The 110,802-nt window shown below is 74.9% G+C and carries 93 protein-coding genes, 2 tRNA genes, 1 rRNA gene and 5 pseudogenes; 87 read left to right on the top strand and 14 right to left on the bottom strand.

Features of this window, described 5'->3' with window-relative positions; all coding sequences use genetic code 11:
- Window positions 1-44: 44 nt before the first annotated feature.
- Both OZ948_12960 and OZ948_12955 read right to left on the bottom strand, forming a co-directional pair.
- Window positions 45-1,082, bottom strand: coding sequence for a 2-oxoacid:ferredoxin oxidoreductase subunit beta (locus tag OZ948_12960; protein MEB2345638.1), 1,038 nt, complete (start codon window positions 1,080-1,082; stop codon window positions 45-47).
- Window positions 1,083-1,087: 5 nt separating this feature from the next.
- Window positions 1,088-2,944, bottom strand: a complete 1,857-nt coding sequence (locus OZ948_12955) for a 2-oxoacid:acceptor oxidoreductase subunit alpha (GenBank protein ID MEB2345637.1) — start codon at window positions 2,942-2,944, stop codon at window positions 1,088-1,090.
- Between the two features lie 178 nt (window positions 2,945-3,122).
- On the opposite strand from OZ948_12955, the gene OZ948_12950 reads away from it, so the two are divergent.
- The 10 genes from OZ948_12950 (at window position 3,123) to OZ948_12905 (ending at window position 13,296) form a co-directional block, all read left to right on the top strand.
- The gene (locus OZ948_12950) at window positions 3,123-3,998 is read left to right on the top strand and encodes a hypothetical protein (GenBank protein MEB2345636.1); all 876 of its coding nucleotides are present in this window, start codon (window positions 3,123-3,125) and stop codon (window positions 3,996-3,998) included.
- 27 nt (window positions 3,999-4,025) lie between these two features.
- A complete protein-coding gene (locus OZ948_12945) occupies window positions 4,026-4,880 on the top strand; it encodes a tetratricopeptide repeat protein (GenBank protein ID MEB2345635.1) in 855 nt (284 codons plus the stop codon).
- Window positions 4,877-5,494, top strand: coding sequence for a helix-turn-helix domain-containing protein (locus tag OZ948_12940; protein ID MEB2345634.1), 618 nt, complete (start codon window positions 4,877-4,879; stop codon window positions 5,492-5,494). The genes OZ948_12945 and OZ948_12940 overlap by 4 nt, the downstream gene beginning before the upstream one ends.
- A complete protein-coding gene (gene recO / locus OZ948_12935) occupies window positions 5,495-6,301 on the top strand; it encodes a DNA repair protein RecO (GenBank protein MEB2345633.1) in 807 nt (268 codons plus the stop codon).
- Window positions 6,302-6,385: 84 nt separating this feature from the next.
- Window positions 6,386-7,717 carry a glycine--tRNA ligase gene (locus tag OZ948_12930; protein MEB2345632.1) on the top strand — a complete coding sequence of 444 codons (1,332 nt, stop codon included), beginning with the start codon at window positions 6,386-6,388 and terminating at the stop codon, window positions 7,715-7,717.
- Window positions 7,714-10,440: a pyruvate, phosphate dikinase gene (ppdK, locus tag OZ948_12925; protein ID MEB2345631.1), complete on the top strand. Its 2,727-nt coding sequence runs from the start codon at window positions 7,714-7,716 to the stop codon at window positions 10,438-10,440. The genes OZ948_12930 and ppdK overlap by 4 nt, the downstream gene beginning before the upstream one ends.
- A complete protein-coding gene (locus OZ948_12920; GenBank protein ID MEB2345630.1) occupies window positions 10,437-11,069 on the top strand; it encodes a hypothetical protein in 633 nt (210 codons plus the stop codon). Before ppdK ends, OZ948_12920 begins: the two co-directional genes overlap by 4 nt.
- Before the next feature lie 351 nt (window positions 11,070-11,420).
- Window positions 11,421-12,032 carry an RNA polymerase sigma factor gene (locus OZ948_12915; protein ID MEB2345629.1) on the top strand — a complete coding sequence of 204 codons (612 nt, stop codon included), beginning with the start codon at window positions 11,421-11,423 and terminating at the stop codon, window positions 12,030-12,032.
- A gap of 323 nt (window positions 12,033-12,355) precedes the next feature.
- Window positions 12,356-12,649, top strand: coding sequence for a hypothetical protein (locus tag OZ948_12910; GenBank protein ID MEB2345628.1), 294 nt, complete (start codon window positions 12,356-12,358; stop codon window positions 12,647-12,649).
- On the top strand, window positions 12,583-13,296 hold the full coding sequence (locus tag OZ948_12905) for a phosphotransferase (GenBank protein ID MEB2345627.1): 714 nt from the start codon (window positions 12,583-12,585) through the stop codon (window positions 13,294-13,296). The genes OZ948_12910 and OZ948_12905 overlap by 67 nt, the downstream gene beginning before the upstream one ends.
- Here the strand turns inward: OZ948_12905 and OZ948_12900 are convergent.
- Window positions 13,293-13,928 (bottom strand): 3'-5' exonuclease, encoded by a 636-nt coding sequence (locus tag OZ948_12900; protein MEB2345626.1) that lies wholly within the window; start codon window positions 13,926-13,928, stop codon window positions 13,293-13,295. The two genes, OZ948_12905 and OZ948_12900, sit on opposite strands and share 4 nt — an antisense overlap.
- A gap of 6 nt (window positions 13,929-13,934) precedes the next feature.
- A tRNA-Glu gene (locus OZ948_12895) sits at window positions 13,935-14,010 on the bottom strand.
- Window positions 14,011-14,339: 329 nt separating this feature from the next.
- On the opposite strand from OZ948_12895, the pseudogene OZ948_12890 reads away from it, so the two are divergent.
- From OZ948_12890 to OZ948_12865, 6 genes and pseudogenes are all read left to right on the top strand, one after another.
- Window positions 14,340-14,441 (top strand): annotated as a pseudogene (locus OZ948_12890) (prepilin-type N-terminal cleavage/methylation domain-containing protein).
- Window positions 14,442-15,011: 570 nt separating this feature from the next.
- Window positions 15,012-15,200: pseudogene (locus OZ948_12885) on the top strand (prepilin-type N-terminal cleavage/methylation domain-containing protein).
- A 423-nt stretch (window positions 15,201-15,623) separates the two neighbouring features.
- Window positions 15,624-16,550: a hypothetical protein gene (locus OZ948_12880; GenBank protein ID MEB2345625.1), complete on the top strand. Its 927-nt coding sequence runs from the start codon at window positions 15,624-15,626 to the stop codon at window positions 16,548-16,550.
- Window positions 16,547-17,482 carry an ABC transporter ATP-binding protein gene (locus tag OZ948_12875; protein ID MEB2345624.1) on the top strand — a complete coding sequence of 312 codons (936 nt, stop codon included), beginning with the start codon at window positions 16,547-16,549 and terminating at the stop codon, window positions 17,480-17,482. The genes OZ948_12880 and OZ948_12875 overlap by 4 nt, the downstream gene beginning before the upstream one ends.
- Window positions 17,479-18,258, top strand: coding sequence for an ABC transporter permease (locus tag OZ948_12870; protein MEB2345623.1), 780 nt, complete (start codon window positions 17,479-17,481; stop codon window positions 18,256-18,258). Before OZ948_12875 ends, OZ948_12870 begins: the two co-directional genes overlap by 4 nt.
- A 12-nt stretch (window positions 18,259-18,270) precedes the next feature.
- The gene (locus OZ948_12865) at window positions 18,271-19,131 is read left to right on the top strand and encodes a prepilin peptidase (protein MEB2345622.1); all 861 of its coding nucleotides are present in this window, start codon (window positions 18,271-18,273) and stop codon (window positions 19,129-19,131) included.
- Between the two features lie 2 nt (window positions 19,132-19,133).
- Here the strand turns inward: OZ948_12865 and OZ948_12860 are convergent, their stop codons facing one another.
- Genes OZ948_12860 through OZ948_12850 form a run of 3 tightly spaced genes read right to left on the bottom strand, consistent with a single transcriptional unit; the run spans window position 19,134 to window position 20,811 of the window.
- Entirely contained in the window at window positions 19,134-19,658 is a 525-nt protein-coding gene (locus tag OZ948_12860) for a hypothetical protein (protein ID MEB2345621.1), read from the bottom strand.
- On the bottom strand, window positions 19,639-19,893 hold the full coding sequence (locus OZ948_12855; protein ID MEB2345620.1) for a hypothetical protein: 255 nt from the start codon (window positions 19,891-19,893) through the stop codon (window positions 19,639-19,641). The genes OZ948_12860 and OZ948_12855 overlap by 20 nt, the downstream gene beginning before the upstream one ends.
- A gap of 54 nt (window positions 19,894-19,947) precedes the next feature.
- Window positions 19,948-20,811 (bottom strand): UbiA prenyltransferase family protein, encoded by an 864-nt coding sequence (locus OZ948_12850; protein MEB2345619.1) that lies wholly within the window; start codon window positions 20,809-20,811, stop codon window positions 19,948-19,950.
- Window positions 20,812-20,923: 112 nt separating this feature from the next.
- Between OZ948_12850 and OZ948_12845 the strand changes: the two genes are divergently transcribed.
- On the top strand, window positions 20,924-21,793 hold the full coding sequence (locus OZ948_12845; GenBank protein ID MEB2345618.1) for a methyltransferase domain-containing protein: 870 nt from the start codon (window positions 20,924-20,926) through the stop codon (window positions 21,791-21,793).
- Between the two features lie 37 nt (window positions 21,794-21,830).
- Window positions 21,831-21,904, top strand: a tRNA-Gln gene (locus OZ948_12840).
- Window positions 21,905-22,028: 124 nt separating this feature from the next.
- Here OZ948_12840 and gltX read toward each other — a convergent pair.
- Window positions 22,029-23,426 carry a glutamate--tRNA ligase gene (gene gltX, locus OZ948_12835; GenBank protein ID MEB2345617.1) on the bottom strand — a complete coding sequence of 466 codons (1,398 nt, stop codon included), beginning with the start codon at window positions 23,424-23,426 and terminating at the stop codon, window positions 22,029-22,031.
- A gap of 66 nt (window positions 23,427-23,492) precedes the next feature.
- On the opposite strand from gltX, the gene OZ948_12830 reads away from it, so the two are divergent.
- From OZ948_12830 to holA, 26 genes and pseudogenes are all read left to right on the top strand, one after another.
- Window positions 23,493-24,062 (top strand): DUF177 domain-containing protein, encoded by a 570-nt coding sequence (locus OZ948_12830; GenBank protein ID MEB2345616.1) that lies wholly within the window; start codon window positions 23,493-23,495, stop codon window positions 24,060-24,062.
- Window positions 24,063-24,082: 20 nt separating this feature from the next.
- Entirely contained in the window at window positions 24,083-24,268 is a 186-nt protein-coding gene (rpmF, locus tag OZ948_12825; GenBank protein ID MEB2345615.1) for a 50S ribosomal protein L32, read from the top strand.
- Between the two features lie 9 nt (window positions 24,269-24,277).
- Window positions 24,278-25,225, top strand: a complete 948-nt coding sequence (gene fabD, locus OZ948_12820) for an ACP S-malonyltransferase (GenBank protein MEB2345614.1) — start codon at window positions 24,278-24,280, stop codon at window positions 25,223-25,225.
- A gap of 161 nt (window positions 25,226-25,386) precedes the next feature.
- Window positions 25,387-25,629, top strand: a complete 243-nt coding sequence (acpP, locus tag OZ948_12815; GenBank protein ID MEB2345613.1) for an acyl carrier protein — start codon at window positions 25,387-25,389, stop codon at window positions 25,627-25,629.
- A 7-nt stretch (window positions 25,630-25,636) separates the two neighbouring features.
- Window positions 25,637-26,887, top strand: a complete 1,251-nt coding sequence (gene fabF / locus OZ948_12810) for a beta-ketoacyl-ACP synthase II (GenBank protein ID MEB2345612.1) — start codon at window positions 25,637-25,639, stop codon at window positions 26,885-26,887.
- A gap of 12 nt (window positions 26,888-26,899) precedes the next feature.
- Window positions 26,900-27,328: pseudogene (locus tag OZ948_12805) on the top strand (RpiB/LacA/LacB family sugar-phosphate isomerase).
- Between the two features lie 30 nt (window positions 27,329-27,358).
- The gene (locus tag OZ948_12800; protein MEB2345611.1) at window positions 27,359-28,624 is read left to right on the top strand and encodes a serine hydroxymethyltransferase; all 1,266 of its coding nucleotides are present in this window, start codon (window positions 27,359-27,361) and stop codon (window positions 28,622-28,624) included.
- Window positions 28,625-28,627: 3 nt separating this feature from the next.
- Window positions 28,628-29,050 (top strand): annotated as a pseudogene (nrdR, locus tag OZ948_12795) (transcriptional regulator NrdR).
- Between the two features lie 122 nt (window positions 29,051-29,172).
- Window positions 29,173-30,276 (top strand): bifunctional diaminohydroxyphosphoribosylaminopyrimidine deaminase/5-amino-6-(5-phosphoribosylamino)uracil reductase RibD, encoded by a 1,104-nt coding sequence (gene ribD / locus OZ948_12790; GenBank protein MEB2345610.1) that lies wholly within the window; start codon window positions 29,173-29,175, stop codon window positions 30,274-30,276.
- A pseudogene (gene ribH / locus OZ948_12785) lies at window positions 30,273-30,725 on the top strand (6,7-dimethyl-8-ribityllumazine synthase). Before ribD ends, ribH begins: the two are co-directional and overlap by 4 nt.
- 92 nt (window positions 30,726-30,817) lie before the next feature.
- Window positions 30,818-31,276: a transcription antitermination factor NusB gene (gene nusB, locus OZ948_12780; protein MEB2345609.1), complete on the top strand. Its 459-nt coding sequence runs from the start codon at window positions 30,818-30,820 to the stop codon at window positions 31,274-31,276.
- Window positions 31,273-31,908, top strand: coding sequence for a hypothetical protein (locus OZ948_12775; protein MEB2345608.1), 636 nt, complete (start codon window positions 31,273-31,275; stop codon window positions 31,906-31,908). Before nusB ends, OZ948_12775 begins: the two co-directional genes overlap by 4 nt.
- 117 nt (window positions 31,909-32,025) lie before the next feature.
- Window positions 32,026-34,041, top strand: a complete 2,016-nt coding sequence (locus OZ948_12770; protein MEB2345607.1) for a DUF4388 domain-containing protein — start codon at window positions 32,026-32,028, stop codon at window positions 34,039-34,041.
- 106 nt (window positions 34,042-34,147) lie between these two features.
- Window positions 34,148-34,531, top strand: coding sequence for a response regulator (locus OZ948_12765; GenBank protein ID MEB2345606.1), 384 nt, complete (start codon window positions 34,148-34,150; stop codon window positions 34,529-34,531).
- A 6-nt stretch (window positions 34,532-34,537) separates the two neighbouring features.
- Entirely contained in the window at window positions 34,538-36,745 is a 2,208-nt protein-coding gene (locus OZ948_12760) for a chemotaxis protein CheA (GenBank protein MEB2345605.1), read from the top strand.
- A complete protein-coding gene (locus OZ948_12755) occupies window positions 36,742-37,311 on the top strand; it encodes a chemotaxis protein CheW (protein MEB2345604.1) in 570 nt (189 codons plus the stop codon). The genes OZ948_12760 and OZ948_12755 overlap by 4 nt, the downstream gene beginning before the upstream one ends.
- On the top strand, window positions 37,308-37,817 hold the full coding sequence (locus OZ948_12750; GenBank protein ID MEB2345603.1) for a chemotaxis protein CheW: 510 nt from the start codon (window positions 37,308-37,310) through the stop codon (window positions 37,815-37,817). Before OZ948_12755 ends, OZ948_12750 begins: the two co-directional genes overlap by 4 nt.
- Window positions 37,818-38,413: 596 nt before the next feature.
- Window positions 38,414-39,334 (top strand): response regulator, encoded by a 921-nt coding sequence (locus tag OZ948_12745; protein ID MEB2345602.1) that lies wholly within the window; start codon window positions 38,414-38,416, stop codon window positions 39,332-39,334.
- Window positions 39,331-41,430, top strand: a complete 2,100-nt coding sequence (locus OZ948_12740; protein ID MEB2345601.1) for a HEAT repeat domain-containing protein — start codon at window positions 39,331-39,333, stop codon at window positions 41,428-41,430. The genes OZ948_12745 and OZ948_12740 overlap by 4 nt, the downstream gene beginning before the upstream one ends.
- Window positions 41,431-41,468: 38 nt before the next feature.
- Complete coding sequence (locus OZ948_12735; protein MEB2345600.1) at window positions 41,469-42,356, top strand: protein-glutamate O-methyltransferase CheR; 888 nt, start codon at window positions 41,469-41,471, stop codon at window positions 42,354-42,356.
- Complete coding sequence (gene cheB / locus OZ948_12730; protein MEB2345599.1) at window positions 42,353-43,438, top strand: chemotaxis-specific protein-glutamate methyltransferase CheB; 1,086 nt, start codon at window positions 42,353-42,355, stop codon at window positions 43,436-43,438. Before OZ948_12735 ends, cheB begins: the two co-directional genes overlap by 4 nt.
- Window positions 43,435-44,250, top strand: coding sequence for a GAF domain-containing protein (locus OZ948_12725; protein ID MEB2345598.1), 816 nt, complete (start codon window positions 43,435-43,437; stop codon window positions 44,248-44,250). The genes cheB and OZ948_12725 overlap by 4 nt, the downstream gene beginning before the upstream one ends.
- A gap of 11 nt (window positions 44,251-44,261) precedes the next feature.
- Window positions 44,262-44,639 carry a response regulator gene (locus tag OZ948_12720; GenBank protein ID MEB2345597.1) on the top strand — a complete coding sequence of 126 codons (378 nt, stop codon included), beginning with the start codon at window positions 44,262-44,264 and terminating at the stop codon, window positions 44,637-44,639.
- 7 nt (window positions 44,640-44,646) lie between these two features.
- Window positions 44,647-47,205 (top strand): HAMP domain-containing methyl-accepting chemotaxis protein, encoded by a 2,559-nt coding sequence (locus OZ948_12715; protein ID MEB2345596.1) that lies wholly within the window; start codon window positions 44,647-44,649, stop codon window positions 47,203-47,205.
- Window positions 47,206-47,230: 25 nt separating this feature from the next.
- Window positions 47,231-47,797, top strand: coding sequence for an LPS assembly lipoprotein LptE (gene lptE, locus OZ948_12710; GenBank protein MEB2345595.1), 567 nt, complete (start codon window positions 47,231-47,233; stop codon window positions 47,795-47,797).
- Window positions 47,794-48,774, top strand: a complete 981-nt coding sequence (holA, locus tag OZ948_12705; GenBank protein MEB2345594.1) for a DNA polymerase III subunit delta — start codon at window positions 47,794-47,796, stop codon at window positions 48,772-48,774. Before lptE ends, holA begins: the two co-directional genes overlap by 4 nt.
- Window positions 48,775-48,783: 9 nt before the next feature.
- Here holA and rpsT read toward each other — a convergent pair whose 3' ends face one another.
- Window positions 48,784-49,047: a 30S ribosomal protein S20 gene (gene rpsT / locus OZ948_12700; GenBank protein MEB2345593.1), complete on the bottom strand. Its 264-nt coding sequence runs from the start codon at window positions 49,045-49,047 to the stop codon at window positions 48,784-48,786.
- A 157-nt stretch (window positions 49,048-49,204) separates the two neighbouring features.
- Here rpsT and OZ948_12695 point away from each other — a divergent pair, with 157 nt between their 5' ends.
- From OZ948_12695 to lpxK, 17 genes are all read left to right on the top strand, one after another.
- Window positions 49,205-51,193, top strand: coding sequence for a hypothetical protein (locus tag OZ948_12695; GenBank protein MEB2345592.1), 1,989 nt, complete (start codon window positions 49,205-49,207; stop codon window positions 51,191-51,193).
- Window positions 51,194-51,196: 3 nt separating this feature from the next.
- Complete coding sequence (locus OZ948_12690; protein MEB2345591.1) at window positions 51,197-52,294, top strand: DUF4388 domain-containing protein; 1,098 nt, start codon at window positions 51,197-51,199, stop codon at window positions 52,292-52,294.
- 96 nt (window positions 52,295-52,390) lie between these two features.
- Window positions 52,391-53,470 carry a PhoH family protein gene (locus tag OZ948_12685; GenBank protein MEB2345590.1) on the top strand — a complete coding sequence of 360 codons (1,080 nt, stop codon included), beginning with the start codon at window positions 52,391-52,393 and terminating at the stop codon, window positions 53,468-53,470.
- A complete protein-coding gene (gene ybeY / locus OZ948_12680) occupies window positions 53,467-53,943 on the top strand; it encodes an rRNA maturation RNase YbeY (protein ID MEB2345589.1) in 477 nt (158 codons plus the stop codon). Before OZ948_12685 ends, ybeY begins: the two co-directional genes overlap by 4 nt.
- Complete coding sequence (gene lnt, locus OZ948_12675; protein MEB2345588.1) at window positions 53,940-55,568, top strand: apolipoprotein N-acyltransferase; 1,629 nt, start codon at window positions 53,940-53,942, stop codon at window positions 55,566-55,568. The genes ybeY and lnt overlap by 4 nt, the downstream gene beginning before the upstream one ends.
- Window positions 55,565-56,729 (top strand): peptide chain release factor 2 gene (prfB, locus tag OZ948_12670; GenBank protein MEB2345587.1). Its coding sequence is split into 2 segments (ribosomal slippage): window positions 55,565-55,675 and window positions 55,677-56,729, totalling 1,164 coding nucleotides; the frame shifts between segments, so codons are not numbered across the junction. The genes lnt and prfB overlap by 4 nt, the downstream gene beginning before the upstream one ends.
- Window positions 56,730-56,733: 4 nt before the next feature.
- On the top strand, window positions 56,734-58,212 hold the full coding sequence (gene lysS / locus OZ948_12665) for a lysine--tRNA ligase (protein MEB2345586.1): 1,479 nt from the start codon (window positions 56,734-56,736) through the stop codon (window positions 58,210-58,212).
- Between the two features lie 10 nt (window positions 58,213-58,222).
- Window positions 58,223-60,049: a lipoprotein-releasing ABC transporter permease subunit gene (locus tag OZ948_12660; GenBank protein MEB2345585.1), complete on the top strand. Its 1,827-nt coding sequence runs from the start codon at window positions 58,223-58,225 to the stop codon at window positions 60,047-60,049.
- Complete coding sequence (locus OZ948_12655) at window positions 60,042-60,761, top strand: ABC transporter ATP-binding protein (GenBank protein ID MEB2345584.1); 720 nt, start codon at window positions 60,042-60,044, stop codon at window positions 60,759-60,761. The genes OZ948_12660 and OZ948_12655 overlap by 8 nt, the downstream gene beginning before the upstream one ends.
- 182 nt (window positions 60,762-60,943) lie before the next feature.
- Entirely contained in the window at window positions 60,944-64,162 is a 3,219-nt protein-coding gene (gene bamA / locus OZ948_12650; protein ID MEB2345583.1) for an outer membrane protein assembly factor BamA, read from the top strand.
- Window positions 64,163-64,215: 53 nt separating this feature from the next.
- Entirely contained in the window at window positions 64,216-64,737 is a 522-nt protein-coding gene (locus OZ948_12645) for an OmpH family outer membrane protein (GenBank protein MEB2345582.1), read from the top strand.
- 6 nt (window positions 64,738-64,743) lie between these two features.
- Window positions 64,744-65,520, top strand: a complete 777-nt coding sequence (gene lpxA, locus OZ948_12640; GenBank protein MEB2345581.1) for an acyl-ACP--UDP-N-acetylglucosamine O-acyltransferase — start codon at window positions 64,744-64,746, stop codon at window positions 65,518-65,520.
- 6 nt (window positions 65,521-65,526) lie between these two features.
- Entirely contained in the window at window positions 65,527-66,375 is an 849-nt protein-coding gene (gene lpxI, locus OZ948_12635; protein ID MEB2345580.1) for a UDP-2,3-diacylglucosamine diphosphatase LpxI, read from the top strand.
- A 56-nt stretch (window positions 66,376-66,431) separates the two neighbouring features.
- Entirely contained in the window at window positions 66,432-67,388 is a 957-nt protein-coding gene (locus OZ948_12630; protein ID MEB2345579.1) for a Gfo/Idh/MocA family oxidoreductase, read from the top strand.
- Window positions 67,385-68,527, top strand: a complete 1,143-nt coding sequence (gene lpxB / locus OZ948_12625; GenBank protein ID MEB2345578.1) for a lipid-A-disaccharide synthase — start codon at window positions 67,385-67,387, stop codon at window positions 68,525-68,527. The genes OZ948_12630 and lpxB overlap by 4 nt, the downstream gene beginning before the upstream one ends.
- The gene (locus OZ948_12620; GenBank protein MEB2345577.1) at window positions 68,508-69,791 is read left to right on the top strand and encodes a 3-deoxy-D-manno-octulosonic acid transferase; all 1,284 of its coding nucleotides are present in this window, start codon (window positions 68,508-68,510) and stop codon (window positions 69,789-69,791) included. Before lpxB ends, OZ948_12620 begins: the two co-directional genes overlap by 20 nt.
- A gap of 11 nt (window positions 69,792-69,802) precedes the next feature.
- Window positions 69,803-70,855, top strand: a complete 1,053-nt coding sequence (lpxK, locus tag OZ948_12615; GenBank protein ID MEB2345576.1) for a tetraacyldisaccharide 4'-kinase — start codon at window positions 69,803-69,805, stop codon at window positions 70,853-70,855.
- Between the two features lie 4 nt (window positions 70,856-70,859).
- Here lpxK and OZ948_12610 read toward each other — a convergent pair whose 3' ends face one another.
- Window positions 70,860-71,702 (bottom strand): hypothetical protein, encoded by an 843-nt coding sequence (locus OZ948_12610; GenBank protein ID MEB2345575.1) that lies wholly within the window; start codon window positions 71,700-71,702, stop codon window positions 70,860-70,862.
- Between the two features lie 31 nt (window positions 71,703-71,733).
- A complete protein-coding gene (locus OZ948_12605; GenBank protein ID MEB2345574.1) occupies window positions 71,734-72,855 on the bottom strand; it encodes an LptF/LptG family permease in 1,122 nt (373 codons plus the stop codon).
- 148 nt (window positions 72,856-73,003) lie between these two features.
- On the opposite strand from OZ948_12605, the gene OZ948_12600 reads away from it, so the two are divergent.
- The 11 genes from OZ948_12600 to OZ948_12550 all read left to right on the top strand — a co-directional run bounded on the left by OZ948_12600 (window position 73,004) and on the right by OZ948_12550 (window position 84,354).
- Window positions 73,004-74,083: a glycosyltransferase family 9 protein gene (locus OZ948_12600; GenBank protein MEB2345573.1), complete on the top strand. Its 1,080-nt coding sequence runs from the start codon at window positions 73,004-73,006 to the stop codon at window positions 74,081-74,083.
- Between the two features lie 51 nt (window positions 74,084-74,134).
- Window positions 74,135-75,232 carry a lipopolysaccharide heptosyltransferase II gene (gene waaF / locus OZ948_12595; GenBank protein MEB2345572.1) on the top strand — a complete coding sequence of 366 codons (1,098 nt, stop codon included), beginning with the start codon at window positions 74,135-74,137 and terminating at the stop codon, window positions 75,230-75,232.
- Window positions 75,229-76,200 (top strand): glycosyltransferase family 2 protein, encoded by a 972-nt coding sequence (locus tag OZ948_12590; GenBank protein ID MEB2345571.1) that lies wholly within the window; start codon window positions 75,229-75,231, stop codon window positions 76,198-76,200. Before waaF ends, OZ948_12590 begins: the two co-directional genes overlap by 4 nt.
- Window positions 76,197-77,312 carry an NAD-dependent epimerase/dehydratase family protein gene (locus OZ948_12585; GenBank protein MEB2345570.1) on the top strand — a complete coding sequence of 372 codons (1,116 nt, stop codon included), beginning with the start codon at window positions 76,197-76,199 and terminating at the stop codon, window positions 77,310-77,312. Before OZ948_12590 ends, OZ948_12585 begins: the two co-directional genes overlap by 4 nt.
- A complete protein-coding gene (rfaE1, locus tag OZ948_12580) occupies window positions 77,309-78,328 on the top strand; it encodes a D-glycero-beta-D-manno-heptose-7-phosphate kinase (protein ID MEB2345569.1) in 1,020 nt (339 codons plus the stop codon). Before OZ948_12585 ends, rfaE1 begins: the two co-directional genes overlap by 4 nt.
- A gap of 8 nt (window positions 78,329-78,336) precedes the next feature.
- A complete protein-coding gene (locus OZ948_12575) occupies window positions 78,337-79,215 on the top strand; it encodes a YicC family protein (GenBank protein ID MEB2345568.1) in 879 nt (292 codons plus the stop codon).
- A gap of 21 nt (window positions 79,216-79,236) precedes the next feature.
- The gene (locus OZ948_12570) at window positions 79,237-79,554 is read left to right on the top strand and encodes a DUF370 domain-containing protein (protein ID MEB2345567.1); all 318 of its coding nucleotides are present in this window, start codon (window positions 79,237-79,239) and stop codon (window positions 79,552-79,554) included.
- Complete coding sequence (gene gmk, locus OZ948_12565) at window positions 79,551-80,213, top strand: guanylate kinase (protein ID MEB2345566.1); 663 nt, start codon at window positions 79,551-79,553, stop codon at window positions 80,211-80,213. Before OZ948_12570 ends, gmk begins: the two co-directional genes overlap by 4 nt.
- A 72-nt stretch (window positions 80,214-80,285) precedes the next feature.
- The gene (locus tag OZ948_12560; protein MEB2345565.1) at window positions 80,286-82,442 is read left to right on the top strand and encodes a bifunctional (p)ppGpp synthetase/guanosine-3',5'-bis(diphosphate) 3'-pyrophosphohydrolase; all 2,157 of its coding nucleotides are present in this window, start codon (window positions 80,286-80,288) and stop codon (window positions 82,440-82,442) included.
- Window positions 82,439-83,188, top strand: coding sequence for a glycosyltransferase family 2 protein (locus OZ948_12555; GenBank protein MEB2345564.1), 750 nt, complete (start codon window positions 82,439-82,441; stop codon window positions 83,186-83,188). Before OZ948_12560 ends, OZ948_12555 begins: the two co-directional genes overlap by 4 nt.
- Window positions 83,185-84,354 (top strand): glycosyltransferase family 4 protein, encoded by a 1,170-nt coding sequence (locus OZ948_12550; protein ID MEB2345563.1) that lies wholly within the window; start codon window positions 83,185-83,187, stop codon window positions 84,352-84,354. Before OZ948_12555 ends, OZ948_12550 begins: the two co-directional genes overlap by 4 nt.
- On the opposite strand, the gene OZ948_12545 is transcribed toward OZ948_12550, so the two are convergent.
- From OZ948_12545 to purM, 3 genes are all read right to left on the bottom strand, one after another.
- Entirely contained in the window at window positions 84,324-86,183 is a 1,860-nt protein-coding gene (locus OZ948_12545) for an ABC transporter ATP-binding protein (GenBank protein MEB2345562.1), read from the bottom strand. The two genes, OZ948_12550 and OZ948_12545, sit on opposite strands and share 31 nt — an antisense overlap.
- 90 nt (window positions 86,184-86,273) lie before the next feature.
- Complete coding sequence (locus tag OZ948_12540; protein ID MEB2345561.1) at window positions 86,274-87,680, bottom strand: hypothetical protein; 1,407 nt, start codon at window positions 87,678-87,680, stop codon at window positions 86,274-86,276.
- A complete protein-coding gene (gene purM, locus OZ948_12535; GenBank protein MEB2345560.1) occupies window positions 87,680-88,792 on the bottom strand; it encodes a phosphoribosylformylglycinamidine cyclo-ligase in 1,113 nt (370 codons plus the stop codon). The genes OZ948_12540 and purM overlap by 1 nt, the downstream gene beginning before the upstream one ends.
- Before the next feature lie 58 nt (window positions 88,793-88,850).
- On the opposite strand from purM, the gene OZ948_12530 reads away from it, so the two are divergent.
- From OZ948_12530 to OZ948_12460, 15 genes are all read left to right on the top strand, one after another.
- Window positions 88,851-89,582, top strand: a complete 732-nt coding sequence (locus tag OZ948_12530; protein MEB2345559.1) for a TIGR04283 family arsenosugar biosynthesis glycosyltransferase — start codon at window positions 88,851-88,853, stop codon at window positions 89,580-89,582.
- Complete coding sequence (locus tag OZ948_12525; protein ID MEB2345558.1) at window positions 89,579-91,429, top strand: ABC transporter ATP-binding protein; 1,851 nt, start codon at window positions 89,579-89,581, stop codon at window positions 91,427-91,429. Before OZ948_12530 ends, OZ948_12525 begins: the two co-directional genes overlap by 4 nt.
- Window positions 91,430-91,431: 2 nt before the next feature.
- Window positions 91,432-93,327 (top strand): ABC transporter ATP-binding protein, encoded by a 1,896-nt coding sequence (locus tag OZ948_12520; GenBank protein ID MEB2345557.1) that lies wholly within the window; start codon window positions 91,432-91,434, stop codon window positions 93,325-93,327.
- Between the two features lie 115 nt (window positions 93,328-93,442).
- Entirely contained in the window at window positions 93,443-97,120 is a 3,678-nt protein-coding gene (gene smc, locus OZ948_12515; protein MEB2345556.1) for a chromosome segregation protein SMC, read from the top strand.
- Window positions 97,121-97,209: 89 nt separating this feature from the next.
- Window positions 97,210-98,535, top strand: coding sequence for a signal recognition particle-docking protein FtsY (gene ftsY / locus OZ948_12510; protein ID MEB2345555.1), 1,326 nt, complete (start codon window positions 97,210-97,212; stop codon window positions 98,533-98,535).
- 13 nt (window positions 98,536-98,548) lie between these two features.
- Window positions 98,549-100,045 (top strand): glycerol kinase GlpK, encoded by a 1,497-nt coding sequence (gene glpK / locus OZ948_12505; protein MEB2345554.1) that lies wholly within the window; start codon window positions 98,549-98,551, stop codon window positions 100,043-100,045.
- Window positions 100,042-100,788: a glycerophosphodiester phosphodiesterase family protein gene (locus OZ948_12500; protein ID MEB2345553.1), complete on the top strand. Its 747-nt coding sequence runs from the start codon at window positions 100,042-100,044 to the stop codon at window positions 100,786-100,788. The genes glpK and OZ948_12500 overlap by 4 nt, the downstream gene beginning before the upstream one ends.
- 64 nt (window positions 100,789-100,852) lie before the next feature.
- Window positions 100,853-101,401 carry an Lrp/AsnC family transcriptional regulator gene (locus OZ948_12495; GenBank protein ID MEB2345552.1) on the top strand — a complete coding sequence of 183 codons (549 nt, stop codon included), beginning with the start codon at window positions 100,853-100,855 and terminating at the stop codon, window positions 101,399-101,401.
- 21 nt (window positions 101,402-101,422) lie between these two features.
- Entirely contained in the window at window positions 101,423-105,940 is a 4,518-nt protein-coding gene (gene gltB, locus OZ948_12490) for a glutamate synthase large subunit (GenBank protein MEB2345551.1), read from the top strand.
- Window positions 105,933-107,396 carry a glutamate synthase subunit beta gene (locus OZ948_12485; GenBank protein ID MEB2345550.1) on the top strand — a complete coding sequence of 488 codons (1,464 nt, stop codon included), beginning with the start codon at window positions 105,933-105,935 and terminating at the stop codon, window positions 107,394-107,396. The genes gltB and OZ948_12485 overlap by 8 nt, the downstream gene beginning before the upstream one ends.
- 151 nt (window positions 107,397-107,547) lie before the next feature.
- Window positions 107,548-107,757 (top strand): hypothetical protein, encoded by a 210-nt coding sequence (locus tag OZ948_12480; GenBank protein MEB2345549.1) that lies wholly within the window; start codon window positions 107,548-107,550, stop codon window positions 107,755-107,757.
- A gap of 2 nt (window positions 107,758-107,759) precedes the next feature.
- Window positions 107,760-108,062 (top strand): cell division protein ZapA, encoded by a 303-nt coding sequence (locus OZ948_12475; GenBank protein ID MEB2345548.1) that lies wholly within the window; start codon window positions 107,760-107,762, stop codon window positions 108,060-108,062.
- 3 nt (window positions 108,063-108,065) lie between these two features.
- Window positions 108,066-108,665, top strand: a complete 600-nt coding sequence (locus OZ948_12470; protein ID MEB2345547.1) for a 5-formyltetrahydrofolate cyclo-ligase — start codon at window positions 108,066-108,068, stop codon at window positions 108,663-108,665.
- A gap of 22 nt (window positions 108,666-108,687) precedes the next feature.
- Window positions 108,688-109,986: a tyrosine--tRNA ligase gene (gene tyrS / locus OZ948_12465; protein MEB2345546.1), complete on the top strand. Its 1,299-nt coding sequence runs from the start codon at window positions 108,688-108,690 to the stop codon at window positions 109,984-109,986.
- Window positions 109,987-110,390: 404 nt separating this feature from the next.
- Window positions 110,391-110,802 (top strand): 16S ribosomal RNA (locus OZ948_12460); the annotation flags it as partial.

The raw sequence follows: 110,802 nt of genomic DNA, 5'->3' as shown, positions 1-110,802 counted from the left end.
CCCCCCGCGGGGTTCTCGCCTTTCCCCCCGGGTCTGTCCCCGGGCTACTCGACCGTCCAGGTATCCCCGGAATGGAGCAGGGCGCGCAGGTCGCCGGGGCCGCGTTGCTGGCGGGCGGTGGCGACCTGCTCCTCGAGCAGGCGGTCGTAGCTCGGGCGCTCGACGGCGCGCAGGACCCCGGTCGGGGTCGGGAAGTCGGGCGGCGTGAGGCTCGCGAGCGAGAAGGCGTAGGCCGGGCGCTCGACGCGCTCGTCGTGGACGGTCACGCCGGCCGCGACCGGGTCGGCGTCGTCGGCGAGCTCGACGACGTGCGGCACGCCGTGCTCGATGCGGATCCCGCGCCGGCGGCCCTTCGCGCCGAAGACCAGGGGCTTGCCGTGCTCGAGCGGGAGCCCCGCGTCCGCGCGCGTGCGCCGGTCCTCGAGCGCCTGCCACTCGCCGTCGTTGAAGACGGGGCAGTTCTGGAGGATCTCGATGAAGGCCGTGCCGCGGTGCGCGTAGGCCCGCCGCAGCACCTCCTGGAGCCCCACGGCGTCCACGTCGATGACGCGGGCGACGAAGGTGGCGCCGGCGCCGAGCGCGAAGCCGATCGGGTCCACCGGGTGGTCGATCACGCCCATCGGGATCGACTTGTTCTTCATCCCGAGCCGCGAGGTCGGCGAGAACTGGCCCTTGGTGAGGCCGTAGATCCGGTTGTTGAAGAGCATGATCTGGAGGTCCACGTTGCGCCGGATCGCGTGCAGGAGGTGGTTGCCGCCGATCGAGAGCCCGTCGCCGTCCCCCGTCACCACCCACACCGACAGCTCCGGCCGCGCCAGCTTGATCCCGGTGGCGAAGGCCGGCGCACGGCCGTGGATCGTGTGGAAGCCGTAGGTGTTCATGTAGTAGGGGAAGCGGCTCGAGCAGCCGATCCCGGACACGAAGACGAAGTTCTCGCGCGGGATCCCGAACTCGGGGAGCACGCGCTGGATGTTCGCGAGCACCGAGTAGTCCCCGCAGCCGGGACACCAGCGCACCTCCTGGTCCGACTCGAAGTCCTTGCGGGTGAGGGCGGCGGGCGCCCCGGCGACCGGCTCGGCCACGGCGATCAGGCCTCCAGCGCGCGGTCGATGGCCGCGCGCAGCTCCGACACGTGGAAGGGCTGCCCCTGCACCTTCGAGTAGCTCTGCGCCGGTACGAGGTAGCGGTCGCGCAGGATCCGTACGAGCTGGCCCGCGTTGAGCTCCGGCACGAGCACGCGCTCGAAGCGCGCCAGCACGGCGCCGAGATCGCGCGGCAGGGGGTTGAGCTGCCGCAGGTGCAGGTGCGCGACCTCGCGGCCCGCGGCGCGCGCCTCGTCGACCGCGGTCGCGATCGCGCCGTGGGTCCCGCCCCAGCCCACCACCAGGAGCCGGCCCGAGCCGGCGCCGCGGGGCTCGAGCGGCGGGAACTCGGCCGCGATCCGCTCGACCTTCTCGTGGCGCAGGTCCGTCATGCGCTGGTGGTTGGCGGGCAGGTACGAGACGTTGCCGCTCACGTCCTGCTTCTCGATCCCGCCGATCCGGTGCTCGAGGCCCGGCGTGCCGGGGATCGCCCAGGGACGCGCGAGCGTGTCGGGAACGCGCCGGTAGGGGGAGAAGTCTTCGCGCTCGCTGTGGTACACGACCGGCGTGCGCGGCAGGGTCTCGAGCGCCGGGATCTTCCACGGCTCGGCGCTGTTGGCGAGGTATCCGTCCGACAGCACCACCACCGGCGTCATGTACTTCACCGCGATCCGGAACGCCTCGATCATCACCGAGAAGCACTCGCCGGGCGTCGCCGGGGCCAGCACCGGCACGGGGCTGTCGGAGCTGCGCCCGTGGATCGTCATCAGCAGGTCGGCCTGCTCGGTCTTGGTCGGCATGCCGGTCGAGGGCCCGGCGCGCTGCACGTCGACGGCGACGATCGGCAGCTCCGTCATCACCGCGAGGTTCAGCGCCTCCTGCTTCAGGAGGAACCCCGGGCCGCTCGTCACGGTGAGCGCGAGCTGGCCCGCGAAGGCGGCGCCGATCGCCGCGGCGGCGGCCGCGATCTCGTCCTCGGCCTGGAAGGTCCGGATCCCGAAGTGCCGGTGCTTGGCGAGCTCGTGCAGCACGTCCGAGGCCGGCGTGATCGGGTAGGCGCCGACGAAGAGCGGCCGCTCCATCTGGACGCTCGCCGCCACCGCCCCCCAAGCCAGCGCGGTGTTGCCGGTGATGTTGCGGTAGAGGCCCGGCTCGATCTTGGCGGGTGGGACCTCGAACGACACCGGGAACAGCTCGCTGGTCTCCCCGAAGTGGATGCCCGCCATCAGCACCCGCCGGTTGGCCTCGGCGATCTCGCCGCTGAAGCGGCTCGCGATCCAGCGCAGGGTGGACTCCAGGGGCCGGCCGTAGAGCCAGTACATGAGGCCCAGCGCGAAGAAGTTCTTCGAGCGTGCGCCCTCGCGCTGGGAGAGGTTCAGGTCGGCGAGCGCCTCGAAGGTGAGCCGGGTCAGCGGGATCTCGACCAGGCGGAAGCGCTCGCGCGCGTCGGGAAGGGGGTCGTCCTGGTAGCCGGCGCGCTCCAGGCTCTTGTCGCTGAAGGCGTCGGAGTTGATGATCACCATCCCGCCCGGCCGCACGTCGCCGAGGTTCGCCTTGAGGGCGGCCGGGTTCATCGCGACCAGCACGTCGGGCTGGTCGGCCGGGGTGCGCACGTCGGTCGAGGAGAAGTGGATCTGGAAGCCGGAGACGCCTGCCAGGGTTCCTGCTGGCGCGCGGATCTCTGCTGGGAAGTCGGGCAGGGTCGAGAGGTCGTTGCCCGCGAGCGCGGTGGACTCGGTGAACTTCGTGCCCGTGAGCTGCATGCCGTCGCCCGAGTCGCCGGCGAAACGGATCGCCACGCGGTCGATGCGCTGGTGCGGCTTCGGGGCCCGGGCGGCCGGCGGGGCCTGGGCGGTAGGCAAGAGCGGAATCCTCCAGGGCGCAGCCAGTGTATCGACCGCGGGAGGTAGCGAAAGGGCCCCGCCGTCCCCCGGGCGGATTCCGGGCCCCGCTGAATCCCGCCGTCCGGCGCGAGCTTCGCGCGCCGCTTGCGCCCTGGCGAGCCTCAAGCGCCGCTTCCCGCGCGCCGATAGGCCCGGCATGTTCAGCCCGCGCAAACGCCCGCTCCTGCTGGTCGCCGACCGGCTCCTGGCGCTGCGCCTGTCGCTGAACACGCCGGTCGTGGCGACCCCGGACCTGCCGGCCGGGCCCGCCCGCGGCGCCATCGCGGTCCACAGCGAGGCGGGGCGCACCTGCTTCACGGTCGCGGTGCGCTCGCTGCGCAACGGCGCGTCCGTGCTCTACGAGCTCGAGGGCGAGGACCTCGCGGGCGCCAGCGGGATCGCGGTCGCCCTCGACGCGGCGCTCTCGTTCGGCGAGAGCATGGGCTTCCTCTTCGACGACGAGCTCGTGACCGCCCGCAGCGAGGCCGTGCTCCGGGACGCTCTCGCGCGCCTGCGCGAGATCGTCGCGCCGCCGGAGCCGGACGTCGGCGAGACGACGCCCGCGCTCGAGCTCGCGTCGTCCGAGGAGATCCTGCTCGAGGAGGCGCTCGAGCAGGAGCCGTCCGTCGCTCCCGCCGCACCGAGGGTCAAGGCGGGGCGGCGCGCGAAGAGCCGCGAGCCGGTGCGGCCCGCTCCGCAGCGGGAGCCGGACCCGATCGCCGCCCCGGCGCCGCCGGTCGCGTCGCCGCCGATCCCGGCCGTGCCCGCCGCACCCCCTGTGGCCTTCGAGGCCTCGCGACTCACGAAGTTCCGCTACCTCGCCGCGTCCGGCGAGGAGCCGCCCGAGAAGACGGCTCCGCCCGCCGCCCGCCCGCCGGCGCGGGCCGAGCGCGACGGAGCGCCCCAGGCGGGCCAGAGCGCCCGCTCGACGACGGGTGGCGCGATGCTCGGCCGGGTCAAGCCCGTCCGGCTGCGTGCGCCCGACGCGCCTTCGCCCGTGCCGGCGCTGCTCCGGCTCCTGGCCGGCTTCTGACCCCAGCCTCGCGAGGGAGACCCGACGATGTCCACCCGAACCCCGACGCTTCGCCTGCTCGCGGCCGGCGTCCTCAGCGCGGCGCTCGGCGCCGGCTCGCTCGGCTGCGCCAGCTCGCAGGCCGCGACCTCGGCCTCGCGCGGCGCACGCCCGGGTTCCGAGCGCGCGAGCGAGTCGGCGGCCCCGGGACCCACCGACGCCCAGCGCCGGGCCCGGGTGCACTACGAGCTCGCGATCGACCGCATGCGCTCGGACCGCAATCCCGAGGCGATCGGCGAGCTGCTCCAGGCGGTCCGCCTCGATCCCGCGGACGCCAACATCCGGCTCGCACTCGCCGAGGCCTACCGGCGCAGCGGGCGGGTGGTCGAGACGGAGCAGCACCTGCAGGCAGCGCTCTCCATCGACCCGGCCTTCCAGGCCGCACACCTGAACCTCTCGGGCCTCTACATCCAGCTCGAGCGCTACGAGGACGCGATCGTCCACGCGCAGCACCTGGTGGACGACCCGACCTTTCCGAGCCCCTGGCAGGCGCTCACGAACCTCGGCTGGGCGGAGTACAAGCTCGGCCGGCTCGACGCGGCTGCCCAGCACCTGCGCCTCGCCATCGACTACCGTGACAGCTACTGGCCCGCGCGGCTGAACCTCGGCATCCTGGCAGCCGACCGCGGCGATCGCGACCAGGCCGTCGAGCACTTCGAACGCGTGCTCACGGAGGAGCCGGGCGTGATGGCCGAGGCCGAGGCGCGCTACCGGCTCGCCGAGCTGTACGTGTCGATGGGCGACAAGCGCCGCGCCATTGCGCAGCTCAACAAGGCGAGCGACCTGCGCCCGAGCGGACCGTGGAGCAAGCGAAGCGCGGAGTACCTGCAGACCCTGCAGTGACCGGCCGGCACGCCGGCGCCGACCGGAGCGGCGCCGGCGCGGTCGGCGCCGAGCGGATCGGGGCGTACCTGGCCCGCCAGCGCGAGCTGAGGGGCCTCTCGCCCGAAGAGCTCGCCGGCCAGATGCGGATCCCGCTGCGCTCGCTCCAGCGCCTCGAGGCCGGCGCCTTCGACCACGACCCGGACGGCTTCGCGCGCGGCTTCGTGCGCACGGTGGCGACGGCGCTCGGGCTGCCGCCCGACGAGACGATCGCGCGCATGCTGCCCGAGGCGGCCGGTCCCGACGACGCCGCCGCGGCCGGCGCGCTCACCCGGCTCGCGCGCGCGGTGGGCCTCGCCGTCGCGCTCGGCGCGCTCGGCGCGTCGAGCTGGATGTGGCTCACGAGCGGCCCGAGCCGGACCCTGGCCCCGACCTTCCGGGCGCGCGAGGACGGCCTCGTCGTCCGCCGTGACGCGGTCCGCGCGCTGGCCGAGGAGCAGGGCCTCCTCGGCGGCAGCACCGGCGCCGACGCGGGCACCCTTGCGCCGCTCCCGCCCGCGCCCGCCGCGGGCGTCCCCGCCCCCGGTGCCGAGGCGGCCGCCGGGGCGGCTCCGGGCGCCGTGCCCGGCTCCTGAGTGGCGCGGCTCGACACCGAGGCCCTGGTGCTGCGGGTCGTCGACTTCGGCGAGTCCGACCGCATCGCGCACCTGCTGACGCCCGGGACCTCGCGCCTCACGGTGATCGCGAAGGGCGCCCGGCGCAGCCGCCGGCGCTTCCCGGGTGTCCTCGACCTGCTCTGTCACGTCGCGGTGCAGGTCGAGCGGCGCCGGCCGCAGGGGATGGCGCGCCTCGAGCAGGCACGGCTCCTCGACCCCGGCGCCGCGCTGCGCGCCGATCCGGCGCGCTTCGCGCTCGCCTGCTACGTCGCCGAGCTGGTCGATCGGCTCGCGCCCGAGGGCGCCGGCGGGGCCGAGGCGCGTCATCTCTTCGAGGCGGCGCTCGGGGCCCTGCAAGCGATCGCCGCCGGCCGCCCCGACGCGCGGCTGCGCGTGCTGCTCGAGGTCCGGCTCCTGCGCGCGCTCGGGCTCGCACCCGAGCTCGGCCGCTGCGTGCGCTGCGCCCGCGCGCTCGCGCCCGGCGCCCCGGTGCTCTTCCACGTCGCCGAGGGCGGCGCGCTCTGCGCGGCCTGTGCGCGGGCCGGCGACGCCGCCGTCCCGGTCGGGCTCGGCACCCTGCGCGCGCTCGAGCAGAGCCTGCGGCTCGGGCTCCCCGAGCTCTCGCGGCTCGGCCTCTCGGGCGCGGCCCTCGCCGAGGCGCGCGGGCTCCTCGCCCGCTTCCTGCGCTTCCACGTCGGGCTCGAGCTGCGCAGCGAGCCGGTCCTCGACCGGCTGCTTCCACGGCCTCCTGGCGCGGGATCGGCCCCGGTCGCCCGCGCGCCTTGACACCCCGCGACCCCGGTGGGAATACTCGCGCGCCCTCGCCCCGGACGCGCGCGGGGGCCGGTCTGCGCGGAGGGGAGCGCCCGCATGTCCCAGGATCCCAGGCCGGCGCGCATGGACGACGTCGTCTCGCTGTGCGCGCGGCGCGGGTTCATCTGGCAGTCGAGCGAGATCTACGGCGGGATCAACGGCTTCTGGGACTACGGGCCGCTCGGGGTCGAGCTCAAGAACAACCTGAAGGCGCTCTGGTGGCGGCGCGTGGTGCGCGAGCGCGAGGACGTCGAGGGCCTCGACTCCTCGATCATCGCCCACCCCCGGACCTGGGAGGCCTCCGGCCACGTCGAGCACTTCAGCGACCCGCTCGTCGACTGCCGGGCCTGCAAGAAGCGCATGCGCGCCGACCAGCTCGACGACGCCGGCCCCTGCCCGGCGCGCCAGGGCAGCAGCGAGCACGACTGGACCCCGGCGCGCCACTTCAACCTGATGCTCAAGACCTTCGTCGGGGCCCAGGAGGACCAGGCCGCCACCGCCTTCCTGCGCGCCGAGACCTGCCAGTCGATCTTCCTCGACTTCAAGCGCGTGCGGGAGAGCGCGCGCCAGCGGATCCCCTTCGGGATCGCCCAGATCGGCAAGGCCTTCCGCAACGAGATCAACCCCCGCAACTTCACCTTCCGCTCGCGCGAGTTCGAGCAGGGCGAGCTCGAGTTCTTCGTCCACCCGGGCGAGCGCGAGCGCTGGTTCGCGCACTGGCTCGAGCAGCGCCTGGCCTTCCACCGCGAGCTCGGCTTCGGCGACGACGTGCTCCGCGTGCGCCCGCACCGCCCCGACGAGCTCGCCCACTACGCGAAGGCCGCCGCCGACCTCGAGTTCCTCTTCCCCTTCGGCTGGCAGGAGATCGAGGGCGTCCACGACCGCGGCGAGTGGGACCTCGCGCGCCACAGCGAGTTCTCGGGCAAGGACCTCTCGGTCACCGACGAGGAGACCAAGGAGCGCTACCGGCCGATGGTGATCGAGACCTCGGTCGGCATCGACCGCACCTGCCTGGCGCTGCTCTGCAACGGCTACGCCGAGGAGGCGCTCGAGGACGGCGAGACCCGCATCGTGCTGCGCCTGCCCCCGGCGCTGGCGCCCGTGCAGGCGGCCGTCCTCCCGCTCTCGAAGAAGCTCGCCGAGCCGGCCCGGGCGCTGGCCGCGACGCTGCGCCGCCGCCTCGCGGTCTTCTACGACGAGGCCGGCAACATCGGCCGGCGCTACCGGCGCCAGGACGAGGTGGGGACTCCTTTCTGCGTCACCTACGACTTCGACTCGGAGGCGGACGGGAAGGTGACGGTCCGCGAGCGGGACTCGATGGCGCAGGAGCGGGTCCCCGTCGAGGGGTTGCTGTCCCATCTGCGGGACCGGCTGGAGGGCGGGCTTTGAGCGCGCGCAAGGCGGGGGGCGCGCGCAAGCGCGTCTACGGGTTCGGGAACGGTCGGGCCGACGGGCGCGCCGGCATGAAGGAGCTGCTCGGCGGCAAGGGCGCGAACCTCGCCGAGATGACCCGGATCGGGCTGCCGGTTCCGCCCGGCTTCACGATCTCGACCGAGGTGTGCGCGGAGTTCCAGGCCGCGGGCCGGCTGCCGAAGGCCGTGCTCCCCGAGGTGGCGAAGGCGCTGGCGCGGGTCGAGCGCGGGATGGGCATGCGTTTCGGCGACCGCGAGCGCCCGCTGCTCGTCTCGGTGCGCTCGGGCGCGCGCGTGTCGATGCCCGGCATGATGGACACGGTCCTGAACCTCGGCCTCAACCTCGAGACCGTGGAGGGGCTCGCGCGCCTCGCCGACGCGCGCTTCGCCTGGGACAGCTACCGGCGCTTCGTCCAGATGTACGGCGACGTCGTCCTCGAGGTCCCCCGCGAGCACTTCGAGCACCGGCTCGAGGCGGCCAAGGCACGGCGCGGGGTGGCGCTCGACACGGAGCTCGGCGCCGACGACTGGCGCGCGCTCGTGCGCGAGTACCTGGGGATCGTCGAGGAGCACAGCGGGCGCCCCTTCCCGCAGGACCCGCGCGAGCAGCTCGAGGGCGCGATCGCGGCGGTGTTCCGCTCCTGGGAGACCCCGCGCGCGGTGACCTACCGGCGGCTCAACGGGATCCCCGAGCAGTGGGGCACGGCCGTCAACGTGCAGGCGATGGTCTTCGGCAACATGGGCGACGACTGCGCCACCGGCGTGGCCTTCACCCGCGACCCCTCGACGGGCGCGAACGTCTTCTACGGCGAGTACCTGAAGAACGCCCAGGGCGAGGACGTGGTGGCGGGCATCCGCACGCCGCAGCCGCTCAACAAGGAGAGCCGCAGCCCCGGGCAGGCGCACCTGCCGACGCTCGAGGAGGAGCTGCCGCGCGCGTACAAGGAGCTGCTGCGGATCCGCAGGACCCTCGAGTCCCACTATCGCGAGATGGAGGACATCGAGTTCACGATCCAGAGCGGCACGCTCTGGATGCTCCAGACCCGCACCGGCAAGCGCACCGCGCGCGCGGCCGTGAAGATCGCCGTCGAGATGGCGCGCGAGCGGCTGATCTCGCGCGAGGAGGCGCTCGCGCGGGTGGACGCGGGCTCGCTCGAGCAGCTCCTGCACCCGACGCTCGACCCCGAGGCCGTGAAGCGCGTGATCGCCAAGGGCCTGCCGGCCTCGCCCGGCGCCGCCTGCGGCAAGGTGGTGTTCTCCGCCGACGAGGCCGAGGCGAAGGCGAAGGCCGGCGAGCGGGTGGTGCTGGTGCGGATCGAGACCTCGCCCGAGGACATCCACGGCATGCACGCGGCGGAGGGGATCCTGACCGCGCGCGGCGGCATGACCTCGCACGCCGCGGTGGTGGCGCGCGGGATGGGCAAGTGCTGCGTCGCGGGCTGCGGGTCGCTCCAGATCTCCTACGAGCGGGGCGAGTTCCGGGTCGACGACGCGGTGGTGCGGGCCGGCGACGAGATCACGATCGACGGCTCGACGGGTGAGGTGATCCTCGGCCCGGTGCCGACCGTGACGCCCCAGCTCGGGGCGGAGTTCACCGAGCTGATGCGCTGGGCGGACGCGGCGCGCCGCCTGTCCGTGCGCACCAACGCCGACACGCCCCACGACGCCAAGGTGGCGCGCGACTTCGGCGCCGAGGGCATCGGCCTGTGCCGCACCGAGCACATGTTCTTCGAGGAGGAGCGGATCCTCGCCGTGCGCGAGATGATCCTCGCCACCGACGAGGCCCAGCGCGCCCGCGCGCTCGCCAAGCTCCTGCCCATGCAGCGCGGCGACTTCGCCGGGATCTTCCGCGCGATGGAGGGGCTGCCGGTCACGATCCGGCTGCTCGACCCGCCGCTCCACGAGTTCCTCCCGCACGAGGAGGCGGGTATCCGCGAGGTGGCCGAGGCGCTCGGCGACGACGTGGCGGCGGTGCGGGCGCGCATCGAGGAGCGCCGCGAGTTCAACCCGATGCTCGGCCACCGCGGCTGCCGGCTCGGCATCACCTTCCCCGAGATCTACCGCATGCAGGTCCGCGCGATCGCCGAGGCGGCCTGCCAGGTGGCGGAGTCGGGCGTGAAGGTGCGGCCCGAGGTGATGGTCCCGCTCGTGTCCTACGTGGGCGAGCTGGCGCGCCTGCGCAAGCTCGCCGAGGAGGAGATCGCGCGCGTGCTCGGCGAGCACAAGGGCACGCGCGTGCGGATCACGATCGGCACCATGATCGAGGTGCCGCGCGCCTGCCTCGTCGCGGAGGAGATCGCGCACCACGCGGACTTCTTCTCGTTCGGCACCAACGACCTGACCCAGATGGGCTCGGCCCTCTCGCGCGACGACGCCGGCAAGTTCCTGCCCGACTACCTCGAGCGCGGGATCCTCGGGGACGACCCCTTCGTGTCGATCGACGAGGAGGGGATCGGCGCGCTGATCCGGATCGGGGTCGAAGGCGGGCGCCGGGCCCGGCGGGACCTGAAGGTCGGGATCTGCGGCGAGCACGGCGGCGACCCGAAGAGCGTGCGCTTCTGCGACGCGGCGGGGCTCGACTACGTCTCCTGCTCGCCGTTCCGGGTGCCGGTGGCGCGGCTCGCGGCGGCGCAGGCCGCGATCGCCGCGCGGGGGAGCCGGAAGCCACGCGCGAAGGCGAAGGGCAGGGGGCGGCGGTGAGGGCGGGGCGGTTCCTCGGCCCTCGGGCCGCCGCGCCGGCCCTCGCGCCGGCCCTCGTCCTTGCCCTCGGGCTCGCGGCGGGTGGCTGCTCGCGGCCGGGCTGGCTGCGGGCGCCCGATCTCGACATGCCGAAGCTGCCCGACGTGGACCTCCCGAGCCTGGACCTCCCGCGCTTCGGCTCGGACGAGGCCCCGGAGGCGGCGCCCGCAGCCGATTCCGGGGTCGAGGTGCTCGAGGCCTCACCCGAGCTCGAGTTCCACCAGCGCGCCTCCCGGTTCTACGAGCGCCTCGCGGGCCGGCGCTTCAACAGCCTCGCCACCTACCGCGACCCCACGCTGCGCGAGTTCTTCGAGACCCCCGAGAGCTTCTCCGACTACTTCGCGGACCTGGCCCAGGACCTCGCCGAGGCGAACTTCGAGCGCAACCAGCCGCTCGCGGCCGAGGTCGAGGAGTTCGCCGTGGACGCCCCCGGGCGCGCGCGCGTGCGGGTCTGGATCGGCGGCGAGAACGGACTGCCCCTGCGCTTCTGGAGCACCCGCCTCGAGCGGGAGGACCGCTGGGAGCGGCGGGGCGGGCGCTGGTGGATCGTCCCGGGCGCCGGTGAGCCGAAGGTCACCCGAGAGGAGTGACGCGGCGTTCCCAGAAAGGGAAGCGCGGTTCACTCGCGATCAAACGGCTTTCCACCCGGGAAAGTTTGCGCTTGCAATCGAATTACAAAGCTGTCACGTAAGCTTGCAGGCGCCTGTTGCCCGTCGGGCAGGGTCCTGGCACGGGCGTTGCTCAACGACCCTCCGGGACGACGAGTCCCCCCTTTTCCGAGAGACCTCGACGTCGGGTCGCCAGCTCCGCCTGGGCCCGGCCTGGGAGTGTGGGATCACGTGCGAAACAGCAGCCCCCCGAAGGTTCGGACGGTCCGGCGCGCCCGCGCGCCGGCGAGCGCCGCGCATCCGGCGACTTCTCCGCCGGCCGGCAGCCCCCCCTTGCTCCACCTGGTCGGCGACGGGGAGCAAGCACCGCCCCGGCCGGCCGGCGCCTCCGCGCGCGACCGCCTCCTCGTCGCTCGCATCCTCGAAGGCAGCCGGGAGCACTTCGACGAGCTCTACGAGTCCTACTTCCGGCGCGTCTACCGCTTCGCCCTGAAGCGCCTCGGCGACCCGGCCGAGGCCGAGGACGTGACCCAGGAGGTCTTCGAGACGATCTTCCGGGTGCTCCCGAGCTACCGGGGCGACTCGAGCCTGCTCGTCTGGATCTTCGGGATCACCCGCAACAAGGTGAACCGCCGCTTCCGGCGCGCCCGCCCGCGCCTCGAATCGCTCGACGAGGTGGGGCCCGAGGGCTTCGCCTCCGAGGCGGCCCCGACCGACACGGCGGTGGACGCCCGGCGCATGCTCGACCGCTGCGACGAGATCGTGAGCCAGCGCCTGACCCCCCTCCAGCGCCGGATCTTCCACCTGAAGCACCTGCGCCGGCAGCCGATCCGCTCGATCGCCGAGGCGCTCGGGAAGTCCGAGGACGCCGTGAAGGCGAACCTCTACCGGATGCGGCGGGTGCTGGCGGAGGGCGCCCCGGGCCTCGACGGCTTCCTGTCCTAGCCGCCCGCCGGCTCCCGGCCGATCCCGACGGCCCCGGCGGGACCGCGCCTGACGCGGTCCCGCCGGGGCCGGAGCATTTCCGGCGTGTGCCACCCGCTTCGCGCGGCGTCCACCTAGGGTGTGTGAATCGGCTTTCCCGGGGCTGGTGACCGCTCCGGCGGATCCGCTCGGCTCGAGCCCTGCTCGGGTCGGCCCGGATCGAGCTGGTTCCTGGCTCCGGATCGTGGCCCGACCTGGGAAATCGGGGACGCGCGTCGAGGAATTCGCGTGTCTGGACCCATCGTTATCGTGTACTTTGCCGATCAGCCCTCGTGGAGGAGCCGGTGAAGCCGGAAACCAGCCGGGGAACCCGCAAGCCGCTGCCGCGGCGCAAGCGCGGCCAGCGTCCCGAGCGTCCCGAGGCCGGCGGTCTCCCGGGGGAACGCGGCCGAACACCTTCGGGCGGGGTGGATCCGGCCTTCGACCCGGTCGAGTTCGCCGAGTTCCTGGAGGCCGACGAGGGGCCCCTGCCGATCGACCCGGCCTTCCGCGAGCGGCTGCGCGAGCAGCTCTGGCAGATGGTCCGCGAGCGCGCGGCCGAACGGCGCGCGAAGCCGCGCCCGCGCCGGCCCCACTGAGCGGCGCGGCGATCCCGGCCCCGCCGCCCGCACCCGGCGCGTCGAACCCGGCTCTGCTCGCACCCGGTGCGTCCCTCGACCGCCAGGCGCTCGCCCGCGACACGCTCGAGCTCCTCCAGCGCGGCGCCGGCCGCAAGCCCGACGTCCTGCTCGTGCGCGGCCCCGAGCGGCCCTTCGTCGTGAAGGACTTCGCGGGGCGCGCGCCGTGGCTGCGCGCGACGCTCGGGCGCTGGCTCGTCGGGCGCGAGCTGCGCGCCTATCGCGCGCTCGCGGGACACCCCGCCGTGCCGCGCCTGCTCGGCCGGCTCGACGCCTACGCCTTCGCGCTCGAGTACCGGCCCGGGCGCCGGCTCTCGCGCCAGCGCGCGGCGGAGCTGCCGCCCGACTTCCTGCCGCGCCTCGCGCACGCCGTGGCCGAGATGCACGCGCGCGGCGTCGTCCACCTCGACCTGCGCCACCGCAGCAACGTGCTCGCCGACGCCGCGGGCGCACCGGTCCTGATCGACTTCGCCTCGGCGCTCTGCCTGCGGCCGGGGCGCTGGCCCGACCGGCTGCTCCTCGGCTGGCTCGCGGCCCTCGACCGGCGCGCCCTCGCGAAGTGGCGGGCGAAGCTCGCGCCGGGCCGGAGCGCGGGCGCGGGCGCCTAGGATCCGGAGGGCGGGGGCGGCGGCGCGAGGGGCGGCAGCTCGGGCGGCGGGCGGAGCGCGAGCCGCCCGAGGTAGTGGCGGAAGGTGTCGAGCGTGAGCCGCGTGTCGGCGGCCGCCCGGTGCGGGACCGCGCCCTCGACGAGCCCGGCCGTCGTCGCCGCCTGGCGCAGCGAGAGCGCGCTCACCGTCTCGCCCGCCACCAGCGACCAGGCGTAGAAGAGCGTGGCCAGGTCGATCACGTGGTAGTCGAAGGGCCAGGCGAGGCCGCACGCGCGGTAGGCCTTCTCGAGGAAGAGCACGTCCATGCGCACGTTCTGCCCGGCCGGCACCACCTTGCGGCCCTTCGGCAGCAGCTCCGCCAGCTCCGTCAACACCGTGCGCACCGGCTGCGCCTCGGCCGCCCAGACCGCCGCGTCGTAGCCCGACATCTCGGCCGCCTCGGCGCTGATCCGCTCGGGCCGCGCCACCACCTTCCACTCCCGGCTCGTGAGCTCCGCGAGCCGGTAGTCGGTCACGATCACCGCGACCTCGGTGATGTCGTGCCGCTCCGGGTCGAGCCCCCCGAACTCGCAGTCGAGGAACGCGAAGGCGAACTCGTTGGCGGACGCTCCGGGGCCCGGCGGCGGCGGCAAGGGGGATGGTGCTCCCAACGGGAATCGAACCCGTGTTTTGGCCTTGAGAGGGCCACGTCCTGGACCGCTAGACGATGGGAGCGGGCCTCGGGCCGGCGGAACCTAACCAGCCGGCCCGAGGGGTGTCAACCACGCGCCACCGGTGACGATCTCCGTCTCCTCCCGACGCCGGGATTCGTCACTTTGCCGCGCCTCTCGCCCGGCGCGCCGCGCAGGGGGCGGCGCGCCCCACCCGCGATTTCCTCCGCTCGGCGCTCAGGTCCACGGCCCTTCCTGCCGATCCCTGCAGGTGCAGATCGCGAGGTGGCACGGGGGTTGCTCGGAGGACCCGTCGGAATCGGGGATCGGGCGTCCGGCGAGCAAGGTGCTCGAGCGGCGGCGTCCTTCACCGAAGGAACGAAGAGAGACACCATGAAGAGTCTGCGAGACCGCCGCGGCGGCTTCACGCTGATCGAGCTCATGATCGTGGTCGCGATCATCGGCATCCTCGCCGCGATCGCCATTCCGAACTTCCTGCGCTTCCAGCTCCGTGCCCGCTCGAGCGAGGGCAAGACCAACCTGGCCGCGATCCGCACGGCCGAGGAGGGCTACTTCGCCGAGTTCAACACCTACATCGCAGCAGCGCCCGCACCGGCAGCGCTGGTCCCGGCGAACAAGCAGACCTGGCCGACGCCGGCGCCCGGCTGCCCGAACTGCTTCGACACCGTCGGCTGGTCGCCCGAGGGCGAGGTCTTCTTCCAGTACGAGGTCGTGGTGGGCGTGGGCGAGTTCATGGCCGATGCCATCGCCGACATCGACAACGGCGACGGCAACGGCGACGGCGCCAACAACCAGGAGTGGGCCTACGTGAAGCCGCTTCCGGGCATTGCCGCCTACGGTGGCGGCGCGGTGACGCTCGCGGCCAACTGCAGCGCCAACGGGACGTTCAACCCCGAGTCGAGCGCTCAGGATCTGCTGTCGACCGTCGGGCCGTGCCAGCAGGTGGACGGCCAGAGCGAGTTCTAGCCGATGTCCGAAGGGTGGGGCCGGGTACGGGCCCGGCTCCACCTTCGGATCCACTCCCCCTCTTCCGGAGACCTCACCGTGCGCTTCGTCCTCGATCGAGACCGCCGTCGGGATCAGGGCTTCACCTTGATCGAACTCATGGTGACGGTCGCCATCATCGGGATCCTCGCTTCGATCGCGGTGCCCGCCTTCATCAACTACCAGAACCGCTCCAAGCGGAGCGAGGCGTACGCCAACCTGGCCGCGATCGCGAAACTCGAGAAGAGCTATTTCACGGAGTTCAACGCGTACGTCCCGACGGTCACCTCCGTGCCCGGCCCCCCGCTCGGATCGTTCAAGCGCAGGTGGGCGCCCGACCCCGGGTTCGAATCGATCGGCTACGTCCCCGAGGGCGACGTCTTCTACGACTACGAAGTGAGCGCGTGCCCGGCCAGCGACTGCTTCACGGCCACGGCAATCGGTGACGCCGACTTCGACGCCCAGGTGGCGATCGTCCAGTACGTTCAGCCGAGCGTGTCCAACGTCGTCGTGCCGAGCCAGATCTGGCCAGGCCTCGGGACGCCCATCGACCTCTCCTCTGGCAACCCCGTCTACAACGGAGTCGCCGTCAACTACAACGGCGACGAGTACTGAGAGGGGCAGCGCGGCAGGTGCGCGCAGCCTCGTCTGAGCGCAGCAGGATTCGGGGGGGTGGTGCTGGGAGCCCTGCAGCGATTGGTCGTCGCCGGTCTGTCGCTCGCGACGGCGCTCTGGGCGCAGGGTGGGCTCCCTGACGCGGCGGCGCCCGAGGAGCGAAGCCTCTCCGTGCCGCGGGTGCAGCTCCTGCGAGCCGCCTCGCTCGGCTTCGAATCGCTGGCAGCCGACTACTACTGGCTCCGTGCGGTGCAGCTCGTGGGTGGAGACCGCGGCAACTCGGTTCGCTACGCCCACCTGATCGGGCGCCTCACCGCCGCCGTGACGGCGCTCGACCCCTGGGTCGACCATCCGTATCGATTCGCCGCCCTCTGGATGAGCGAGGATTCGGAGGAGGTAGAGAGCGCGAACCGGTTGCTGGAGCGCGGGATCGCCTATCACCCACAGGAGTGGCGCAACCGCTTCTATCTCGGCTTCAACTACCTCTTCTACCTGGGGGACGCAGACGCCGCGGCTCGGGAGCTGGCGCCAGCGATCCGCCTGCCAGGAGCGCCGGCCTACCTGGGCAGGCTCCTGGCGCGCCTCCGCTCTTCGGCGAGTGGCGACCTCGATGCCGCGGATGCCTTCCTGCAAACACTGCTGGAGCAGGACGACCTCGACGTCTGGCACCGCACGGCCTACGAGGACGCGTTGGTCGAGATCGAAACCGAGCGACGCGCGCGACAGCTCGACGAGGCTCGGGCTCGGTTCGTTGCGGAGAACGGCTTCGACATCCGGAGGGTCGAAGAGCTCGCCTGGGGTCCCTACGCAGTTCTCTGGACGCTCCCCGCCGAGCCCAACGGAGCGGGTTGGGAGATCGACGACGAGTCCGGACGGATCGTCTCGCGCCACTACGAGCGGCGCTACCGGGTGCACTTCCAGGACCCCACGCAAAGGCTGAAGGGCGAATCGTCCGATCGAGAAGCCGGGCGGGGAGCAGAATGAGTGGCCGGGATACCGTGGTGGATGTCGAGGGGCTGGTGCAGGACTTCCGGCCGGGTCTCGGCCTGCGGGTCAGGCGCGCACTCGACGGCGTGAGCTTCGCGGTGCAGCGCGGCGAGATCTTCGGGTTCGTCGGGCCGAACGGGGCCGGGAAGACCACCACGTTGAAGATCCTGATGGGACTCATGCGTGCGAGTGCGGGTCGCGCGCGGGTGCTGGGCCACGACGTGCGCGAGACAGAGTATCGGCGCCAGATCGGCTTCCTGCCCGAGGCGCCGTACTTCTACGACTACCTGACCGGGGCGGAATTCCTGGCCTTCTACGCGCGCGTGTGCGGTGTACAGCGGGCGCGGCGCAGCGCGCGGATCGCGCAGCTCCTCGACTGGGTGGGTCTGGCCCACGCGGGCGACATCCGCCTGCGCACCTACTCGAAGGGAATGCTCCAGCGCATCGGGATCGCGCAGGCGCTGATCCACGACCCGCAGGTGGTGTTCCTCGACGAGCCGATGAGTGGCCTCGATCCCATCGGACGCAAGGAGATCCGCGACCTGATCCGGCGTCTGCAGGGCGAGGGGAAGACGGTGTTCATGAACACCCACATCCTGTCGGACGTGGAGATGCTCTGTGACCGGGTGGCAATCATCGTGAAGGGTCGGGTCCGCTGGGAAGGTGCGCCGCACGCGATCGTCGCCGACGACGAGGTCGAGGCGGTGCTGACCGGAGTGCCCGTGGAGCAGGCGGAGCGACTGGCCACACGCCTCGGCGCCCGCTTCCGGACCGCCGGCGAGCGGGTCGAGCTGCGCGTGGCCCAGAAGGAGCTCTCCGCGATCCTCGGCGCGCTGCTGGCGGACGGCGCGCAGGTGTTGTCGGTGGCCCCGCGACGCGCCTCGCTCGAGTCGATCTTCCTGTCGGCCGTGGCGGAGGGCCGCGCGTGACGGGAGCCCTCGACCGCATCCTGGCCATCGCCGGCAACACCATGCGCGAGGCCGTCCGCAGCCGCGTCCTCTATACGCTCCTGTTCTTCGCGCTGGCGCTGATCGGCACCGGCATCCTGCTCGCGACGCTCTCGTATGTGGAACGGGACCGGATCATGCAGGACGTGGGCTTCGCCGCGATCCGCGTGTTCGGGGTGGCGATCGCGATCTTCGTCGGGATCGGCCTCGTCCACCGCGAGGTGGACCGCCGGACGATCTACACGATCCTCTCGAAGCCGATCGCGCGCGGCGAGTTCCTGCTCGGCAAGTATCTGGGTCTGCTCGCCACCGTCTGGCTCCAGATCACGGTGATGGGCGCGTGCTTTGCCTTGGTGTCGTGGCTCGCCGAGGCGCCGCTGGGAGCGGGGCACGCGGCAGCGCTGGCCGGGATCGGCGGCGAGGTGGCGGTGATGGTGGCGATCGCGCTGTTCTTCTCCTCGATCAGCACGCCGATGCTGGCAGCGCTGTTCACGGCGGGCCTGTGGCTGATCGGGCACCTGACCCGCGATCTGCGCGCACTAGGCGCCCAGGCCGACGTCACCTCGGTGACGCGGGTGACCGAGATTCTCTACCGCGCGCTCCCGGACCTCGAGGCCTTCGATTTCGCGGGCCACGCGGCGCACGGCCTGCCCCTGATGGCCAGTGACCTGGTGCTGCCGGCTCTGTACGCGCTCGGCTACGTGGTGCTCACGCTCACCGTCGCCGTGGCTGCCTTCGAGCGCCGCGACTTCCGCTAGCCTCGCCGCATCGTGGATCCGACGCTCTTCGTCGCCTGCGCGGCCGCGCTCGGGGCCGTGGTGGGCTCGTTCCTGAACGTCGTGATCCATCGCCTGCCGCGCGGCGAGTCGGTCGTGCGGCCGGGCTCGCGCTGCCCGGCCTGCGGGCGGGCGATCCGGCCCTGGCACAACGTGCCGGTGCTCGGGTGGCTCGCGCTCGGCGGCCGCTGCCGTGACTGCGGGGTGCGGATCCCGGCCCGCTATCCGCTCGTCGAGGCCGGCACGGCCGCGCTCTTCGCGCTGCTCGCCTGGCGATTCGGCCCGCTCCCCTCGACGGCGCTCTGGATGGCGTTCGCCGCGATCGTGCTGGCGGCGGCGCTGATCGACTTCGACCACCGCATCATCCCCGACGAGCTCTCGCTCGGCGGGCTCGCCGTCGGGCTCGGCCTGATGCCGGCGGCGCAGGTCTACGAAGGGGCCGCCGCGCTCGACGCCTGGCGCCACGCCCTGGCCGGGGCCGCGCTCGGCGGGGGGCTTCTCTGGGGGGTGGGCTTCGTGCACGCGCGGGTGTGCGCCGCGGCCGGCCGGCGCTTCGAGCACTGGCCGGGGGAGGGCGAGGACTACCCGCGTCCGGGCTCGCTCGACTGGTGGACCTGGTTCCCCGGGATGGGCTTCGGCGACGTGAAGCTCCTCGCGATGATCGGGAGCTTCGTGGGCCCGGTGGGCGTGATCCAGACGATCGTCGCGGCGTCGCTCGCCGGGCTCGTCTTCGGGGTCGCGTGGGCGCTCCTGCGGCGCGGGCTCGGCGTGCCCTTCGGCTTCGGCCCGATGCTGGCCTTCGGCGCGCTCCTCGCCGCCCTGGCGCCCTTGCCCGGCCTCCCCCTCTGGCCCTGACCTCAGCGCGCCCCGTTGCGGAGCTGCCGCCACCGCTCGAGCACGTCCCAGAAGGCGGCCCAGTGCTCGACGTAGGCGGCGTCGATCCCGCTTCCGGCCGCCAGGATCTCCACGATGTCGTCGACGTCGCGCGGCCGGCCGGCGATGAGCTTGTGGACGATCACGTCCTCGACGCGCAGGACCCGCACGGGCGCCCCGTCCTCGATCGTCTCCCGACGCGCCCGCTCGAGCGCCGAGCGCTGATAGTCCGTCTCGGCCAGCACCACGTCCGCCGCCCCGAGCGTCGGATGCCGGAGGCGCAGGATCGCTCCGTCCGGCGTGCCCCGGCGCACGGACCAGCCGGCGTCGGAGAACGCCGCCTCGAACGCGACGAGCCCGGGCCCGTGATGGGCCACCAGGACGTCGACGTCGCCGGTGAGGCGCACCTCCCGGCGATAGCGGTTGGCGGCGAGCGCGCCGATCAGCGTCCAGGCGATTCCCAGGCGGTCGAGGATCGCGCCGAGCGCGCTAACGCTCCGCCCGCTCACGTGCCTCCTTCGCCCGCCAGCGTGCGTGCAGCCGGACGCTCTCGGCCAGCGCCTGCTCGTCGTCCGGGGCCAGGCCGGGCTCCGCGAGGACGCCCAGCCGGGCGCGGAGGGACTCCATCCTGCGGAAGACCTCGCTCATCGAGGCGGGTGCGGTCTCGCCGTCCCGCAGCCGCTCGCTCGCTTCCGCGAGCTTTCGCCAGTAGGCGCGCTCGGCGTCGGTCGCTCGTTCGCTCACGGGCTCCTCTCCGGTGCCACGGTAGTGCGTGGAGCGCGCACCGGGAAGCGGGGTCTAGAAGAGCCCCAGGCTCCAGGCCGTCGCCACCACCCAGCCCGCTCCGCAGAGCTGCAGGATCCGCGAGCGCCAGGCCAGCTCGACGGGCGCGTCGCGCAGCTCGTCGAGGTGCGCGATGCGCAGCACGTGCAGGAAGCCGAACGCCACGAAGGGGAGGCCCGCGAGCTCGCGGCCCGCGACGAAGGCGCCGGCCTCGTGGCCGTAGAGCGCGTAGCTGAGCATCGCGAGGCTCGCGGCGATCCCCATCGCGTGGTCGAGGAAGCCGCCGGTGTAGCCGAGGCGCTGCGAGCGCCGGGCGGCCGCGGCGCCGCAGGTGAGGTCCGCGCGGCGCTTGCCGAAGCCGAGGAAGAGCGCGATCCACGCCGTGCACAGGAGCAGCCAGCTCGAGGGCGGCGCTCCGACGAGCGCGCAGCCGAAGGCGACCCGGAGCAGGAAGCCCGAGGCGAGCAGGAAGACGTCGAGGAGGGGGATCCCCTTGGCGCCGAGCGTGTAGGCGGCGTTGATCGCGAGGTAGGCGAGGAGCAGCGCCACCGCGGCCGCCCGGCCCGTCGCGAGCCCGAGCGAGAGGCCGGCGACGAGGAGCGCCACGCCCCAGGCGATCGCGGCGCGGGCGGACACTTCGCCCGAGGCCACCGGGCGCGCGCGCTTCGTCGGGTGGGTGCGGTCGTCCGGGGCGTCGCGGACGTCGTTGAGCGCGTAGACCCCGGACGAGGTCAGGCAGAACGCAGCGATCCCGAGCGCCAGGACGAGCGGATCGAGCCGGCCCTCCCCGGCCCGCAGGGCGAAGGGCACGGGCAGCAGGATGAAGACGGCCTTGGCCCAGTCGCGCGGGCGCGCGAGGCGGACGAGCTTCGCCAGCATGCCGGCCCCCCCGATCGCCGCGCAGGATACGCAAGGCGGAGGCGGCGAGCCGCGGACCGCGGGTGCCGGGGCGTCCCGCTATCCTGCGTCCCCCGCCCGCCCAGGAGGCCCGATGACGACCGCTGCGCCGCCGAACGCCGAGATGATCCGCTACTGGAACGAGGCCGCCGGGCCCGCCTGGGTGGCGATGCAGGAGCGGCTCGACGCGCAGGTGGGGCCGCTCGGCGAGCGGGCGCTCGCGAGCGCCGCGCCGGCGCCCGGCGAGCGCGTCCTCGAGGTCGGCTGCGGCTGCGGGGGCACGACCCTCGAGATCGCGCGCCGCGTCGGCCCCGGCGGCCGGGTGCTCGCGCTCGACATCTCGGCCCCCATGCTGGCGCGCGCGCGCGAGCGGGCGGGCGCGGCCGGCCTCGGCGGCGCCATCGAGTGGCGCCGCGAGGACGCACAGGTCGCCGCGCTGCCGGCGGGCGCCTTCGACTGCGTCTACTCGCGCTTCGGGGTCATGTTCTTCGCGGACCCGCCGGCGGCCTTCACGAACCTGCGCCGGGCGCTGCGTCCCGGCGGCCGGCTCGCCTTCGTGTGCTGGCAGGCGCGCGAGCGCAACCCGTGGATGACCGTGCCGGCGCTCGCGGCCATGCAGCACGTGGCCTTCCCGCCGCCGCCGCCGCCCGAGGCGCCCGGCCCCTTCGCCTTCGCCGATCCCGAGCGGGTGCGCGGGATCCTCGCGAAGGCCGGCTTCGCCGAGCTCGCGATCGAGCCGCACGAGGTGGCGATGCAGCTCGGCGCCGGCAACGTCGAGGACGCGCTCGAGCTCTTCCTCGTGATCGGGCCGGTCGGGCAGGCGCTGCGCGAGGCGCAGGCCGGGCCCGAGGTGCGCGCCCGCGTCGAGGAGGCCCTGCGCACCGTCTTCGAGCGCTTCCGGACCCCGCACGGCGTCGAGGCGCCGGCCGCCGCGTGGATCGTCACCGCCCGCAACCCCGGTTGAGGGGAGCCAGGGCGTCGGCTACCCATTCGCGCGCGATTCCCCGGTCGTCTAACGGCAGGACAACGGGTTCTGGCCCCGTCAATGAAGGTTCGAATCCTTCCCGGGGATCCATCTCCATGAGCTTCGCTCGCTTGCAGCTCGCTGCGCGCTTCGCGGCCCGGGAAGAGGGCCGCTCGCTTGCTGGACGCCGGAACCGGCAGCCAGTCGGTGCGCTGGCAGCCTGGGGCAGCGGAGATCAGGCCGGCCAGCTCGCGAGCGCCCGGTCCAGGCGCGCCAGGGTGCGCTCGCGCCCGAGCACGGCGAGGGTCTCGTGGATCCCGGGCGACGCGGCGCTCCCGGTCACCGCGACGCGGACGGCCTGCGCGAGCGGCCCCACGGCGAGCCCCTCGTGCGCGGCGCGGGCCGCCTCGAAGGCGGCCTCGAGGGCGGCGGGCTCCCAGCGCTCGACGCCGGCGAGCGCGGCGCGCAGCGCCGCGACCGGAGCGCGCAGCGCGGGCTTCCAGTGCTTCGCGACGGCCTTCGGGTCGTAGGCGAGCGCGGCGTCGGGCGTCACCAGGAAGCGCGCGCGCTCGGCCATCTCGGCGAGGGTCCGGCTGCGCTCGCGCAGGAGCTCGACGAGGCCGGGAAGGCCCGGGTCCGCGTCGGCGCCGGCCGGCAGGAAGGCGCGCAGCTCGGCGACCAGGCGCTCGCCGGGCAGCCGCTCGATCCAGCTCCGGTTCACCCAGTCGAGCTTCTGGAGGTCCGCGTGGCCGGGCGCGCGGTGGACGGCCTCGAGCCCGAAGAGGGCCCGGATCTCCTCCGTCGAGAAGAGCTCCTGGTCGCCGTGCGACCAGCCGATCCGCACCAGCCAGTTGCAGAGCGCCTCGGGCAGGTAGCCCTGCGCGCGGAAGTGCTGGACCGACACAGGGTCGCGTCGCTTCGAGAGCTTGCGGCCGTCCGCGCCGACGATCAGCGGCACGTGGGCGAAGGCCGGCACGGGCGCGTCGAGGGCCTGGTAGAGCGCGAGCTGGAAGGGCGTGTTGTTCAGGTGGTCGGCGCCGCGGATCACGTGGCTGATCCCCATCTCGACGTCGTCGACCACGACTGCCAGGTGGTAGAGCGGGGAGCCGTCGCTGCGGCGGATCACGAGGTCGCCGATCTCGCGCGCGTCCTGGCCGCTCGGGCCGAAGACGAGGTCGTCCCAGCCGAGCCGGCCCTGCTTCGGGACCCGCAGCCGCACCGCGTGCGGGCGCCCGGGGCCGTGGCCGGCCTCGGCGCAGCGGCCGTCGTAGGTCCACTTGCCGCCGGCCGCCACGACCCCGGCCTTGCGCTCCTCGATCTCCTCGGGCGTGCACACGCAGCGGTAGGCGCGGCCGCTCGCGAGCAGCCGCTCGACGGCGGCCCGGTGGCGCTCGCCCCGCTCGCTCTGGCGGATCGGGCCCTCGTCCCAGTCGAGGCCGAGCCAGCGCAGGCCCTCGACCACGGCGGCCTCGGCCTCCGCCGTCGAGCGCTCGCGGTCGGTGTCCTCGATGCGCAGCACGAAGGTGCCGCCCGCGCGGCGGGTCCAGGCCCAGTTGTAGAGGGCCGTGCGGGCGCCCCCGATGTGCAGGAACCCCGTGGGGCTGGGCGCGAAGCGGGTCCGGATCGGGCGCATCGGCGCGCCAATGTAGCCGCGCGGTGGCAGGAGGGCGGGGCCCTCTGCTAGCCCGTCGAGGCCCTCATGAAGCTCTTCGTCGATCGCCTGAAGCAGACCCCCGCCGAGCTCGCCTTCGGCCCGGACGACCCGGGCTGGGCCGAGGTGCTCGAGAGCGTCCCCGAGCTGCGCGGCGCCCTGGCCGAGCCGCCCTCGGTGACGCTGCGGGCCCACCGGATGGGGCAGGACGCCTATCTCGAGGGGGTGCTCACGGGCGCGCTCGAGCTCGAGTGCAGCCGGTGCCTCGTCCGCTATCGTTCGCCGCTTCGCGAGCCCTTCCGCCTGGTGCTGGAGCCGGCGGGCGGGCGCGTGCCGGCCGAGCCCGAGGCCGCGCGCGACCTGGCCCGCCTCGGGATGTGCCTCGGGGACGAGCTCGAGTTGGGATGGTTCGAGGGGCCGGCGATCGACCTGCGCTCGCTCCTGCGCGAGGTGGTCGCCCTGGCCGTGCCGGTCCAGCCGCTGTGCCGCGAGGATTGCCGCGGCCTGTGCCCGCGCTGCGGGGTGGACCGGAATCGAGAGACCTGCGGATGCGAGGCCGAGCGGCCGGCCTCGCCGTTCGCGGCCCTGGCGGCGCTGCGGCGCCGGCAGGAGCCCTAGCCCGACGACGAGAGGAAGCGATGGCGGTCCCGAAGCGCAAGACCTCGAAGACCCGCAAGAACTGGCGGCGCGCGCACCATGCGCTGGCCGCGCCCGCCTCCGCGAGCTGCCCGAACTGCGGCGCCTCGCGCCTGCCGCACCGCGTGTGCCGCTCGTGCGGCCACTATCGCGGCGCGGAGCGGATCCAGCTCCCCGAAGAGGAGTAGGCAGCGCCGTTGCTGGCACTGCTCTTCCCGGGTCAGGGCTCGCAGCAGGTCGGGATGGCCTGCGACGTGGCGGCGTCCTCACCGGCCGCGCGCGCGGTCTTCGACGAGGCCGACGCCGCCCTCGCGCTCCCGCTCGCGAAGCTCTGCTTCGAGGGCCCCGAGGAGGCGCTGCTCGCGACCGAGGTGCAGCAGCCCGCGATCCTGGCGGCGAGCGTTGCGCTCCTGCGCGCGCTCGAGGAGCGCGCGGGCGGCCCGCTGCCCGCCGCCTATCTCGGCGGCCACAGCCTCGGCGAGTACACGGCGCTCGTGGCGGGCGGCGCGCTGGCGCTCGCCGACGCCGTGCGCCTCGTGCGGGCACGCGGCGCCTACATGCAGGAGGCGGTGCCGGCCGGGGCCGGCGCGATGGCGGCGATCCTCGGCATCGACGCGGCCGCCGTCGCCGCGGCCTGCGCCCGCGCGCGCGAGCGCAGCGACGCCTGGGTGGAGCCCGCCAACTTCAACGCGCCCGGCCAGACCGTGATCTCGGGCCAGAGCGCCGCCGTCGACGCCGCCTGCGAAGAGGCGAAGCAGGCCGGCGCCCGGCGCGCCACGCGGCTCGCGGTCTCGGCGCCCTTCCACTGCCGGCTGATGGCGCCGGCCGCCGAGCGCCTGGCCGGGGACCTGGCCCGGGTGCCCTTCGCGGACCCGAAGCCGCCCGTCCTCGCCAACGTCACCGCCGAGCCGAACGCCGCGGGCGTGCGCCTCCCCGAGCTGCTGCGCCGCCAGGTCACCGAGCCGGTGCGCTTCACCGAGATGGTCGAGCGGCTCGCGGCGCTCGGCGTGCGCCGGGTGCTCGAGGTCGGGCCCTCGCGGGTGCTCGCGCCGCTGGTCGGCCGGATCGCCCCCGCCCTCGAGCGCGCGAGCGCGACCGGGGCTGCGGAGCTCGACGCGGCGGCCGCCTTCGCCGCAGCCCGGTGACCGCGAAGCCGTGTCTCCCGGCCCTTGCGCCGGCGGCGGAGCCCGGGGGCGCAGGCTAGATTCCGCGCGTCACGGCGCGCCGGGGCTCCTCCCCCTCTCTCCCTGCCGTCGTTCCTTCGGAGGCGACTTTCCTGGAGGCTTCAACTCTGGAGGCTTCGAACATGGGTCTCGAACAGCGCGTGGCCGAGATCATCGCGGAGCAGCTCGGCGTCTCGAAGGAGGAGGTGGTGCCGGAGGCGTCCTTCATCGACGACCTGGGCGCCGACTCCCTCGACATCGTCGAGCTCGTGATGGCGATGGAGGAGGAGTTCGACATCGAGATCCCCGACGACGACGCGGAGAAGATCCAGACGATCGGGGACGCCATCGCCTACGTGCGGGAGCGCGCCGCCGCCGCTGGTTGAGGTTTCCATGCAAGCTCGGTCCGGGCGCCGTCGCGTCGTGGTGACGGGAGTGGGTTGCGTGTCGCCGCTCGGGCGGGACGCCGCCTCGACGTGGGCGGCTGCGGCGGCCGGTGTCAGCGGGGTGCGCCCGCTCACCCGCTTCGACACGAGCGACCTCCCGACCCGCTTCGCCGCCGAGTGCGCCCCCGACCTCGCCCCGTGCGGCCTGGCCACGAAGGAGGTGCGCCGCCTCGACCGCTCGGCGCGGCTCGTGCTGGTCGCCGCCGAGGAGGCGATCGCCGACGCCGGCCTCGAGACGAACCCCGATCGCGACCGGACCGGGGTCGTGATCGGGACCGCGATTGGCGGGATCGTGACGCTCCTCGACAGCTACGACGCGATGCTCGCGCGCGGCGCCCGGCGCGTCTCGCCCTTCACCGTGCCGATGACGCTCCCGAACATGCCGGCCGGCTACGTCTCGATGCAGCACGGCCTGCGCGGCCCGATCGGCTGCCCGGTCGGCGCCTGCGCCTCGGGCGCGCAGGCGCTCGGCGCCGCGGCGCGGCTGATCGAGCGCGGCGACGCCGAGCTGGTGGTGGCGGGCGGGACCGAGGCTGCCGTCCACCCGCTCGTGGTCGCGGCCTTCGGCGCGATGCGCGCCCTCTCGACCCGCAACGAGGAGCCGGAGCGGGCGAGCCGCCCCTTCGACCTCGATCGCGACGGCTTCGTGCTCGGCGAGGGCGCGGGGGTGGTGGTGCTCGAGGCCGCCGAGCACGCCCGGGCCCGCGGCGCCCGGGTGCGCGCCGAGTGGCTCGGCTACGGCGAGGCCGCCGACGCGAGCCACCCGGCGAGCCCCGCCGAGGACGCGGGCGGCGCCCGCCTCGCGATGGAGCGCGCGCTCGGCGACGCCGGGCTCGCGCCCGACGAGGTGGACGCGATCAACGCCCATGCCACCAGCACCCCGGCCGGCGACCGCAGCGAGACGCTGGCGATCCGCAGCGTCTTCGGCGCGCACGCCGATCGCCTCCCGGTGTCGGCGACCAAGTCCGTGACCGGCCACCTGCTCGGGGCGGCCGGCGCCGTCGAGGCGATCCTGTGCGTGCTGGCGCTCGAGGCGGGGCTCCTCCCGCCCACCGTGAACCTCGAGCGCCCGGACCCGGAGTGCGCGCTCGACCACGTAACGCCGAAGGCGCGCGAGTGCGAGCTGCGCGCCGTGCTCTCGAACGCGTTCGGATTCGGCGGCGTCAGCGCGAGCCTGCTGCTCGGCCGCCCGCTCTAGGGAGGAGGACCGATGCCGAAGCGGATCGCCCTGGCCGCGGACCACCGCGGGTTCCCGCTCAAGCGCGCGCTGCGCGAGCGGCTCGAGCGCGCCGGCTGGGAGGTCGTCGACTTCGGCACCGACGGGCCCGCCCCGGTCGACTATCCCGACGAGGCGGGCCCGGCCGCCGACGCCGTCTCGCGCGGCGAGGTCGACCGCGCGATCGTGGCCTGCGGCTCCGCCAACGGCGTCGCCTACGTCGCGAACCGCTACCCGCGCGTGCGCGCGGCGATCGCGCTCGACCCGGAGATGGCCGAGATGGCGCGCCTGCACAACGACGCGAACGTGCTCTCGCTCTCGGCCGACCGGCTCGACGCGGACGCCGCCTGGCCGATCGTCGAGGCCTGGCTCGCGACCGGCTTCGAGGGCGGGCGCCACGCGCCGCGGATCGCGAAGATCGACCAGTACGCGCGCCGCGCCTGGCAGCGCGAGCTGGGTCGCACCGCCGCGGTCGACGAGACGGACCCGGCCATCGCGCAGCTCCTGCGCAGCGAGGCGCGGCGCCAGGCGCTCGGCCTCGAGCTGATCGCCTCCGAGAACTTCGTCTCCGAGGCCGTGCTCGAGGCGGTCGGCTCGGTGCTCACCAACAAGTACGCCGAGGGTTACCCCGGGCGCCGCTACTACGGCGGCTGCGAGGTGGTGGACGAGGTGGAGACCCTCGCGATCGAACGCGCCAAGGAGCTCTTCGGGGCCGAGCACGCCAACGTGCAGCCCCACTCGGGCTCGCAGGCCAACGAGGCCGTGTACCGGGCGGTGCTCGAGGTCGGCGACACGATCCTGGCCATGAACCTCGACCACGGCGGCCACCTGACCCACGGCTCGCCGGTGAACTTCTCGGGCAAGCTCTACCGGATCGTGCCCTACGGCGTGCGCCGCGACGACGAGCGCATCGACATGGAGGAGGTGCGCCGGCTCGCGCGCGAGCACCGCCCGAAGCTGATCCAGTGCGGGACCACCGCCTACTCGCGCGTCCTCGACTTCGACGCCTTCCGCGCGATCGCCGACGAGGTGGGCGCAGTCCTCTTTGCCGACATCGCGCACATCGCCGGCCTGGTGGCGGCCGGGGTCCATCCCTCGCCGATCGGCAAGGCCCAGATCGTCACCACCACCACGCACAAGACCCTGCGCGGGCCGCGCGGCGGCCTGATCCTCTGCGACGGGGCGTGGGCCCGGAAGATCGACTCGGCGGTCTTCCCGGGCGGGCAGGGCGGGCCGCTGCTGCACGTGATCGCCGGCAAGGCGGTGGCCCTGCGCGAGGCGGCGCGGCCCGAGTTCCGCCGCTACCAGCAGCAGATCGCCGCGAACGCCCGCGCGCTCGCGGAGGGCGTCGCCGCGCGTGGCTTCCGGGTCGTCGCGGGCGGCACCGACGTGCACCTCTTCCTGCTCTCGCTGGTCGGCCGCGAGGTCACCGGCAAGCAGGCCCAGGAGGCCCTCGACCGCGCCGGCATCACCGCCAACAAGAACATGGTGCCCTACGACCCCCGCAAGCCGGCCGTGACCTCCGGCGTGCGGATCGGGACGCCGGCGGTCACGACGCGCGGCATGAAGGAAGCGGAGATGGCGCAGATCGCCGAGCTCCTCGGGCGCGTGCTCGAGCGGCCCGACGACGCCGCGCGGCTCGCCTCCGTGCGCCACGAGGTCGAGGCCTTCTGCCGGCGCTTCCCGCTCTACCCCACGCGCTGGAGCGACACCGACTAGCCGATGCGCTGTCCCTACTGTGGCGACGATGCGAACCGCGTGGTGGACTCGCGCCTCGGCCGCGACGAGGCGGAGATCCGCCGCCGGCGCGAGTGCCTCGAGTGCGGGCGCCGCTTCACGACCCGCGAGCGCGTCGAGGACGTGCTCCCGAAGCTCGTGAAGCGCGACGAGCGGCGCGAGGACTTCGACCGCCGCAAGCTCCTGGCGAGCGTCGAGAAGGCGTGCGCGAAGCGCCCCGTCTCGATCGACGCGCTCGAGCGGCTCGCCGACCGCATCGAGAAGCGGCTCCAGGAGACCGGCCGGGCGGAGGTGGCGAGCGAGCTCGTGGGCGAGTGGACCCTCGAGGAGCTGTGCGCGGTGGACCTGATGTCGGCGGCCCGCTTCGCGTCGGTGTTCCGCGGCTTCGAGAGCGCCGGGGACTACGTGGACTTCTTCGCCGCGGCGCGCGCGCGTCGCTACGGGAGCGCCGCCGGCTCCGGGCTCGTCGTCGCGGAGGGCGGCGCCGAGCCCGAGGCGCCGCGGCGCCCGTCTTGACGCCGGAGCAGGCGATGCGGCTCGCGCTCGGGCAGGCGCGACGGGCCCTCGGCCGCACCTTCCCGAACCCGGCCGTGGGAGCGGTGGTGTTCCGGGGCGGGCGCGTGCTCGGGCGCGGCGCCACCCGCCCGCCCGGCGGGCCGCACGCGGAGATCGTGGCGCTCGCCCAGGCGGCGCGCCGGCACGGAGCCGCCGCGCTGCGCGGCGCGTCGCTGGCCGTGACCCTCGAGCCCTGCGCGCACCAGGGGCGCACGGGGCCGTGCACGGAGGCGCTCGTGCGCGCGGGCATCGCGCGCGTGTACCTCGGGCATCGCGATCCCGTGCGCCACGGGGCGGGCGGCGGCGTGCGGGCGCTGCGGCGCGCGGGCGTGGCCGTGCGCGAAGGCGTGCTCGAGGCCGCGTGCCGCGAGCAGCACCGGGGCTTCCTGTCGGTCGTGGAGCGCGGGCGGCCCTGGGTGACGCTCAAGCTCGCGGCCTCGCTCGACGGGCGGATCGCGACCGCGCGCGGTGAGTCACGCTGGATCACGGGCCCCGCGGCCCGTGCCTGGGTCCACCGCCTGCGCGCGCGCAGCGACGCGATCCTGGTCGGCTCGGCGACCGCGCTCGCCGACGACCCCGAGCTCAGCGCCCGCCGCGCCGGCCGGGTGGTGCGCCGGCCGCTGCGGGTGCTCGTGGACTCGCGCCTGCGCGTGCCGCCGCGGGCGCGCCTGTTCCGCGAGCACGCCGAGCGCACCTGGGTGCTGTGCAGCGCCGCTGCCCCCGCGCGCCGGCGCCGCGCGCTCGAGGCCTGCGGCGCACGCGTGCTCGCGCTGCGCCCGGGCCGGGCCGGGCGGCCCTCGCTGCACGCCGCCCTCGCGCGGCTCGGCGCCGAGGGGATCGGCACGCTGCTCGTCGAGGGCGGGGGCGTGCTGGCCGCCGCGCTCCTGCGCGCCGGGCTCGCCGACGACCTCGCCTGGCTGCTGGCGCCCCGCCTGCTCGGGGCCGAGGGACGCCCGGCGCTCGGCCCGCTCGGCGTCGCGCGGCTCGCCGCGGCGCCTCGCCTCGGGGATGCGCGCGTGCGCAGGATCGGCCCCGATCTGCTCGTCGAAGCACGCATCGGACCGGAGGAGGCGCGATGAAGCTCTACGCGAGCCGCCGCGACGCGGCGGGCCTGCGCTTCGCGATCGTGGTGTCGCGCTTCAACCACCTGCTCTGCGCGCGGCTCCTCGACGGCGCCGCCGGCGAGCTCGTGGCGCGCGGCGCCGATGCCGACGCGCTGCACGTGGCCTGGGTGCCGGGCGCCTTCGAGATCCCGCAGGCCGCGCGCACGCTGGCCGGCTCCGGGCGCTACGATGCGCTCGTGACCCTCGGCGTCGTGATCCGCGGCGGGACCCCGCACTTCGACTACGTGTGCCATGCCGTCACCGACGGCGTGCGCGAGGTGGTGCGCGACACCGGCGTGCCGGTGGCCTTCGGCGTGCTCACCTGCGACGACGTGGACCAGGCGCTCGCGCGCGCGGGCGGCGAGCACGGCAACAAGGGCGTCGAGGCGGCGCTCGCGGCGATCGAGATGGCGCACCTCGCCAAGGCGCTGCCGCGCCCGCCGGAGAGCGGGGAGCGGCCGCGGCGCCCGCGCAGCCCGGCGCCGCGCGGGGGGCCGCGCAGCCGCGGGCGGCCCCCGTGAGCAGCGCGCGGCGCAGCTCGCGCCAGGCGGCGCTCCAGGTGCTCTACGCCGCGGACCTCTCGGGCCGCGGCGAGGGGGGGCCCTCACCCGAGCGGGTCGACGCCGCCTTCGAGGCGATCGGCGACCACTTCGAGCTGCGCGAAGGCGCGCGCGCGTACGCGAAGGAGCTCGTGACCGGGGTGGCGCGGCACCGCGCGGAGATCGACGCGCTCCTGGCGGCGCACGCGACGCACTGGCGCGTCGAGCGCATGCCGGCCGTCGATCGCAACCTGCTGCGGCTCGCGGTCTACGAGATGGCCTGGGGCGGGACGCCGGCCTCGGTGGCGATCGACGAGGCGATCGAGCTCGCGCGCCGCTTCGGCAGCGACCGCTCGTCCGCCTTCGCGAACGGCGTGCTCGACGCGATCGGGCGGACGCTGGCGGCGCAGGCGCCGCCGGCGGAGGAGGGCTCGTGAAGTCGACGCTCGGCATCGAGGTCGAGGCGGAGCCCCTCTCGCGGCTCGCGGCCGAGGTGGCGGTGGCCGGCTTCTTCCGCGACCAGCGGCCGCTGCGCGGCGGCGCGGGCCACGCCGACTGGCGGCTGTGCGGGTGGGTGAGCGGCCTCGTCGGGGCGGCGCGGCTGTCGGGCGAGCCCGGCGAGGCGGCCCTGGTGCTGACCCAGGCGCGGCTCCAGGCGCCGCGGCTCGTGCTGCTCGGGCTCGGCTCGCAGGCGCGCTTCGGGCCCGAGGCGCACCGGGAGGCCGCGCGCGCCGCGCTCGAGCGGATCGTCGGGCTCGGGGCCGGTGTCGCCGCGATCGACCTGCCGCCGCCCCAGGGCGTCGACGCGCCGGAGCGGATCGCGGCGGGGCTCCTGGCCGGCGCGTGCGACGCGCTCGACCCCCGCTCGACGCGGGTGCTGCTGCGGATCGCGACCCCGGCCGGGCAGGCCGCGCGCTGGCGCGCCGCCTTCGAGCAGGGCGCCGCCTCGCTGCCCCGCGGCACGACCTCGATCAAGCTCGTCCGCCCGCCCGCTGCAGCGGCCGGCGCGGCCGGCACGCCCGGCCTGCGCAGCGCCCGACCGGGACGGGCCGAGGCGCCGTCGGCCTGAGCGGCGGGCGCCTTTCAAGTTGCCGGCGCGAGTACCCGAAAACGCCAGCGGATCCCCGCACGCGGGCGTGGGGGGCTCCCTGTCCTCGTCGCGTGTCGTTGCCAGGGGTGGAGCCGGATGAGCCTGGTCGGAAGCCTGGAGGATCTCGGGCTCGGCGAGATCCTGCAGATCGTCAGCCTGTCGGGGAAGTCCGGCGTGCTGTGGATCCGGTCCCGGCACGGCGAGGGCCACGTCGTGTTCAGCCGCGGCCTGATCCGGGGCGCCTCCGTGAAGGGCGGCCCCCGGGACCTGCACGACCTGGTGGCGGCGGCCGGCGTCCTGCCCGCGAAGGAGCTCCAGGCCCTCGAGCAGGCCGCGCGCGTGGAGGGCGTGGCGTTCGAGGCGCTCCTGTGCGCGCGCTCCTCGCTCGACCCGCGCGCGCTCGACGAGCTGCGAGCCCGGCACGTCGAGGAGACCGTGCTGCGCATGTTCGGCTGGCTCGCGGGCGACTTCAGCTTCGAGATCCGCGAGGAGCCGCGCGGGCTCGACATCGCCGAGGAGCTCCTGCTCCGCACCGGGATCAACGCCCAGTTCCTGGCCCTCGAAGGCACCCGGGTGCGCGACGAGAGCGGAGGCGGGGAGGGCGGCGTCCCCGAGGCCGGCGCGGACGACGAGACCTCGTTCGCCGATCTGGCGGGCGGGGACGACGACGGCGCCCCCGAGCTCGTCCTGACCGCCGACGACGAGCTCGAGACCGAGGCCGTGCCCGCGGGCAGCGACGAGGACGGGGCGCCGATCGCGGTCGCCGCGGCCGCTCCTTGGCCTGCCGCGCGGCCGCCGGCCGTGGTGGCGCCGATCGAGGGCGAGCTGCTCGACGAGGCCGAGGAGCCTCCCGCCGAGCCCGCGCGCTTCGACGGGGCGAGCCTCGAGGGGCCGGCCGAGCTCCAGATCACCGTGCTCGAGCTGCTCGACGGCGAGGTGGGCCAGGACGAGCTGCCCGCGGTGCTGCCCCGGAACGGCGGGGCTGCCGACGACGAGCCGACCCTGAGCGCGGGCCTCGCGGCCGCAGTGCCGGGAAGCGGGCGTCGCGCACCCGCCTTCGGGGCCGGACCCGTGCCGGTCGTCGTCGTGGATCGCGAGCTCGTGGTCCTCGAGTGGGTGAAGCGGGCGCTCGCGCCGCTGCCGGTGCGCGCGCACATCTTCCAGCGCTCCGAGCAGGCGATCGCACGGATCCGCCAGTACGTCGCGCGCGGCGAGCTGCCGCTCGTGCTGCTGACCAGCGGCACGCCGGCCGATCCGGTGTCGGGCGCACGCGACTGGTCCGAGATCGCCGCGCGCCTGCGCGCGCAGGTCCCGAACCTGCCGCTCGTGCTGCTCGCCGCGCCGGACGCCGCCGTCGCGCCGGCCAACGAGCGGGCGGTCCCGGATGCGCAGGCGGTGCGCCCGGACCTGACCACCCTCTCCGACGAGCGCGCCCGCGAGCGCCGCGAGACGCTGGCCGCCGAGCTGCGCGGGGCGCTCGAGCGCGCGCACGGGAAGGCCGCGCCGCGCGCGCCCGCCGACCGCTCGGGCCTGACCGGGCCGGGCGGAGCCCCGCACGAGGAGCCCGCCGACGCGCTGCGCAGCCTGCGCGAGGTGAGCGCGCGGCTGCGCGATCCCTCCTCGCGCGGCGACGTCCTGCGGCTCCTCCTCGAGTACGCGGCGCGCAGCTTCGAGCGCGTGGCGATCTTCGCGGTGCGCGACGGGGAGGCCTTCGGCGTGGCCCAGGTGGGCCTGCCCCGCGCCGGCGGCCCCGACGACGTGGACCTGCGCCGCATCCACTTCCCGGCCGACGAGCCGGCCTGGTTCCGCAAGGTGCTCGAGGCGCGGGCCGCGCTGCGCGCGGCGCCGGGCGACGACGGCGACCGCGACCTCGCGAGCCGGCTCGGGCGGGCCGCGCCCGCCGAGGCCTACGTCGCGCCGATCGAGAGCGGCGAGCGCATCGCCGCGGTGCTCTACGCTGACAACCTCGCGTCGCGCCGGCCGCTCGGCGACACGAGCGCGCTCGAGGTGGTGCTCCACGAGGCCGGGCTCGCGCTCGAGCGCGCCGTGCTCGAGCGGGCGCTCGAGCAGGCCGAGGGCGAGCGCTCCACGGCCGATCCGGATCCCTTCTGAACCTCCGCGAGCACGTCCCCGCGCGCTCCTAAAGCACCTCCCCCGCCGGGCCGATGAGCGGGGCGGCCGGGACGCAGGGCGCCCCGGCGCGGGCGGGGTGCGACGCGTGCAGCACATCCTGATCGTGGAAGACTCGCCGACCATGCGCTCGCTGGTCGTCTCCGCGCTCGAGGAGCTCGGCCGGCCGATCCGGGTCACCGAGGCGGCGAGCGGCTTCGAGGCGCTGCGTGCGCTGCCCCGCGACCACTACGACCTGATCGTCACCGACATCAACATGCCCGACATCAACGGCCTCGAGCTGGTGTCCTTCGTGCGGCGCAACGCGGCCTACCGGGCCATCCCGCTGCTGATCATCTCGACGGAGGGCTCCGAGCGCGATCGCCTGCGCGGCCTCGAGCTCGGCGCCGACGCCTACCTGGTGAAGCCGTTCGAGCTGGACGCGCTGCGCCGCACCGCACGGGAGCTGCTGGCGAAGGCGCGGGAGGAGTAGCTCCCGATGGCGGCGCGCCGCACGCGATCGCCCGCGCGCAGCAAGGCGGCGCGCGAGTTCGTGTCGGAGGTCGAGGACCTCCTCGAGCGGATGCGCGCGGACCTCGCCGACCTCGGCGACCAGCGCGCCGGCGGCGGCGAGCTCGAGCCCGAGCTGGTGAACCGCCTGTTCCGCTCCGCCCATACGCTGAAGGGCGTCGCGGGCATGTTCGGCTTCGAGGGCATCGGCGGGCTCGCCCACCGCCTCGAGGACGTGCTCGACGACCTGCGCATGGGTCGCCTCGGCCCGGGCGCCCCGGCGCTCGACCTGCTCGACGAGGCGGTCGCGGTGCTCACGGTCGAGGTCGAGGCGGCCGGGCGCGGCGCCGCCCGGCCCGAGGGCGGCGCCGAGCTCGCGGGGCTCCTCGCGCGCATCGAGGCCGCGCGCGCGGCGAGCCCCGAGGCCGCCGGGCCGGATCTCCCGTGGCTCGACCCGGCCCTCCTGCGTTCGCTCACCGAGTACGAGGAGCACCGCCTGCGCGAGAGCCTGCGCCGCGGCCGCGCGATCCACCTGGTCGAGGCCGGCTTCGAGCTGCTCGCCTTCGAGGAGGGGCTCGCCACGCTCAGCGAGGCCGCCCGCGCCCAGGGCGAGGTCCTCTCCACGCTGCCCGCCCCGGGCGACCAGCCCGAGGCCCAGATCCGCTTCTCCCTGCTCGTCGCGAGCGACCACGACCTCGCGAGCTTCGAGCGCCGCCTCGACCTCCCGCACGCCACCGTCCGCAACCTCCATCCCGGCAACGCTGGAACTGCGTCCGCTCCAGCAACGACACAGAGCAGCGCGCAGGGGAGGCGCCCTGCACGCGCAGCCGCCGAAGGCGGCGGAGCGCGCAGCGAGCCGCAGGCGAGCGAAGCCCATCAGGACGTCCCCGAGGCTTGGCAAGTTCATCCGAAGGACGGCCTCGAAGGCCGTCCTTCGGATGCATCCGCGGAGACAGAGGACCACGACCCCCACCGCCCCGCCGACGACCTCGAGTCCCTGAAGTCGATCAGCGAGACCGTCCGCGTCGACATCCGCAAGCTCGACGAGCTGATGAACCTGGTCGGCGAGCTCGTGATCCAGCGCGGCGCGATCGGCGCGCTGATCGACCAGCTGCTGCTCGAGCCGCGCGCGGCGCGCCTCGGCCGCGAGCTCGCGAAGGTCCACAAGGCGCTCGACCGCAAGCTCCAGGAGCTCCAGGCCGGCGTGCTCGAGGTGCGCATGGTGCCGCTGCGCCAGGTGTTCGAGAAGCTCTCCCGGGTGGTGCGGCGCCTGCGCCGCGACTGCGGCAAGGACGTGCGGCTCGAGATCCGCGGCGGCGACACCGAGCTCGACAAGCTGATCGTCGAGGAGCTGGCCGACCCGCTCATGCACGTGGTGCGCAACGCCTTCGACCACGCGATCGAGCCGGCCGCGGAGCGGGCGGCGGCGGGCAAGCCGGCGGAGGGCACGATCCGCATCGAGGCGCACCAGCGCGGCAGCCACGTCGTGATCCAGGTCTCGGACGACGGGCGCGGCGTCGACCTCGAGGCCGTGCGCGCGCGGGCCGTCGCGCGCGGGCTCGTCGACGCCGACGCGGCGCTCAGCGCCAAGGAGACGCTCGACCTGATCTTCCTGCCCGGCTTCTCGACCCGCGACGCCGTCACCGAGACCAGCGGGCGAGGCGTCGGGATGGACGTGGTGCGCGAGAACGTGACGAGCCTTGGCGGGCTGGTCCACGTCGAGTCGCGGCGCGGGCACGGGACCACCATCTCGCTGACGTTGCCGATCACGCTCGCGATCATCCAGGCGCTGGTCGTGGGCGTCGGCGAGCAGCGCTTCGCGATCCCGCTCACCTCGGTCCTCGAGTCGCTGCTGGTCGACGACGTCGAGATCCTGCGCAGCGAGGGCCGCGAGCTCCTGAACCTGCGCGGCGAGCCGCTCCCGCTGCGGCGGTTGCACGCGGAGTTCGGGCTGCCCGCCCCGGCCCCGGGCGCCCGCCAGGCGGTGGTGGTCGTGGGCCTCGGCGACGTGCGGGCGGGCCTGCTCGTGGAGCGCCTCGAGGGCCAGCAGGACGCGGTCATCAAGCCGATCCAGGGCCCCGTGCGCAGCGTGCGCGGCATCGCCGGCGCCACCGAGCTCGGCGACCGCGGCACCGTGCTGGTCGTCGACGTGGCCGCCCTCGTCGAGGACGCCGGGCGCCGCCGGGAGGCCGCGTGACGCGCGCGGAGGCCACCGGGCCCGTGGAGGAGGCGGCCTTCGTCGAGCGCTGGGACGACGTGGCCCGGCGCGCCGCCCGCCGGATCGCCGGCCGTGCCGGCGACGAGGCGCCGGCCGAGCTGCGCGAGCTGCTCGTGATCTGGCTCGACGGCGACCCCTACGCGCTGCCCATCGAGCGCGTGCGCGAGATCGTGCGGCTGCGCCCGATCACGCCCGTGCCGCGCGTGCCCGACGCGGTGCGCGGGGTGCTCTCCCTGCGCGGCGAGATCGTCCAGGTGCTCGACCTGCGCCTGCGGCTCGGCCTGCCGCCCGCGGCGCTCGACGCGGCCCGCCGCCGGCAGCGGATCGTGGTGCTCCACGCCGAGGACGGGCAGCTCGCGGGCCTGCTGGTGGACCGGGTCAGCGAGGTGCTGCGCACCCCGGCCGAGGCGCTGCGCGCACCCGCGGCGCGCGAGGCCGAGGCGGTGGTCGCGCTGGTGCCCCACGGTGAGCGCTTCGTGTCGCTCTTCGACGTCGACCGCCTGCTCGAGCTCGAGCGGCGCGTCGAGCGGAGCGCCGTCCCGTGAGCCCGGCCTCCGACGACGCGCCCGTCGAGCTGGCGTGCTTCGAGGTGCACGGGCAGCCCTACGGGATCGACGTCCAGCACATCCGCGAGATCGTGCGCGCGCAGACGGTGACCCCGCTGCCGCGCGCGCCCGGGCTGATCGAGGGGGTCATCGACCTGCGCGGCACGATCGTGCCGGTGATCGACGCGGGCCGCGCGCTCGGCGACCACCCGAGCCAGGAGGGACCGCGGGCGCGGATCGCGATCCTCGAGCTCGACGGGCTGGTCTTCGGGCTGCGGGTGGACGCCGCGGCCGACGTGGTGGCGGTGGCGGCCGGCGACGTGGGCGAGCCCCCGCCGCTCGTCTCCCAGGCCGGCTACGAGACGGTACGGGCGGTGGTCCGGCGCGCCGACGGGCTTCCGACGCTGGTGCTTTCGCTCGAGCATCTGCTCGAGAGCGTGTACCGCTCGGCCCTCGGGGGCCGCGAGCCGCCGGGTCCCGAGCGGGCGGAGCCTGCGGAGCCCTAGCGTGGGGCGGGGCCGGCTCCCCTCGATCGGCAGCAGTCGGCGCAGGGGCGCGGGAAGCGGGCCCCGGCGGCGCGGGCGGCGCTCAGTCCCCGGCCGGAGCGGCCGATGAGAGCAGGGGATCGGCAGCCAGGCCGCGGATCGGGCTCGCCCGGGCGCGGACGCGAGAGGAGTCGGCGATGATCGCGGCGTGTCCGAAGTGCCACACGCGCTACCGCGTGCAGCCCGAGCAGCTCGGCCCCGACGGCGCCCGCCTCCGCTGCAGCTCCTGCAACGCCGTCTTCCGGGTCCGCGCCCCCGCACCGGCACCCGCACACGCACCCGCTCCGGCCGCGTCCGAACGAGGCGCGTCTGGTGAAGCCCCGCACGAAGCGCGTCCGCCTGGCAGCACGCCGGGCGGGCGCGCCGCGAGCGAAGGTGGCGGAGCGCGCAGTCTGCAAGCGCGCGAAGCGAGCGCGCTGCACGGCCCGGCCGAGCGGAGCGCCTCGGGAGCGCGGGCGAGCGAAGCCCGCCGGGACGCCGCCGAGGCCCGGCAGGTCCCTCGCAGCGAGGGCCTCGAAGACCGCCGCTCCGATCCGTTCGCACACCGACAGGGCCCGGTGTCGGATCCGGCTCCCGAGCCCGGCCCCCGCTACGACCGCGAACGCCTCGTCGTCGTCGCCCACGCCGACCCCGACGCCGCCAAGAGCGTCGCCGAAGCGCTCGAGGAATGGGGCCTCGAGACGCTCGTCGCCTGCGACGGCGTCGAGGCCATGCTCGCGATCCAGCGCGCGCTGCCGCGCGCCGTCGTGCTCGACGCGGCGCTGCCCAAGATGTACGGCTTCCAGGTCTGCGAGATCGTGAAGCGCAACGAGAGCCTGCGCGAGACGCGCGTCGTGCTGGTCGGCGCGATCCACAAGGAGGAGCGCTACCGACGCGCGCCGAGCGACCTCTACGGCGCCGACGTCTACGTCGAGCCCCCCGACCTTCCCGACGCGCTGCTCGAGATCCTGACCCGCTTCGGCCTCCCCCTCCGTGCCGACGCCGCCCCGAGCCCGCTGCGCCCCGCCGCCCCCTACGGCCACGTGGCCCGCGGCGCCGGCCTGCGCGACTCCCGGACCGAGCCCCTCCTTGGCGAGGAGCCCGCGCCCGCGGCGCATCCCGAGCCCCCCCGCGACGACGGGCCCGCGCGCGACGTCACGCGCGAGGCGCCCCCGCGCGGCAGCGCGCCGGGTGGGCGTTCCGCGAGCGCGCCTGCCCCGGCCCCGCGCCCGCTCGTCCAGCCCGCGGACCCCCTCGCCGCCGAGCGCGCCAAGGCCGAGCGCCTGGCCCGCATCATCGTCTCGGACATCGTGCTCTACAACCCGGAGAAGTTCGCGGCGGCCGCGCGCGCGGGCGGCGACGTCGCGGTCGCCATGCGCGACGAGCTGGAGGAGGGCCGGGCCCTGTTCCGCGATCGCATCGACGCCCAGGTGCGCGCCGAGCGCGACCACCTGGCGGAGGAGCTCGGCCGGGCGGCCCGGGCGCGGGGCGGGCGGTGAACGTCGCGGACCCCCGGGATCGCGCGAGCATCCTCGAGGATCTCGCCAGCACCGACGAGGAGCTCCGGCGACTCGCCGTCGAGCGGTTGCCGCTCCTGCCCGCCCCCGAGGCACTGCCGATCCTGGCCGGCCGGCTCGGCGACGCGAGCTGGCGCGTGCGCAAGAGTGCGGTCGAATGCCTGGTGCAGGCGCCCGAGGACTGGCCGCTCGCGAGCCACCTGCTGGCCGCGCTGGCCGACGACGAGAACCCCGGCCGCCGGAATGCCGCGGTCGAGGCGCTGGTGCGCATCGGCCCGCGCATGATCGAGCCGCTCCTCGGCGCGGCCGGGAGCCCCGACGTCGACGTGCGCAAGCTGGTCGTCGACACGCTGGCCGGGATCGGCAGCGAGCGGGCGGTGCCGCAGCTCGTGGGCATGCTCGACGACCCGGACCCGAACGTGCGCGCGGCCACCGCCGACGCGCTCGGCGCGATCGGCGGTGGCGAGGCGGTGCGGGCGCTCTGCGGGCTCGCGCTCGGCGCGGACCACGACACGCTCGTGCGTTTCTCGGCGCTGCGCGCGCTGGCGCGGCTCGAGACGCCGCTGCCGGCCGCGGCGCTCAAGTCCGCGCTCGCCGACCCGGTGCTGCGCCCGGTCGCCTTCGCGGTGCTCGGACACGGCGACGAGCCGGAGTCCGCCGACGCCCTGCTCGCCGGCCTCGCCGCGCCTTCGCGGAGCTCCCGCGAAGCGGCCATCGAGGCACTGCTGCGGGTGGCCGCGCGCGCCGACGCCGCGACCGCCGAGCAGCTCCTCGGCCGCGTGCGGCGGGCGGCGCTCGCCGCTCCCGCCTGCATCGAGGACGCGATCGAGCGGCTGGCGGACGCCGAGCTCGGGGTGCGGCTCCTGCTGGTGCAGTTCCTCGGCGTCGTGCGCGCGCCCGCGAGCGTCGCGGCGCTGCTCGGCGCCGCGCAGGACGAGGCGCTCACGGAGGTGGCGCTCGCCACCCTCACCGGCTTCGGCGACGACGTGGAGGCGCTGCTCGACGAGCGCTGGCCCGCGCTCCCCGTCGAGGCGCGGGCGCACGCCTGCGAGCTGCTCGGCCGCCGCACGAGCGCGCTCGGCACGGCGCGGCTCGTGGCGGCCCTCGACGACCTCGACCCGACGGTGCGGATCGCGGCCGCGCGCGGACTCACGCGCCGCGCGGATCCGCTCGCCCTGCGCGCGCTGGTCCGGCGGCTCGAGGCGACCGCCCACGATCCCGAGCCCGAGGCGCAGGACGAGCGCGAAGCCGTGACCGGAGCGCTGGTCGCGATCGCGATCGCCGCGGCCGAGGACGCGCGGCGCACCACCCTCGAGATCCTGGCGGCGGGCTTCGACGGGGCGGCGGAACCGGTGCGCCTCGCGGTGGCGTGCGTGCTGCGCGAGGTCGCCGGCCCCGAGCACGCCGAGCACATGTCGCTGCTCGTGCAGGACCCGAGCCCCGTCGTGCGTCGCGCGGCGGTGGCCGCGCTGGCCCGGATGGGCGCAGCGTCCGCTGCCGAGATGCTGCACCTGGCGCTCGCCGACGAGGACGCGGCCGTGCGCATCGCCGCCGCCTCGGCGCTCGGCGAGGCGCCCGACATCCACACGCTTCCCGACCTCGAGCGCCTGCTCGCGGACGACGACGCGGGCGTGCGCGCGGCGGGAGTCCGCGCGCTCGCTGCGCTGCCGCCCGCGCTGCTCGCGGACGCCGCGGTGCGCGAGCGGGTCGCGGCCTTGCTCAGCGGCGCACTCGGCGACGTCGCGCCGGTCGCGATCGCGGCCGTCGAGTCCTTCGAGCGGGTCGGCGGCTCGCTCGGGCTCGCGCCGGTCCGCACCGTGATCGCGCACGCCGACCCGGAGGTCGTGCAGAGCGTGGTGCGCTGCCTCCAGCGCCACGGCGCCGAGGACGACGTGCAGGCCCTGCTGCCGCTGCTCGGGCACCCCCACTGGGCCGTGCGTGCCGACGCGATCCAGGCCTTCGGCGAGCGCCGCATGCGCTCGGCGCTGCCGCCGGTGCTCCGGCGCCTCGAGCTCGAACAGGACGAGTTCGTGCGCGACGTGCTGCTGCGCACGCTCGCGCGACTCGAGGAGGGCTAGCCGCTGCCATGGGAGGGGAGCGACCGGCCGAGGTCGCGATGAGCGACGCGGAGTTCCGCATGCTGACGGAGCTCTTCCGCTCGCACTGCGGCCTGCACTTCGGGAGCGAATCGCGCTACCTGCTCGAGCGGCGGCTCGGACGCCGGCTCCTCGAGCTCGGCCTGCGCAGCTTCACCTCCTACCACTACACCCTGCGCAGCGACACCAGCGGGGAGGGAGAGCTCGCCTGGGCCATCGACCACCTCACCACCAACGAGACCTACTTCCTGCGCGAGCGCCAGCAGCTCGAGGCGCTGGTGCAGGAGATCCTGCCCTCGCTCCAGGCGCGGCGCGGCGGGCGGGAGGGCGGCGCGGTGTCGATCTGGTGCGCCGGCTGCTCGAGCGGCGAGGAGCCCTACTCGATCGTCATGCTGGCCGCCGAGGCCGGTCTCGAGCCCGGCCGCGACCTGCGCGTCTACGCCTCCGACATCTCGCGCCAGATGCTGCACAAGGCGCGCCGCGGGCTGTACCGCGAGGCCTCCTTCCGCCAGACCGAGCCGTGGCTGCGCCAGAAGTACTTCGTCGAGAAGGACGGCCAGTTCCGGATCGCCGACGAGGTCAAGCGTCACGTCAACTTCGCGCACCTGAACCTGCTCGACGAGAAGCGCATCGCCCTGCTCGGCGTGCTCGACGTCGTGCTGTGCCGTAACGTGATCATCTACTTCGACCTCGAGACCAAGCGGCGCGTGGTCGGGACCTTCCACGACAAGCTGCGTCCGGGCGGGTACCTGCTGCTCGGGCACTCCGAGTCGCTGATCAACCTCTCGACCGATTTCGCGCTCGAGCACCTCCGTCACGACATGGTGTATCGACGGCCGGCGGAGAGCGACCCCTGGCACGAGACGGCCGAGCGCACGCTGCTGGCCGTGGACCGGGGGCCGCGATGAAGGCCCAGCAGAAGATCCGCGTGCTGGTGATCGACGACTCGGCCTTCAGCCGCCGCACGATCGCGCGGATGCTGGAGCGCTCGCCCCTCTGCGAGGTGGTGGCGGCGGCCGCGGACGGCGAGGAGGCGCTGCGCCAGACCCTGCGCCTCGAGCCCGACCTGATCACGCTCGACCTCGAGATGCCGCGCATGGACGGCTTCACCTTCCTGCGCCTGGTGATGAGCCGCTGCCCGACGCCGGTGATCGTGATCAGCGGCCGCAAGGGCGACCAGGACGTGTTCCGTGCCCTCGACTTCGGCGCGGTGGACTTCATCGCGAAGCCGACGCCGCGCGCCGGGCCCGAGCTCGAGCAGATCGAGCAGGAGCTGCTGCGCAAGGTGCACGCCGTGCGCGAGCTGCGGATCGAGAAGGTGCGCGAGCGGCTGGAGGCCCAGCCGGCGGTACGCGTGCCGGTGCCGCGGGCGTCCTCGGCGCCGCAGCTGGTGGCGGTGGGCTCGTCGACCGGCGGGCCGGCGGCGCTGATGCAGATCCTGGGCTCGTTCGTGCGCGCTCCGGGCGCGTCGCTGGTCGTGGCGCAGCACATGCCGGCCGGCTTCACGCGCGGCTTCGCGGAGCGGATCCACCGGCTCACGCCCTTCGAGGCCCGCGAAGCGGAGGACGGCGACGAGCCGGGGCCGGGTCGTGTGCTGGTGGCGCCCGGCGGCCAGCACCTCGAGTTCGAGCGCAGCGGCGGCCGCACGGTGGTCCGCCTCGTCGCGGCCGCGCCCGCCGACAAGTACGCGCCCTCCGTGGACCGCCTCTTCGCGTCCGCGGCCAAGCACTATGGCGGCAGCGATCTCCTGGCGATCGTGCTGACCGGGATGGGCGACGACGGGCGCCGCGGGGTCGCGGCGGTCAAGGCCGCCGGCGGGCGCGTGGTGGCGGAGTCGGAGGAGACGGCGGTGGTCTTCGGGATGCCGCAGCAGGCGATCCGAAGCGGCGCCGTCGACGCGGTGCTGCCGCTGGCGCAGATCCCGGTGGCCATCGAGTCGGGCGTCGAGGCGGCGATGGCGATCCCAGGGGCTCGGAGGGGGCCAGCATGAGCGAGAAGCGCGAGGGGTTGTTCGCCCGGGCGGAGGAGGTGCTCGGGCTGTTCCGCAAGGGCGCCGAGTTCACCCAGGAGCTGATCCGCGAGAACGAGCGGCTGCGGCGGGAGCTGGCGCGCCTGGAGGGCCAGCAGCTCGCGGCCTCCGACGAGCAGGCCTGGGAGAAGCTGCGCGGCGAGCTGCTCGCGCGCATCGAGAGCCTGGAGGGCGAGCGCACCGGCATACTCGAGCGCCTGCGCCAGGTCGAGGACGAGAACCAGCAGTTCACGGCCCGCTACATCGAGATCGAGGAGGAGAACAACAACCTCGCCAGCCTCTACGTGGCGAGCTTCCAGCTCCACTCGACCCTGCACCTCCAGGAGGTGCTGCAGATCATCGTCGAGATCGTGATCAACCTGATCGGCGCCGAGGTCTTCGCGATCTACGTGCTCGACGAGAAGACGAGCGTGCTCTCGCCGGTCGCCTCCGAGGGCGCCGTGCTCGGGGCCTTCCCGATCTGCCGGCTCGGCGAGGCGACGGTGGGCACGGCGGTGCAGAGCGGCGAGACGGTCTGCGCCGAGTCGCTCGACGCGGGCGAGCCGGGCCAGCCGATCGTCGCGATCCCGCTGCGCGTGCAGGAACGGCCGATCGGCGCGATCGCGATCCAGCGCCTGCTCCAGCAGAAGGACGGCTTCTCGCCCCTGGACCACGAGCTGTTCACGCTGCTCGCCGGGCACGCCGCCACCGCGATCTTCGCGGCGCGGCTGTACTCGCAGTCGGAGCGCAAGCTCAACACGATCCAGGGCTTCATCGACCTGTTGACCAAGTGAGGGGCGGCGCCATGACCCGTCATCGCATCCTGATCGTCGAAGACAGCCCCACGATGCGGCAGCTCCTGGTGTTCGCCCTGAAGCGCCTCAAGGACGTCGACATCGTCGAGGCCCAGGACGGCATGGACGGCCTGCGCAAGGTGACCAGCGACCACTTCGACCTGGCGCTCGTGGACATCAACATGCCCGTGATGGACGGCCTGAAGCTGATCAGCCTGATCCGCGGCGAGGAGGGCCTGAAGGGCATGCCGATCATCGTGATCACGACCGAGGGTGCGCGCGAGGACCGCGAGCGCGCGCTGGCGCTCGGCGCCGACGAGTACCTGACCAAGCCGATCCAGGCCAACAAGGTGCTGCAGGTGGCCAAGGCCCTGCTGAAGCTCGGGTGAGGACGCCGTGACGCACCCCGACACGACTCCGCTCGCCACCGTGACCGGCCCGAGCGGCCGGCGCCTGCTCTGGCGCGTCACGCTGCTCCTGGCGCTCTCGGCCCTGGTCAACGTGGTCGTCTTCGGGTTCTTCCTGGCGCGGCTGCTCGACTGGACGCCCGACGTGTGGCGCACCTTCGCAGTCATGGTCGGAATCGGGATCGTGCTGCTGCCGGTGATCGCGCAGCGCTTCCAGCCGAGCCTGCGGGCGCTGTGCCGCTGGCTCGACCGCCGCAGCGGCAGCCCCGAGGAGGACCTCCGCGCCTTCGCGGCCACCATCGGGATCGGCCGCGAGGTGCTGCGCAACTCGCTCCTCCTGTGGCCGCTCAGCGCGCTCGCCGTCGCGGTCGCGATGCGGCTCCTCGAGCCCTCGGTGAGCGTGCTCGACGGGCTCACCCTGCTGGCGGCCGGGTCGTTCGCCGCCGTCTTCTCGCTGCCGGCGGTGAGCTTCCTGATCCAGCGCGAGGTCGCGCCGATCCGCCGCCATCTGGCGCTGGCGATCGACGACCCCGACCGGCGTGCCTCCGCCGTGCGTGGCGTGGCGATCGGGGTGCGGCTCCAGGGCACCGTGGTCGTGACGACCCTGATCCCGGTGTTCGCGATGCTCTGCGTCGCCCACCGCGAGGTGGCGACCGCGGTCGACTCGTTCGCGCACGCCCGCCAGCAGGAGTGGCTCGCCACGGCCGCGGGCGCCGTCGGGCGCGGCGTGACCCCGGCCGGCGCGCCGGTCTCGCCGACGGCGGGCCGCTGGCTGCTGCTCGACGACGGCGGCCGCACGCTCGCCGCGGGTGGGGCATCGGCGGCGGCCCTGGACCCCGCGGCGCTCGGCTCGCTCGCCGCCGAGACGGGCAGCGGCCGCACCGGCTCGGAGCTCTTCGCCTGGCAGCGCGTGGCGCCCGAGGGCCCGGTGCTGGTCGCGCTGCTGCCGACCCACGCGCTCGGGGCCGGCCCGGGCGCGCTCTCGGTCGAGCTCGCGATGCTGCTCGCCACCGGCCTCGTGCTCGCCTGCTCGGCCGCCTGGCTGATGGGGCGCGAGATCGGGCGGGGCATCGCGGCGCTGCGGGTCGAGGCCGGCCGCATCGCGGCGGGCGATCTCTCGCGGCCGGAGGTCTTCGAGTCCGACGACGAGCTCGGCGAGCTCGCGCGCGCCTTCGACCGCATGCGCCACGCGCTGCGCGAGACGGTGGCGCGCGTCGCGCAGGCGGCGGACCGCGTCGACCACGCGGCCGCCGAGCTCGGCGCGGTCGGCTCGGCGGTCGCCACCGCCGCCGGCGAGCAGGAGCGCGCGATCACGCAGGCCCGCGAGTCGACCGACACCGTGCAGGAGCAGGCGGGTGGGATCACCGCCTCGGCGCAGGAGCTGTCCGCGTCGGTGGAAGAGTCCTCGAGCTCGATCCTCGAGATGGGCGCGGCCGGCGAGGAGCTGAGCCAGACCGCCTCGCTGCTCTCGGGCAAGGTGGACGAGGTCTCGACCTCGATCGAGCAGATGATCCGCAGCGTGACCGGGATGGCGCGCAACGTGGACGGCCTCTCGGACGCCGCCCTGGAGACGCAGTCGTCGGTCGACGAGATGGCGGGCTCGATGCGCGAGGTGAACACCAACGCGGCCGAGACGGCGCGCCTCTCCGCGCAGGTGGTCTCGGTGGCCGAGGGCGGGCGCGAGAAGGTGCAGGAGACGATCGCCGGCATGGAGGCGATCCGTGACGCCACCGACACCGTCGAGCAGGTGATCCGCGGGCTCGGCGGCCGCGCCAAGGAGATCGGCGCGATCGTGGACGTGATCGACGACGTCGCCGACGAGACGAACCTGCTCGCGCTCAACGCCGCCATCATCGCGGCCCAGGCGGGCGAGCACGGGCGCGCGTTCTCGGTGGTCGCCGAGGAGATCAAGGAGCTCGCCGACCGCGTGATGGCGAGCACCAAGGAGATCGGCTCGCTGATCCGCTCGGTGCAGGACGAGAGCAGCGCGGCGATCGCGGCGATCGAGCGCGGCAGCGCGAGCGTGTGGACCGGGGTCGAGCGCTCGGCAGAGGCCGGCGAGTCGCTGGAGGCGATCACGCGCACCGCGCGCGAGAGCGGCCAGCGCATCGCCGAGATCGTGCACGCCGTGCAGGAGCAGGCGCGCGCGGCCGATCACGTGCGCGGCCTGATGGACCGGGTCCGCGTCAGCATCGACCAGCTGCGCCACGCGACGGGCGAGCAGGAGCAGGGCAACGAGGTGGTGCTGCGCGGCACGTCCACGATGCGTGACGTGGCCCAGCAGGTGCACCGCACCACCGAGGAGCAGGCGCGCGGCGGCAACCAGATCCGCTCGGGCATCGAGGTGGTGCGCCAGGCGGTGGAGCGCATCGACCAGGCGCTCCAGGACCAGGCGGCCGCCTGCCGCCAGTCGGCCGCGTTCATGGGGCGCGTGTCGGATGCGGCGCGCGCCAACCACGAGGCCGCCGCGCAGGCGGAGCACTCGGCGGGCGAGCTGCGCGCGGCCGCGGGGACGCTGCGCGAGGAGATCCAGCGCTTCCGCCTGTAGGCGCGGTCTGCTATGGAAGCGCGCCATGCGCCGCGCGTCTCCGCTTCCGGCCCCCCGGCTCGCCCGTGCGCCCCTCCGCGGCCTCGCCGTCGTCCTGCTCGCGGCGCTGGCGGGCTGCTCGGGCTATCACGTGGTCGGCGCCCGCACCGGCCTCGGCGACGTGCGCCGCGTCGCCGTCGAGCCGCTCGCCAACCGCTCCTACGAGCCCGGCATCGAGCGCATGGTGACGGCCGCGCTGGTGCGCGAGTTCCAGCGCCGCGGCGGGGCGTCGGTGGTGCGCGATCCGGCCGGCGCCGACCTGGTGCTCTCGGGGGCGGTGGAGCCGGTCCTCACGCGCTCGCGCAGCTTCTCGTCCGTCGAGCTCGCGCTCGAGTTCGAGGTGGAGCTCGCGGTGGAGCTCGTCGCACGCCGCGCCGACGGCAGCGAGGTCGCCATCGACGGCAGCGTGCTCCGCGACTGGGAGCTGTACCTGGCCAGCGCCGACATCGAGGTGGAGCGCAAGAACCGCGACGAGGCGCTGCGCCGGCTCTCGGCGCTGCTCGCGACGCGCGTCCACGACGCGCTCTCGGAGCGCCTCGCGGCGGAGCCGTGACCCCCGACGAGCTGGCGGCGGAGCTCGGCGCCGGCCGCGTGCGGCCGGCCTACCTGCTGGCGGGCGGCGAGCCGCTGCTGCGCGACGACGCGCTGGCCGGCCTGCGCGCGGCGGTGCTCGCCGGCGCCCCTGCCGACTTCAACCTCGACCGCCTCGAGGGCGACCAGGCCACCCCGGGGCAGCTCGCCGACGCGCTGCGCACGCTCCCGATGCTGGCGCGGCGGCGGCTCGTCTGGCTGCGCGAGCCGGCGGGAGGGCGCGGCGCCTGGAAGGCGCTCGCCGAGGCGCTCCCGGCGCTGGTGCGCGCGCTCCCGGACGACGCGCCCGCCGTGCTGGTGGTGAGCGCCGGCCCGCCCGATCGCCGGCTCGCGTGGGTGAAGGCCTTCCAGGTCGAGCCGGCGGCGCTGGTCGCCTGCGAGGCGCCGACCCAGGCGCGCGAGCTGGCGGCCTTCGCGCGCCAGGAGGCGAAGCGGCTCGGCCTGAAGCTCACCGCGGATGCGGCCGACGACCTCGCCGAGCGCGTCGGCCCCCACCTCCTGCGCCTGCGCAACGAGCTCGAGAAGGCCGCGCTGCTCGCGGGCCCGGGCCAGCCGATCACCGCCGCGCACGTGCGGGAGGGCGTCGCGGACCTGGCCGAGGAGCCGGTCTGGGACCTGACGGACGCGATCGGCGAGGGGCGCGCGGCCGACGCGCTCGCGGTGCTGGCGCGGATGCTCGCCGCGGGTGCCCCGGCGCCGGTCGTGCTCGCGGCGCTCGCGACCCACCTGCGCAAGCTGCTCCGCGTGCGCCATGGCGGGCGGGTGGCCGGCCCGCCCTTCGTGCTGCGCAAGCTCGAGAGCCAGGCCCGGCGCTTCCCGGCCGCGCGCCTGCTCTCCGGGCTGCACGCGCTCCACGAGACGGACGAAGCCCTGAAGGGGCAGGGCGGCCTCGCTCCCGAGCTGGCCCTCGAACGGCTGGTCCTGAACCTGGCGGTGTAGCGGAGTCGCTCAGGCCCGCGGCTTGTTGGCGCGCTTGGCGAGGCGGCTGACGAGGCGGCTCGCGCGCCGCTTCGGGATCACGCCCTTCGAGGCCGCGCGGCGCAGGGCGCTCTCCGCCTGCCGGACGCGCGCTGCCGGATCGCCGGTGCCGGCCTCGAGGTCCTCGCGGACGCCCTTCAGGACGCTCCGCGTGCGGGCGCGGATCGTGCGGTTGCGCTCGCGGCGCTTGGCGTCCTGGCGGGCGCGCTTCTCGGCGGACTTGTGGCTGGCCAAGGCGTCTCCGGGCTCGAGGGGCGCGGAGCATAGGGGCGCCGCGGTGGGCCTGCCAGGACCCGGCAACGAGCCGCTTCATTCCGAGCACGGGCCGGCCGATACGCCCCCTGGACGCGAGTCGCCGTGCCGGCCTCGAGGCACGGCGGGAGGGGAGCAGTTGACCCGCAGCGCGCTCGGGTCGGGGTGGAGGGCCCGCAAGGCCGCCGTCCTGGTGCTGCTGTTCGGCCTGGCGCCGGCACGGGCCGGCGCGCAGGACGTGGTCCCGCCGGTGCCTGCTCCGGCCGCCGCGTCCAGCGCCGAAGGCGCTGGCCCGGCGCCCGCTCCGCCTGCTGCGGCGCTCCCCGGCGAGGCCGCGACCCCTCCGCTCGCGGCGGCCTCCCTCCCGGCGCCCCCGGCGATCGCGCCGCCGCCGGCCCCATCGCCGCCGCTCCCGCTCGCCCTGCCCGCGCTCGAACGCGCGTGGCGCGCGCCGGCCGGGGGGCCGGGCGAGCGCGCCGCGCGGGTGCGCGCCGCTGCCGACGCGCTCGGGATCGCCGACGTCGAGCCCGTGGCGCGTGCCTTCCTGGTAGATCCCGCCGCCGGGCCGGCCCTCGCCCGGGCCGAGGCCGCGGTCCGCGTCGCACCGGGCCTGCCCGCGGCGCAGCTCGCCCTGGCGCAGGCCGCGTGGCGCGAGGGCGGCGGCACGGGCGCTGCGCTCGCCGCCGCGCGCCGTGCGCTCGCGGCCCTGCCCGGGCACCTCGAGAGCCTGCTCTGGCTCGAGGCGAGCGTCCTCACGCTGCTCTTCGCGGCCGCGCTCGCGGCGGGCTTCCTGTGGATCGCGGCGCGCGGCGGCCTCGCCGCGCCCCACGCCGCCCACGATCTCGCCGATCGCCTCGACCCGCACCTGCCCGGCTTCGTGCGGGCGGCGCTGCTGGCGGCGCTGGTGCTCGCGCCGGCCGCCCTCGGCGAGGGCGTGCTCGGGGCCGTGCTCGCGCTCTTCGCGCTCGCCTGGTGGGCCGGCGACACGAGACAGCGTCGTGCCCTCGGGGCCGCGGCCACGCTGCTGGTGCTGGCGCTCGGACCGCTCGCGGGCGCCGCCGGGCGGGCCCTGGCGGCGCTCTCGGCCGACCCCGTGGTGCTCGCCGTCGATGCTGCCGAGAGCGGCTTCGTCGGTCCCGCCGACGCGGCGCGCCTCGAGCGCGCCGCGGCCGCCGGTGATCCGCTCGCGGTCCAGGTGCTCGGCCGGCGCGCGCGCCGGCTCGGCGACCTCGCGCGCGCCGAGGCGCTGGTGACGCCGCTGCTCGAGGGCACGGGCAGCTCCGATCCCCGCCTGCTCAACGACGCCGGCAACCTGAAGCTCCTGGAAGGCGACACGGCCGGGGCGATCGGGCTCTACCGGCGCGCGATCGACCTGCAGCCATCCGCGGAGCTCTGGTTCAACCTCGCACAGGCGCACATGCGGGCCATCGACATCGAGGCCCACGAGGCGGCGCTCGAAGCAGCCCAGCGGGCGGACGCCGGCCGCACCAGCGAGCTGACGCGCCGGCTCGCGGAATCGGGCGAGGCGCTCGTGGACCTTCCGTTCCCGGCCCGCGCGCTCCGCGCGCGCCTGCTGGACGCGGCCGACCCGGCGGCCGGGGCGGCGCTGCGCGCCCGCTGGGCGCCCGGTGTGCTCGGGCGTGCGCCGTGGCGGGCGCTGCTCGCGTTCGCCGGGGCCGCCGCCCTCGCGACGCTCCTGGCCCACCGCTCGGCGCCGTCGCGAGGCTGCCTCGCCTGTGGCGCCCGGCTGTGCGCGCGCTGCGGCCTCGGCGACCCGCGCGAGCAGCGCTGCGCAGACTGCGCGCGCCAGCAGCTCGAGGCGCGGCACGGCGGGCCGTGGGAACGCGGCGACCGCGGCGGGAGCTCCGGGATCGTGCAGCTCGCGCGCCGGGCGGTGCGCGTGCTGCCGGGCCTGACCGACCGCGCGCCGGCCCGGCCCGGGTGGTCGCTGGCGGCGCTGGCGGCGCTCGCGGGCGCGGCGGCCTTCGCGGCCGGGCACCGGGGCGTCGTGCCCGATCCCGCCGCGGTGGGGGCGAGCGGGCCGCTCGCCCTGTCGCTCGCGGCCGCCGTGCTGGGGGCGGCGGGCATTGCGTTCGCGATCGGCTCGCGGCGCGCGGAGCGACGCTAGCCCATGTCGATCGCGCTCCACGGCAACCTGCGCGACTTCGGGATCGGCGAGGTCTTCCAGCTGATCGGCCAGCAGCGCAAGACCGGCGTCCTGCAGGTGCGCGGCTCGCTCGGCGAGGTGGAGCTGCGCTTCGACGACGGCCGCGTGGTGTCGGCGTCGCCGGTCGGCGCCTACGAGGACGAGGCGCTCGGCGACATGGCGGTGCGCTGCGGCGCGCTGCCGGGTGAGCGTCACGCGGCGGCGGAGCGCGCGCGCAGCGGGGCGGGCGACGCGCTGCGCCGGCACCTGGTCGACGCCGGGCTCGCTCCGGCGGCGCTCGACGAGGTCGAGGACCTGCTGACCCGCGAGACGCTCTTCGCGCTGCTGCGCTGGGACGACGGCTCGTTCCGCTTCTCCGCCCAGCCGATCCCGCACGATCGCCCGCGCGAGGCGCTGATCGCGGCCGAGCAGGTGCTGATGGACGGCCTGCGCATGGTCGACGAGTGGAGCGCGCTGCTCGGTGAGCTGCCCGCGGAGACGCTGGTGTTCCGCCGCCGCGGCAGCCTCGAGGAGTACCGGCGCTCGCCGGCGGGCCGTTCGTCACCGTGGCCGGCCGAGGCGGAGCAGCTCTTCCTGCTCGTCGACGGGCGCGCCCCGGTCCGCCGGGTGATCGACCTCTCGCGGCTCGGGACCTTCGCCGGCATGCGGATCTTCGTCGAGCTCGAGCGCTCGGGCTGGATCGAGCCGCTGCGCGACGAGGCGGCCGGGGGCGCTCGCGAGCACCGGCCGGCCGGGCGCGCATGGCTCGGCGCGGTGCGCGTCGCTCCCTTCGCGCTGCTGGTGCTGCTCGCGGCCGTGGCCTTGGCCGGCCGCACGCCGGCCGTCCCGGGTGTCGCGATCGCGCACGATCCGCTCGCGGCGGCGAGCGCGAGCTGGGAGGCGGAGCGCGTGCGGCACCTCGCGCTGGCCGCCGGTCTCGCACGCGGGCGGCCGCCCGCGTCGCTCGCCGAGCTCCCCGCATGGCCCGACGGCGACGGCACCGCGTTGACGGCCGAAGAGGCCGCCGCCTACCATGTGGCGCATCGCGACGGGGGCATCCTGGTCCTCGCCCCGGAGCGCTGAAGCCCGATCCCCCGCGCCGGCCCCACCCGACGGAGCCGGCCCCACCGGACGGAGCGCCCCTCCCTGGCCGAACGAGACGCCAGCACCCGCCAGACCCTGATCTTCGAGGACAACCGCATCGCAGCCGAGCTCTACGGCGAGGGCGAGCGCTCGCTGCGCATCCTCGAGCGCGAGCTCGGCGTGGACGTGCGCGCGCGCGGCAACGAGGTGCGCCTGGTCGGCGAGCCCACGGCGGTGGCGGCGGCGCGCAAGGTGCTGGAGGAGCTCTACGGCTGGCTGCGCCAGGGCCATCCCGTGCAGGCGCGCGACGTGAGCGCGGCCGCGCGGCTCGCCGCCGGGCGCCCCGACGTGGAGCTCGCCGAGGTCTACGAGGACGTGCTCTCCTCGGTGGGCTCGCGGCGCCGCGTGATCGCCAAGAACCTCTCCCAGCGCCGCTACATCGAGCGGATCCGCGAGCACGACCTGGTGTTCGCGATCGGTCCGGCCGGGACCGGGAAGACCTACCTCGCCATGGCGTGCGCGGTGGCCGCGCTGAACCGCCGTGAGGTGTCGCGCGTGATCCTCACCCGTCCCGCGGTGGAGGCGGGCGAGCGGCTCGGCTTCCTGCCCGGCACCCTGGCCGAGAAGGTCAACCCCTACCTGCGCCCGCTCTACGACGCGCTCCACGACATGGTGCCCTTCGAGAAGGCCGAGCGGCTGATCGAGCGCGGTGTGATCGAGGTGGCGCCGCTCGCCTTCATGCGCGGCCGCACCCTCAACGACTCGTTCGTGATCCTCGACGAGGCGCAGAACACGACCAGCGAGCAGATGAAGATGCTGCTGACGCGGCTCGGCTTCGACTCGAAGGCGGTGGTCACCGGTGACACCACCCAGATCGACCTGCCGCCCGAGAAGACGAGCGGGCTGATCGAGGCGACCCGCATCCTCGAGGGCGTGGAGGGGATCGGCTTCATGCGCTTCTCCGAGGCCGACGTCGTGCGCCACCCGCTGGTGCAGAAGATCATCCGCGCCTACGACCGCGCGTTCCCGATGGATCCGGCGTCGCGCGAAGCGCTCCGGGGGCTCGAGCCGGCCCGTCCGGACTCCGAGCCGGCCTCCCCGCGCCCGGGGCCCGGTGGGCCGCACGAGCCCGCGGAGGAGCCTCCCGGCGAGCCTCCGGAGCCGCCCGGCGGATGAGCGTGCGGCTGTGCGGTCCGCCGCGCCGCGCGGGTGGCCCGGCGCCGGACCGCGCGCTGCTCGCGCGCCGCGCGCGCGCGGTGCTGCGCGCGCTCGGGCACCCGCGCGCCGAGCTCTCGCTCGCGCTCGTCGACGACGCCGCGATCGCCGCCCTGAACGAGCGCGACCGAGGGCGCGCGGGCCCGACGGACGTGCTCTCCTACTCGCTGCTCGAAGGCCCGCACAGCGAGCGGCGCGCGGGCCTGCTCGGCGACGTCGTCATCTCGGTCGACACCGCCGCGCGGCAGGCGCGCCGCGGGCGCCGCAGCCTCGACGACGAGTGCCTGCGCCTGCTCGTGCACGGAGTCCTGCACCTGCTCGGCCACGATCACGAGCGGGACGACGAGGCGCGCCGGATGCGGGGCGAGGAGCGGCGCGTGCTGCGCGCGCTGCAGGCGGCCGGGGATCCCGGGCGCCGGAGCCGCCCGGCGTGAGCGCCCGCACCCGCGCGCCGCGCACCGCACCCGGCGGTCGTGGCTGGCTGGCCGGCTACGTGCTCGCGACCTTCCTGTCCTTCCCGCATCCGGCCGGCGGCGGCGTGCTCGACCTCGGGCTCGTGGCCTCGTGGCTCGCCCCGGCCTGCCTGCTGCTCGGCCTGCGTGGGCTCGGGGCGGGCGCCGCAGCGCGGGCGGCCTTCGTCGCGGGCCTCGCCGCGCACGCGGCCGTCTTCCACTGGATCCACGTCGTCACCGTCACCTACGGACACGCGCCGGCCCTGGTGGGGCCGCTCGCGGTCGTGCTGCTGGCGCTCTACCCGGCGGCCTTCGTCGCGGCCTTCGGCGCGGGCGCCGCGGCGCTCGCGCGCGCCGGGGCCGGCGCGGGCGGGGAGGCGGGCCGGCTGCCGTCGCCGTGGGCGGCCGCCGCGCTGTGGGCCGCGCTCGACCACGGGCGCAGCTTCCTGCTCACGGGCTTCCCCTGGGCGCTCCTCGGCTATGCCCAGCACGACAACCGCGCGCTCCTCGCGCTCGCTCCCTACACCGGCGTGTACGGGCTCTCGTTCGTGGTGGCGCTCGGGGGAGCCGCGCTCGCCGACGCGATCACGGCGCGCCGGCAGGGCCGCCCCGTGCCCCGGCGCGCGTGGGCGGCCCTCGCGGCGATCGCCCTCCTGCACGGCGCGGGCGGGCTCGACCTGGCGCTCGAGCCCGGCGACGAGGGCCTCGCGCGCGTGCGGGTGGCGGTGGCGCAGGGGAACATCGGGCAGGGCGTGAAGTGGAGCCCGGAGTGGGCCGATCGCACGCTCGCCCTCTACGAGGAGCTGACCCGGCGCGCCGCGGGGGAGGGCGCGCAGGTGGTGGTCTGGCCGGAGACGGCGGTGCCGGGCTCGCCCGACGCCTTCCCGGAGCTCGCGGACCGGCTCGCCGGCCTGGCGCGCGAGACCGGCGTGGCGCTGGTGGCCGGCGCGCTCGGCTTCCAGGAGCGCGAGGGCCGGCGGCGCTTCTGGGACAGCGCCTTCGCCTGGGGTCCCGGCGGCCAGCTCGTCACCCGCTACGACAAGGCCCACCTGGTGCCCTTCGGCGAGTACGTACCGTGGCGCGCGCTCCTCGGTCGCTTCGTCGAGGCGGTGGCGCGCGGCTCGGCCGACACCGACGTGAGCCCCGGTCCGGGCCCGCAGGCCTTCGCGCTGCCGCTGCCCGGGAGCGTCCCCGAGATGACCGCCGGCGTGCCCATCTGCTATGAACTGCTCTTCCCGGACCTGATGCGGCGATTCGCGGCTGGCGGTGCCGAGGCGCTCTTCGCGATCACCAACGACGCGTGGTACGGACGGACCGGAGCGCCGTATCAGTTCCTCGCCATCACCGAGCTGCGGGCGGCCGAGAGCCGGCTGTGGATCGCGCGGGCGGCCAACACCGGCGTGTCGGCGTTGATCGACCACCGCGGGCGGGTGCGGGAGCGGACGGAGATCTTCGAGCGCGAGGTGCGGGTGGGCGAGATCGTGTTGCGGCCGGCCCCCCGAGGCGGCTCCTTCTACGTGCGACACGGCGACTGGTTCGCGATGGCCTGCTGGGCAGCGACGGCGATCCTGCTCGTCGCGGCGCGGCGCCCGCGGAGGACGGCATGAACGACAGGGCGGGCGACTCGAGGGCGGAGAAGGACTGGCTCCCCGCAGAGCTGGCGGAACGGCTGCGCCGGCAGCGCGAGCGCCTGGCCGAGTTCCGGGGGCGTCTTTGACGTCCCGGGGCTGCGCGCCAGGCTGACCGAGCTCGTGGCCGACAGCGCTGCGCCGGACCTGTGGAGCGACCGCGAGCGTGCCGAGCAGGTGCTGCGCGAGAAGGGCGCGATCGAGCGCAAGCTCGCTCGTTTCGACGCGGTCGGCGCGCAGCTCGACGACGCCGGCGTGCTGCTCGAGCTCGCCCAGGAGGAGCAGGACGCGGCGGCACTCGCCGAGGTGGCCGAGCGGCTCGACGCCGGCGCCGGTGCCCTCGACGAGATCGAGCTCGACCTGCTGCTCGGCGGCGAGCACGACGCGTCCCCGGCGATCCTGTCGATCAACGCCGGGGCCGGCGGCACGGACGCCTGCGACTGGGCCGAGATGCTGCTGCGCATGTACCTGCGCTGGGCCGACGCGCACGGCTTCGGGGTCGAGGAGCTGGACCGCCAGGCCGGGGACGAGGCCGGCCTGCGCAGCGTCACGATCCTGCTCCAGGGCGACCACCCCTACGGCTGGCTGAAGACGGAGCAGGGGGTCCACCGGCTGGTCCGGATCTCGCCCTTCGACGCCAACCACCGGCGCCAGACCGCCTTTGCCGCGGTCTCGGTGCTGCCCGAGGTGGAGGACGCGCCGGAGGTCGAGATCGACGAGAAGGACCTGCGCGTGGACACCTTCCGCTCGAGCGGCGCCGGCGGCCAGCACGTGAACAAGGTGGAGTCGGCGATCCGCATCACCCATCTGCCCACCGGCATCGTGGTGCAGTGCCAGAACGAGCGCTCGCAGCACAAGAACCGCTCGACGGCGATGAAGGTGCTGCGGGCACGGCTCTGGGAGCGCGCGCGGCTCGAGCGGGAGGCGAAGATGGCGGCGCTCTCGGGCGAGAAGAAGGAGATCGGCTTCGGCTCCCAGATCCGCTCCTACACGCTGCACCCCTCGCAGCGCGTGAAGGACCACCGCACCGACGTCGAGATCGGCAACGCCGACGGCGTGCTCGACGGCGACATCGACCGCTTCCTGCGCGCGGCGCTGCTGACCCGCGCGGGGGCGTCGCGCGAGCCCGCGGGATCATGAGGCCGTGAGCGACTACGAGCGCGAGGCGCGCCGCGAGCGCGTGCGCTCGCTGCGCGCGGCGGGGATCGACCCCTATCCGGCGCGCGTCGGGCCGGTCGAGCGCGTCGCCGCGGTGCGCGAGCGTGGCGACGGGCGCGACGCGGCGGCGCTCGAGGCCGCGCCCGAGACGGTGGCGGTGGCGGGCCGGGTGATGGCGATCCGTTCGTTCGGGAAGCTCGTCTTCCTGACGCTGCGCGAGGACGGCCTCGACCTCCAGGCGAGCGGCAAGAAGGCGGAGCTCGGGGACGAAGCCTTCGCCCGGCTCGGCGAGCTGGCGGTCGGCGACTTCGTGCGCGTGGAGGGTCCGCTCTGGCGCACGCGCACCGGCGAGCTCACGGTGGACGCGCGCCGGGTCGACCTGCTGGCCAAGGCGCTGCGCCCGCTGCCCGAGAAGTGGCACGGCCTCCAGGACGTCGAGAGCCGCTTCCGCCAGCGCTACCTGGACCTGCTCGCGAACCCGGCCACGCGCGAGATCGCGCTCGGGCGCTCGCGCGCCGTCCGCGCGATGCGCGCCTTCCTCGACGCGCGCGGCTTCCTCGAGGTCGAGACGCCGGTGCTCCAGCCGCTCTACGGGGGCGCCGCGGCGCGCCCCTTCACGACCCGTTACGAGGTCTACGACCAGGACGTCTACCTGCGCATCTCCGACGAGCTCTACCTGAAGCGCCTCGTGATCGGCGGGCTCGAGCGCGTCTACGAGATCGGCCACAACTTCCGCAACGAGGGTGTGTCGCGCAAGCACAACCCCGAGTTCACGATGATGGAGTGCTACCAGGCCTACGCCGACTACCGCGACATGATGGAGCTCGTGCAGGGCCTCGTGCAGCACGTGGTCGAGGCCGTCACGGGAGGCACCCGCCTGCGCTACCGCGGGCAGGAGCTCGAGCTCGCCGGCACCTGGCCGCGCCGCACGTTGCGCGACGCGGTCCTCGAGCGCACCGGCGTCGACGTGCTCGCCGCGGCCGACTTCGCGGCCCTGCGCGCGCGCGTCCTCGAGCGGGGCCTCGATCCCGGCGACGCGCCCACCTGGGGCCAGCTCGTGGACCGGCTCTTCAGCGAGCACGTCGAGCCGACCCTCGTGCAGCCCACCTTCGTCGTCGACTACCCGGTGGAGCTGTCGCCGCTCGCCAAGCGCTCCGCCGAGGATCCCCGCCTCGTGGAGCGCTTCGAGCTCTACCTGGCGGGCATGGAGCTGGCGAACGCCTTCAGCGAGCTCAACGACCCGGATGACCAGCGTGCCCGCTTCGAGGAGCAGCGCCGCCTGCACGCGGCGGGCGACGACGAGGCCCACCCGCTCGACGAGGACTTCCTGCTCGCGCTCGAGCACGGCATGCCGCCGACCGGCGGCCTCGGCGTCGGCGTCGATCGGCTCGTGATGGTCCTGACCGACGCCGCGCACCTGCGCGAGGTGCTGCTCTTCCCGTACATGCGCCCCGGGTCGAGCTGAGGAGGCGCCGGTGGGAACCCTGCAGGCGCTCTGGCAGGTGGTGGGCGCGACGGGCGGAGCGCTCGCGCTGGCCTTCATCGTGCTGCTCGCGATCGGGCTCGTCGCGCTGACGGTGCTCTTCGGCGGTGCGGCGCTGGTGGTGCTCGAGCGCTTCGCCCGGCTCGAGCGGCGCTGGCCGACGACGCTCGCAGCGTGGGCGCTCGCCAGCGTGGCGGCCGCCTGGGTGGGGCTCGACGTTGCCCTCCCCGGGGCCTGGACGCGGCGCGCCGAGCTCGTGACCACGCTGCCGGCCGCGCTCGCGGCCGGCGCGGTCGCGGTCGCGGTCTCGATGGCGATCGTGCGCCTGCTGCTCGCGATCGCGCGCCCGCGCACGCTGGCCGTGCTGGCGGTGGTCGCCGGCGCGCTCGGCCTGCTCGCCGTGCTCCCCGTGCCGCCGGTTGCGTGGCTCGGGCTCGCAGCGCGGCAGGGGCTGGCAGCGGCCGGGCTCGCGTTGCTCTTCGCGCTCGGTGCCCTCGTCCTGCTCGGCCTCGCGCCGCTCGGCGCCGCCGGGCTCGCCGACACGCGCGGCGGCGTCGAGTGGTTCGTGGCGGTGCGCTACCTGGTCGCGAAGCGCCGCCAGACCTTCATCTCGGTGATCACCTCGATCTGCGTGGCCGGCGTCGCGGCCGGCGTGTGGCTGATCATCACGGTGCTCTCGGTGATGAACGGCTTCGAGCGCACCTGGCGCGACGAGATCATCGGCAACCGCGCGCACTTCACCGTGCAGAGCGGGCTCGGGCCCTTCGGCGACTGGGAGCAGGTGCTGGCGCGGGTGCGCGAGGTCCCCGGCGTCGCCGCCGCGTCGCCCTTCCTGCAGGCGGAGGGGATGGTGCGCGGTGACAACGGGGAGATCGTCGGCGTGCGCGTGCAGGGCATCGACCCGACCCGGATCGGCGACGTCACCGACCTGCGCGACGACCTGATCGCGGGCTCGCTCGAGGATCTCGCTGCCGCGCCCGAGGGCGAGGACGGCGCGCCCGGCATCGTGATCGGCGACCAGCTCGCCGGTGCGCTCGGGCTCTCGGTCGGCGACCCGCTCCTGCTGGTCTCGCCCTTCGGCGGGCCGCCGACGCCGCTCGGGCCCTCGCCGCGGCTCTCGCGCTTCCGGGTGGCGGGCGTGTTCCGCTCCACCTTCTTCCAGTACGACGAGGTCGTGACCTACGTGAGCCTCGCCGCGGCCCAGGATTTCCGCCGGCTCGACGGCGACGTGGTCGACGGCCTCGAGGTCCGCACCGACGACCTCTACCGCTCGGCCCAGATCGGCGAGCAGGTGGAGCAGGCGCTCGGCTTCCCGTTCTTCAGCCGCGACTGGAAGGAGTTCTTCCCGGCCTTCTTCCAGGCGCTCAAGACCGAGCGGGTGATGATGTTCGTACTGCTCACGATGATCATGGTGGTGGCGGCCTTCGCGATCGTCGTGACGCTCGTGATGATGATCATGGAGAAGGCCGGCGACATCGCGATCCTGAAGGCGATGGGCGCGCGCGACGCCGCGATCGAGCGCATCTTCGCGATCGAGGGCGCCTTGATCGGGCTGGTCGGCACGGTGATCGGCGTGATCGCCGGGATCGCCGTCACCACGCGCCTCGACTGGGTCCAGCGCCAGGTCGAGGCGATCACCGGGATCGACGCGCTGCCGGCCTCGGTGTACCAGGGCATCTCGCAGCTCCCGGCCGAGCTCGATCCGCTGCAGATCGCGGTCGTGGTCGGGATCGCGATGGCGCTCGCGCTGGGAGGCACGCTGATCCCGTCTCGCCAGGGGGCTCGTCTCGATCCCGTCGAGGCGCTCCGCTATGAGTGAATCCGAGCGCCCCTACGCGGGCCCGCTCCTCGAGGTGAAGGGCCTCGGCAAGCGCTTCGTCACCGCCGACGGCGAGCTCGAGGTGCTGCGTGGGATCGACTTCCAGCTCGCGGCCGGCGACCGGGTCGCGATCGTGGGGCAGTCGGGGGTGGGGAAGTCCACCTTCCTGCACCTGCTCGGCGCCCTCGACCACCCGAGCGCGGGCAGCGTGCGCTTCCGCGGCGAGGACGTCTTCGCCAAGCCGCCCGACGAGCTCGCGCGCTTCCGCAACCAGTCGCTCGGCTTCGTCTTCCAGTTCCACCACCTGCTGCCCGAGTTCAGCGCGCTCGAGAACGTCATGATGCCGGGCCTGCTGCGCGGCCTGGGCTTCGCCGCGATGCGCGAGCGGGCGGCGGCGATCCTCGCCGAGGTGGGCCTCGCGGCGCGACTCGAGCACCGCACCGGCAAGCTCTCGGGCGGTGAGCGCCAGCGGGTGGCGGTGGCGCGCGCGCTGGTGCTGGATCCGGCGCTGGTGCTCGCCGACGAGCCCACCGGGAACCTCGACCCGGCCACCGGCGAGCGGATCGGGGAGCTCCTGCTCGAGATGAACCGCACGCGCGGGACGGCGCTCGTGGTCGTCACCCACAACGAGCGTCTGGCGCGCCGGCTCGGCCGGATCGCGGTGCTGCGCGAGGGGGCGCTGGGGGAGGGGGAGGTCTTCCCCGAGACGTGACTCCGCCTTTAAATCCGCGTGTTCTCGACGAAAATCACGGTCGCGCGGGCTTGCCCCCGCGATTTTCCGCCTCTACCATCCGCCGCCGAATCCCCCTCCGTACCGCCAACGACCGGCTCCCGTCCGGATCGGAGGACCGTTTGCGCGCCCACAGCGCTCCCTGCGCCGACAGGCTCGGCTCCGTGCGGCCCCTGCTCTCGATCCTGCTGGCGGCGTTCGCAGCGGCCCTCGGGCTCTTCGGGTCGGCCGCCCAGGCCCAGGAGCCGGTCAAGGTCCTGGTGGCGGTGCTGCCCTTCCAGGTCCACAGCGAACGCGACCTCGCGCCGCTGGTCGGCTCGCTCGCCGGCCAGCTCACGGCCCGCCTCGAGGCGAGCGGCAAGGTCGAGGTGGTCGACACCGTGGTGGTCCGCGAGGCGCTGGTGGCGCACGTGGCCGGCGAGCGCACCGAGGAGGTCCTGCGCCAGCTCGCGCGCGAGCTCGGCGCGCAGTGGGTCGTGCAGGGCAGCCTCACCGAGCTGGCCGGCGCCTACAGCCTGGACGTGACGGTGACGCCGGCCGGCGAGACGATCCCCTCCCGCACCATGGTCTTCACCGCCGACGGCGACCCTGAGCTGCGCGTGCGCGTGGACGAGCTCTCCGACCGCGTGCTCGAGATCGTGTCGGGCGGCGCGGCGCCGGGCGGGCAGGTGGTCGAGGTGCGCATCGAAGGCGCCGCGGGGCAGGAGGACGCGATCCGCCGCGAGCTGCGCGTGCAGCCCGGCCGTCCCTTCGAGGGCGACGCGTTGCGGGCCGACGTCGAGCGGCTGCGCAAACGTCCGGGCTTCGCGAGCGCGGAGTCCGCGGTCGAGCGCGGGCCAGGCGGCGTGGTCGTGACCTACCGGCTGGTCGCGTCGGAGCGGATCCTCGGCGTCCCCGAGGCGGGCCGCGGCGGCGACCGCGTCGCCGAGGTGCGCATCACCGGCAACAAGCGCATCGAGGCCGACGCGATCCGCGCCCGCATCTCGACCCAGCCCGGCCAGCCCTACGACCCCGCGCGGCTGGCCGAGGACGTGCGCCAGGTCCACGCGCTCGGCTTCTTCGAGAACGTGCGGGTGCTCTCGGAGCCCTCGCCGGCGGGCCGCATCCTGACCTTCGAGATCGAGGAGAACCCGGTCGTCCGCCAGATCACGATCGCCGGCAACGACTCGATCGACTCCGACCGCATCCGCGACCAGTTGACGCTCACCACCGGCGCCACCCTCGACCTGCCGCTGCTCTACGAGAACCGCGACCGCATCGAGGCCCTGTACCGCGCCGAAGGCTACTACCAGGCGAAGGTCGGCTACGACGTCGCGGCGCTGCCCAACGACGCGGTGGCCGTGAACTTCGAGGTCACCGAGGGCAAGAAGCTGCGGCTCGAGGAGATCCGCTTCGAGGGCAACGCGCACTTCACCAACAAGGAGCTGCGCAGCGGGATGCGCACCAAGGTGTGGCGCCCGTGGTCCTACCTGACCCGCTACCTCGACAAGTCGGGCACCTACGCCGAGCCGGTGTTCATGCAGGACCTCCAGCTCGTCGAGCGCAAGTACAACGACGCCGGCTACCTGCGCGCGGAGGTCGGCGAGCCCGACGTGACCACCGAGAAGGACGGGCTGGTGGTCACGGTGCCCGTGACCGAGGGCGACCGCTACAAGGTGGGCACGCTCGACGTGAGCGGCGATCCCACCGTGACGGGCGCCGACCTGGAGGACGAGTTCACGCTCTCCGACGACGAGTGGTTCAACCGCTCGCACCTGACCCGCGACGTGGACATGGTGACACGGCGCTACACCGACCGCGGCTACTTCTACGCCAGCGTGAACCCGCTCACCAAGGTCGACGAGACCAGCAAGATCGTGGACGTCGTCTTCGACGTGCAGAAGGGCCCCCTCTACTTCGTGCGCCAGATCGACATCCAGGGCAACACGCGCACGCTCGACCGCGTCGTGCGCCGCGAGATGCAGCTCGTCGAGGGCGAGCTCTACTCGGCGCGCAAGCTCCAGGCCTCGAAGCTGCGCCTCGACGGGCTCGGCTTCTTCGAGGAGGTCAACTTCGAGCCCACCCGCACCGAGGACCCGGACGCGCTCGACCTCGACGTGTCGGTGGTCGAGAAGTCGACCGGCGCCATCTCCTTCGGCGCCGGCTACTCGACGGCCGACTCGATCGTGCTCTCGGGCAGCATCAACCAGGCGAACCTCTTCGGGCGCGGCTACGGCGTGCGGCTGGCGGTCGACATCGGCGGCCAGCGCGACCGCTTCTACGGCCAGTTCGTGAACCGCCGGCTCTTCGACAGCGAGTTCAGCCTGGCCGCCACCGGCTACCGCTCCGACGTCCAGTACGAGGACTTCGAGCAGACCAGCACCGGCTTCGACGCGAACCTCGGCCGCTCGCTCGACGAGGCCAACCAGCACCGCGCCTTCCTGCGCTACTCCTTCGCGCTGCGCGAGATCGAGGCCGACGACGAGATCAACGCCTCCTCGCCGATCTTCCGCGAGTTCCTGCAGGACGACACGATCACGAGCCTGGCCGGCCTCTCCTATCGCGTGGACACGCGCAACGACCGGGTCCTGCCGACCGGCGGCTACGAGGCCGGCGTGTCGCTGGAGGGCGCCGGGCTCGGCGGCTTCACGAAGTTCGCGCGTGTGGAAGCCCGCGCCGCGCTCTACCGCGGGATCCCCGAGTGGCTGCCGATCCCGCTGCGCGAGAAGTCCTCGGTCGTGCTGGCGGGCCGGCTCGGCTACACGCTGCCCTTCAACGACGTCGGCGACTACGACGACCTTCCCGCCGGCCCGCTCTCCTGCTTCGGCAACGGGGAGGTGTGCTCGCTCGTCGACATCGACACGGACATCGAGCTGCCGCTCTCGGAGCGCTACTTCCTCGGCGGCCTGGGCTCGTTCCAGCTACGCGGCTACAAGGCGCGCTCGGTGGGTCCCCGGCGCTCGATCCTCCAGGAGAACCTCAACATCTTCGGGGAGGGGACCGGCGCCTTCCGGCCGAAGGGCCGCAACGCCGACGGAACCTGTCCGGGCGGGAGCGACTCGGACTGCAACTCGCTCGACGACAAGGACGACGACGATTTCGCCGATCTCGACGACACCGACGTGATCGGCGGCAGCCAGTTCATCTCGCTGACGGCCGAGTACCGCTTCCCGATCTCGGAGGCGCTCGGCCTGGTCGGCATCCTCTTCCTCGACGCGGGCGACGCGATGTACGAGGACGAGTTCCTGCTCGAGGCGACCGAATGGCGCTACGGCACCGGCGTGGGTGCGCTGTGGTTCTCGCCCTTCGGCCCGCTGCAGGCCTTCGTCGGCTTCCCGATCAATCCGCTCTCCGTCGAGGACGCCTACGTCTTCGAGTTCTCGGTGGGCGGCTCCGCCCTGTGATCCCGCTTCGCAACCGCGGCGTGACCTGCTGGCGCCGCTCGTGGGGGTGTTCCATGCGTGCGCTTCGTTCCGTCGTTCTCGCTGCGGCGGTGCTGCTGCTCCAGGCCGGTGTGGCCTCGGCCCAGGAGGCCGTCAAGATCGGCGTGGTCGACATCGACCAGGCCATCAACGCGACGGAGCAGGGCAAGTCGGCCCGGGAGGAGCTGAACAAGAAGCGCAAGGCGGGCGCGGCCCAGCTCAAGCCGCTGATCGACAAGGGCCGCGCGCTCTCCGAGGAGCTGCAGAGCAAGCGCTTCGTGCTCTCGGAGGAGGCGCTCTACCAGAAGCAGCTCGACCTCGCCAAGATCCAGGCCGACGTCCAGGCGCAGATGACCGCGCTCGAGAACGACTACAAGATCGCGCAGGAGGAGCTGCTGAACCCGCTGCGCAAGAAGCTCGTCGAGACCATCGACGAGATCGCGAAGAGCGAGGGCTTCACGGTCATCATGGAACGCAACACGCCGGGCCTGCTCTACTCGAAGGAAGCGCTCGACGTGACCGACAAGGTGATCGCCCGCTTCAACAAGAAGGGCTAGCGCCGGTTGCCGCGGATCCATCCCACCGCCGTCGTCGACCCCGCCGCCAAGCTGGCGGACGACGTCGAGGTGGGCCCGCTCTCCTACGTCGGGCCGGGCGTGGAGCTGGCCGGCGGGGTGGTGGTGGCCAACCAGGTCAGCCTCACCGGCCTGACCCGGGTCGGCGAACGCACCCGCATCCACCCGTTCGCGGCGCTCGGCGGCGATCCCCAGGACAAGACCTTCGCGGGCGAGCGCACGCGGCTCGAGATCGGCGCCGACAACGTGATCCGCGAGGGCGCGACCCTCCACGTCGGCACGCCGCGCGGTGGCGGCTGCACCCGGATCGGCGACGACAACCTGATCATGAACGGCGCCCACGTGGCCCACGACTGCCAGGTGGGCTCCCACGTGATCGTGGCGAGCTTCGTCGGCCTGGCGGGCCACGTGGTGGTCGAGGACCACGCGGTGCTCGGTGCCTACACGGGCGTGCACCAGTTCGCGCGGGTGGGCGAGTCGGTGATGACGGCGGCCAACTCGATGCTCTCCCAGGACGCACCGCCCTTCGCGATGGTGGCGGGCGACCGCGCCCGGATCGCGGGCCTGAACGTCGTGGGGGCGCGGCGGCGGGGCCTCTCGGACGAGGCGGTGCGCGCGCTCAAGCACGCCTTCCACCTGCTGTTCGCCTCCAAGCTGCGCTTCGAGTCGGCACGGGCGCGGGTCCGCGAGGAGCTGCCGGACGCGCCCGAGGTGGAGCGCCTCGTGCGCTTCCTCGAGAGCTCGACGCGCGGCTTCTGCCGGTAGACCGCGATGGCGGACACGCTCGGGCTGGTGGCGGGGCAGGGGCGCCTGCCCTTCGAGGTCGCGCGCGGGGCGCGCCGGGCGGGCCGCCGGGTCTGGGTGGCCGCGCTGCGCGGATTCGCCGATCCCGCCCTCGCGGCCGAGGCCGACGCGCTGGCCTGGCTGCACGTCGGGGAGCTCGCGGCACTCCTGGCCGGCCTGCGGGCCGCGGGCGTCCGCGAGCTCGTGCTCTGCGGCCTCGTGCCGAAGGGCCTGCTCTTCGCGGATCCCTCGCTGGTCCGGCTCGACGCCGCCGCCGCGCGCCTGCTCGGCGGGCTGCACGACCGCCGCGACGACGCGCTCCTGCGCGCGCTCGCCGACGCGCTCGAGGCCGAGGGCTTCGCGGTGGCGTCCCAGGCGGCCTACACGGGCGAGCTGCTGGCGCCGGAGGGCCCCCTCGGCGCCGTCGCGCCGAGCGCCGCGCAGCTCGACGACGTGGCCTTCGGCTGGCCCATCGCGATGGCCCTCGGGGCGCTCGACATCGGCCAGACGCTGGTGGTGCGCGAGCGCACGGTCCTGGCGGTCGAGGCGATCGAGGGCACCGACGAGGCGATCCGGCGCGGCGCGGCGCTCGGCCGCGGCGCCGTCTCGGTGCTGAAGATCCGCAAGCCGAGCCAGGACCCCCGCCTCGACGTGCCCGTGGTCGGCCCCGAGACGATCGCGACGCTCGCCGGGGCGGGCGCGCGCCTGCTCGCGATCGAGGCCGGGCGCACGCTCGTGCTCGAGCGCGCCGAGCTGGTCGCGCGCGCGGACGCGGCCGGCGTCTGCGTGCTCGGCGTTGCCGCCGGCGCAAGCCCGCCGCCGGGCCGCCCGGAGTGAACGCCCCGGACCCTCCCCTGAGCCCGCCGCTCCCGGCGCGCGGGAGCCCCCCGGCGGTGGCCGGCCGCCGGCTGCGCGTGCTCGTCGTGGGCGCCGGGCACATGGGCCGCCTCCACGCCGTGAAGGCGGCCCACGCGCTGCCGGCCGACGTGACCCTGTCCGGCGTCGCAGACCGCCACCTCGACCGCGCCGCCGTGCTCGCGCGCGAGCACGGCGGCGTGCCTGCCGCGAGCGACCCGCGGGCGCTCGCGGCGGCGGCCGACGCCGCGATCGTGGCGGTGCCCACCGTCGCGCACGCCGCTGTGGCGGGAGCCCTGCTCGACGCCGGGCTCGACGTGCTGGTGGAGAAGCCGATCGCCGCCACGCTCGCCGAAGCCGAGGAGATGATCGCCCGCGCGCGGCGGGCCGGGCGCGTGCTCCAGGTGGGCCACCTCGAATGGCACAACCCGGCCCTGCGCGCGCTCTTCGGGCGGATCCGTCGGCCGCGCTTCGTCGAGGCCCACCGGCTGGGTCCCTTCCCCGCCCGCGGCACCGACGTCGACGTGGTGCGCGACCTCATGATCCACGACCTCGACGTGGTGCAGCGCCTGTTCGGCGAGGAGCCGGCCTCGCTCGAGGCGGTCGGTGTCCCGGTGCTCTCGGAGCAGGCCGACCTCGCGAACGCGCGGCTGCGCTTTCCGGGCGGTGGCGTCGCCAACCTGACCGCGAGCCGCGTGTCGCCGACGCCGCTGCGCAAGCTGCGGATCTTCCAGGCGGACGGCTATCTATCGGTCGACTTCCTCGCCGGCAGCGCGCTCCTCGCCCGGCGGGTCGAGGGCCGGGAGGGGGCGCGCATCGACGTCGAGCCGGTCCCCGTCGAGCCCGGGGACGCCCTGACGGCCCAGCTGCGGGCCTTCGTTGCCGCCGTGCGCACCCGTCGCGACGAGGCGGGCAGCGCCGAGGCGGGCGCGCGCGCGCTGCGCACCGCCCTGCGGGTCGTCGCGGCGATGCCGCCCGCGAGCGAGCTCGCGTGACGCGCGTCCTGGTCTCGGCCGGAGATGCCTCGGGCGAGGCCCACGCCGCGGACCTCGTGCGGGCGCTCGCGGCCCGCCTGCCGCAGGCCCGCTTCGTGGGGCTCGGCGGGCCGGCGCTCGAGGCCGCGGGCGTCGAGCTGCGCGTCCCCCTGCGCGACGTGGCCGTCGGCGGGCTCGTCGAGGTCTTGGGCCACGTCCCCCGCGTGCTCGCCGCGTGGCGCTCGCTCGAGGCAGCCGCCCGCGAGACGCCGACCGCCCTCGCCGTGCTGGTCGACGCCCCGGACCTGAACCTGCCGCTGGCCCGCCGGCTGCGGCGCGCCGGGGTTCCCGTGCTCTACTACATCGCGCCCCAGGTGTGGGCCTGGCGGCGCGGCCGGACCGCCAAGATCGCGCGCCGCGCGGACCGGCTCGCGGTGATCTTCCCGTTCGAGGTCGGGGTCTTCGCCGGCACGGGCCTCCCGGTGAGCTTCGTCGGCCATCCGCTCGTGGACCGCATCCGGGCCGCGGACCCCCCGGACCGGACGCGCGCGCGCGCCGCCCTGGGACTCGACCCGGCGCGGCCCCTGCTGCTGCTCCTGCCCGGCAGCCGCCGCAACGAGGTGCGGGGCATGCTGCCCCTGCACCTTGCCGCGGCGGCAGCCCTGCGGGCGCGCGTGCCGGACCTGGCGGTCGCCCTGGCGCTGGCTCCGACCGTGACCCGCTCCGACGTGACGCCAGCGCTGGGGGGGCTGGACGTGGTGGTGGTGGAAGGGCGAGCCTACGAGGCCATGGCCGCCGCCGACGTCGCCCTCGCCAAGCCGGGCACCGCCACGCTCGAGCTGTGCCTGCTCGGGACCCCCTTCGCGGTGATGGGGCGCGCGCACCCGCTCTCGGCCGCGATCCTGCGCCGGCTCGTCCGGCTGCCGTCGTGGACGCTCCCGAACCTGCTGGCCGGCGCTCCGATCGTGCCCGAGTTCCTGCAGCAGCAGGCGCGTCCCGAGCGGGTCGCGCTGGCGCTCGAGGAGCTCCTGGCGGGGCCCGCGCGCGAGCTCCAGCGCCGCCGGCTCGCGGCCGTCGCGCGCGGGCTCGGGCCGGGCGGCGCGGCGGCGCGGGCGGCGGCGATCGCCGAGGAGATGATCCGTGGTCGCGTGGCCGCTTAGGCAGGCGGGCGCGGCGCTGCTGGCCGCTGCGGCGACGCCGCTCGGTGTTGCCGCGCTGGCGCTGCGGCCGAGCTGGCGGGTAGGCCTGGGCGAACGGCTCGGGTTGCGCACGCCGGAGATCGCCGCGCCGGTCTGGGTGCACGGGGCGAGCGTCGGTGAGATCCTCGCCGCGACGCGCCTGGTCGACGCGCTGCGCGCGCACGGGCACGCGGTGCTGGCCTCGACGACGAAGCCCACCGGGCGCTCGGTGCTGGCACGGGTGCGCCCCGAGGTGCCGCGCCGGCTCGCGCCGCTCGACCATCCCTGGTGCGTCGCGATGGCGCTCGAGCGGGCGGCACCGGCCGCGCTGGTGCTGGTCGAGACGGAGCTCTGGCCGCACTGGATCGCCGCCGCCTGGCGCCGGGGCGTGCCGGTGGCGGTGGTCTCGGCGCGCATCTCGGACCGCAGCTTCGGGCGCTACCAGCGGGTGGGCGCGCTGGCGCGCCGCACCCTCGCGCGGCTCTCGGCGGTGGGCGCACGCACGGCGGAGGACGCGCGCCGCTTCGTGGCGCTGGGCCTGCCCGAGGAGTGCGTCGAGATCACCGGCGATCTCAAGCTCGAGCCTCCCCTCGGCGAGCCCGCGCTCGCGCCGGAGCTCGAGCGCGCGCTCGCGGAGACGCCGTTCTGGGTCGCCGCCAGCACGCACGCGGGGGAGGAGGAGGCGGCGTTGCACGCGCTCTCCGCGGCCGAGGCGGCGGGCGTCCCGACCGCGCTGGTGCTGGCTCCCCGCTATCCCTACGACCGCTCCGCCGAGGTGCGGCGCGTGGTGGCGGCACACCGGCGGAGGCTCCGCGTGCGCTCGCGGCTGGGCGAGATGGAGCCGCTGGCGCCGGGCGAGGTGCTGCTGCTCGACAGTCTGGGCGAGCTGCCCGGCGTGATCGCCCGCGCGCGGCTCGCCTTCGTCGGCGGCTCGCTGGCGCCGGTGGGGGGACACAACGTGGTGGAGCCCGCGCTGGTCGCGCGCCCGGTCGTCTTCGGGCCCCACACCCACCAGGTCCGCGACGCCGCCGCGCTGCTGCTGGCCAGCGGCGGCGGGCGCCGGGTCGCCGACGCCACCGAGCTGGCGGCGGCGGTGATCGAGTGGCTGCGCCATCCGGCCGCTGCCAAGGACGCGGGCGACGCGGCACGCCGCGCCATCGAGCCGCACCGCGGCGCCACCCGGCGCTGCCTGCGGCTGGTCGAGCGGATGCTCGAGGACGCGGCGGCGCAGCGGCCGGCCGGTTGACACGAATCGGCGTGGGATCACCGCGGGCGCCGGGCTGGCTCGAGGATCCGGCCCCCGGCCCGCTCGCGCGCGCGGCGCGAGCGCCGCTGGCGCCGGCCGCCTGGGCCTGGGAGGCGGGGGCCTGGCTGCACCGCCACGCGCGGGGCGCGCGCTTCCGAGCGCCCGCGCGCCTGCCGTGCCGCGTGGTCAGCGTCGGCAGCGTGGTCGTCGGGGGCTCCGGGAAGACACCGGCGGCGGCGTGGGTGGCGTCGGCCCTGCGCGCGCGCGGCCACGCGGTCGCGATCGCGAGCCGCGGCTACGGGCGGCGCGGCCGTCACGAGGTGCTGGTGGTCTCGGACGGGCGGCACGTCCGGGCGTGGCCGCACGAGGCGGGCGACGAGCCGGCCGTGCTGGCTGCGCACGCGCCCGGCGTGCCGGTTCTCGTCGGCCGCGACCGCGCGCGGGTCGGCCAGCACGCCGTGACGCTCTTCGGCTGCGACGTGCTGGTGCTCGACGACGGCTTCCAGCACCACCGCCTCGCGCGCGACGTCGAGCTGCTGGTCTTCGACGGCGGCGGGCTCGGCAGCGGCCGGCTCCTGCCGCTGGGCCCCCTGCGCGAGCGCCTCGGCGAGGTGCGCCGCGCCGACGCGCTGCTCGTCGTCGACGGCCCGCTTCCGGAGCGCGACGCCGAGCGTCTGGAGCGCGCGGCACCGGATGCTCCGCGTTTCGCAGCCCGCCGCCGGCCGGTGTCGCTGCGGCCGCTGCGCGGCGGGGCCCCGCGCGCGCCGGTCTGGCTGGCCGGCCGCCCGCTCGGCCTGCTCTCGGGCCTCGCCCGGCCCGCTGCCCTGCGCCGCACGGTGCAGGCGCTCGGCGCGCAGGTCACCGCCGAGCGCACCTTCCCGGACCATCACCGCTATCGACCCGAGGACCTCCGCCGCCTGGCCGGGCTCTGGGTCACGACCGAGAAGGACGCCGTGAAGATCCTCCCGAGCTGGTGCGAGGGCGTGGATCTGCAGGTCCTCGCGATCGAGCTCGAGCTCGCCGAACCGGAGGCGTTCCTGGGCTGGCTCGGCGCGCGCCTGTAGCCCCTCAGGAGGGGTACAGGAGGGCGTGTCGCGCGAGCCGCCGGCGCTCGGCGGGGAGCCGTGCGAGCAGCGCCTGGCGGAGCGCGCGATCGCCGGCCGTGTAGGCGCGCAGGAACCAGAGGGCACCGCGTGGTCCGCCGGCGGCCGCGAGCAGGCCGCGCTTGTGGAGCGAGCGGTACAGGCGCATGAGCTGGGCCATGCGCGCCGCCGCGCCCTGCGGAGCGCCGGCACGCGCGCCGTCGAGGTCGACGATCCAGACGGCGACCCGCTCGCCGCCGTCGCGGACGAGGAGGTTGCCCGCGTGCAGGTCCGGGTGGGCGCCGCCGACGTCGTGGAAGCGGCGCACGGCCTGGCCGGAGGCGGCCAGGATCCGGCGCAGGTGGACGCGCGGCGGCGGCGCGGCGAGCAGCGTCGCGGCGTCGACGGCATCGTCGACGAAGGCGGTCCCGAGCGCGGCGTTCCAGACGGCGCCGCGGCGCCAGGCGATGGCGAAGAGCGGCCGCGGTACCGGGGCGCCGGCCCCGCGCAGGCGCGCCGTCACGGCGAGCTCGGTGAAGGGGCGGCGCGCGTCCGCGAGCGCACCGCCGAGGAGCGGCGCGAGCCAGCCGCCGCGCCGGAGCCCGCGCAGCGCCACGCGGCCGGCCCCGCCCGCGAGCGTGGCGACGGCGATCGGCGCCCGGCCCCGCGCACCCTGCGCCTCGGCGAGCCGCGCGCGCACCCGCTCGGGGTCGAGCAGGCCGGCGGCGGCCAGCGCGGGCTCGAGCGCGGCGTCGGCGGCGATCCGCAGGCCCGGCGCCTCGCGCCAGGCGAAGCCGGCGGGCGCGGGATGCCGCGGGGGTGCGCTCACGGGTGATCCCACCTCCGCTGCCCCGGGCGGCCTACGAGGCCGTGCGCCGCAGGCGCCAGAGCAGCACCCCGGCGGCGAGGGCGAACGCCGCGTTCGGCACCCAGAGCGCGAACGCCGGCGGCAGGCTGCCGCTCTCGCCGAGGAACTCGCCGAAGGTGAGCAGCGTGTAGTAGGCGGCGGTCAGGAAGGCGCAGGCCAGGAAGCCCCAGGAGCGGGCTGCGCGCGTGCGGCTCGAGCCGAGTGCGACGCCGAGCACCGCGAAGAGCAGCGGCGCGAAGGGCAGCGCGAGCCGCCGGTGGTACTGGGCGCGGAAGTCGTTCGGGTCGCGGCCGCCGCGCGCGGCGGCGTCGAGCGTGCCCTGGTCGGCCTCCGCGATCGCCTCGCGCAGCTCGTCGAAGCGCATCTCGCGCGGGCGCGTACTGCCGCCGCGCTCGAACAGCGCCGTGGCGTCGATCGCGTACTCGAAGCGGTCGAAGACGATCCGCTGGTGGTGCTCGGCGTCCCGGTTCTCGAAGTGGACGTCGCCGTGCTCGAGCTCGAGCCGGATCGTGGTCGTGCCGGGGTCGAAGTGGAAGCGCCCCTGCTCGGCAAAGACCAGGAACGGGCGCCTGGGGTCGCTGCGGTCGGCCACCAGGATCCGGCGCAGCCCGTTCTCGCGGTCGCGTGCCTGCACGTAGACGACGCGCGGGCCGATCGCGCGGAAGCGGCCCGGCTCGAGCAGCCCGCCGCGCGAGGCCACCTCGGCCAGCAGGCTGCGCAGCTCGCGCCGCGCGGCCGGCTCGCCGTGGACCATCAGGAGGCCGGTCGCGACCGAGACGAGAACCCCGAGCGCGAGCGCGGGGCCGAGCACCGCCCCGAGCCCGAGCCCGCAGGCGCGCATCGCCGTGAGCTCGGCGTCCGCCGACTGGCGCGCGGCCGCCGCCAGCACGCCGAACAGGAAGCCGACCGGGATCGAGTAGGCGGCCACCAGCGGCATCAGGGTGCCGAGCAGCTCGAACACGTCGCTCCACGAGAAGCCGACCGCCAGCAGGGCGGGAAGCCGCTGCGCCAGGTTCTGGGCCAGCATGATCACGACGAAGCCGGCGAAGCCGAGGCCCGCGTAGAGCGCGATCTCTCCGGCGACGGAGGCGGCCAGCGTGCGGGAGACGCGCATCGGCGCGTATGCTAACCGGGCCGTCCGCAGGGTGCCGAAGCGCACGGAGGCGGCGGCGCGTGCGAGGCGGCGGGGCCGCGCGACCGGGCGAGCGCGTCCCCGGCGATCGCGGCCCCAGCACTCCGGAGGTCGATTCCTGGCCATCTGCGTGAACCCGCTCCGGCACCCGCCCGCGGCCGACCGGATCCTGCTCGTGCGCCTCGGCGCGATCGGGGACGTGGTACGCACCCTGCCGGCCGCCTCGGCGCTGCGCGCCGCGTACCCGGGCGCGCACGTGGCCTGGCTCGTCGAGCCGGCGTCGCGCAGCGCCGTCGAAGGACAGCCCTGGGTCGACGAGGTGCTCGTCTTCCCGCGCGCGGAGCTCGCCGGCGCCCTGCGCCGGCTGCGCCCGGGCCGCTTCGCCGCGGCGCTCCTCGGGTGCGTGCGCGCGCTGCGCCGGCGCCGCTTCGACCTCGTCGTCGACTTCCACTCGATCGGGAAGAGCGCGCTGCTCGCGCGCGCGAGCGGGGCGCCGGTGCGGGTGGGCTATGCGGCCCCGTTTGCGCGCGAGGGCGCCTGGTGGCTCGCGACCGCCCGCGCGAAGCTCGCGGCCAGGCGGCTGTCGCGCTTTGCTCGCAACCTCGCCCTGGTCGAGTTCCTGGGCGTGCCGGTGGCGCCGGACGCAGCACCGCTGCGCGCGGGGGGCGACGCCCGCCGGCGGCTCGGCGACGCGCTCGGCCCGGGCCCAGCGCCGGTCGTGCTGCACCCGGGCACCAGCGCCGATACGCCGCACAAGCGCTGGAGCGCCGGCGCCTGGGCCGCCGTCGCGAGGGGCCTGGCCGCGGAGGGCCAGCGCGTTCTGGTGAGCCACGGCGCTGCCGCGGAGGAGCGCGCGCTCGCCGAGGCGATCGTCGCGGGATCGGACGGCGCGGCCCGGCTCGCGCCCGCCACGGCCGGCCTCGGCGAGCTGGCGGCGCTGCTCGGGCAGGCGCGGCTCTTCCTCGGCAGCGACAGCGGGCCGCTGCACGTCGCCTCGCTGGTGGGAACGCCGGTCGTGCAGCTGCTCGGCCCGACCGATCCGGTCGAGAACGCACCGCATCCGGGCACCCCCTCGCGCTCCGTGCGCGTCCCGGTGGCGTGCAGCCCCTGCCGGCGCGGGTGCGCGTCGGCCCCCTGCATGGCGCGGATCGGGCCGGACGCCGTGCTCGCGGCGGCGCGCGCGCTGCTGGCGGCCCCCGAGCCGGGGTAGTACCCGTCTCGCGAAGCGGCGCCCGAGGGGCGGCCGCCGGGCGGAGGGCTGGTGGCCGAGCGCATCCTGGTGCGCGCTCCCAACTGGGCGGGCGACGTCGTGATGGCCACGCCCGGCCTGCGCGCGCTGCGCGCCGGGCGCCCGGGCGCCCACGTCGCCGTGCACGTGAAGGCCTCCCTCGCGCCGCTGCTCCGGGGGGCACCCTGGATCGACGAGATCGTGCCGCTGGCCTCGGCGGGGCGCGGGGCGGGCGCCCTCGTGCGCGAGGGCGTCGGGCTGCGCGCGCGCCGCTTCGAGCTCGGCCTGTGCCTGCCCGACTCCTTCTCCTCGGCGCTCCTCATGCGCTGCGCCGGCGTCGGGCGGATCGTGGGCCATGCCACCCAGGGTCGCCGCGTGCTGCTCCACGTCGCGGTCGCGCCGCGCCCCGGTCTCGTGCCGCGCGAGCAGCAGGTGCTCGACGTCGTCGCGGCCGCGGGTTGCCCTGCGCAGGGCCCCCACCTCGAGCTCTTCGTCCGCGACGAGGAGGAGCAGGCCGCGCGCCACGCGCTGGCTGCGGCCGGGATCGGTGCCGGCGAGCCGCTCGCGCTGCTGGCGCCGGGCGCCTCGTTCGGGCCCGCGAAGCGCTGGCCCCCGGAGCGCTTCGCCGCGGTGGGCGACGCGCTGGCGGCGGCAGGCGCGCGGGTGGCGGTGATCGGCGCGCCCGACGAGGCGCCGCTCGCCAGCGCGCTCGCCGCGGCGATGCGCGCGCCAGCCGCGCTCCTCACGGGGCGGCTCGACCTCGGCGCCCTCAAGGCGGTGGTGCGGCGCGCGCGTGTGCTGGTCTGCAACGACGCCGGCGCACGCCACGTGGCGGTGGCGTTCGGCGTGCCCGTGCTCGCGCTCTTCGGCCCGACCAGCCTCGCCAAGACGAGCTGGAACCTGGAGCGGGTCCGGGCCTTCGCCGCCGACGTCGGGTGCCGGCCCTGCTACCGGCGCCGCTGCCCGATCGACCACCGCTGCATGACGGGGATTGCGAGCGAGCGCGTGGCCGCCGCAGCCGTCGAGGCGTTCCGCGATCCCGAAGGCTTCCGCGGCGACGCGGCGCGGCAGCTGCTGCGCGAGCCCGCGGCGCCGCTGGCGCCGGCGCGACGCCGCTCGGTGCCGGCGTGAGCGACCTCTCGATCGTGCTGCTCACCTGGAACGGGCGCGAGCTCGTGCTCGCCTGCCTGGCCTCGATCGAGCGCGCCCTGCGCGGCCCCGGGGCCTCGCTCGCGGTCGAGACGCTGGTCGTCGACAACGGCTCGGGCGACGGGACCGTCGCGGCGGTGCGGGAGCGCTTCCCGTGGGCCGAGCTGGTGGCGCTCCCGCGCAACCTCGGCTTCGCGGCGGGCAACAACGCCGGCCTCGCCCGGGCGCGCGGTCGCTACGTCGCCCTCCTCAACAACGACACCGAGGTCCTGCCGGGCTGCTTCGAAGCCTGCGTGCGGCACCTGGACGCGCACCCCGGCGTCGGCGTCGTGGGGCCCCAGCTCCTGCACCCCGACGGGCGGCTCCAGAACAGCATCCACAACGCGCCGACGCTGCTCGGCGAGCTGGTGCCGCGCGGGGTGCTCGAGAGCGTGTGGCCGCGCCGCTTCCCCTCGAAGCGCTTCCGCCACGACGGACCCCTCGAGGTCGAGGCGGTGCTCGGCGCCTGCATGGTGGCGCGCCGCGAGGCGCTGGAGGCCGTCGGCCCGCTGCCCGAGGACTACTTCTTCTTCCTCGAGGAGACGGACTGGCTGTTCGCGATGCGCGCGGCGGGCTGGCGCGTCGTGCACCTGCCCGAGGCGCGCCTGCTCCACCACCACGGCGCCACCACCAAGAAGCGCGTCCCGCTCGCGACCCGCATCGAGTACCACCGCTCGCTCTACCACTTCTTCCGCAAGCGCCGCGGGGCGGGCCGCGCCGCCGCCGTCGTCGCCGTGCGGGTGGCGAAGCTCGTGCTCGCCCTGCTCGCGCTGGCACCGCTCGCGCTCGTCGTGCCGCGTGAGCGCGAGCGCTGGCGCGAGCGCGCGGCGATCCTCGCCTGGCACCTGCGCGGCTGCCCGGCGTCCTGGGGGCTCGCGGGCATCCGGGCGCAGGCGGAGGGTGCGGCGTGAGGGTGCTGGTCACGGGGGGCGCCGGCTTCATCGGCTCGCACCTGGTCGATGCGCTGCTCGCGCGCGGCCACGAGGTCCGGGTGCTCGACGCGCTCGAGGCGCAGGTGCACGGTCCCGAGCGCAAGCCGCCGCCGTGGCTGCCACCCGCGGTCGACCTGCGCGTCGCCGACCTGCGCGATCGCGCGGCCGTGCGCAACGCGCTCGCGGACGTCGAGGCCGTCTTCCACGAGGCCGCGGCGGTCGGCGTCGGCCAGTCGATGTACGAGATCGAACGCTACGTGTCCGCGAACACGCTCGGCGCGGCCGTGCTGCTCGAGGAGCTCGTGGAGCGGCGCGGCCAGCTCCGGCGCGTGGTCGTGGCGTCGTCGATGTCGCTCTACGGGGAGGGCGCGTACCGGGACGCGGAGGGCCGGACGGTCCACCCCGGCCTGCGGCCGGCCGCGCAGCTCGAGGCGCGCCGCTGGGAGCCCGAGGACGCGCGCGGGCGGCCGCTCGCGCCGGTCCCGACCCCGGAGTCCGCGCCGATCGCGCCCACCTCCGTCTACGCGGTGACCAAGCGCGATCACGAGGAGCTCTTCCTGGCGGTCGGGAACGCCTACGGCATCCCGACCGTGGCGCTGCGCTACTTCAACGTCTTCGGGACGCGCCAGGCGCTCGGCAACCCCTACACGGGGGTGGTCGCGATCTTCTCGAGCCGGCTGCTCAACGGCCGCGCCCCGGTACTCTTCGAGGACGGCCGCCAGACCCGGGACTTCGTCCACGTCTCGGACGTCGTGGCCGCGAACCTGCTCGCGATGGAGAAGGACGAGGCCGTGGGGCGCATCTACAACGTGGGGACCGGGCGCGCGACCGCGATCGTGGAGGTGGCGGAGGCGCTCGCGCGCGCGCTCGGCGTGGCCGTCGCACCGGCGTCGACGGGGCAGTTCCGGGCGGGCGACATCCGGCACTGCTTCGCCGACGTCGAGCGGATCACCCGGGAGCTCGGCTTCGAGGCGCGCACCTCGCTCGCGGCCGGCCTGCGCGAGCTGCTCGGCTGGCTGCGCACGCAGGCGCCCGAGGATCGCGTTGCGGAGGCGCGCGGCGCCCTCGAGCGCCGGGGGCTCGCGCGATGAGGCCCGCCCGCCTCGAGCTGCGCCGGCTGGAGAAGCTCCTCGACGGCTTCCGCCACGTCCGCCTGCTCGTGGTGGGGGACGTGGTGCTCGACGAGTACCTGTGGGGCGAGGTCGAGCGGGTGAGCCCGGAGGCGCCGGTGCCGGTCGTGCACGTGCGCCGCGAGTCGATGGTGCTGGGCGGGGCGGGCAACGTGGTGCGCAACGCGGTGGCGCTCGGGGCGTCCTGCGACTTCTGCGCGGCGATCGGTGACGATCGCGCCGGCGATCGGGTGCTCGAGCTGCTCGGCGAGCTGGGCGTCGATCCGGCCGGGATCGTCCGCGTCCCCGACCGGCCGACCACGCGCAAGACGCGGGTGGTGGCGCGCTCGCAGCAGGTCGTGCGCTTCGACCGCGAGACCAGCGAGGCGGTGCCGCCGGGGCTGGCCCGGACGCTGCTGGCCGCCGTCGACGCCGCCCTCCCGCAGGCCCACGGCGTCGTGCTCGAGGACTACGGCAAGGGGCTCCTGGCGCCGCGCCTGCTGCGCGCCGCGATGCGCCGCTTCGAGGCGGCAGGGGTGCCGGTGTCGGTGGACCCGAAGGCCGACCTCGCGGCCTACCGCGGCGCCACGCTGGTCAAGCCGAACCTGCGCGAGATGGAGGCGCTGGCGGGCGCCCGCATCCAGACCCGCGACGAGCTGGCGCGGGCCGCCGAGCGGCTGCGCCGGCGGCTCGGTGGCGCGGCGCTGGCGGTCACGCGCGGGGCCGCCGGCATGACCCTGTTCGGGGACGACATCGAGGGCGTGGACGTGCCCACGCCGGCGCGCGAGGTCTTCGACGTGCAGGGGGCGGGCGACACCGCGATCGCGGTGCTGGCGCTGGCGCTGCGGGCCGGCGGCTCGCTGCTCGAGGCGGCGGTGCTCGCCAACACGGCGGCCGGGGTCGTGGTCGGCAAGATCGGAACGGCGACGGCGAGCCCCGACGAGGTCCGCGAGCGGCTGCCGGCGGCGCTCGCGGCGGTGCAGGGCGAGCTCGCGTGATCCGGAGCATGACGGGCTACGGGCAGGCGGCCTTCACGGTCGACGGGAGCTCCTTCGAGGTCGAGCTGCGCAGCGTGAACCACCGCCATCTCGACGTGAAGACGCGGCTGCCACGCGGGCTCGCCGGCTTCGAGGGCGAGCTGCGCGCGCAGGTCGCCGAGCAGCTCGCGCGGGGCAAGGTGGACCTGAACGTGCGGGCCACCGCCGGAACGGCTCCGGCCGACACGGTGGAGCTCGATCTCGCCGCCGCGGCCCGCTACCTGGCGGCGGCGCGCGCGCTGCGCGAGCAGCACGGCGTCGCCGGCGAGCTCGACACCGCCACCCTCCTGGCGCTGCCGGGTGTCGCCCGCGTGGTGGAGCGCGAGCCCGGCGAGGACGCGCTGCGCGTCGCGCTGCGGCAGGCGCTCGGCGCGGCGCTCGAGGCGCTGGTCGCGCTGCGTGCCGGCGAGGGCGAGGCGCTCGACCGCGAGCTGCGCGGCCGGCTCGAGCGGCTGGAGGCGCTGGTGCGCGGGATCGAGGCACGCGCCGGCGACGTGCAGCGGGTGGTGCGCGACCGGCTGCGCAAGCGCGCCGAGCAGCTCCGCGAGGAGACCGGGCTGCTCGACGAGGCGCGGCTGCACCAGGAGCTGGTGTGGGCCGCGGACCGGCTCGACGTCACCGAGGAGTGCGTGCGCCTGCACAGCCACGTGGCGCAGTTCCGGGCGCTGCTCGCCGCGGCCGGGCCGCGGGAGCCGGCCGGCCGGCGGCTCGACTTCCTGCTCCAGGAGATGGGCCGGGAAGCCAACACGATCGGCTCGAAGGGCGCGGACGCGCCGATCGCGCACCAGGTCGTCGACCTGAAGACCGAGCTCGAGCGGATCCGCGAGCAGGTCCAGAACGTCGAGTGACGCGCCCAGGGACCCACCCGGATGATCCAGGATGCCGACAGCGACGACGCGGTCCTGCGCGCGCCCGAGCCGGGCGCCCCGCGCGCGCGCCTGCTCAACGTCGGCTACGGCAACCTGGTGGCGAGCGGGCGCATCGTGGCGATCGTCGCGCCGGGGGCCTCGCCGATGCGCCGGCTGCGCCGGGAAGCCTCGAACCGCGGCAAGCTCGTGGACGCGACCGAGGGCCGCCGCACCCGCTCGATCCTGGTCCTCGACAGCGACCACGTCGTGCTCTCCGCGATCCACCCCGAGACGCTCGCGGCGCGCCTGCGGGGCGACGGCCCGGAGCACGAGGCGTGAGCGCGAGCGGGAGTCGTCGCGGCCTCCCGTTCGTGGTGTCGGCCCCCTCCGGGACCGGCAAGACGACGGTCTGCCGCGCGATCGTGGCGCAGGACCCCGGGGTGGTGTTCTCGGTGTCGCACACCACGCGCCCGCCGCGCGCGGGGGAGCGGGAGGGCGTCGACTACCACTTCGTCGACGAGGCGGCCTTCGAGGAGCTGGTCGCCAGGGGAGCCTTCCTCGAGCACGCGCGCTACAGCGGCCATCGCTACGGCACCTCGTGGGCGGCGATCGAGGCGCCGCTCGCCAGCGGCCTCGACGTGCTGCTCGAGATCGAGACCGAGGGCGCGCGCCAGGTGCGCCGGCGCCGGCCCGACGCCTGCCTGGTGTTCCTGCTGCCGCCCTCGCGGGCCGCGCTCGAGCGGCGCCTGCGCGGGCGCGGCACCGATCACGAGGACGAGGTGGCGCGGCGCCTCGCGATCGCGCGCGGCGAGTTCCAGGCGGCGCCGCTCTTCGACGCCTTCGTCGTCAACGACGCGCTCGAGCAGGCGGTCGCGGAGCTCGGCGCGATCGTGGCCGCGGCCCGGGCCGGCGGGCGCGCGGCGCTGCCCGGGCGCGCCGGCCTCGACGCGCTGCGCGCACGCCTCGCCCCGGACCTCGGCGACTGGCTGCCGGCCTGAAGCCGGGCGAGCAAAGGCAGGGGCCGCGGCCGTCCGATACCCTAGGCGCGTCCGGACCCCCGACGAGCCCGCATGCTCCGCTTCAACGACATCGCCGACAAGGTCCTCGAGAACCAGCCCGACGCCGACCTGGCGCTGCTCCAGCGCGCCTACGTGTTCGCCGCCAAGGTCCACGAGGGCCAGCAGCGGCTGTCCGGCGAGCCCTATCTGGTCCACCCGCTGGAGGTGGCCGGCATCCTCGCCGACATGCGGCTCGACGAGGCCAGCGTCGCCGCGGGCCTCCTGCACGACACGCTCGAGGACACCCTCACCACGCTGCCCGAGCTCCGGCGTCTCTTCGGTGACGAGGTGGCGGTGCTCGTCGAGGGGCTCACGAAGATCGCGAAGATCGAGTTCACCTCGGCGCGCGAACGGCAGGCCGAGAACTTCCGCAAGATGCTGATCGCGATGAGCAAGGACATCCGGATCCTGCTCATCAAGCTCGCCGACCGGCTCCACAACATGCGCACGCTCGAGCACATGGACGAGGACGCGCGGCGCCGGATCGCCCAGGAGACGCTCGACATCTACGCGCCGCTGGCGCACCGGCTCGGGGTCGACTGGATGCGCCGCGAGCTCGTGGACCTGGCCTTCCGCACGCTCAAGCCCGCCGCGGCCCACGAGCTCGAGGCGCAGATCCAGTCCGGCCGGCAGGAACGCAGCCGCTTCGTGGAGGAGGTGAGCGGCCTGCTCTCCGCGAAGCTCGCCGAGGCCGGTCTGCACGCGGAGGTGACCGGCCGCGAGAAGGAGCTCGCCTCGATCCACGCGAAGATGGAGGCGCAGCGCGTCGGGATCGACCAGATCCACGACGTGATCGCCTTCCGCACCATCCTCGACGGGCCCGAAGCGGCGGTCTACCAGGCCCTCGGGGTCGTGCACGCGCTCTGGCGCCCCGTGCCGGGACGCTTCAAGGACTACGTCGCGCTCGCCAAGCCCAACGGCTACCAGAGCCTGCACACGGCCGTGATCGGTCCTTCCGGCCAGCGCATGGAGGTGCAGATCCGCACCCGCGAGATGCACCGCAACGCCGAGTTCGGGATCGCGGCCCACTGGCGCTACAAGGAGGGCGGCGCCGACGGCCGCCGTTCGGACGACCAGAAGTTCGCCTGGCTGCGCCAGCTCGTGGAGCGCCAGCAGGAGCTCTCGGACCCCCACGAGTTCCTGGACACCGTGAAGGTGGACCTGTTCCCGGACGAGGTCTTCGTCTTCACGCCCCAGGGCGACGTGATCAACCTGCCGCGCGGTGCGACACCGGTCGACTTCGCCTACGCGATCCACAGCCAGGTGGGGGAGCGCTGCGCGGGTGCGCGCGTGAACGGGAAGCTGGTGGCGCTGCGCCACGAGCTGCGCGACGGCGACACCGTCGAGATCCTGACCAGCGAGGCCCAGCAGCCGCGCAAGGACTGGCTCGAGTTCGTGGTGTCGGGCAAGGCACGCCAGCGCATCCGCCATGCGACCCGGGTGGCCGAGCAGGCACGCAGCCGTGAGCTCGGCCGCGAGATGCTCGACAAGGAGCTGCGTCGCGGCGGCCTCTCGCTCGCACGCGCGCTCGAGGACGGCCGACTCGCCGCGCTGGCCCAGGCCGAGCTCTCGGGCGCGCCCGACGACCTGTTCTCCGCGGTCGGCTACGGCCGGATCGCCGCGGCCCAGGTGCTGGCCAGGCTGCGCGGCGACGCGCCGCCGGCGCCGCCCGAGCCCGAGCGCCCGAAACGGCGCGGGCTCTTCCGCCGCGAGCGCGCGTCCACCTCGAAGAGCGGGATCCGGGTCGACGGCCAGCCGGACGTGCTGGTGCGCTTCGCCGGCTGCTGCAACCCGCTGCCGGGCGACGACGTGGTCGGCTTCGTCACGCGCGGCCGGGGCGTCACGGTCCATGCCCGCGACTGCGCCGCCGCCTTCACCCAGGACCCCGACCGGCGCATCGACGTCGAGTGGGAGAGCAAGACCGCGATCCCGCGCCAGATCAAGGTGCGCGTGGTGTCCGTGGACCGCCCGGGCGTCCTGGCCCGGATCACGAAGTCGATCGCCGGCACCGGCGTCAACATCGGCGGCGCCCGGGTGGCCACCAGCGACGATCGGACCGCGATCCACGACTTCGACCTGTGGGTGACCGACCTGCGCTCGCTCACCACGGTGATGAAGGAGATCGAACGCGTGCGCGGCGTGCTCACCGTGGAGCGGGTCCGCGGGTGACACGCGTCTCGGCCGTCGTGATCTGCCGCGACGAGGCGGATCGCATCGCCGCCTGCCTCGAGAGCGTCGCCTGGTGCGACGAGATCGTGGTGGTCGACTCGGGCAGCAGGGACGGGACCGTCGAGATCGCGCGCAAGCTCGCCGGTCGGGTGCTCGTGCGCGAGTGGCCCGGCTACGTGGCCCAGAAGAACTTCGCGCTCGAGCAGGCGGGCGGCGACTGGGTGCTGTGCCTCGATGCCGACGAGCGCTGCACGCCGGCGCTGCGCGAGGCGATCCGGACGGCGCTGGCGGGCGACCCGCCGCTTGCCGGCTACGCCGTGCGGCGGCATGCCTTCCACCTGGGCCGCTGGATCGACCACGGCGGCTGGTATCCCGATTGGAAGCTGCGCCTCGTGCGGCGCGGGCGCGCGCGCTGGGGCGGCATCGACCCCCACGACAAGCTCTTCGCCGACGGCCCGGTGGGGCGCCTCGACGCGGACCTCGAGCACCACACCTATCGCGATTTCGCGGACCACCTGCGCACCGTGCAGCGCTTCTCCGACGTGGTTGCCGGCGAGTGGGTGAAGCAGGGCCGGCGCTTCTCGCCCTGGCGCGCCGTCCTGCACCCGCCGGTCAAGTTCGTCGAGTGCTGGCTCTGGAAGCAGGGCTTCCGCGACGGCTGGCCGGGCTTCGTGATCGCCGCCACCTCGGCCTTCTACGTGCTCGCGAAGCACGTGAAGCTGTGGGAGAAGACGCGGCGCCGATGAGCGCACCGGGCCGGCGCATCCTCCTGCTCAGCAGCGACTGGAAGTGGACCGGCCCGGCCGAGCCCATGCTCGAGCTCGCGGGCGCCCTGCGCGCGCGCGGCGCGGCGGTCTGGCTGGCCTGTCCGGAGGGACCCGGCGAGGCCGAGCGCTCGCTCGCGGGCGAGGCGGCGGCGCGCGGGCTCGCGCCGGCGCTCGTCCTCGCGCCCGGCCGCGCGGCGCGCCCGCTCGCCGACCGGGGGGAGGGCGCGCGCCTGGCCCGCTTCCTCGACCGGCACGACATCGAGGTCGCGCACTGCTGGCACACCCGCGATCACGTGCTCGCGCTGCGCGCGGCGCGCGCGCGCCGCCGGGCGGGCCGCACGGCCGTGGTGCGGAGCTGGCGCGCCGCCGGCCCGCTGCCCGGCGCGCCGTGGACGCGCTGGCTGCTCCGCCGCGGCGCGGATGGGCTGCTCGTGCCCTCGCCCCGCCTCGCCGGCGCGCTCGCGGCGCGCGGCGGCCGGCCGGTGGCGGGGCACTTCGGGGCCATCGACCTCGCGCGCTTCGCACCCGCCCCCCCCGACCCGGCGCTGCGCCGCAGCCTCGGGCTCGCCCCCGGCCAGCGCGTGCTCGGCATCGTGGCGCGCGTGCAGCGCCACCGGCGCTTCGAGCTGCTGCTCGCCGCCGCGGCGCGCCTGTTCGAGCGGGTTCCCGGGGCGCGGCTCGTGATCGTCGGCCGGGGCACCCACCGGGCGGAGCTGGCGGAGCGGCCCGCCGCGGCGCTCGGGATCGCCGATCGGGTGGTCTTCGCCGGCTACCGCGGCGCCGACTACCCGGCCGTCCTGCGCGCGCTCGACCTGCTGACCTTCCTCGTGCCCGGCTCCGACGGCACCTGCCGGGCGGTGCTGGAGGCCGCCGCCTGCGGGATCCCCGCCGTGACCTCGCGCCGCGGCGCGCTGCCCGAGATCGTGGCGGACGGCGGGACGGGGCTGCTCGCCGACGAGGAACCGGTAGCGCTCGCGGCGGCCTGGGAGGCGCTCCTGTGCGACGAGCCGCGCCGGCGCGCCTTCGGCGAAGCGGCGCGCCGGCGCGCCGAGGCGCTCTTCGCACCCTCCCGCTTCGCCGACACCGCAGAGGGTCTCTACGCCGCCGCCGCGGCTCAGCTCTGGAGCCGCGCCAGGTCGCGGTAGAGGCCCGGCTCGGCGAGCAGCTCCTCGTGGGTGCCGATCCGCGAGACCATGCCGTCCTCGAGGACGACGATGCGGTCGGCGTGGCGCACCGTCGAGAGCCGGTGTGCGATCACGACGACGGTGCGGCCCTGCATGAGCCGCTCCACGGCGTCCTGGACCAGCCGCTCGCTGTGGGCGTCGAGGGCGCTCGTGGCCTCGTCGAAGATCAGCAGCGCGGGGTCGCGCAGGAGCGCGCGCGCGATCGCCACGCGCTGTCGCTGCCCGCCCGAGAGCTTCGCGCCGGCCTCGCCCACCGGCGTGTCCCAGCCCTCGGGCAGCGCGGCCACGAACTCGTCGACGTGGGCGGCGCGGCCGGCCGCCTCCACCTCGGCGTCGCTCGCGGCGGGCCGGCCGAAGCGGATGTTGTCGCGGACCGTGCCGGCAAAGAGCAGCGGGTCCTGGGTGACCACCGCCACCTGGGCCGCCAGCGAGTCGCGCGCGATGCGCCGCAGGTCGACGCCGTCGAGCTCGATCGAGCCGGAGTCGGGGTCGTGGAGCCGCAGCAGCAGGTCGGCGAGCGTGGTCTTGCCCGCGCCGGTGCGGCCGACCAGCGCCACCATCTCGCCGGCGCGGATCTCGAGCGACACGTCGCGCAGCACCGGCTCGCGGCCGTAGGAGAAGCGCAGCTTCGTGGCGCGCAGGCCCTGGCGCAGGCCGTCGATGCGGACGGCGTCGGGCGGGTCGGGAGGGTCGCCCGGGCGGTCGAGCAGCTCGAAGAAGCGCTCGGCGGAGGGCAGCGCGTCCTGGAGCTGCGTCCACGCCTTGGTGAGGTCCCGGATCGTCCGCTGCGCGGTGATCATCACCGCGCCGAAGGCCGCGAGCGAGCCGGTCGTGAGCCCCCAGGCCTGCTGCAGCGCGAGCCAGGTGCCGAGGCCGAGCACCAGCAGGCCGACGGCGTTGGTGACCGCCTCGACCGTGCTGCGCGAGCCGACCCGGTTGCGTACGACGCGCATGCTGCGGCGGAACAGCCGCTCGTTCTCGCGGCCGAAGCTGTCGGCCTCGAAGCGCTCGGCGCGGAAGGCCTTGATCACCTTGATGCCGGCCAGGATCTGCACGAGGCGCTGGACCACCTCGCCGGTCGTCTCCTGCCGGCGCCGTGCCGTGCGCCGGATCCGGCGCCCGAAGAGCGCCACCGCGCCGACCAGCGCGGGCGCGAGCGCCAGCACCAGGAGCGTGAGCTGCCAGGAGATCAGGAGCAGGGTGCCCACGCTGGCCACGACGAAGAGCAGCGCCTCGACCACGTCGCCGAGCAGGATGCGCAGGGCCTGGTGCGCGAGCAGCGCGTCGTTGAGGGTGCGGGTGAGGGCGTCGCCGCGGCGCAGCGCGTGGTGCGCGGCGAGCGGGAGCCGCAGGAGCTTCTCGGCCATCTGGCGCTGGACGTCGATCAGGACCCGCCCGAGCGCCCATTCGGTGAGGTAGTCCGCGCCGAAGTGGGCAACCGGCAGCACGAGCGCGATCAGGACGCCGGCGAGGAGCAGGCCGAGGAGGCGGTCGGAGAAGCCGAGCGGGGCCGGCGCCGGCCCGGACGGGGCAGGGACCGGGTCGCTGCGCAGCGCGCCCGGCAGCGCGCGCGTGACCAGGTGCTCGAGGCCCGGCCACGACAGGGTCGGAGGCGCGGCGGCGGGCGCGGTGCCCGCCGCCGGCAGGACGTCGTCGATCAGCGGCTTGATCAGCCAGGTGCGCCCCATGCGGGCGCTCGAGTAGAGGCCCGCGCAGAGCACGCCGGCCAGCAGCACGAGCGCATAGGGGCGCGCGTAGCCCACGAGCCGGAGCAGCGGCGATCGGGTCATGCAGCCGGGCTCATGACGGCCCACCTCGTCGAAGGCCCCGTGCCGGCCGCCGCGCGCCGGCAGCCCCGCGCCGGCAACCGGGGGGCGGCCTCAGTGGAGGTCGGCGAGGATCGCCTCCCCGGCGCGCCAGCCTAGCAGGCAGTCGCCCTCGACCCCGAGCACGCCGACCGCTTCGCGGGCGAGCCGGTACACCGGCGGCCGGGACACCAGCCGCAGCTCGACCTCCCCGGGCCAGCCCGTGCCGGGCGCGGGATCCTCGAGCGCCAGGTCGTCGTCCCAGCGCGGGCGCACGAGCGGTGCCAGCAGCCGCACCCGGTCGCGCGCGAAGGGCATCAGGTCGAGCACCACCTCCGCGACCTCCCGCTCCAGCGCCTCGTCCATCTCGGCGCCCGGCGGGAGCAGGAAGCTCGCGACCACGACGACGTCGCGCCCGTGTCGCTCGGGATGGATCGCGATGCGCACGAGGTTGTCGCCTTCGAGCGGTGCGCGCGGATCGCGCACCCGCACGAGCCGGCTCGCCATGCCCTCGGGCAGCGCGTCGGCCGGCACGCGCAGCGCGATCCAGCCGCGGTGGCGGAGCGGGAGCGCGTCCGGCAGGAAGTCGGGCGCCTCGCCGTCGCCGCCCGAGAGGTGCGCGGAGAGTGGGCCGACCGGCGCGTTGAGCACCAGCGAACGCCCGCACCACACCTCGTCCGAGAGCGCCGGCGCGATGCCCGCCAGCTCGCCGATCGAGACCAGCTCGAAGCGGTTCGGCAGGAGGCGGATCTCGCCGTGCAGGCTCTGGAAGCGCCGGCGCAGGAGGCCGAGCAGCGAATCGTCGGCCGACTCCCAGGCGGTGCCGCCCTCGAGCGCGCAGCCGAGCAGCCGGGCGCGCGCCTCGGGAGTCACCTGGGGGGTCCCGACGTTGACGAGCGCGCGCACCTGGGCCTCGAGGAGCGGCGCGATCGCCTCGGGGGGATGGCTCAGCTCGGCCGGGAGGCCACGCGCGTGGCGCGAGGGGCGGCCGCTGCGGGCGAGGCCGCCGAGGCGCCCCGCGCGCACCAGCGGCGACTCGAGCAGCGCGTCGCGTTCCGCGGCGGCGGCCTCGGCGAGGCCGCGCGTCAGGGCGCGCGCCAGCTCCGGCTTGGCGAGACCCCAGGAGACCAGCTCCTCCGCCGTGCGCGCGGGTGCGCCGAGGTCGACCCGCGCCTCGGGCAGGATCACCTGGTAGGCGATCGGGTGGGGCTGGAGCCGGCGCCGGTCGATGAGCGGCAGCATGAGCGCGCGCAGGCACGCGTCGAGCACGCCGCCCGGGGCGGCGCCGGCCAGGAAGAAGGGCTCGCGCACGGCGGTCGGCAGGCGCGCCGCTGCCTCCTCCTCGACCAGCAGCACCCGCAGCCGCCCCATCGCGAGCCGGATCGCCGCGATCAGGCCCGGCAGCGCGCTGCCGAGCACCACCACGTCCCAGCGGCGGGCCCGCGTGCGCGAGCGGGGGCCCGACAGGGAGACGGTGCGCATCAGCCCGCGCGCCGCGGCCGGACGAAGCGGATCGAGGGGTCGTCGGGCTCGTCGGGCTTGCGCCGCTCGACCGCGCCGATCAGGTAGGCGCGCTCACCGAGCCCCTGGAGCCGCTCGAGGACGTCGTGGCTCTGCAGGGCGGGCACCACCGCGACCATCCCGATGCCGCAGTTGAAGACCCGCAGCATCTCGCCCTCCGGCAGCTCGGCGAGCTGCTGGAGCCAGTCGAAGATCGGCGGGCGCGGCCAGGAGCCCAGGTCGACCCGCGCGCGCACGCCCTTGGGCAGCACGCGCGGCAGGTTGCCCGGGAAGCCGCCCCCCGTCACGTGCACGAGGCCCTTCACCTCGAAGTCGCGCACCAGGTTCAGGACCGGCTTCACGTAGATCCGGGTCGGCGCGAGCAGCGCACCGGCCAGCGAGCCGTTGAGCTCTTCGTTCTGCGCGAGCAGGTCGATCCGGCCGGTGGCCAGGCCCTCCTCGACGATGCTCCGCACCAGCGAGAAGCCGTTGCTGTGCAGGCCGTTCGAGCCGATCCCGATCAGCGCGTCGCCGTCGCTGATCGTCGAGCCGTCGATCACCCGGTCGCGCTCCACGACGCCCACGCCGAAGCCGACCAGCTCGATCTCGCCCTCGCCGTACATGCCGGGCATCGTCGCGGTCTCGCCGCCGAGCAGCGCGCAGCCCGCGCGGCGGCAGCCCTCGGCGATCCCGCGCAGGGCGTCCTCGGCGATCTTCTTGTCGAGCCGCCCCATCGCCACGTAGTCGAGGAACACGAGCGGCTCGGCGCCCTGCACGACCAGGTCGTTCACGACCATCGCCACGCAATCGATCCCGACCGTGTCGTAGCGGCCGAGCCGGGCCGCCAGCGCGAGCTTGGTGCCCACGCCGTCGGCGCTGGCCACGAGCAGCGGCTCGCGGTAGCGGTCCGGGGTCTTGAACAGGCCCGCGAAGCCGCCGATCCCGGAGAGCACCTCGGGCCGGAAGGTGGTGCGCGCGATCTTCGCGATGTCGGAGACGAAGCCCTCGTCGTGGTCGAGGTCGACGCCGGCGCGGGCGTAGGCCGGGGCGCTCCCGCCGCGGGTCTCGTCGTCGTGGGCGCCGGGAGGGGACACGCGGGATGGATAGAAGAGCGGCGACCCCCGAGTCAACCGGTCGGCTACCGTGTGCCCGGTGCGGATCGCCGTCGTGATCCCGACCCTCGACGAGGCCGCCTCGGTCGAGGCCGCGATCGCGAGCGCCGGGGCGGCGGGCGGACCGATCTCCCCGGAGACGTGCGCGCGCGAGCCGGCCCCGCTCGCGACGGGCGATCGCGACATCGAGGTGTGGGTCGTCGACGGCGGCAGCCGCGACGCCACCGTGGCCCGCGCCCGGGCGGCCGGTGCGTGCGTCCTGTCCGCAGCGGCCGGGCGGGCGCGGCAGCAGGAGGCGGGCTGGCGGGCCAGCCGAGGAGACGCGGTCGTGTTCCTTCACGCCGATACGCGCTTGCCGGCCGGCTGGGCCGGCGCCGTCCGCGGCGCTCTCTCGGACCCGCACGTGGCAGGCGGCGCCTTCCGACTGCGCTACGAGCCGCGCCCGCCGGCGATGGCGGTGATCGAGTGGGGAGCCCGCGTGCGCGCCCGCCTGCTCGGCCTGCCCTACGGCGACCAGGCGCTCTTCGCGCGGCGCGGCGTGCTCGAGGCGATCGGCGGGGTCCCCGCCGTGCCGATCTTCGAGGACCTCGACCTCGTCCGCGCCCTGCGCCGCCGCGGCCGGTTCGCGCAGCTCCCGCTCGCGGTCGCGACGTCGTCGCGGCGCTACCTGCGGCGCGGCGTCCTGCGGACCTTCGGGCGCCACGCGCTGGCGCTCGCGGCCTGGCGGCTCGGGCTCGATCGCGAGCGGGTCGCGGACTGGGTGCGCCGGTGAGCGCCGCGGCGCATCCGGCCGGCGCGCTCGAGGCGGGTGCGCCGGCGCCCGGCGGCTGGCGCCGGCTCGCCGGCTACCTGCGCCGCAACCGCGGCAGCTACCTCCTCGGCTCGGCCGTGACGCTCGGCTATGCGGCCGCCTTCGCGAGCGTGCCGATGCTCGTGGCGTGGGCGATCCGGGCGGTCGAGCAGGGGCTTCCGGAGGCCGAGATCCTGCGCCGCTGCGGGGCGCTGGTCGTGGCCACGCTCGCGCGGGGAGCGCTCCGCTACGGCTCGCGCACGATCCTCTTCGACGCCGCCCGCGAGATCGAGTACGAGATCCGCAACGACCTCTTCGCACACCTCCAGCGCCTGCCGCAGTCCTTCTTCCAGGGCTGGCGCACCGGCGACCTGATGAGCCGCTGCGTGAACGACCTGGGCTCGCTGCGGCTGATGCTCGGCCCGGGCGTGCTCTCGGTGCTGCAGACGCCGATCCTCTACGGCTTCGTGCTCGTCGCGATGTTCTCGCTCGACCCGCTGCTGGCCGCGCTGGTGCTGATCCCGTACCCGCTCTTCGTCGTGATCGCGCGCAGCTTCGGGCGCTCGATGCACCGCAGCAACCTCGACGCCCAGGAGGGCCTCGCGGGGCTCGGCTCGCAGCTCCAGGAGACGATCGCCGGGATCGCGGCCGTGAAGGCGTACGCGATGGAGGCGGCCACGGCGGCGCGCTTCGAGGAGGCCAACGAGCGGCTCTACCGGGCGCAGGTCCGGCTGATCCGGGTCAACGGCGCGATGCCGGCCATCGCGAGCATGCTCCCGGCCGCGGCGACCTGGATCGTGCTGCTCGTGGGCGGCCATCGCATCGCCGCCGGCCAGATGGACGTCGCGACCTTCTTCGCGTTCGCGATGTTCGTCTACGAGCTGACCTTCCCGACCTTCATCATGGGCTGGGTCTTCGCGCTCGTGCAGCGCGGGCGCGCCGCCCTGCAGCGCATCGACGAGATCCTCTCCGTGGTGCCCTCGATCGCCGACCGCCCCGACGCCGTGGCGGTCGAGCGCCTGCGCGGCGAGATCGAGTTCCGCGGGCTCTCCTTCCGCTACGAGGCGGGCCGCGAGGAGGCGCTGCGCGAGGTGTCGCTGCACGTGCCGGCGGGCAGCGTGCTGGGCGTCGTCGGCCCGATCGGGTCCGGCAAGACCACGCTCGCCGCGCTGATCCCGCGCCTGCTCGAGGTGCCGGAGGGGCAGCTCTTCCTCGACGGCATCGACGCCAACCGGATCCCCCTGCGCGCGCTGCGCTCGTCGATCGCGATGGTGCCCCAGGACGGCTTCCTGTTCTCGATGTCGCTGGCCGAGAACGTCGCCTACGGGCTCGCCGAGGTGGAGCGAGCCACGGTGCTGGAGGCTGCCCGGCGCGCCCAGCTCGCCAAGGACGTGGCGGACCTCCCGCACGGCTGGGACACGCTGGTCGGCGAGCGCGGGGTCATGCTCTCGGGCGGCCAGCGCCAGCGGGCGACCCTGGCCCGCGCGCTCGCCCTGCGCCCCCGGATCCTGATCCTCGACGACACGCTCTCGAGCGTGGACGCCGAGACCGAGGCCGCGATCCGCCGCGGCCTGCGCGAGGTGTTCGCCGGGCGCACGGTGATCGTGATCTCGCACCGGGTCGCGAGCGTGCGGGACGCGGACCGGATCGTGGTGCTCGACGAGGGGCGGGTGGTCGAGCGCGGCGAGCACGGGGCGCTCCTGGCGCAGGGAGGGCTCTACGCGCGCCTGGCACGGGAGCAGGCGCTCGAGGACGAGCTCGGCGCGGCGCTCGACCACGCCGCCGAGCACGCGGCGGACCCGGACGCCACGCGGGACCCACAGCCGTGAGCGTGGCGGCACGAGCGCAGGACGCCCTCCACGAAGAGGAGGTGCTCGGCAAGGCCTACGACGCCCGGCTGATGGCGCGGCTCTGGCGCTGGGTCGCGCCCTATCGCGGCCAGGTCGCCGCCACGCTGCTGCTCACGGCGCCGATGTTCGTGCTCGAGCTGGCGCCCGCCTGGCTCGTCAAGGCGGGCCTCGATCGCGTCCAGGGTGAGGGCGCAGAGGCTGGCCGCCTCGGCTGGCTCCTGGCCCCGCCCGGCGCGATCGACCCCCTCGCCTGGCTCGCCGGCCTCTACCTGCTCGCGATGGCGCTCGGGGCCGCGCTCCAGTTCCTGCACGCGGTGCTGATGGCGAAGACCGGCCAGGCGGCGATGCGCGACCTGCGGCGCGACGTCTTCGCCCACCTCCAGGCGCTGCACCTCGGCTTCTTCGACCGCCACCCGGTCGGCCGCCTCGTGACGCGCGCCACCAACGACGTCGAGAACCTCTCGGAGATGTTCTCGGCCGGCATCGTCGCCCTGGTGACCGACGTGCTCAAGATGGCCGGCTTCGCGGTGGTGCTGTTCCTGGTCGAGCCGCGGCTCGCGCTGGTGGCCTTCCTGGTCGTCCCGCTCCTCGCTGCGGCCGCCCTGGTGTTCCGGGCCCGGGTGCGCGAGGCCTTCCGCAAGGTCCGCGTCCGCATCGCGCGCATCAACGCGATGATCCAGGAGACGATCACCGGGATGAAGGTGGTGCAGCTCTTCCGCCGCGAGGCTCGCAACCAGCGCGACTTCGAGGCCCTGAACGCGGAGCACCGGGACGCCTGGCTCGAGTCGATCCGCTACGACGCGGCGCTCTTCGCGGCGGTCGAGATCGCCAACGGCCTCGCCACCGCGGTCATCATCGGCTACGGCGCGACGCTGGTGATCGGCGGCGGCCTCACGCTCGGGACGCTCTACGTCTTCATGGACTGGATGCGGCGCTTCTTCCTGCCGCTGCGCGATCTCTCGGCGAAGTACTCGGTGATGCAGTCGGCGATGGCGAGCTGCGAGCGGATCTTCCACCTGCTCGACACCGAGCCGGCGGTGCGCGACCCGGCGACGCCCGCGGCGCCGGCGCCCCCGGCGCCCCCGGCGCCCGCCCGCACGCCGACCGGCGGGGTCGTCTTCGAGCACGTCTGGTTCGCCTACCAGGGCGAGGACTGGGTGCTGCGCGACCTCGACCTGCGGGTGGCGCCCGGCGAGCGGGTGGCGCTGGTCGGCGCCACGGGCGCCGGCAAGACCTCGGTCATCAAGCTCCTGACCCGGCTCTACGAGCCGACCCGGGGCCGGGTGCTGCTCGACGGCGTGGACCTGCGCGAGATCCCCCAGCACGACCTGCGCCGGCGCATCGCGACGGTGCTCCAGGACGTCTTCCTGTTCAGCGGGACGGTCGCCTCCAACGTCGCCCTGGGCCGCCCCGACCTCGACCGCGCCGCGGTCGAGCGGGCGGCGCGCCTGGTGGAGGCCGATCGCTTCCTCGCGCGCCTGCCGCGGGGCTTCGACAGCGAGCTCCGCGAGCGCGGCAGCGATCTGTCGGCCGGCCAGCGCCAGCTCCTCTCGTTCGCGCGCGCGGTCGCCCACGGCGGCGATCTCCTGGTGCTGGACGAGGCGACGAGCTCGGTCGACGCCGAGACCGAGCTCGCGATCCAGCGGGGCCTGCACGCGCTGCTCGCGCAGCGCACCGCGATCGTCATCGCCCACCGGCTCTCGACGATCCAGGACGTCGACACGATCCACGTCCTGCATCGCGGCCGGCTCGTCGAGTCGGGCAGCCACGCGGAGCTCCTGGCCCGGCGCGGCGCGTACTGGCGGCTCTACCGGCTCCAGTTCGAGCACGAGCACACGGGCTCGCCCGCCGGCGGCGAAGCCCGCGAAGCGGTCTGAGGGCTTGCCAACGGCCCGCCGCCGGTGGTACCTAGTGCGTACCCCGCCCCCCCTCCTGCCCGGCGTCCCCCGACCCGGCGAGCGCTCCGAGCCGCCGTAGGGGCCGAGGTCCCGGTTGCGCATCAAGTCCCTCGAGATCACGGGCTTCAAGTCCTTCGCGGACCGCTCCGTGCTCGGCTTCCGGCCGGGCATCACGGGGATCGTCGGCCCGAACGGCTGCGGCAAGTCGAACGTCGTCGACGCGATGCGCTGGTGCATGGGCGAGCAGGCCCCGCGGCGCCTGCGCGGCAAGGGCATGGAGGACGTGATCTTCGCCGGCGCCGAGCTGCGCGGCGCGATCGGCATGGCGGAGGTGGTCCTCACCTTCGACAACTCGGAGGGCCGCGCGCCGGCCGCCTTCGCCGGCTACCCCGAGATCCAGGTGGCCCGGCGCCTGTACCGCAGCGGCGAGTCCGAATACCTGCTGAACAAGACCCCCTGCCGCCTGCGCGACGTCCACGACTTCTTCCGCGATACCGGCATCGGCACCCGCGGCTACACGATCGTGGAGCAGGGCCAGATCGCCTCGATCGTCTCCGCCCGGCCCGAGGATCGGCGCCACCTGATCGAGGAGGCGGCCGGGATCGGCAAGTACAAGGCGCGCCGCCAGGAGGCCGAGCGCAAGCTCGAGGCCACCGAGCAGAACCTGCTGCGCGTGTCGGACGTGCTGGCCGAGATCCGGCGCCAGATCGCCTCGCTCGAGCGCCAGGCCCGCAAGGCGGCGCGCTACAAGCGCCTGCAGGCGCGCGTGCAGCTGCTCGAGCTCTCGCTCGCGGCCGACGACCGGCGCGAGCTGCTGGCCGAGGTCGAGGCCGCCGGCCGGCGCCTCACGCTCCTGCGCGACGAGGTGCAGGCCGGCGAGCTGCGCCTGGCGGAGCGCGAGACCGGGCTCGAGCGCGTGCGCCTCGAGCTGGCCGAGCGCGAGCGCGCCGTGGTGGCGAGCAGCGAAGCGCTCTTCACCCTGCGCGGCGAGATCAAGCAGCTCGAGAGCCGCATCGAGTACGAGCAGCGCGAACGCGACACCCTGGCGCTCGCCCGCGAGTCGCGCGAGGAGGAGCGCGCGAGCCTGCGCACCCAGCTCGCCGCCGCGCAGGCCGAGGAGCGCGCCGCCGCCGAGGAGCTGGCGCACCTCGAGGCGCAGCTCGCGACCGAGGAGTCGGCGCTGGCCCAGGCGGAGGCGGAGGTGCGCGAGGCGGGCGAGACGCTGCGGCGCCTCGAAGGCGAGCGCGAGGCGCTGAACCCGCGGCTCGTGGAGGTGCTCACCGGGATCGCGCGCGGCGAGGACCGGATCGCGGCGCTCGGCGACCGCCGCCACGAGATCGCCCGCCGCCTGCGCAGCGCCGACGAGGCGATCGAGGTCCAGCAGGGCGAGGCGAGCCGCGCCGGGCAGGAGCAGCGGCGGCTCGAGGAGGGACTCAACAACCTGCTCGGCGAGCGCGACCGCCTGATGGCGGCGCTGCGCCAGGCGACGCTGCGCCACGAGCGCGCCGGGCTCGCGCTGCGCAGCGCGAGCGAGCGGCTGCGCGAGGCGCGCGAGCGGGCCTCGGCGCGCAGCGCCCGGCTCGGCTCGCTGCGCGAGGTGCTGGAGCGTGCCGAGGACCTGGGTGGGGGCACGCGCCACCTGGTCGAGCAGGGCGAGGGCGTCCGCGCGGCGCACGGCCTGCGGGGCCTCGTCCGCGACGTCCTCGAGGTGGACCCCGAGGCCGAGGGGGCGGTCGAGGCGGTGCTGCGCGAGCGCGCGGAGGCGCTGGTCGCGAGCGGGCTCGAGGGGGCGCTCGCGGCGCTCGCGCAGGTGCGCGGTGCGGGCGCCGGCCGGGCCGTCTTCGTGCTCGACGCCGGGGACGAGGTGCCGCGCGCGCGCGGCTTCGTCCCGCTCGGGGCCCCGCTGCTCGAGCACGTCCGCGTCCAGGCCGGCTACGAGGCCGTGGCGCGGACGCTCCTCGGCGGCGTCTACCTGGTTCCCGACCTCGGCGAGGTCCGCAAGGTCTACGGCGGGGGGGGCCTGCCGGCGACCTTCGTGACGCCCGGCGGCGACGTGCTCTCGCCCGACGGCGTGCTCACGGGAGGCAGCGCGAGCGGCAGCGGCGTGCTGGCCCGCGCGCGCGAGGTGCGTGACCTCGAGCGCGAGGTCGGGGTGCTCGAGGCCGAGCTCGCCGCCCTGGTCGCGGCGCACGGGGAGGCCGAGGCCGAGCTCGCGCACGCTTCCGACGAGCTCGACAACCTGCGCAACCGCCACCACACGGCAGCGCTCGCGGTCGCGAGCCACGAGAAGGACCTCGAGCGCTCGCGCGAGCGGCTGAAGGCCACGCTCGAGGCGCAGGACGGCCGCAGCGCGGAGCGCTCCGAGCTGGTCGCCGAGGGCGAGGCGCTGGAGCTCGAGGGCGAGGCGCTGGCCCGCCGGCTCGAGTCGCAGCGCGTCGAGCGAGGCGAGGCGCAGCGCGCGCTCGACGCGCTCTCGACCCGGATCGGGCAGGCGGGGCGGGATCTCCAACGCTGCGACGCGGCGTTCACGGAGCGCCGCGTCGGCCACGCCGCCCGGGCCGAGAAGCGCGACCGGGCCGCCCAGGTGCGGGGGCGCGCCCTCGAGGCAGCGCGCGAGGCCGAGGGCTGGATCGCCCGGCGCGAGCGCGAGATCGAGGAGATGGAGGCCCGGCGCGCCGAGCTCGCGGCCTCGAGCGAGGAGGCGCGCGGCCGGCTCGCCGAGCGGCTGCGCGCGGAGGACACCGCCCGGGAGGCCGCCGACCGCGCCCGCGACGGCTTCGAGGCGGCTGCCGCCGAGGTGCGCGCCCGCGAGGACGAGGTGCGCCAGCTCCGGAGCGAGGCCTTCGCCCGGCGCGAGCGCGTGCAGGCGACCGAGCTCGAGCTGCGCGAGCGCGAGCTGCGCCTCGAGCAGGTGGAGCAGCGGGTGCGCGATCGCTGGCAGCTCGAGCTCGCGGGCTGGGTGCCGCCGGCGCCCGGTGAGCCGGTCGTCGCGATCGAGCCGGCGGCCGGGGAGGCCGGCGCGGAAGGCGTCGCGGCGGCGGCGGAGGAGGGCGAGGGCGAGGGCGAGGCGCCGGAGCCGGTCGGGCTCTCGCGCTCGGACGCCGAGTGGGCGACGCGCCCGCGCGAGGAGCGGGTGCGCCACCTCGAGGAAGTGGGCCGGCGCATGCAGTCGCTCGGCGAGGTCAACGTCGGCGCCATCGAGGAGCACGAGGAGCTGGCCGAGCGCCAGCGCTTCCTCGGCGAGCAGAAGGGCGATCTCGAGCACACCGTGGCGCAGCTTCGCGAGGCGATCGCGCGCATCAACCGCGCCAGCCGCAAGCGCTTCCGCGAGACCTTCGAGGCCGTGAACGAGCGCTTCCAGCAGAACTTCCCGCGCCTGTTCCGGGGCGGGAAGGCGAGCCTCTCGCTGACCGAGTCCGAGGACGTGCTCGACGCTGGCGTCGACATCCTGGCCCAGCCGCCGGGCAAGCGGCTCCAGAACGTGAACCTGCTCTCGGGCGGCGAGAAGACGCTGACCGCGCTTGCGCTGCTGGTCTCGCTCTTCCAGGTCCATCCCTCGCCCTTCTTCCTGCTCGACGAGGTGGACGCCGCGCTCGACGACGCCAACGTGGGGCGCTTCAACGAGATCGTGAAGGACATGTCGGCGCAGTCGCAGTTCCTCGTCATCACGCACAACAAGGCGACGATCGAGATCGCCGACGTGCTCTACGGCGTGACGATGGAGGAGAAGGGCGTCTCGAAGGTGGTCTCGGTCCAGCTGCGCGACGGGTAGCCGGCCGCTGGGGCTCGGGCCGCGCGCCCGCCGGAGCGGGCGGCGCGCGGGGAGGCGGCGCCGGGACCGGCGGGTATCCTCCGCCGGCCATGGAGCAAGCCCAGGCCTTCGCCCCGCTGCTCGAGCGGCTGGGCCCGTTCTTCGCGTGGCTGGCGGCGCACCCGCGCGGGGCGTTGCTCGCGATCGCTGCGGTGCCGGTTGCGCTCACCGCCCTCGTCCTCGTCTTCGGCCGCCGGCCCAGCGCGCCACCGGAGGCCGCGATCGAGCTGCCTCCGCCGTCCCCACCGCAGATCGCTGCGCCGGCGGCGGAGACCCCGGTCCCGGCGCCAGCGCCGCTCGCCAGCGCCGCACCGGCACCCGCCCGGACGGTGGCTCCCGCTCCGTCGGAGCCGGTCGTCGAGGCGCCAGCGTCGCGGCCGGCCGCCGCTCCGCGAGCCGCACCGGCTGCCCCGGCCGCGCCGCCCGCACGGCCAGCCGCCCCGCCGGCCCCGGCCCCGCGTCCGGCGCGGCTCGCCGATCGCCTCGCCCGGACCCGGAGTGCCCTCGTCGGAGGGCTCGGGCGCCTGCTCGCGGGGCGCCGGCTCGAGGGCGACGCGCTCGACGAGCTCGAGGCCCTGCTCTTCGGCGCCGACCTCGGCGTCCGGACCACCGAGAGCCTGCTCGACGCGGTGCGCAGCCAGGCCGCCGGCGGCGACGCCGGCGACCTGCGGCGCGTGCTCCGCGAGGCGATCCTCGAGAAGCTCCGGCGGGTCGAGCCGAAGGGCCTGCCGCTCGCGATCGAGGCCGCCCCCCACGTGGTGCTGGTGCTCGGCGTCAACGGATCGGGCAAGACCACCACGATCGGCAAGCTCGCGGCGCTCCACGCCGGCGAGGGCCGCCGCGTGGTGCTCGGGGCGGGTGACACGTTCCGCGCGGCGGCGATCGAGCAGCTCGAGATCTGGGGCGGGCGCGTGGGCTGCGAGGTCGTGAAGGGCGTGGCCGGCGGCGACCCCGCGGCGGTCGCCTTCGACACGGTGAAGGCCGCCCGCGCGCGCCACGCGGACGTCGCGATCATCGACACCGCCGGGCGCCTCCAGACGAAGGCGCCGCTCGTCGAGGAGCTGCGCAAGATCGTGCGCGTGATCGGCCGCGACTGCCCGGGCGCGCCGCACCAGACGCTGCTCGTGATCGACGCGAACACCGGCCAGAACGCGATCTCCCAGGCGCGCGTCTTCCTCGAGGCCGCCGGCGTCACCGGGCTGGTGCTCACCAAGCTCGACGGCACCGCCAAGGGCGGCGTGCTGGTCGGGCTCGCGGACGAGTTCGGGATCCCCGTGCACTGGGTGGGTGTGGGCGAGGGGGTCGAGGACCTGCGCGCGTTCCGGGCCGAGGAGTTCGTCGACGCGCTCTTCGCCGCCGACGAGGGAGCCGCGTGAGGGAGCCGCGGCCGTGAGCCGCTACCTGCTCGCCCTCGACCAGGGCACCACCTCCTCGCGCGCGCTGCTCTTCGATCGCGAAGGCCGGATGGTGGCCGTCGACCAGCACGAGTTCCCCCAGCACTTTCCGAAGCCGGGCTGGGTCGAGCACGATCCCGCCGAGATCTGGGAGAGCCAGCTCCGCGCGGCGCGCGGGGTGCTCGCGCAGGCCCGCGTGCCGGCCGCCGAGATCGCCGCGATCGGGATCACGAACCAGCGCGAGACCACGGTCGTCTGGGACCGCCGCAGCGGCGAGCCGATCCACCGCGCGATCGTGTGGCAGTCGCGGCAGAGCGCCCCGATCTGCGAGCGGCTGCGGGCGGCCGGGCTCGCGCCCGAGGTGCGCGCGCGCACGGGGCTCGTGATCGACGCCTACTTCTCGGCCACCAAGATCCGCTTCGTGCTCGACGCCGTGCCGGGCGCGCAGGCGCGCGCCGAGCGCGGCGAGCTCGCCTTCGGCACCGTCGACTCGTGGCTGATCCACCGGCTCACGAATGGACGGGTCCACGCGACCGATCCCTCGAACGCGTCGCGAACGATGATCTACGGCATCGAGACGCGCGACTGGGACCCCGTGCTGCTCGAGGCGCTCGGGATCCCGCGCGCCCTGCTGCCGCGCGTGGTGGACTCGAGCGGCGTCGTCGCCGAGACGGACCCCGAGTGGTTCGGCCGCTCGATCCCGATCGCCGGGATCGCGGGCGACCAGCAGGCCGCGCTCTTCGGGCAGGGCTGCTTCGAGGCGGGCCGCGCCAAGAACACCTACGGCACCGGCTGCTTCTTGCTCCAGCACGTCGGGGATGCCCCGCGTCCCTCGACGAACGGCCTGGTCACCACCGTGGCGTGGGGCATCGGCGGGCGCTTCGAGTACGCGCTGGAAGGAAGCGTCTTCGTGGCCGGTGCGGCGGTGCAGTGGCTGCGCGACGGCCTGCGGATCGTGGCGGACGCGGCCGAGACGGAGGCCGCGGCGCGCTCGGTTCCGGACAACGGCGGGGTCTACCTGGTTCCCGCCTTCGTCGGGCTCGGCGCTCCCTACTGGGACGAGCGCGCCCGCGGTGTGCTGGTCGGCCTCACGCGCGGCACCACGCGCGAGCACGTGGTGCGGGCGACGCTCGAAGCGATCGCGTACCAGAGCCGGGACCTGGTCGAGTGCATGGCCGCCGACGCCGGGCTGCGGCCGTCGGCGCTGCGCGTCGACGGAGGCGCGTGCCGCAACGCGTTCCTGATGCAGTTCCAGGCCGACGTGCTGGGGATCCCGGTCGAGCGGCCGCGTATGCTCGAGGTCACCGCCTTCGGAGCCGCCGCGCTGGCGGGCCTCGGCGTCGGTGTGTTCCGTGATCGCGCGGCGCTCGAATCCGTCACGGGCGAGGCGACGACGCGCTTCGAGCCCGAGCTCCCCGCCGCCCGTCGCGACGCCCTCTACGCCGGCTGGAAGCGCGCGGTCGAGCGGGCGCGCGCGTGGGACGAGTCGTGAGGCGCACGCTCGGCGGAGCGCACCCGCTGGTGATCGCCCATCGCGGCGCCTCGGGCTACCAGCCCGAGAACACGCTGCCCGCCTTCGAGCTGGCGGTCGCACAGCGGGCGGACATGATCGAGACGGATCTGCACCGGACGCGCGACGGCGCCATCGTCGTGACCCACGACGAGGAGCTCGCGGGGCTCGGCGGCCGGGGCGAGATCGCCGATGCGACGCTTGCCGACGTGCGCGCTCTCGATGCCGGCCGGGGCGCCCGCGTCCCCACCCTCGACGAGCTGCTCGACGGCTTCGGGGCGCGGATCCCCTTCAACCTGGAGCTCAAGCGCGGCACGCGCGCCGACTACCCGGACCTCGAGGAGGGCGTCCTCGCCGCGGTCCGCGCGCGCGGGCTCCTCGAGCGGACGCTCTTCTCGTCCTTCTACGACCCCGTGCTCGAGCGCCTGCGCCGCCGGGAGCCCGCCGCCCGCATCGGCCTCCTGATCTCGCCGCGCTATCCCCGCGACCTCCTGGCGCGCGCGCAGGCACTCGGGGCGGAGGCGCTCCATCCCGAGGCGTGCCTGGTCGACGGCGAGCTCGTCGACGGGGCCCATGCCGCCGGCCTGCGCGTCCTCGTCTACACAGTCGACGACCCGGCCGAGATGGAGCGCCTGCTCGCGCTCGGGGTGGACGGCCTCTTCACGAACGTCCCCGATCGGATGCGAGCCCTCGTCGACTCCCCCGAGGGATTTCAGCTCGCATAGGGTTTCATCTTGACGCATGGCGTCTAGATTCCGTATTCATTCGGCCGAAGGTGGTTTCGACCGAATGAAATTCGAGAGACCCGAGCCGCTCGAGCTGGATTCCACCGACCTGGCGATCCTCGACCTGCTGCAGCGCAACTGCAAGCTGCCCCTGGCCGAGATCGGCAAGCAGGTCGATCTCACGGCCTCCTCGGTGGTCGAGCGCATCAAGAAGCTCGAAGACGCGGGCGTCGTGCGCGGCTACGTCGCGCTCGTCGATGCGCGCGCCGTCGGCAAGGACGTGACGGCCTTCATCGGGGTCTCGATCGACCATCCGCGCGCCTTCGAGCCCTTCGAAAGGGAGGTCGAAGGCGCGGCCGACGTGCTCGAGTGCCATCACGTGACGGGCCAGCACACGCTGATGGTCAAGGTGAAGACCGACAGCACGGCAACCCTCGAGCGGCTGATCGACCAGATCCGCCGCGTCGACGGCGTGACCCGCACCGAGACGATGGTCGTGCTCTCCACCCACACCGAGCGAACCCGGATCGCCCTCGACGGGCTGGAGGCGCCGCTTCCCCGCCGCACGCGCCGGGCTCCCCGAACCCGCCACAGCGGTGGGGCACCGGCATGACGGCACCGCGAAGGAGCCCCCATGACCCGCCACGGACTCCCCTCCCGCCAGGGGCTCTACGACCCGGCGAACGAGCGCGACGCCTGCGGCGTCGGATTCGTGGCGAACCTCCGCGGGGAGAAGTCGCACGCACTGGTGCACCAGGGCATCGAGGTGCTCGAGAAGCTCGAGCACCGGGGCGCCTGTGGCTGTGATCCGGAGACGGGCGACGGCGCGGGCATCCTGGTCCAGCTCCCCGACCGCTTCCTGCGCCAGGAGGCCGCGAAGCTCGGCATCGAGCTGCCTGCCGCGGGCCGCTACGCCTCGGGCATGGTGTTCCTCGCGCCCGGGGAGGGGGCGCGCGAGCGCCAGCAGGCGCTGTTCGAGGAGATCGTGGCTGCCGAGGGGCAGCGCTTCCTCGCCTGGCGCGACGTGCCGGTGCACCCCGAGCGCATCGGCCGGCTCGCACGCGAGGCGATGCCGGTGATCCGCCAGGTGTTCGTCGCCGCGGCCGACGGCATCGACGAGGACGGCTTCGATCGCAAGCTCTACGTGATCCGCCGCGTGTTCGAGCGCCGCGTGAAGGCGATCGGCGCCTTCTGCTACGTGCCCAGCCTCTCGCCGCGCACCTTTGTCTTCACCGGCATGCTGATGTCCACCCAGATCGAGCCCTTCTACCCGGACCTGACCGATCCGGCGCTCGAGTCGGCGATCGCGCTGGTGCACTCGCGCTACAGCACCAACACCTTCCCGACCTGGGATCTCGCGCAGCCCTTCCGCACCATGGCGCACAACGGCGAGATCAACACGCTGAAGGGAAACCGCGCCTCCATGCGCGCGCGTGAGGGGACCCTGCGCTCCTCGCTCTTCGGCGAGGAGGACCTGCACAAGCTCTATCCCATCATGAAGGAGGACGGGAGCGACTCGGCGCAGTTCGACAACGTGCTCGAGTTCCTGTGCCTGGCCGGCCGCGAGCTGCCCGAGGCGATCCTGATGATGATCCCGGAGGCGTGGGAGAACCACGCCGAGATGGATCCGGAGCGGCGGGCCTTCTACGAGTACCACTCGTTCCTGATGGAGCCCTGGGACGGGCCGGCCTCGATCGCCTTCACCGACGGGCGCAAGATCGGCGCGGTGCTCGATCGCAACGGGCTGCGCCCCTCACGCTGGATCGTGACCCGCGACGGACTGGTCGTGATGGCCTCGGAGGTGGGCGTCCTCGAGATCGCGCCCGAGCGGGTGCTGCGCAAGGGACGCCTCCAGCCGGGCCGCATCTTCTTCGTGGACCTCGAGGCGGGCCGGATCGTCGAGGACGAGGAGGTCAAGGCGCACTACGTCGCCCGGCGCCCGTACCGGGAATGGGTGGAGACCCGGCGCGTGCTCCTGGACGACCTCCCGCCCGCCGCGGTTCCGGCGGAGCAGCCCGCCGGCCCCGAGCAGCGCTTCGCGTTGCAGCAGGTCTTCGGGTACACCAGCGAGGATCTCAGGCTCCTGATCGCACCGATGGTCGCGGACGGGAAGTGGGCGATCGGCTCGATGGGCAACGACGAGGCGCTGGCCTGCCTCTCGGATCGCCCGCGCATGCTCTACCACTACTTCAAGCAGCTCTTCGCGCAGGTCACGAATCCGGCGATGGATTCGATCAACGAGGGCACCGTGATGTCGCTCTTCTCGACGCTCGGCGCCGAGAAGAACCTGCTCGACGAGACCGCCGAGCACGCACGCCTCCTGCGCTGCAACCGACCGATCCTGAGCGACGAGGAGCTCGGGCGGATCCGCGCCATCGCGCTACCCGGCTTCACCTGCCGCACGCTGCCCGCGCTCTTCGAGGTGGGGGAAGGCGGCGACGGCCTGCGCCAGGCGCTCGACGCCCTGTGCCGGGAGGCCGCGGCGGCGGTCCGCGGCGGCGCGAACCTGCTGATCCTGTCGGACCGCGGCGTCGATCCCGAGCACGCACCGATCCCGATGCTGCTGGCCACCGGCGCCGTGCACCACCATCTCGTGCGCGAAGGGCTGCGCACGCAGTGCGGCCTGATCTGCGAGACGGGCGAGGCGCGCGACGTGTCGCAGTTTGCGCTCCTGCTCGGCTACGGCGCGGGCGCGATCAACCCCTACCTCGCCCTGGAGACGGTGGCGGAGCTGGCGCAAGACGAGCTCTACGTGCCGGCCTCGGTGGGCCTGGCGAAGGGCACGCAGAACTACCTGAAGGCCTGCGACAAGGGCCTGCTCAAGACGATGGCCAAGATGGGGATCTCGACCCTGCAGAGCTACCGGGGCGCCCAGATCTTCGAGGCGGTCGGGCTCGACCGCGAGCTGGTGGCGCGCTGCTTCGCGGGCACCGCGTCGCGCGTGTCGGGGGTCGGCTACGACGTGATCGCGCGCGAGTGCGCGATGCGCCACGGGCGCGCCTTCGCAGGGGACGGCTGGACCTACCCCGAGCTCGATCCGGGCGGGCTCTACCAATGGCGGCGCCGCGGGGAACGCCACACCTTCAACCCCGACAGCATCTCGCGGCTCCAGCACGCGGTGCGCCAGGACAGCTACGAGACCTTCCGCGAGTTCTCGAAGGCGGCCGACGGCGAGGCCGAGCGCCTGTGCACCCTGCGCGGGCTGTTCCGCTTCCGCTTCGCCGAGGAGCCGATCCCGCTCGCCGAGGTCGAGCCCTCCGAGGAGATCGTCAAGCGCTTCTGCACGGGCGCCATGTCCTACGGCTCGATCTCGCTCGACGCCCACGAGACGCTCGCCATCGCGATGAACCGGATCGGCGGCAAGAGCAACACCGGCGAGGGCGGCGAGGACCCGCGTCGTTTCGCACCCGACGCCAACGGCGACCTGCGGCGCAGCGCGATCAAGCAGGTGGCGTCGGGCCGCTTCGGGGTGACGAGCTGGTACCTCGTCAACGCCGACGAGATCCAGATCAAGATCGCGCAGGGCGCCAAGCCGGGCGAAGGCGGCGAGCTGCCGGGCCACAAGGTGGACGAGACGATCGCGCGCACGCGGCACTCGACGCCGGGGGTGGGCCTGATCTCACCCCCGCCGCACCACGACATCTACTCGATCGAGGACCTGGCGCAGCTCATCTACGACCTGAAGAACGCGAACCGCCAGGCGAAGATCAGCGTCAAGCTCGTGGCCGAGACGGGGGTCGGCACGATCGCGGCCGGTGTGGCGAAGGGCAAGGCCGACGGCGTGCTGATCTCCGGTCACGACGGCGGCACCGGCGCCTCGCCGCTGGCCTCGATCAAGCACGCCGGGCTGCCCTGGGAGATCGGGCTCGCCGAGACCCAGCAGACGCTCGTGCTGAACGACCTGCGCGGGCGGATCCGGGTCCAGACCGACGGCGGCCTCAAGACCGGCCGCGACGTGGCGATCGCAGCGCTGCTCGGCGCGGACGAGTTCGGGTTCTCGACCGCCCCGTTGGTGGCGCTCGGCTGCATCCTGATGCGCGTGTGCCACCTGAACACCTGCCCGGTCGGCATCGCGACCCAGAACCCGGTGCTGCGCGAGCGCTTCGCGGGGCAGCCCGAGCACGTGGTCCGCTACCTCTTCTTCGTGGCAGACGAGCTGCGCGAGATCATGGCGAAGCTCGGCTTCCGGACCGTCGAGGAGATGGTCGGCCGTGCCGACCGCCTCTCCGTGGACGGCGCCGTGACGCACTGGAAGGCGCGCGGCCTCGACTTCACGGAGCTGCTGCACTGCCCCGACGTGCCCCACGCGATCCGTCACTGCGAGCAGCAGGAGCACCGTCTCGACGCGGTCCTCGACGTCCAGCTCCTCGAGCTCGCGAGGCCCGCACTCGAAGCCGGCGAGCGGGTCGAAGCCCGACTCCCGATCCGCAACACGGACCGCACGGTGGGCACCATCCTCGGGTCCGAGGTCTCGCGCCGCTACGGCCCGGAGGGCCTCGCGGACGACACGATCGTGCTGCGCTTCCACGGGTCGGCGGGCCAGAGCCTGGGTGCCTTCGCGCCGCGCGGCATCACGATCCACGTGGACGGCGACACCAACGACTACTGCGGCAAGGGCCTCTCGGGCGGGCGCATCGTGGTCCGGGTTCCGCGTGGTGCAGCCTTCGACCCGGCGGAGAACGTCATCACCGGCAACGTGGCGCTCTACGGCGCCACCTCGGGCGAGGCGTACTTCCAGGGCATGGCCGGTGAGCGCTTCTGCGTCCGCAACAGCGGTGCGCAGGCGGTGGTCGAGGGGGTGGGTGACCACGGCTGCGAGTACATGACGGGCGGGCGGGTGGTCGTGCTCGGCCGGACGGGGCGGAACTTCGCGGCCGGCATGAGCGGGGGCTTCGCCTACGTGCTCGACCTGGACGGCGCCTTCCCGAGCCGCGTCAACGCCGAGCGCGTGGATCTCGAGCCCCTGACCCCCGAGGACGAGGAGGTCATCCAGCGTCTGGTGCGCCGGCATTTCGAGTCCACGCGGAGCGAGCGGGCGGAGGAGGTGCTGCGCAAGTGGAACGACTTCGCACCGAAGTTCGTCAAGGTGTTCCCGAAGGATCTCAAGCTGGCGCTCGATGCGCGCATCGGGGCGAGGACGGGCGATGGCTAAGGTGACCGGGTTCCTCGAGTTCGGGCGGAAGGACACGCCCCTGCGGCCGGTCGAGGAGCGGGTGCGGGACTGGCACGAGGTGCAGCTCGATCCCTCGCCCGAGGAGGTGCGCACGCAGGCCGCGCGCTGCATGGACTGCGGCGTCCCGTTCTGCAGTGTCGGCTGCCCGCTCGGAAACCTGATCCCCGACTGGAACGATCTGGTGTATCGCGACCACTGGCGCGACGCCCTCACCCGCCTGCTGTCGACCAACAACTTCCCCGAGTTCACGGGCCTCGTCTGCCCCGCGCCGTGCGAGACCGCGTGCGTGCTCGGGATCAACCAGGCCCCCGTCACGATCAAGCAGGTCGAATGGGAGATCGTCCGGCGCGGCTGGGAGGAGGGCTGGATCACGCCGGTGCGGCCCGAGCGGCGCAGCGGCCGCTCGGTCGCCGTGATCGGCTCCGGGCCGGCGGGGCTGGCCGCGGCCCAGCAGCTTTCGCGGGCCGGGCACGGCGTGACGCTCTTCGAGAAGAACGACCGGATCGGCGGCCTGCTGCGCTATGGCATCCCCGACTTCAAGCTCGAGAAGTGGATCATCGACCGGCGGCTCGAGCAGCTCCGCGAGGAAGGCGTGTCCTTCCAGACGGGGGTCCACGTCGGCGTGGACCTCTCGGTGGCGGAGCTGCGGCGCAGCTTCGACGCGGTCCTGCTCTGCACGGGCTGCGAGGTGCCGCGTGATCTCCCGGTTCCCGGCCGCGAGCTTCGGGGCGTCTACTTCGCCATGGAGTTCCTGACCCAGAACAACCGGCGGGTCGCCGGCGAGCGGATCCCCGTGGAGGACGAGATCGTGGCCACGGGCAAGCACGTGGTCGTCCTCGGTGGCGGCGACACGGGCTCCGACTGCGTCGGCACCTCCCACCGGCAGGGCGCGAAGTCGGTGACCTCGCTCGAGCTCCTGCCGCGGCCGCCGGCCCGGCGCGACCCGTCCACACCGTGGCCGTTCTGGCCGCTCATGTATCGCTCCTCGAGCTCGCACGACGAGGGCGGCGAGCGCGCGTTCGCGATCGCGACCCAGCGGCTCTCGGGCGCGGACGGCCGCGTGACCGGGCTCCACGCGGTGCGCCTCGCCTTCGGGGAGGCGGATCCCGCGACCGGACGCCGCCCGATGGAGGAGGTGCCCGGGAGCGAGTTCGAGATCCCGGCGGACCTCGTGCTGCTCGCGATGGGCTTCGCGCAGCCGGTCCAGCAGGGACTGCTCGAGGGCCTCGGCCTCCGCCTGGACGCACGGGGCAACGTCGCTGCCGACACCCGGAGCTTTACCACCAGCGAGCCCGGCGTGTTCGCTGCCGGGGACTGCCGGCGGGGGCAATCGCTCGTCGTCTGGGCGCTCTGGGAGGGGCGCGAGGCGGCACGCGCCGTGGACCAGTACCTGGTCCGCCACTCCCTGCTCCAGTCTCGCGATGCCTTCGTCTGAGCGCGCTGCGCACGAGCGGCAGGGTGGAGAGATCGCGCTTGACGCGTTTCCTTCCTCCCCGGTAGGATCGAGCTCGCGATCGGGGGACTCCATTCGCGGCCCGCAATCCCATGGGGACTCGGCTCCGGACTACGAGCGGCTGGAGAAGGCCGTGCTCGAGCTGGCCAGCCGCTACGCCCGGCTGCGACGGGAGAACGCGAGGCTCGCCAGCGCACTCCGCGGGAGCGAGCGGCGCGTGGCGGAGCTGGAGGCCGAGCTGCGGCAGGGCAACCAGCTGCGGAGCGACGTCGCCAAGCGCATCGACGATCTCGTCGGCCAGATCGACCAGATCGAAGACCGCTTCACGGCTCGCGGCGCCTGACGGTGGCGGGCAAGCGCTCGATCGCGATTCGCGTCCTAGGGCAGGAGATCCGGATCCGCACCGACGCCCACCCGAGCGAGCTGCAGCGGGTGGCGAGCCTGGTGGACGAGACGATGGGCCGCCTGCGGGACCGCACCGGCGCCGTCGACAGCCGGGAGCTCGCGATGATGACGGCCGTCAACCTGGCGCGAGCTCTCCTGGTCGAACGCGCGGGACGCCACAGTGAGAGCGCGCTGGCGCCGCGTCTACGCGAGCTCACGGAGCGGGTCGAGACGCTCCTCCAGGACGACCCGCCGCCAGCCTGATCCGTGTCCATCGCCGCGGAAAAGGAGCGCCTGCGCCGGGAGATCGGCACGCTACGCCGGCGCATCGACCCGGCGCGTCGCACGCTCGCCGGGGACGCCGTGGCGCGTCACGTCCTGGCCTGGCCCGGACTTCGCCCCGCGCGGCGCGTGGCGCTCTATGCCGCGCTGCCCGATGAGCTTCCGACGGACCGGCTGATGGGGGCCTTGCTCGCGCGTGGCCACGCGCTGCTGCTGCCGCGTGCCGCCGACTCCGAGCGGCTCGAGTTCGCGGCCGTCTCCGAGCGATCGATCCTCGCTCCGGGCGTCTTCGGTGTGCTGGAGCCCCCGCCGGAGGCGCCGGCCACCCCGCTGCGGGAAGACGACCTCGTGCTCCTTCCTGGCGTTGCCTTCGACCGATGGGGCGCACGCCTGGGCCGGGGCAGCGGCTGGTACGACCGCTCTCTGCCCCCCGGCGTTCGCGACCTCTTCGGTCTTGCCTTCGAGGCCCAGCTCCTGGAACGCGTTCCCGTCACCGCAACGGATCGACGGGTGCGCGGCGTCTTCACCGAGCGCGGACTCCGGTGCTGCCGGGCGCGCGACGCCTCCGGAGGACCACGCTCGTGATCCGAGCTAGGTTCCCGGCCCGATGAAGGCTCTCCTCGACGAGCTCGCCTGGCGCGGCCTCCTCTACCAGCGGACCGCCGAAGAGGCGCTGGATGCGCACCTGCAGTCGCGCGGGCGCACGGGGTACTGCGGCTTCGATCCGACCGCCGACAGCCTCACGATCGGCCACCTGATCCCGATCCTGCTGCTCGTCCACTGGCAGCGAGCCGGCCATCGTCCCCTCGTCGTCATGGGTGGCGGGACGGGTCTGATCGGCGATCCCTCGGGCAAGGACCGCGAGCGCCTCCTGCTCGACGTGGACCGCGTCGCAGCGAACGTCGAATCCCAGCGGCGCATCTTCGAGCGTGTGCTCGACTTCGACGCCGCGGCGCCGCATGGCGCGCGGATCCTCGACAACCGTTCGTGGCTGGGCGAGCTGCGCTTCGTCGACTTCCTGCGCGAGGTCGGGAAGCACTTCTCGATCAACGCGATGATCCAGAAAGAGTCGGTGCGCGAGCGGCTCGAGCGACGCGATCAGGGGATCAGCTACACCGAGTTCAGCTACATGCTTCTCCAGGCCTTCGATTTCCTGCACCTGCGCCGGAGCTTCGGCTGCAGCGTCCAGATGGCGGGCTCGGACCAGTACGGGAACATCACCGCCGGAATCGATCTGATCCACCGCACGCTGGGCCACGACTGTGAGGCCTTCGGCTTCACCGCTCCCCTCGTCACCCACGCCGACGGCCGCAAGATCGGCAAGAGCGAGGGCGCCCCGGTCTGGCTCACCACGGATCGCACCAGCGCCTATGCGTTCTATCAGTACTGGATCAACGTGGCCGACGCAGACGTGCCCTCCTTCTTGCGGCGTTTCACGCTCCTCGAGCGCGACGAGATCGTCGCGATCGTCGAGACGCACGCCGCAGCACCCGAGAAGCGACAGGCGCAGCGGGCACTCGCGCGCCACATGACCGCGCTCCTGCATGGCGAGCCGGAACGAGCACGCGTCGAGGCGGCGAGCGAGGCGCTCTTCGGTGACGGCGTGCTCGAGGCGCTCGACGGAGCAACGCTTCGCGAGATGGCGGCAGAGCTCGCGCACACCCAGCACGACCTCTCGTTGCTCGCGGGCGACGGCGTGCCGCTGCTGGATCTCCTGCCGCAGACGCCACTCGCCAGCTCGCGACGGCAGGCGCGGGAGTTCCTCGAGCAGGGGGCGATCGCACTCAACGGGCACCGGGTCGCCGCGGATCGGCGCGCCTCGACCGGCGACCTCCTGGCCGGAGGGCTCATGTTCCTGCGCCGCGGCAAGAAGCGCTGGCACGTGACGCGGTGGGAAAACGGCTGACCCCTCGGGGGCGGACATGGAGGTGCAACTGCGGCGATCCGGGGCCCATTGACGCTCGCGAATCGCACCCGTATAGTGCGCTTCCTGCTTGGGGCAGGTCGGCCTCAGGCGCCGCTCCCATCCGCCCGGTTCATCCATTCGTATCGGGTGGAATCGAGGGGAGCGGCGGTTCCATTTTCGATCGGCGGATCGCCGACGCCTCGCGGGTCCTCGACAGACCCGCGGCGGGCTTCGCCCGGTCTTTGAAAACCGAATAGCGTGCGGTCCAGCGGGCATGGGGATGCCCGCAGGACGGTGATGAATGCATTCGATCCCCGTTCAACCGGAGACCTGGTTCTTAGCCGGCCGGGTCTTCGGCGCAGATCGGACGATGCGGGCTTCGGTTCGCGTCGTCGCCAAGGTTCAAACCGGAGAGTTTGATCCTGGCTCAGAACGAACGCTGGCGGCGTGCCTAAGACATGCAAGTCGTGCGAGAAAGGGGCTTCGGCCCTGAGTACAGCGGCATCCGGGTGAGTAACGCGTGGGCAACCTGCCTCGAAGTCCGGGATAACCTGGGGAAACCTGGGCTAATACCGGATGAGCCCACGAGGTCTTCGGGCCTCGCGGGAAAAGATGGCCTCTGCTTGCAAGCTATCGCTACGAGATGGGCCCGCGTCCCATTAGCTAGTTGGCGAGGTAACGGCTCACCAAGGCTCCGATGGGTAGCTGGTCTGAGAGGACGATCAGCCACACTGGGACTGAGACACGGCCCAGACTCCTACGGGAGGCAGCAGTCGGGAATCTTGGGCAATGGGCGCAAGCCTGACCCAGCGACGC

The sequence above is a fragment of the Deltaproteobacteria bacterium genome (assembly GCA_035063765.1).
GTDB lineage: Bacteria > Myxococcota_A > UBA9160 > UBA9160 > PR03 > CAADGG01.
The sequence above is the reverse complement of the archived record's forward strand: the minus strand, read 5'-3'. Positions and strand labels throughout refer to the sequence as shown.

Coding starts and splice junctions, on each gene's coding strand:
- OZ948_12950 (MEB2345636.1), top strand. CDS start 3,123: ATGTTCAGCCCGCGCAAACGCCCGCTCCTGCTGGTCGCCGACCGGCTC.
- rpmF (MEB2345615.1), top strand. CDS start 24,083: ATGGCGGTCCCGAAGCGCAAGACCTCGAAGACCCGCAAGAACTGGCGG.
- OZ948_12830 (MEB2345616.1), top strand. CDS start 23,493: ATGAAGCTCTTCGTCGATCGCCTGAAGCAGACCCCCGCCGAGCTCGCC.
- OZ948_12760 (MEB2345605.1), top strand. CDS start 34,538: ATGGCGGCGCGCCGCACGCGATCGCCCGCGCGCAGCAAGGCGGCGCGC.
- fabF (MEB2345612.1), top strand. CDS start 25,637: ATGCAAGCTCGGTCCGGGCGCCGTCGCGTCGTGGTGACGGGAGTGGGT.
- ftsY (MEB2345555.1), top strand. CDS start 97,210: ATGGAGCAAGCCCAGGCCTTCGCCCCGCTGCTCGAGCGGCTGGGCCCG.
- tyrS (MEB2345546.1), top strand. CDS start 108,688: ATGAAGGCTCTCCTCGACGAGCTCGCCTGGCGCGGCCTCCTCTACCAG.
- OZ948_12720 (MEB2345597.1), top strand. CDS start 44,262: ATGACCCGTCATCGCATCCTGATCGTCGAAGACAGCCCCACGATGCGG.
- gltX (MEB2345617.1), bottom strand. CDS start 23,426: ATGCGCCCGATCCGGACCCGCTTCGCGCCCAGCCCCACGGGGTTCCTG.
- OZ948_12845 (MEB2345618.1), top strand. CDS start 20,924: ATGACGACCGCTGCGCCGCCGAACGCCGAGATGATCCGCTACTGGAAC.
- acpP (MEB2345613.1), top strand. CDS start 25,387: ATGGGTCTCGAACAGCGCGTGGCCGAGATCATCGCGGAGCAGCTCGGC.
- OZ948_12850 (MEB2345619.1), bottom strand. CDS start 20,811: ATGCTGGCGAAGCTCGTCCGCCTCGCGCGCCCGCGCGACTGGGCCAAG.
- OZ948_12945 (MEB2345635.1), top strand. CDS start 4,026: ATGTCCACCCGAACCCCGACGCTTCGCCTGCTCGCGGCCGGCGTCCTC.
- OZ948_12770 (MEB2345607.1), top strand. CDS start 32,026: ATGAGCCTGGTCGGAAGCCTGGAGGATCTCGGGCTCGGCGAGATCCTG.
- OZ948_12725 (MEB2345598.1), top strand. CDS start 43,435: ATGAGCGAGAAGCGCGAGGGGTTGTTCGCCCGGGCGGAGGAGGTGCTC.
- OZ948_12690 (MEB2345591.1), top strand. CDS start 51,197: ATGTCGATCGCGCTCCACGGCAACCTGCGCGACTTCGGGATCGGCGAG.
- ribD (MEB2345610.1), top strand. CDS start 29,173: ATGCGGCTCGCGCTCGGGCAGGCGCGACGGGCCCTCGGCCGCACCTTC.
- OZ948_12605 (MEB2345574.1), bottom strand. CDS start 72,855: ATGCGCGTCTCCCGCACGCTGGCCGCCTCCGTCGCCGGAGAGATCGCG.
- OZ948_12570 (MEB2345567.1), top strand. CDS start 79,237: ATGATCCAGGATGCCGACAGCGACGACGCGGTCCTGCGCGCGCCCGAG.
- OZ948_12545 (MEB2345562.1), bottom strand. CDS start 86,183: ATGACCCGATCGCCGCTGCTCCGGCTCGTGGGCTACGCGCGCCCCTAT.
- OZ948_12540 (MEB2345561.1), bottom strand. CDS start 87,680: ATGCGCACCGTCTCCCTGTCGGGCCCCCGCTCGCGCACGCGGGCCCGC.
- cheB (MEB2345599.1), top strand. CDS start 42,353: ATGAAGGCCCAGCAGAAGATCCGCGTGCTGGTGATCGACGACTCGGCC.
- OZ948_12560 (MEB2345565.1), top strand. CDS start 80,286: ATGCTCCGCTTCAACGACATCGCCGACAAGGTCCTCGAGAACCAGCCC.
- OZ948_12930 (MEB2345632.1), top strand. CDS start 6,386: ATGTCCCAGGATCCCAGGCCGGCGCGCATGGACGACGTCGTCTCGCTG.
- OZ948_12655 (MEB2345584.1), top strand. CDS start 60,042: ATGAGTGAATCCGAGCGCCCCTACGCGGGCCCGCTCCTCGAGGTGAAG.
- rfaE1 (MEB2345569.1), top strand. CDS start 77,309: ATGAGGCCCGCCCGCCTCGAGCTGCGCCGGCTGGAGAAGCTCCTCGAC.
- lptE (MEB2345595.1), top strand. CDS start 47,231: ATGCGCCGCGCGTCTCCGCTTCCGGCCCCCCGGCTCGCCCGTGCGCCC.
- OZ948_12485 (MEB2345550.1), top strand. CDS start 105,933: ATGGCTAAGGTGACCGGGTTCCTCGAGTTCGGGCGGAAGGACACGCCC.
- OZ948_12735 (MEB2345600.1), top strand. CDS start 41,469: ATGAGCGACGCGGAGTTCCGCATGCTGACGGAGCTCTTCCGCTCGCAC.
- OZ948_12575 (MEB2345568.1), top strand. CDS start 78,337: ATGACGGGCTACGGGCAGGCGGCCTTCACGGTCGACGGGAGCTCCTTC.
- OZ948_12550 (MEB2345563.1), top strand. CDS start 83,185: ATGAGCGCACCGGGCCGGCGCATCCTCCTGCTCAGCAGCGACTGGAAG.
- OZ948_12495 (MEB2345552.1), top strand. CDS start 100,853: ATGAAATTCGAGAGACCCGAGCCGCTCGAGCTGGATTCCACCGACCTG.
- gltB (MEB2345551.1), top strand. CDS start 101,423: ATGACCCGCCACGGACTCCCCTCCCGCCAGGGGCTCTACGACCCGGCG.
- ybeY (MEB2345589.1), top strand. CDS start 53,467: ATGAGCGTGCGGCTGTGCGGTCCGCCGCGCCGCGCGGGTGGCCCGGCG.
- OZ948_12875 (MEB2345624.1), top strand. CDS start 16,547: ATGAGTGGCCGGGATACCGTGGTGGATGTCGAGGGGCTGGTGCAGGAC.
- OZ948_12645 (MEB2345582.1), top strand. CDS start 64,216: ATGCGTGCGCTTCGTTCCGTCGTTCTCGCTGCGGCGGTGCTGCTGCTC.
- lpxI (MEB2345580.1), top strand. CDS start 65,527: ATGGCGGACACGCTCGGGCTGGTGGCGGGGCAGGGGCGCCTGCCCTTC.